The following is a 115,343-nucleotide window of genomic DNA, read 5'->3' as shown; positions in this document are numbered from 1 at the left end:
CAGCTTTTGGAACATTTTCTTCCACAAAAAATGCTGCATGACCAATATGCGCCTCTCCTAAAATATTGCGTATAGATATTTCATTTAAGTTTAAGGGAAGCTTGAATCCATTTCTTATTGGCTCAACATTTCCAAACTTTTGGTTCTCATTATCAATAAAACCAAATACAGAATCGCCAATATAAATATCTCCAATATAACAGAAAAAATCGAATTTTTTCACATCACGCCATTTTACAAGCCCTGAGTAAAAATGCAGCGCTTCTGTTAATTTATAAGCTGGATAGCTTGTTTCTACATTTAAGACAGGATAATGACAATTAATGATTTCGGTTTCATTAAAATAATACGCAATCTTTTGGAATTTTGTGCAAGGTGTTAAATGACAAGTAGAAAAAATGTCATTGCTATTCATAATTGGCGCATCATATACAAAATTCTTCGGTTGATTTAGAGCTGAGATAGGATCATGTGCAATTTTCTTTTGTGTAAAAAATTTAAACCATGTGATTTTAGATTTATCTTTTCGGCTAATTTGATGTGAGTTTAATAACTCCGTTAGCATTTCATAAAATGTTTGCTTTAAAAGCAAATCTCTATTCATTCTGAAATAAGCAAAAAAAATACTTGTATGCACAAAAACTGTTTTTTTGTGCGTAGTTTGCAAAATGTAACACACTTCATCTAAAAACAAGATGTCATTAATTAAATTTTCAGCCTTATGATCTTCTAAAACATAATGCTGAGGCGCAATTAAAATAAAAGTTGAAATATCTAGGTCTTTTAATTCAGTCGCTAAAGCTGCAGCTGTATTTTGTGCTGGAGAAATTGTTCGAGAGATTAACTCCCCGCCAATCAAAAGCTGAATGGCCTTTTGGGGTGTGATATAAAACGCACCTACGTTGTCTTTTAAAACGTTAAATCCTTCACTTTTGAGATGCTCAAAGACCAAAGACATAATAATACAATTATATTATTTATGACTCATTATAACATTATTTATTTTTATTGTAATATATTATTTTAAAATAATAGAAAAAATCAGAAATTACTCTTTGAAGTAACGCTATCCAAAAATCCTTGCAAAATATAACACGCTGCTACACTATCGATTTTTCCTTTTCGCTGTGCACGCGATCTTTGGTCTGCAATCATATGTTTTTCTGCCATCATGCTCGTCATACGCTCATCAAATCGCATAATAGGGATACCAACATGATGCGATAATTTTTGACAAAATTGATGGACTTTCTGAGACAAAACCCCATAATCCCCACTCATATGACGTGGATCTCCAATAATAATAGCTTTTACTCCCTCTCGCTCGACCAACTCCTTGAGATATGAAAATATCGACACTTTTTTCACATCTGCAATAGGCAGGGCGCGTGTTACAGTCCAAGATAAATCTGAAACAGCTAACCCTATACAACGTTCTCCATAATCAATGCCTAATAATCGACCATTTTGCTCTTTAATTTTAACTAAATCAGATGCAGTGCTATAAATCATTCTTGATAATCGTGTCTAATTCACCTACAAGCTCTTTTAAATCTTTGCGCACTGCGATTGCAAAATAAGAATCTTGATTATATTTCTTAGGCAGCGTAAAGAAATCTAAATTTGGATATTTTTCTTTAAACTTTATACATTGTTCCTTTCCAATAATCACAACATCTATTCTGCCAATCTTTAAATCCTCAACCATTTGAAAATTATTGTTGTAAAACCTGTGCATTTTAAAATGTTTTTCCACAATTGCTTGTTGCGTTACACCTAATGTAGCCGCAACTTTTGTTTGATCCGTAATATCCTGAACGGTTTTAAATAGTTTTTTATCTGTGTTAAATAATATGCAATTCTCTTCACCATAGTAAGGTCTCGTGAACAGAACTTTCTCTCGGCGTTCTTTTGTTGGAGATACGCCAGATATGGCTACATCAATCTTTTTTGCCAATAAAGCTGGGATCAAAGCGCTAAAATCCATTTCTTTAAATATAATTTTTCTTCCTAACTTTTCTCCAACTTTTTCCATCATATCAATATCATGACCCCTGAGCTCGCCTTCAACTTTCATAGCGAATGGAGGAAAATCAGGCGAAACCCCTACCCTAAGAGTATTTTGCTTATCTCCCCCACCGCAGGCTGTTAATATACACAGCGCCGCAAGAAAAAATTTTTTAATCATAAATCTGTTGAAAAGCCTTTTTTTTATTATACATACATCTATATAATGTATACATATGTCAACAAAATGACGTGCTTCAAAAGCTTCTTGCATACTTATCTACAAAACATAATCGAAAAATCCATACCCTGCTCCTCTCACATAGCAAAGACACAAAGCATTATTGGAGTATAGGTCATCATGAAATTCCTGCAAAAGATCTTTTAAGGTTTTATCAAGACAAACCTGAAGCGTGGGATTTATACGCAACAACAGATAAAACTTTTGAAATTACGCATCTCCATTTATCTAATGAGTATAAACTTCTCATTGTTATGCAACCTTCTTCAGATTTAGATTTCGCACCCGCATTCCACGAACTTAAAACTTACGCAACTCTAGAGTTTAAAATTGATATTTTGGATGATTTGATGGATACATCAAAGAGAATTTTACGTAACTTTATTTTTGATAAGTACTTATTTGACTTATTTTTACAAGACGATTTTTTTCTTTTGGATAATGGGCAAAACTTTTATTCCCACACATCTTTCATTCCAGAAGCTGAGTTAAATAGTGCAAAAGTTAGGGATTTCTTTGGAATTCCTGAACAGCACTCTGATACATTTTCTGCCGAAGCTTTGATTGCGGAGAAAAAATTTAAAATTGAATCATCCAAATTTATGGAAATTGTTGATGCGGACAACACATATTGCGTTACAGCTTATATAATCACACCACTTACAGTGAAAGAAAATTCTATCTTTGAAAATTATCGCTTTCTAAATCAAATCTCTCTGCCAATCGCAATTTTTGATCCAAAATCTCGTATTCAATTTAAAAACAAAGCATGGATTGAGTTTTTTGAAGATGATGCTGTTTTGAATTTTATTAAACCTATCAACGCAAAATGCTTCAAAGATCGAGAAAAAATTTATGATGAGTCTATTGTTAAAGGGCATTTCATTAAGTGGTATTTTGATCCTATTCTTGTCTCCAAATCCCCCTACACCCTCGTAACAGCTATAGATTCTACACATAACAAAAAAGAAAAAATTGATACCTTAAAAACTGTTGAACGCCTTAAACAATCGAACCAAGACCTTGAGCGCTTCGCACATATCTGCGGACATGACCTGAAAGAACCACTTAGAACTATTTCAAGTTTTTCACAGCTGTTAAAAATGCGTCGCAAAGACTTAGATGAAACATCGCAAAATTATCTAGATCTTATTATTAAAAACGCACATTATATGAAAAATTTAATTGAAGATCTTTTGCGTTATTCTGAGTTTGAGTTGCATTCACAAAATGCACAAGAAATTTCAACGCATGAAATCTTGCAAGATGTATTTCATATCTTATCTTCAAAAATAAAGGAAAAACGCGCTATCATAAAGGTCCAAGACAATCTGCCTGAGACAATTTTCTGCAATAAAACACAAATTATGCAGCTATTCCAAAATCTTATAGGAAATGGGTTGAAATTTAATAATAAGAAAGTGCCTATTATTAATATTGGATATATTTATAATGAAAACGTAGATCGATTCTTTATTAAAGACAATGGCATGGGCATTCATAAGGACTATATTCATGAATTATTTTCTATGTTTAAGCGTTTGCATAATAAAAACGACTTTCAAGGATCAGGCATTGGTCTTGCAATGTGCAAGAAAATCATCGAGAATCATAATGGCAAGATATGGATAGAGTCTGAGCTATCTCAAGGCACAACTGTCTATTTTGAATTTCCAAAACACACAAGGGGGCGATATAAATGTGCGGGATAATCGGATTTGCAAACAGACATAAATCTATCAAAATTCAAGAAATTATCCGTCTGCTAAAATTTTTAGAGTACAGAGGGTACGACTCATCTGGCATTGGATTTATTAATGAAGAAAAACATCTTGAAACAATCAGAGCCACAGGTCCAATTCAAAGTCTTTCTTCAAAAATACAAAAAATCCAAAAAGAAACAAACTTTGCTATTGCGCATACGCGCTGGGCAACACATGGCGGTATTTCAGAGCTTAACGCCCATCCACACAGTCTTGAGTGTGTATCTGTTGTACATAATGGCATTGTTGAAAACTACCAAGATATTAAACGACAACTCATAGAAGAAGGTGCTGAATTTAAAACAGAAACAGATACAGAGGTTATCACACAACTTATCTACTCTCTTCTAAAACAAGATATCGCCCCTTTGGACATCGTTAAGAATTTACATAAAACACTAAAAGGCGCTTATGCGCTTGTCATTTTATTTTCTGATGGACGTTTAATTGCCACACGAAACCAAAGTCCACTTATTTTTGCAGGATCCGATGAAGAAGTCTGGGTGGCATCAGATATTATGCCTCTCACAGACAAACCAATTGCATATCTTCAAAACTTTGAAATCTTAGAATATCATGAAAAGCTTACGCTTTACGATAAAGACGGAATCAAGATAGAACCTCAATTCTCCACTATATCTGCTGACATGATTAAGCCCACAAAAGGTAAATACGAGCATTTCATGCTTAAAGAAATTTACGAACAGCCAAGTGTGCTCAAAAAGTTAGAAACTTACTTAAAAAATACAGAGATTGATATCCAAAAACCCAATCGTATTTTGATTGTTGGATGCGGCTCATCTTATCATGCGGGACTTTTAGGTAAGCAATTTATTGAATCTATTGCCGATATATTTGTGTGCGTTGAGATTGCATCTGAGTTCCAACATAGCAACATGCCACTTAAAGATTTTGATTTATGTATTTTTATCTCTCAATCTGGCGAAACATTTGATATTCTAGCATCTTATGAAATTATCAAAAAACATAATATAAAAACAATTGGTATTATCAATGTCTTACATAGCACGCTAGCAAGATGTGTTGATCTTATTATCCCCTTATGTGCAGGGCCTGAAATTGGTGTTGCATCTACAAAAGCATTCTCCGCACAAGTAGCTATCTTGTATTATCTTGCGAATCTTTTTCATAAGAAAAAAGATGTGCCGAGTTTTTCAAGCTTTCTCAAAGCTGGGCTTTCATGCGCACACACAGTTGAGCAGTTTTCTTTAAATTTAATTCATTTCAAAAACATTTTCTTTATTGGGCGGCATTTGCAATTTCCTCTCTCTTTAGAAGCAGCTTTAAAGCTAAAAGAAATTTCTTATTTAAATGCGCAAGCTTATGCAGGTGGTGAGTTGAAACATGGACCTCTGGCGCTTATTGATACAGACAGCCTTGTAGTTGCCTTAGTGCCAAAAGGTGATATTTACGCTCAAACATATTCTAATGTGCAAGAAACTCTCGCACGCGGCGCGCACGTGCTTATCATCACAGATAATGAAGACGTTATTGTTGAACATGAAAATGCTCATGTTCTGATTGTCCCGCATATTCCTGATGAAAATTTAATGGCATTTTCTTTTATTCCGGCGATTCAATTACTCGCTTACTACAGCGCCTTAAAATTAGGGTGTTCGATTGACAAACCAAGGAATTTGGCTAAATCAGTGACGGTGGCGTAAATGTTTATGTTGTTTTGCTGCACTCGATTTCTTGTACCATCATTAGTATCCAGAGCTCTGCCTACAATTCCGACTTTAGTTTCAGCAGTTCGACCATTTTCTGAGGATGACAGAATGCAAGCCTTGAGAGACATGCATGCAAAACTCTTAAGAGATATTCGAAACACAGAAGAGGCTTGTAATTTAATCATTAACCTTTACCCCGATAAAACAACCTGTGAAAACATAAGCAATCAAGAGCGTCTACTTTTCGATCAAATCATATATTTTATAAAAAATGGGAAAATGCCAACTACATCAACACAAACACACTATAAAGATGGGAAAAGACTTTCAGAATTGCAATTAGGAAAATCAAAGCAGAAAAAATAACCTTGCTCTTTGTAGGGTAAAAACTTAACAAGTCTGTTTATTTTCGCAGAATTTTTGTAAACTGCATTAAATGGCTCTGGAAAATAACTTATGAACTTTATATTTGTTGTAATTGGGTTTATCTTTATCTGTGTATCATTGTCTCTAAAGATTGTATCTCAAGGATACAACTATACCATTGAGCGATTTGGTAAATTTAATCGCATTTTACACCCAGGTATTCATTTTATTGTTCCGGTTGTTGAGCGCGTTGGGGCAAAAGTGAATATGATGGAAAATTATTTAGATCTTCCAGGGCAAAACGTTTTTTCTATGGATAATGCTGCAGTACATGTAGATGGAATTATCTTTTATAGAGTGATTGATGCTTACAAGTCTGTCTATAACGTCACAGATCTTGATAGTTCTGTTACTTTATTAACCATGACAAATATCAGAACGGTAATGGGAGCGCTAAATCTAGATGAGTTATTGTCTCATCGCGATCAAATTAACGCTAAACTCAAAGCTGTAATTGATGAAGCGGCACAACCTTGGGGTATTATTATCACACGTGTGGAGATTAAAGATATTCAGCCACCACAAAATCTCTTAGAGGCAATGGGCCGTCAAATGAAAGCAGAACGTGATAAAAGAGCAAAAATCCTTGAAGCAGAGGGTATACGCGAATCCGAAATTCAAAAAGCTGAAGGTTTCAAACGAGCAGAAATTTTACAAGCTGAAGCATCTAAAGAAGCAAAATTACTAGAAGCAGAAGCTAAAGAACGTCTAGCACAAGCTGAAGCATTTGCGACAAAAACTGTGTCGGATGCTATCTCTAAGGGCAAACCTCAAGCATTACAGTATTTCATTGCTAAAGAGTATGTCCTAGCTTTTGCAAAAATGGCTGAAGCTGAGAACCAAAAAACAATCATTGTGCCATATGAGTCTTCTCAGTTGATGGGATCTATTGCAAGCATCAAAGAGCTTTTAAAACAGGAATAACCCTTGAAATTTTATCACGTAGGGTCTACGCTCATCTAGTAAAAGCTACTATTAAATAAAATCGAATGATATCTTTATTTTTGATCTTACACACATCTCAACCCCTTGATGTAATTCAAATGGAACTTTCTCGAGATGAATTTGTAATTCCTCATTATTACGTGATTTCTCTTGCTGATGGATGGGGAGATTTTTATCACGGTGTCGATATGATTTATCACTTAAAACATACCTTAGCTCCAAACTTATTTCAAAAATGTAAATTTTTCTTTGTGGGCAAATATGATGATTATGGAGAAACAGAAATAATTGATCGAATGAAAGTGAGAGCCTCAATATTTAAAGACAGATTAGTAAACTCAAAATTAAAAGAATTTTTTGCAGAAATTGAAAGTCAAATTTTGTTCGATACTGTCAGTGAGCAAATCCCCATTCATCAAAGTGTTTCTCATCTTGTGTCCCACAATGGCCCTTATAATTCTGATGCATTTGATGTATTTCACAGAGAAATAGGCGCAAGCACTATATGTTCTAAAGTGGGTATAAAATCTTCTTTCGGACAAGTGCCGCATTTATTGGCAAGAGATTTAGGTTTTTCCGATTCGAGCCTTGGAACTTTAAATCAAGGGATATTTTTAGATACCCCCTCCCTCCAAGAGCAAGAGGTAACAATTGACCTTGTAGAGGATATATGGAAGCAAAAAATCTTCTCATCAAAAAATATTTTAGAAATTAAAAAAATGTTATTAAATATAGCCTTTATATTCGCTGCCACTTCATATGGTTTTGACGAAAGCTTTATAAAGCACTTAATTAATGTTTTAAAAGGCTCAGAAGCTTTTAAAAATAAGAGAATTATTTTATTTATTAAAGATCCTAGCATTACCAGCGAAAGTCATGAAGAAGACACTGAAATTACAATAATAAAAACAAATGCTTATATAAACCAAACTACTTGGGAAAACCTTCAACGCCTCTCTACAGCAATGGTTTGTGCAGGAGATAAAGCCTTTGAAGAGGCATTTGCATTAGAAAAATATATATTTCCAGTGTATCACACTCCCGCAAAATCTAAATTTACAACCTTCCCTCCTATGATTAGTCAAGAGAGTTTTTTTGAAGGGTTAATATCAAGAGCGCGATTTGAAGATGATAAAAAAGCAATTTGTAAATACAGAGATCAGTTTGAAAAAGCCGTTCAAAATTTTCAAAGCTTTGCCCAGCAAAAAGGCTTTACAGCCGCTCCTGAAATCGCTCAGGATATTGGACGAATCCACAATGTCACCCAGCGGCACTTGGATTTCTGGAAAGAAGTTGTATGCCCTTTTGTAAAACAAAATTGCGACTATGGTAAAAAAGTTGCAAAATTTCATATTCAAAGCGATCTACTTAAAAGATACGCTGAGACAAAAAACTTAAAATACTTAAAACTCTTAAGAGAGACGACAACCGAAGAAGAATATGAAAATACTCGCACGTCAAAGGGTTTTAACTTATGCGACTTACCTGGGTGGAATGCTCTTTTATAGATTAAACCTAATTGTGCTATCATAAGGTGAGGCCACCGTGGCTCAGTGGTAGAGCACATCCTTGGTAAGGATGGGGTCGTGAGTTCGATTCTCATCGGTGGCACCAGTTAATCTAAACGTCATCCTGAGCGAAACTACAGGAAGCTCCCTTAACTCTCAGGATGACGAAGGAAAGCGGGTATGACACAAAACATAAAAAAACAGTTTGTTCATTTAAATGTGCACACGCCCTACTCCCTGTGCGAAGGTGCAATTTCTATCCCTAAGATTGTCAAAACCTGTAAAAACAAAGGGATGCCTGCTGTTGCGCTTACAGATACACATAACCTTTTTGGCGCACTTGAGTTTTCTTTAGCATGTATGAAAGAAAATATCCAAGCTATCATTGGTTGCAAAATCTTCCTAGATCACGATCGCACACTTATATTGTTATGCACCTCAGAAACAGGTTATCAAAACTTGATGAAACTTGTATCTGACTCTTACTTATCCGAGGAATCTTATAAAATCATACCCGAAGATATCTTAAAAGAACATCACGAAGGATTGATTGCCATTGGCTGCCCTAAAACCATTTCATTAAAAGACACATTCGAAAATCGTTTCTATATAAGCATTTCCAGATATGGCAAAAATGCGGTCGATGAAGATGAGCGTGTTGATCTTGCGTATGAACACAATATCCCTCTTGTAGCGATCAATGAGGTATTTTTTGGAGCGCCTGAAGATTATGATGCGCACGACGCCTTACTATGTATTGGCGAAGGGCGATATTTGATAGAAGATGATAGACCCAGAGTTACACCGCATCATTATTTTAAATCTACTGATGAAATGGAACATGCATTTCAAGACATCCCGGAAGCTCTTGAGAATACAGTGATTATTGCGCAACGCTGTCAATTTTTGCTGAAATCAAATGAACCTATGTTACCACCTTACCAGACAGAAACATCGGAGGAAGAGTATCTTAAGAAGCAAGCATATGAAGGTTTAAAAAAGCGCTTAGAAGGCATGAGCGAAGAAGGTCAAACGCCATACTTTGAAAGATTGGAAACTGAGTTAGGTATTATCAACAAAATGGGTTTCCCTGGATACTTTCTGATTGTATCTGACTTTATTAAGTGGGCTAAGAGTCAAAATATCCCTGTTGGACCTGGTCGCGGCTCTGGAGCTGGATCTGTTGTGGCATGGGCACTAACAATTACAAACGTAGATCCCATCAAATATAACTTGCTCTTTGAGCGCTTCCTAAATCCTGAGCGCGTATCTTTGCCTGACTTCGATGTGGACTTTTGTCAATATCGGCGCGATGAAGTTATTGAGTATGTAAAAGACAAATATGGCACAGATAAAGTAGCACAAATATGCACCTTTGGATCATTGCAAGCAAAAGGTGTGTTAAGGGATGTTACGCGTGTTTTACAAATGTCTTATATACGCACTGATGAAATCTGCAAGATGATTCCGAACTTCACAACTTTAGAAGAAGCTTTGGAGCAAGATGAAAAACTCAAAGAGCGTGTTGAAGGGGATGAGCAACTTAAGCATATTTTCAAAATTGGCATGCAGCTTGAAGGTTTATATCGTCACGTATCCACACATGCTGCCGGCATTGTGATTGGTGGAAAAAGCCTTTCAAGTATTACCCCCCTCTATCAAGAAGAAGATACAACGATGCCAGCAACACAGTTCAGTATGAAATATGCTGAACTTGCAGGACTGGTAAAGTTTGACTTCTTAGGCCTTAAAACACTTACAGTTATTCAGCATTGTTGCGATAAGGTTGGTATTAATATTAATGATATTCCAATTGATGACCGCAAAACATTTGAGCTTCTTGCGCAACCACAAAAAGTTGGGGGAATATTCCAGCTGGAATCTCATGGTATGCGTGATGTACTGTCTAAATTAAAACCAGACCGCTTTGAGGACCTGATAGCACTTGTGGCCTTATATCGCCCAGGACCTATGGATGATATTCCAAATTATCTTGAGAGAAAACATGGAACACAAGAAATTACATACCTTCATCCTTCACTAGAGCCGATATTAAAAGAAACATATGGTGTCATGGTCTACCAAGAGCAAGTCATGCATATCGCGCAAAAACTTGCAAACTACTCTTTGGGAGAAGCGGATCTTTTGAGACGCGCAATGGGTAAAAAAATTCTCTCAGAAATGGAAAAACAAGAGAAGATCTTTATTGAGGGCGCTATAGCAAATGGAATTCCTGAGGATACAGCCACGCAAATATTTGCTTTGATGGCGAAATTCGCAAGTTATGGATTTAACAAGTCACACTCTGCGCCCTACGCTCTTATTGCGTATCAAACTGCTTATTTAAAAGCCAACTATCCGGAAGAGTTTATCGCATCTCTTATGACACTGGATGGTGATAATACAGATAAATTAAAGAGTCATTTCTCTGAATTTACAGCTTTTCAAATTGCATTAAAACCACCTTGTGTGAATAATTCATTTGACGAATTCACTGCGCAAGCAAAAAGTGTGCGCTATGGATTAAAAGCCATAAAAAATGTAGGAGAGGCATTTATTGAAAAAATCATCCATGAACGCTCTAAGAACGGTCCCTTTAAGAGTCTGGCGGACTTTTTAACACGTATTCCAAAGTCAGATCTCAATAAGAGACAATTTCAAAGTCTAGCCCTTTCAGGTGCATTTGATGTGTTGCATTCAAACAGAAAAGAGATTTTCGACAATGTTGAAAAGCTTTTGGGATGGGCAGATTCTGTGCAAGCGGATAAAAAATCTACCCAGCAAACACTTTTTAGTGATGAGATTACAACCCAGAACATAGAGTTCTTAAAAAATACAACCCCAGATTATACGCTTGAAGAACGCCTTGATAAAGAAGAGTCTGTTTTAGGCTTTTATTTAAGTGACCACCCATTATCACCTTATGAGCCTTTTTTAGATTACTTAGGACTATCTGATACACGGAAACTAGGTGTTGTAAAAAATGTGTTTGAACGCGTTTCTCAGAAGGGCAATAAATATGCTTTTGTTGAACTTTTGGCCTATAAGAAAACCTTTGAAGTCTTGGTATTCAAAGAAAAACTTGAGCTCTTCCGTCCACTTTTAAAAGAAAAAAATATCTTAATTGTTGATGTGCAAAAAAGTAAAGATACATTATTCGTAAATGATGTGATGCTTGCAAAAGATGAAATTGACCAACTACCATTTACAGTTGAAAGCTCTATTGATGAAATAAATGCTCTACTCCCTACAATTGAAAATGAGGGGCCAACTCATACAGAATTAACGACGCATTTTAAAAATAAAAAAATAAAACTTTCCATACCAAACACAAAAGTCCCCTTAAATCAAAGAACACCCCGAACAACCCCCACACAAGACTAATCTTCATCAAGAAAATCCCGAGAATCAGGCGAGTCAAGGACTTCAAAACAAAAAAATAATTTATTTTTTATATAAAAGCGCTATTTTTTTAAACAAAATCCTTACAATTTAGCCCATTTTGTAATATAATATTAGTAACGAAAACTAATATATATAATCTATGACAGAAAAAATTTGGGATGGTACAACAATTGTTTGCGTGCGACGCAACAACAAAGTTGCAATCGCTTGCGACGGTCAGATTACACTTGGCGAACAAATCATGAAAAATTCTGCGAACAAACTCAGAGTGATTTCTGTCAAGAACAAAAAAAATCAGATGATTAAAGTATTATTAGGTTTTGCGGGATCTACATGTGATGCGATTTTTCTTTATGAAGAGCTTGAGGCTTATATTCGCGAAAATATTGAGTCATATGATCTAGAGAAAATTGTTGTACAGTTGTCCAAAAAATTCAGACAAGATGCGCATTCAAAAAAACAAGCTATGATGATCGTTGCTGATAAAAAAGATACGTTCATTATGGATGGTATGGGTAATGCAATTCGCCCAGAAAACTTTGCTACAGAAAAAGGAAAAACAACAGAAGTGTCTGCTATCGGTTCAGGTGGCGCATTTGCTCTATCTGCAGCAAGAGCCTTAACAGAATTTACCGATTTGCCTGTTGAAAAAATTGCACACGAGTCATTAATTATTGCTGGCGAAATCTGTATCCATACAAACACGAAAGTCCGCGTAGAAAAATTATAATTTATACTATTGAAGAGGAATAAAAACAATGAGTGATACGCTTGAAACGAACATGACACCTAAAGAGATTGTGAAATATCTCGATCAATATATCATTGGCCAAGATAATGCAAAAAAATCTGTTGCTATTGCCCTTCGCAATCGCTGGCGTAGATTAAATTTAACCCCTGAATACGAAAATTTAAGAGATGATATCATCCCAAAGAATATTCTAATGGTTGGCCCTACTGGTGTAGGAAAAACAGAAATCGCGCGCCGTTTGGCGAAAATGATAGATGCGCCATTCATTAAAATTGAAGCAACAAAATTCACAGAAATTGGTTATGTTGGGCGCGATGTTGAGCAAATCATCCGTGATCTTATGGAAGAAGCTTTAACAATCACACGTCGTAAAATGCGTCAAAAATACATTGTTTTAGCGCAACGCATTGCATTAAAGCAACTTGCAGCTATCTTAAAAAAGAGAAAAGAATACGCCTCTCAAACAGATGAAGAGTTAATTCGTATGATTAAAAACGGTGAGATGGATAGCGAAACAATTGAAATTTCCGAATCTAAAGATTTTGTTGTGGGTGATCTAGTTAGCTTTCAAAACTTTTTTAAAGATTTAGATACAGAAAAAACTTCTCAAACTAATATGCCTCTTCAAAAAGCTCTTGAATATTACACAGAAAAAGAAGCAGATCGTTATGTTAATGAATCTGAAGTTGTTGCGCAAGCCAAACAAGCTGTGGAAAAAAGTGGTATCGTATTTATCGATGAAATCGATAAGATTTGCACAAGCAGCAATGTAACCCACAAGCAAAGTGACGTGAGTCGTGAAGGCGTGCAAAGAGATTTATTGCCAATTGTTGAAGGAACATCCATTTCCACAAAATATGGTGCTATTCGTACAGATCATATTTTGTTTATTGCAGCGGGTGCATTTCATACCGCAAAACCTTCAGACCTTATTCCTGAACTTCAAGGTCGTTTCCCAATCCGTGTTGAATTGAATCACCTTTCCAAAGATGATCTTTTGCAAATCATTAAATTCCCAAAAAATAGCGTAATTGCACAAGCGGAAGCTCTGATCGCATCCGAAGGTCTTAAGTTGAAATTTACAGATGAAGCAATCAACTTTATTGGCGAACATGCTGCAGCCCACAACGAAATCACCAATATTGGTGCACGTAGACTGCATACACTTATGGAAAAAATCCTGGATGAAGTATATTTTGACCCCGAAGAGTTGATGAAAAAGAATAAGGTTATTGAGGTCACAGAAGCGTATGTGAAAGAGAAATTAGGGTCATTGCCTGAGAATCAAGAATTAGCACGGTTTATGCTATAGTTATCATCACGAGGCGCACAGCTGCATCGTCATCACGAGGAGCGCAGCTACACCGTCATACGAGAAGCAGAGCTCTACACCGTCATCACGAGGAGCGCAGCGACGTGGTGATCCATTATGGATGGCCACACGCTCTTCGAACGTTCGCAATGACGATACGCCACGACCCTGTCATCACGACGCAATGACGCGGCATTCTCAGACGCCATCACGAACCTTGCGTAGCTCAAACGTCATCACGAACCTTGCGTAGCAAGGTGTGGTGATCCACAATAGATTGCCACGCGTTCTAACGAACGCTCGCAATGACGAACTCTCGCAATCTTTCTATTTCAAATACATATGTGAAATGCGTTTAGATGGCTGAGGACAGCAAGTTTGATTATCGGTGCTACACTCTGTTGTTTTATCCTCCAGAGACTTCTGTGGCGCACATTCTGCTCCGGAAGATTTAAGAAACTCATCTTTGGTGATTTCTTTGTAGGATGTTTTGCTAAATGCATTTTTGTTTAAAACGTGCGGTTTGTTGAAATGCTTTTTATACATGGATTTGGGTATGATATTTCCTAGTTCTATTATATCATAATTTTGGGGATTTTGTAGGGAAGGCTTAGTGGGCGTCATGGCGAAGCCCCGAAGGGGTTGTGGCCATCCATGGATCACCACACCTTGCTACGCAAGGTTCGTGATGACGTTTGAGCTACGCAAGGTTCGTGATGACGTCTGAGAATGCCGCGTCATTGCGTTGTGATGACGGGGTCGTGGCGTATCGTCATTGCGAACGCTCGAAGAGCGTGTGGCCATCCATAATGGATCACCACGTCGCTGCGCTCCTCGTGATGACGACGGTGTAGAGCCCCGCTTCTCGTATGACGGTGTAGAGCTACGCGCCTCGTGATGACGTCTGAGCTGCGCAAGATTCGTGATGACGATCTTACGTCCCCACAATAAAAAAAATCCCCACCAAAAACTCCGAAGAATTTTTGATGAGGATAAAAGGTTTAATGGATTAACCTAGAGAAAAACTCTCTAAAGTGCCATTAGAATGCGTAAGTACCACCTACAGCAACGTTAAATCCGGAAACGTTCTTTCCAAGATTTGACTTAGATTTTTCTTCAGCTTTCGCATCATCTTTTGCTTCACTGTTAAGGTTAACGTGATAAGTTGCTTCTGCATTTAAGTAGAAGTTCTTAGCTACAGCAAAACATACACCTGCTCCGATTGGCATGTGAAATGCTTTTGTACTTCCCATCATGGAGTCATTGCTCATTGTAAGCTTACCACCAATGATACCGTGAACACCGATGGAATCAGTCACCATGTAAGTTGGTTTAACAGCAACTTGTAAGAACACACCAGGAGCTGACTTCTTGTCATAGTTAATAGCAGCTTCAATTTCTTTGTCTCCAGACACATCATCCAAAGCATCTCTTGCAGCCTCTAATTTAGCTTTTGTACCCGACTCAGCCTTTTTAATTTTATTACTATCAAGCGTGATCGCATCAACAACTGTTTTCACAGCCGCTGGCTTAACATCTCCAAACACAGCCTTAACATCATCAGAATCAGCTGAGACTTTACCATCCTTGTCAAAAGTCATTTGAAGCGCTTTATTAACAGCTTCTAAAGCCAGCTTGTTTTTTTTCGCGTCAGTTTCATTTACGTAGTCAGTCTTGCTTCTGATAGCGCCTTTAGTAAAGGCGTGTGAACCAACAGAAAAAACTGCATGAACGCCAATTTTAGAGCTGATTGGGTGGAACCAACCAAGGTCTAATTGCGCTGCTCCACCGAACTTGTCTCCAGCAGTTTGCGCTTTTTTGATATCATCAGTAGGTTCACCTTTTTCATCAGCATACGCCTTAGCATCTTCTTTCCCTGTTTTGCCTTTATCTTTCGCAACAAGCGAAGATCCTTTTGACATTACATTTAGAGCGTTTACTCCAGTAAATGTAGCACCAGCAGTAAATCCAGCTTCTAAGAATAATAACATATTTTTCTCTCCTTAAATTCATAATTACACATGTAGAGTGTCAAGAATCACTCAATGACTTATTATTACATGACGCAAATTAAAAAAACAAGGAGCTATGTAAAAAAAATACAAAAAAATGTGAAATTCTGTGTCGTGGGGTGTTTTGGGTTGGTTAAAGCAGGATGTGTCATAGCTAATCCACTGTAGGTGGATGTGGCTATCCATCCGTCTTCGCAAATTTTGCCTTCAGCAAAATTTAGCTACGACGAGACTGGTCGAGTCGGAGCGTGTGAAGTGGATGTCTCGCCGAAGCTCAAAGAGCGTAGGTGGACTATCTCAATGGATCACCACGTCGCTGCGCTCCTCGTGATGACATTTATAATTGCGCTCCTCGTGATGACAGTTTGATTGCGCCCCTCGTAATGATGATGTGATTGCGCTCCTCGTGATGACACATCATCATCGTCATGGCGAAGCCCCCGAAGGGGGTGTGGCCATCCATGGATCACCACGCGCCTTGTTTTACAAGGCTCATGAGGACGGCTGGGCTAAATTAACTCCACATTAACCCTCCATACCGTTCCATATAAGTTAAGTACACACATATATATGTGTCATCCAACAACACCAAATTCAAAATTGCAACGACCTTAGCCCATGCAAAAACTATCATTGACACATCCGTCACAGACAAAACCACCACCCTACTCCTGTTTGACATAGATATGACGCTCACATTTCCAGACAACCAAGCGGTACGATATCCTGCTATCGCTAGAAATCTGCTGACATATTATAATGTCATGGTAAATAACGGATATTTGACGAGAACGCTTGCAACCGTTTTAGACCCAGCGCTGCTCATTGAGAAGGATGCGCTAGAGATTTTGAATAGTTTTGATATGAAGACTATTCTCTTTACCGCATGTGTGTCTGGAAAAGTTGGGCCTGTGGAATCTGTGAAACAAGTAAAATACGAAGGATTGAAGCGATTAGGCATTGATTTTGATCATACCTTTAAACAAGATCTTGAGAATCCTGTATTTTATAAAGGGATTTTATTTTCACAAAATGATGATCGCAAAGGGGCTGTGTTGGTGGATTTTTTGAAGAAAATGAAGTTTACGGCTTTCAAGACGATTGTTTTGGTGGATGATCAACAGAATAATTTGAAAGATGTGCGTAATGCTCTTCATGAACATTTTTCTGAAATAAAGTTTGTTGGGGTGCATTATCAAGGCGCTTTTATGAAAGGCGGCGATATTAGTGCGGAAGAGTTTAAGGCGTTTTGGGTGAGGACATCCTCATTGGCAAACGAGGAATCGTCATAACGAATCCACCGCAGGTGGATGTAGCTATCCATCCGTCTTCGCAAATTTTGCCTTCAGCAAAATTTAGCTACGACGAGACTGGTCGAGTCGGAGCGTGTGAAGTGGATGTCTCGCCGAAGCTCAAAGAGCGTAGGTGGACTATCTCAATGGATCACCACGTCGCTGCGCTCCTCGTGATGACGATTTTTATCCACGCTCCTCGTGATGACGAGTCGCGGCATATCGTGATAATGATCTCAATCGCCCTTCATAACGTTTACAAAATTTTTTCTTGATTTTATTTTAAAAATATGATATAATTATACGAAATAAATCATATACACAATATATGTCTAAAAAAGGCAAACACAAAAAATATAGACAGTACTATCGTAAGAAAAAAACTTTGTATGTTGAGGGGCTTGGATGGAAATTTGTTAAGGTGATCGATGGCGATACCTTAAAATTCCGCATACCAGAAACACAATATCTCACAGATAAATTACGAACAATTTCTGTGCGCCTTGAAGGTGTAGACACACCTGAAAAAGGTTTTAGGGCAGAATGTGCACAAGAGGAAAAGCTGAGCGATAAAGCAACAGCCTTTGTAGAAGTGCTTATTGAGCTAACAGAAAAAATTGAGCTAAGAGATTTAAGCTGGGATAAATATGGCGGACGCGTTGATGCACATGTCATTTTGACTATCAAAGGCGAAGAATATAATTTAAGCGAACTGCTCATGGATAACAAATGTGGTGTTGAGTATTACGGCAATCAAAAAGATAGCTGGTGCGCCAGATGTATTGATGTAGACAACATTTGCAATATAGATAATTTGAGGTTTTAAAAAATGTCTGATAAGAGAAAAGATTCAGGAATGTCTGATAAGAAAAATGCGTTATATGTAAAAGATTCAGGAATGTCCGATAAGAAAAAAGCGTTATATGTAAAAGATTTAGGATGGAAATTCACCAAAGTTCTTGATGGAGATACATTTAGTTTTGAGTTACCTAAAAATCCCGCATTAACACCAAAATTGCGGAAACTTTCTGTGAGAGTGTTAGGTATAGACACGCCAGAAAAAGGGTTTCGTGGAAAATGCGAACAAGAAAAAATTTTGGGGCAAAAAGCAACAGACTTTGCTAAAGACCTATTTGATTTTGTTGATGCAATCGAGCTATTGGATCTTAAATGGGATAAATATGGCGGGCGCGTGAATGCAACCGTTATTATAACCATTAAAGATAAGAAGTATAATTATACTGAGCTTTTGATACAGAATAAATGTGCATTTTCTTATGATGGGGGAACAAAGCAAAGCTGGTGTGAACCGAAGATTGATTTGGAGAAGTGTTGTAATTTTGAGGATTTGCCCCTTTAACGTCATCACGAGAAGCGCAGCGACGTGGTGATCCATGGAGGTAGTCCGCCTACGCTCTTTGAGCTTCGGCGAGACATCTACTTCACACGCTCCGACTCGATGATAAATCATCTCGTCGTAGTTATCCGCCATCGCCTGAAGGGCTATGGCGAGATGCGAAGACGGATGGATGGCCACGCTTCGCTCACCATGACGACACCATTCTGTTCACGTCTTACGAAACACCACCACACGATCATGCCCAGCCAAATCTTTCACTGTCTTTATATATGTCAACTCTGTTTTACATTGCGAGATATCCCAGGATGGGCCAATTTCTAAAACCAAATATCCATTTGGCATTAAAAACTCAGACGCATCACGTAAAATAATTTTATAGGCTGCTAAACCTTTGTCTTTAGCGTATAACGCGAGCTTTGGATCATATTTTGCCTCTTCGTTGATTTGCTCATCTTCTGATATGTAAGGTGGGTTAGAGATTATTAAATCAAACTTCGCAATGTCATCTTGATCATTCACTCCGTCATCCTGAGCATCAGCGAAGGATCTTCTCACAGCAAACTCAAGAAGACCCTTCGGCTGCACCTCAGGATGACGGAGTGCATTAAACCAATCACTTTTTAAAAGAGTTAATCGCCCTATAGTGCTAACCGCATCGTCATGGCGAGCCCCTTGAGGATCTTGGCCATCCAGAAATGGATCACCACGATTCTCTTCGAGAATCTCGCGATGACGGAGTGCATTTTGTCTCGCAATCTTAAGCGCTTCTTCAGAAATATCCACACCTACTCCTGTTGCACCAGGAAACTCTTTCAAGAGAGACAGGATGAGACAGCCCGTTCCAACGCCAAGCTCAAGGATTTTTTTAGGCATATCGTCATCCTGAGGCGCAGCCGAAGGGTCTTCTTGCGTATGTTGCAAAGAGATCCTTCGCGCTGCGCGCTCAGGATGGCGGAGTGAAAGCATATCAGAATGACGGAGTGAAAGCGCGTCAGGATAACGATACAAATCCAAACACACCTCTATTAAAGTTTCGGAATCTGGACGTGGATCGAGTGTATGTTCATTTGTTAAAAAATCATCTTTCCAGAACCCTTTATAACCAAGGATTTTTGCTAAGGGTTCACGAGCGCATCGTCTTGTTATAATTTCTTCGAGTATCGCGTCGTCATGGCGAAGCCCGGCAGGGGCTGTGGTCATCCATGGATCACCACGTCGCGCTCCGCGCTCCTCGTGATGACGCAGAATGCATCGCAATTCCCCTGCTGGATTCTCAATCCCAGCTTCAGAGAGACGCTTCAGCCAGTTTTCTTGCTTGGTCATCTGCAATCAATGCATCGATTACTTCATCCAATGCATCCCCTTCCACCACAGCTTCAACTTTGTGTAATGTTAGATTTATTCTGTGATCTGTCACCCGACCTTGTGGAAAATTATATGTCCGAATACGCTCAGATCTATCACCTGAACCAATTTGAGATTTGCGATTTTCCGCCCGCTCTGCATCTTTACGCTTTTTTTCTGCTTCATAAATATGTGACTTCAAGACTTTCATGGCTTGCGCTTTGTTTTTATGCTGCGACCTACCATCCTGGCAACTCACCACAACCCCTGTTGGAATGTGTGTAATGCGCACAGCACTGTCTGTTGTGTTGACATGCTGTCCACCAGCGCCCGATGCACGAAACACATCGATCTTCAGATCTTTCTCTTCAATATGAATATCCACATCATCCACTTCTGGCAATACCGCCACTGTCGCTGCAGATGTATGAATACGCCCAGATGATTCTGTTTCAGGAACTCGTTGTACACGGTGCCCACCTGATTCAAACTTTAAGCGCGCAAACACACCCTTACCCGATACAACCATCACACCTTCTTTTACACCACCCATATCTGTTTGCTGCATGCTAATTTCTTCCACAGCCCAACCTTTTAAATCAGCATATCGCTTATACATACGATATAAAACACCTGCAAACAGTGCAGCTTCTTCACCACCTGTGCCCGCTCTTACTTCAATGATAGCGTTTTTCTCATCATCCACATCTTTAGGCAAAAGAAGGATTTTTATCTCTACTTCCAATGCTTCGATATTTTGCTTAATATCCTTGAGGTCAATTTCCGCTAACTCTTTAAAATCAGGATCTTTTAATAATTTTTCTGATTCTGTCTTTTTTCTTAGGAAATCTTGATATTCTTTAATTTTTATTGCAATCTTTTCTAACTCTGCATATTCTTTTGATATTTTGACAAATTCTTTTGAATCTTCAATTGGCGTTTTTAAGCGCTCTTCTAATGCATTAAACTTTTCTAAAATCTTATCTAACTTTTCTTTTAAAATCATCTTGTTTATCGTATTTGATGATGGCGGTATACCTTTCTAATATCATATAACTTTTATAGGTGCAGATACAAAAATGACAAAACCACAAGCACAACAAAGGTTGCAAAAATATAATAGACAAATCTATTGCTTTCGCTTAACTGAAAATAACGAAAGATATAAGAACAACCCAAAGCAATTGCAGAGATGTTGCTAAAAAATAACACAAAAGCACCTTTTGCGATCGTGTAATCTGGCACAGCGAAACCATATCCCACTGTTGCAAGAGGTGGCACAACCGAGGTAGCAATCCCAACACCAATGATCACACCAGCATTTGTGTGAAAATCCTCACGCACCATGATATAACCTAACGCACCTCCTGCGATCGTTGATACAAGGAGATCGTAGATATTTGGATGTGTCCTCACCAGTATTTCAGGTGTAATATCTTTAGATGGAAAAAAGTATGTGACCAAAAATGAAATAAGCAAAATAAGCAACATGCCAGTTACAAGACACTCAAGACCTCTCTTGAAAAGCGTCATATCCAATCGCGCTAACGACAAGCCTAGTAAAGCAATAGACCCTCCCAAAGGAGAGATCAACATAGACCCAATAATAAAAGAAGATGCGTTTAGCAATAGGCCTGCGATCGCAATCGTGGCAGAAATGCTCATTAAAACATAAAATTGTGAAGATACAGTGCCATTGTCAATAATCCTCTTTAGGGTGTTTTCTTTATCGATAACCATAATTTTAAATAAATATATTATATATTTATGTTAACCTTATTAATATTTTATTAACAAGCTGCACGTACTTATTTGTAACCTAATGTTTGAATATCAAGATGAACTTAAAAAGACATATAAAAACCAAACCACAAGGATGGACTGGAAAATGGGAACGCTGGAGAGAACGTTGGAAATTGCGCTGGGAATCAAGCTGGAAAAATAAATGGACTGAGCGACTGTCTCGCAAGTGGCGGGAAAAGTGGAAACAACGCTGGAGGCGAAGGTCATTAGAAAGAGCTGGCGTTGCGCCGAGTAAGATGAAACATTTTTAATGCATGGCGCCGTCATGGCGAATGAGAATCACCACGGCGCTTTGCGCCTCGTGATAACGGTTCTTTTTACGCCTGCAAACCGCGCAAAAATTCCTTCACATCCATCACCTTTTTTCCAGGTTTTTGGATTTTTAAAATCTCAAGATATCCATCTTTACAAGGCAAATAAAGCGTTTCTCTATCCTCAGAAGAAATATAATCGACTTTATGTACGATATAAAATTCATCCTTGTGATAAAAAAACTTACACCCCTTCTTAAGTGCGCGCACTTTATTATAATTCACTTCCATAGAATCTTGAGGATTTAAGATATACTCTTGCGACTCTATTTTATGTGCGTATGTAGCACCAACCTCTGGCTGCTTTACTCTTTTAATGTGATCAATATTTCTCACCACATCCAAAATCATAGCCGCACCCAAAACTTTCAAACGATTAAACAACGAAGTAAAATCTTCATCCGACCCAATAGCTATTTTTTCTTTTGAAATAATATCACCAGTATCCACACCTTCATCCATTTGCATGATTGTAATACCTGTTGTTTTATCTCCAGCTAAGAGAGCGCGCTCAATTGGCGCGGCACCCCTCCATCTTGGAAGATAAGAGCCGTGTATATTGATGCATCCATGTTTTGGCAGCTCCAAAACTTCTCTGGGCAAAATCAAACCATATGCCGCTACCACAATTATATCAGGCGCGTACGATTTAAGCACCGCAAATGCCCCTTCTGTTCTTAGTGTCTTTGGTGTTTCAACTGTTAACCCATGCTCGATAGCATATTCGTGCACTACTGTCTTTTCTAGTTTCGCACCTCTACCCTTTGGTTTTGGTGTTTTTGTGTAAACACATACAATATTAAGTTCATTTTCATGCAAAACTTTCAAAGCCTCTAACGAAAAATCCGTTGTTCCCATAAAAACGATGCGCATAATTAAGATTCCTTCAAGATCATATCCAGCATCTTTGCCACAGCTTTAGGTTGACTTAAACGCTTTGCATGACGAGCCATTTCCACTAACTCTTCTTTGTGATTCATTAAATACGAAATAGTTTTATACAAATTGTCCGCATTAAAGTGATATTCAGACAACGTGTAAGCAGCGCCTTGCTCCTTCATAAAAAGCGCATTATAAAATTGATCACCCTCTTTAGAGGCTGCAAACGGCACTAAAATCACTGGGCGTCCTGCCGCACAAATTTCTGCAATCGTCGTACCTCCTGCCCTTGATATTATAAGTGTTGCACTATCCATCTCGTTTGCGGATTTCTCTAAAAAACCTTTTAATGTATATTTTCCAGCAAAGCCTTCATATTCTGCGCGAATCATATCTTCAAGTTCTGGTCGACATTGCTGCACAATACTCACTTGCTTTTGTTGAACAATTGGAAGCTTTTTTAACGCTTTAGGCACAACTGCGCCAAAAATCTGCGAACCTAAACTGCCTCCTAAAATCAATATATTAAAATTCTTTGAAGGGACTGCATATGGCTTAAGCGCAAAAAAGTCTTTTCGCACAGCGTTCCCTAAAAACGTTGCTGTCGGCGTCTTCGCAAATGATCCAATAACTTTCTTTGCTCCTTTGGACAACCAACGATTCGCTTTACCTAAATGAACGTTTTGTTCATGAATGAATGTTGGAATTCTTAATAATTGCCCAGCTAAAACAGCCGGTATAGAAGGATATCCGCCAAAACCTACAACCCTGTGTGGCTTTAACTTTCTGAACTCCGAAATCATATAAAACGTACTTACAAGCAGCCTCCATAAAAGTTTTATTCTTCCCCAAAAACCTGACTGATATTTTAGCGTCAAGATTCTAGAAGATTCAAATAACTTTGTATAACCTCGCCCACGCTCATCTGTAATAAAAAGAACTGTATGTCCTTCTTGCTTCAAAGCGTCAGCCACAGCTTTAGCAGGAAAAATATGCCCACCTGTTCCGCCGGCTGTTAGGACGATTCTCATAACTAATGCTTAAACTTTCTAAATTTAAAACGCTCTTGCTCATTCTCTTCAATTCCTAAGCGTCTTTTTCTGTCTTCTTCATAAGATTGAAAATTTCCCTCATGCCAGACAACGTTTCCATCTCCTTCAAACGCTAACATATGCGTGGCAATGCGATCTAAAAAGAAACGATCGTGAGAAACTACAATTATACACCCTTGGAAATTTAGCAACGCCTCCTCCAGAGAACGCAAAGTTGCAATGTCAAGATCATTGGTTGGTTCGTCCAAAATGATAACGTTTCCACCAGACTTTAACAGTTTCGCTAAATGCACACGGTTTCTCTCTCCTCCTGACAATTGATGCATCTTTTTTTGTTGATCTGCGCCTTTAAAATTAAACCAGCTACAATATGCACGGCTATTGATAGATTTTTTACCCAAATCAATTTCATCATTCTTGTCTGAAATCTCTTCCCAAACTGTATTTTCACCTCGCAAATCTGTGCGCAACTGATCCACATAAGACAATTTTGCTGTATCCCCTATAGACACCCCTCCGTTATCTGCTGTTTCTTGACCTGTCACAATACGTAAGAATGTTGACTTTCCCATACCATTCGCACCAATCACACCAACGATAGCGCCCTTCGGAATATCAAAATTCAAATCCTCAAATAATATTCTACCATCGTAACCTTTGGAAATTTTCTGAACTTTAATTACATTCTCTCCAAGTCTAGGCCCTTCGGGGATAACAATACTTCCTTCAGAAATGCGATCATTGAAGTTATCGTTAAGCTTTTCAAATGCTGTGATACGGGATTTGCTCTTTGTTTGACGACCTTTTGGTGTCTGTTTAATCCACTCCAACTCCTGTTGCATTTTTTTCGCTTGAGCATCTTCACTTTTTTGCTCTGTCTTTAAACGCTTTGCTTTAGCCTCCAACCAGGAAGAATAGTTGCCTTCATGTGGAATACCTTGACCTCTATCTAGCTCCAAGATCCAGGAAACAACATTATCTAAGAAATAACGATCGTGTGTTACTAAAACAACAGTACCTTTGTATTCTTGCAAATAACGCTCTAACCAGTTCACCGAATATGCATCTAAATGGTTTGTTGGCTCATCTAAAAGAAGGATATCCGGTTCTTCAAGCAAAAGTTTTGTTAATGCAACACGACGCTTTTCACCACCTGAAATATCATCAACTTTTGCATCTTTTGGAGGACATCCTAATGCTGTCATGGCTACTTCAATGCGATTTTCTAAATTCCATGCATCTAACGCATCAATCTCTTCTTGCAACCTTCCTTGTTTTTCAAGTAAATCATTCATTTCGTCGTCAGACATTGGCTCTAAAAATTTCGCCGACACCTCATTGAACTCATCTAATAAACCCTTTTCATACGCCAAGCTGTCTAGAATATTTTCATACACATTTTTTGACGAATCTAGCTCTGGCTCTTGTGGTAAGTATCCAACTCTTATACCCTTAGCCGCCCAAGCTTCACCAGTAAAATCTTGATCTGTGCCGCCCATGATTTTCATCAAGGTTGTTTTTCCAGACCCATTAGAACCAATGATTCCAATTTTTGCACCTGGTATAAATGATAACCAAATATCTTTTAGGACCTGCTTTCCACCAGGAAATGCCTTGCCCAGACCTTTCATAACATAAGAGTACTGCATAATTTTAATATAATGTGTATTTATCTTTACTTATTAGAAAGGATTTTATAGAAAATATCAACTTTTGCCCCGCTTCAAAAGCTGCTCTTCAACAATAGGCGCAAGAAGTTTTTGAAGTCTTTTAGAGGGTTTGTTAGGCAAAGCGTGCAAAAAAGCAGCTTGCATCCTTACGCGCTCTAAGGTTTTATCTAGCGGCTCTTCATTCTCACCCAAATCACTTGCCTTGTAGATTCTCAATGCCTGACATAAGACTTCCGCAACCTTTTCTTCTCTTTGAGAAGATGGAGCTTGTAAGTAAACATCATTGATATCAAGCTTTTCTGAGGAACCGATCGGAACTGTTAATAACACTTCACATCCCCTGTTAATAAAATTTTCAACCGCTTCTCGTATTTCCCTTTTTGCATCTACATTTTCAGGCTTGTCCTTGTCAGCTATAATCACAACCTTCTTGGTTTTCTTTTCACAAGGCGTATGAATAAACTCACTTATCCCACCACATGCTTTTATGCGAAACGCATTTGAAATACCAAGCGCTTTACAAACAGTGGCAAAAAGCTGAGTATTCTCCTTCTTTAATTTATTCAAAACTTGAAAAAGGTTGTAACCATCAATCACAGACTCTACAAAAATTTCAACCAAAGATTCGGCTTTATATTCCCCATGCAAAACAATTGGTCCTTTTGTGACATCTGAGAAAGCGCCCTTAGCAATACCATAGGTCAACTTGCCTGCCGGATGTTTTAAGCGACTTCCGTCATGCTGAAAAAAAATAAATTCTGCCGCAACCATCACCCCATCTCTATTGAAATATGGCTCACAAATTGCGGGAAAATATTCTTTCAGCAAATTGTTGAACATACCTGGCATCCAGCGTAATCCACTAAAGTCCTCTATTCCTCGACCCTCAAGATACGTCGCACCTAAAGAATTTTTTTGCACAAACTGCGCACGCTCAATCAGTTTTTTTGAAAACTCTACCATACCTAAAGAGCTTAAATCTCTTAAACTGCTAAGAGGAATCATATGAAGCATATTTCGTATTAGCTGATCATTTGACACGCCAGTCAAATGAATTGCTTTATCTAAACCAGCTTTTAAAAAAGCAATCCTCACATCAATTTTTGGCTGCGCAATTAAAAGGCTTTCGGTTAAAGTTGATAAATCAACGCCATCTACTGTAACACGATTGTCGCTTAAATAAGCTGTGATAGACAAATCGTGCTCACCATCCTTACGCGCCTTAATATAGCGCTTATCATCATCTCTTGTATCGGAAAAAATAGTCCAATCTTTTTTATCGAACTTGATGGTGTAATCGTTTAAACATCTGTCTGCGTAGGGCATATGGATAAATTCGAAAAACTGTCGACTAAAAAAACGCTCTAAAGGCTTTGCTAAAGTCTCTTTTAAACTTTTTCGATCCCTTCCTGTATCATTTAACAAAAGAATTAGATGTTTCACATTAGGATCAAGTGGTATAGATGCTAAATACTCAATATCTAAATAAGCCCTGATATTAAACCCTCCTTCACACACACCGAAAACTTCTGTCAATTGATGGGCATTTTCATGATCTACTAAGACATCTTTTACTCTCAAAGCACTCATAATATCCCCAATCAAAGTTGTCTTTGGGTTGCCAGGAAAAATATCAACCGTTTCGTGAGGCGATCCGTAAAAAGACTTTTCAGGGCCATCAACTGATCTAACGTATACGCCCTTAAAATTTGTTTGCATACCGCCAAAAAAAGTTAAAATGGAAGGTCTATGCAACCCTGTATCAAAATCAAAAAAGTTTGAAGAAAAAGAAATCGCTTCAGGTAAAACGCCCTTTACACCTGACCTGCGAAAAAAATTCTCCCCCGGGGTTTCTGATATTGGAAGAAGAGGTGATAAGTTATGAAAACGACTTAAATCAATACCAAAGGGGAATGCTAACTTCTTCTCAAGAACCTCTTGGATGAAAAGTTGAGCTGTGCCCCGCGCATCAGATAATGCATCATGCGCCTGTATTCGAATGTTATGCTTAGCACATGCTGTAGACAAGCTTTTGCGGGAAAATTCAGGCAGTTCCGATAAATCAACAGTCTCATGTCGATCTTCTAGCCTATAGCTATACCCGGCAAGTTCTAATTCTTTGTTTAAAAATTGCAAATCTCTATATTTGTTGAAAAAAACCAATATTCTTGCATTCCGAATATACCTTAAAATATCTTCTGCCACTTCCTCAAATTTTGGCTCTCCTATTAATTCTTTCCACCCCTCTGATTTTAAATCTTCTTCCAAATCCTTCCATTTTAGTTTGGTTAACTGCTCTACTTTCGGATGGATAGGCTTTCCAGGATTGATCAGTTGATCGTAGGTATCAGTGATACGAAAATTGTTCATTCGCACAATACCAAGGCTTACGACCCTACCGCCCTTACTTAAATCTGAAAATTCACAATCCAAAGCCAAAAAATCTTCCATATTTAAGCGAAGCACTTTAGCTGAAGCAAATCTTACGCCTTTTTTAGTAACAAAACCTAAATTTTCCCACCAGGTGATTTTTTTTTGAGACTTTGGAAGGGTTTGGCATATGTCTTTTTTAACTAACTCTCTGGCAACATCTTCTGCTGAAATAGTTGCTATACAAGAAGCGTTAGATGTATTTGAAAATAATATCGCGGGTTCAAAACTTTGAATTTTGCGCACAGATTTGCCACTCTTGAAAATAGGAGTAGGAGGCGGAGGGGTGTCAAATAATTCTACTGCAGGCAGCTCAGTCCTCACCTTTGGATTGTCAACGCCTTCAAAGCTTGAAGGAGCTGCAGGAATATTGCGCGATTCTGCTACTGAAAAATGCGATTGATGAAAAGAAAGTGGATTAACTCTACAAAAATCTCGCTGCAAATTTAAAGGCGGAGGAGTGAGTTTGACTACTTTTCTTAAAGTGCTTGAATATAAATAGAAAAAGATCAGCATAATAAAAAACTCAAACGTCACTAAAAATTTTTTATCACAAATCTTTTGTAATTTTCAAATTTTATTTAAAATTTTCTGCACAACACGCCCTAAACCGCTTACATTAGAACCTTTAAATAAAATGCTATCACCATCTTTGAACCATTCCAAAAGATTTGCCTTGTCTACAGGCTTTACTTTTAAGACCTTTGCAAATAACGACCCACATGGAATAATTTCATCAATACTTAAGGACCTTGCATAATTTATTATCTCTTTATGCAATCTGTCTTCATGCTCGCCCAATTCACCCATATCAGCCAACACAGCAACCCTTCTGCCCTGATATTTCGACAATTCATATAGCGCGGCCTTCATGCCAAGATATGGTGCGTTATATGCATCATCGATGATTGTAAGTCGCTTTCCGTTTAGAGTGATTTTGTGAATCTTGCCTCTCGAAGAGGGTACGGTTAATTTTGAAAAATCAATTTGATGCAGTGAAATACCTAAAGCTTTTAAAATTTCTATAACAATAGAAAGATTTTTTTTATGGTGCTCTTGAGGAAAAGATACATCCACATCTTGAAACATTACATCTGGACCGATAAAAATTCCCTCTTTCTTTAACCCATCTTTAATAGAAAACTTTTCTTTTCGAATGCCCTCTAAACCATCTTTATAATTTCCAATATGTGCTTCAGAAATATTTGTTACCACCGCAATATCAGGCTGAACCAGCTTACTCAACGGGGCAATTTCCCCAGGATGATTTGAACCTATTTCAAAAATCCCGATATCCGTATCTTCTTTTAGTTTTGTTAACGTTAATGGAACGCCAATGTGATTATTATAACTCTTATCCGATGCAACAACATTTTTATAAACTTGCGACAATGCTTGATGCAGAAAATGCTTAGTTGTTGTCTTTCCGACACTTCCAGTAATTGCAATTCTCTTTGCTTTACTATGATCTCGCGCATATTCTGCCAATTGCCACAACGCCTTATGGGAATTCTTCACAATTAAATCTGCATCATGCTCACCAATTGTTAACACAGCACCAGAATTTTTTAGATACTCATGACCCTTATCCAAAGCAATAAAACAGTCATTTTTACCCAACAACCTCGTATCAAAATGGAAGTTTTCAACCTCAATATCTCGCCCTTCATATGGAGTATTAAGTATCTTTGCAATTTTCTTCGCGGTCCACATTATTTTTTTTGTTTCATTCGAAAGGATATAGGTCATATTATCTCAGTCACAAACAAATTAACATATCGCTAAATCCTTGAGTATGTATAAATTAGTTTAAATTTTATATAGATTCGCAACGATAAATTGTACTAGAATTAACTATAATATGTGAAAAAAGAATCTATGGACCTAGAGTTAACACAAATAACGCTTATTGTTTTATTTGCGTTAGCTGGAGGGCTGATTTTTTCATGGGTTAAACAACCACCTATTTTAGGCTATATCTTATGCGGCATGGTCTTGGGACCTTCAGGATTCGCTGTTGTTTCATCAAGAGAAACAATTTCGTTTGCTTCTGAGTTGGGAATTATATTTCTGATGTTTGCGGTTGGGTTCGAGTTACATCTCAATAAACTTAAAAATATATGGAAAATTGCCCTGGGAACGTCTTTAGGACAAATTCTTATAAGTTTCTTGTTGATGTATGCTCTCTCGTTTTATTTTAAATGGAGCATGATTCTAACCGTGCTATTTGGATTTATTGTGGCTCTGTCATCAACCAGCGTCATCGTCAAAATCCTTGAAACACTCAAACAAACCGATACTGAGAACGGTCAACGAACAATTGCTATTCTCGTAGCACAAGATCTTGCTATTATTCCTATGATTATGTTTTTGGAAAGCATGACACATGGACATTTTAGTCCTGAAATTTTCCTTAAAATTGTATTTTCTTTTATGCTCATCATAGGGCTAATATTATTTCTTACTACAACAGAAAACATCTCCCTTCCTTTTTCACGGGTTGTGTTCAATGACACAGAGCTAGTTACTCTGACCTCATTTACTTTTTGTGTTGCAGCATCTTGGATTGCTTCCCAAATTGGACTTTCTCAACCTTTAGGGGCTTTTTTGGCTGGATTATTTTTAGGGAATACAGAACAACGCAAAATACTCTTGAATAAAATTAAACCCATTCAAACAATCTTGCTCACCGTATTCTTCTTTTCTGTCGGTTCGTTGATTGATTTTCAATACCTCTTGCAGAATCTATGGAGCTTCATAGCATTTCTTTTTATTGTTACAGTTGGAAAATCCATTGCAAACACCCTCCTATTGAGGCTCTTCCGTTTATCCTGGTCAGATGCTTTAATTGTTGGTATTCTTTTAGCGCAAATTGGAGAGTTTTCTTTCTTGCTTGTCAGTAAAGCAAAAAGTTTAAAGATCTTATTAGGCGAAGAAGAGATGCAAATCATTGGTTTGACTGTTTTATCGATTTCCTTTAGCCCTATATGGATTAAGATTGTTAAGAAGATGTGCATCACGACTGATGTGAACATCGTGAGCTTTAAAGCACTTATAAGATATCTTTTAAAAGATAATATCATTAAATACTACACCAAAATGAAGAGTTTTTTGGGTTTTAAGAGTCAACAAACTTAATAATAGTATTAAAAATTACACTCCATTATAATAAGAAAAGGCATTCATTTTTCCAATCATATGAAACAGCAAGTCTATGAAAAAATTCTTCAACATCTGCCAGATGCGCAGATTCAGGTTGCCGGTGATGATTATCATGTCACCTTATCTGTAAAAGATAAATGTTTTAACAACCTATCACGCATCGAGCAACATCAAAAAATCTACGCCATTTTAGGAAGTTGGGTTGGAAATGAAATCCATGCTCTTAGCTTAAAAATAGAAGGAACAAGAGATGAATAAAAAAGATATTCAAAAAATTATAAATGAAAATGATGTAGTTGTATTTATGAAAGGAACTAAGGATTTCCCTGCATGTGGTTTTTCAGCAATTGTTGTGCAAATTTTTAAACAGCTTAATATTGAATTTAAAGATTTGGATGTCTTAAAAGATCAAGAGCTCCGTCAAAATATTAAAGAATTTTCAAACTGGCCAACGCTACCGCAGGTATATATAAAACAAAAATTTATTGGCGGAAGTGATATCATACGAGAAATGTATGATACGCAAGAGTTGCAAAAATTATTTGCTGCTGTGTAAATGTGACAACGAGCGGCCTGGCAAAAATGCAAGCGGGTCTTTTTGATAAATATCTGTCACTCTTTTTTTCTTAAATAAAAGTGTTTTATGGTAATAATCCTTTCCGTTATCCGCAACCTCAAAATACATACCACCAACCTCTATTTTTCCATTTTGCACTTGCGAATCCCTCATAAGACGAGCTGTTCGTTTGGCGACTTGCTGGAATTCATAATTAACACTATCCGCGTCTTTTCCTGGCTGTATCTGCTTCACAGCAAAAAATAAATCTGTATCCGGATCAATCAAACCAATTGGGTCAGTTCTTGACACATATACATCTACCAAATCTTCAGGCTTCACATTGCCTTCAAACGGAATTCTAAGATTTCCATATACGGTCACTAGATTATTGCAACCATGTTTAATGGTTACTGTGTATCGATCATCTCTCTTGTTTGGCTTCTGTATATCAATAATCTTTCCAGGAAACGCCGGCACAACAAACAACTCTCTTTGGGTGTTTTTAATAAAAATGCCAGCTTCTTTAAGTTTAGGATTTACATAGGTAAACTTTCTATCTTGATAACTAAGCGGCCAACCCATTGCCATACGCACACAAGCTTCATGAGAGAGTTCTTTTTCAATTCTCGCTCTATTCTCATTACTCTTATCTAAAAGTTTACTCACACCCCACATACCTAAACCTAATACTCCACCTCCCACAGCCAATGCTGCGCCTTTTTTTAAGAGATCCATGCCTGTATCTTCTTGAGTAGCGGGCTTTGAAGATTTGAAAATATCAGGAATGTTATTATCGGAAACAGGCAACTTAGGTTTCGCAGTTTGCGTAGCAGGATATGTAGGCAAGTCAATATCACTACCACCACCATTTCCGTCTGCTAAAGGCAAATCCCCTCCTCCACCAGAAGAAGACCCGCCAAAGAAACTGCCTGTACCCGCTTCTGCAGATTTATTAAAAAGAGAAGAAAGTGCCTTTCCAGCCCCAGCTACCAAAGCGCCAATACCCACAAGAGGCAATAACAAAGCATGTTTAATATTATCAGTCGTCTCTTTATTTGCCTCTGCAAACTCTAGCGATTCCTTTGTTCTTGCTTTATCAACATTTAGATCGGTAAACTCATTTGCTTGATCACCCTCAACAATTGGAATTGTTTTAAATTCATCAAAATTCTTCTTATGTACATGCAACCTTTGTCCTAAATATACCTGTCTAGAGCTTTTCATTTGATTGATGTGAAGCAGATCTTTTTCGGACATATCATATCGCCTTGCAATATTAGATAGCCCCTCCCCTCTTTGTACATAATGAAATTGATATAGACGTTTGGTCTTCTTTATCTCTGCTCCTTGCTGACTAACATCGGATCCAGCAGAGCTGCATTGTGTTAAAGAAATACAGAGCAGCGCATGGTTAATTTTTTTTAATAATTCGAACCGTTTATCCAAGGTTTTACCTTCACCTACCCCTATTTTTAGGAGAGCATGCTTTTTTTTCTAAAAAAAGTTGAAAAAAGTCGAAAAAATCAACTAAAACCCCTTTTCAAGACTAGTGCTTTTGTGTAGTCTGTCCTTAGAGAAAATCTATTTTAGAGACTAAATATGAACAAGGGAGACCTTATTGCTCGTGTAATGAAAGACACTGGATTAACAAAAAAAGATTCAACTCAAGCTGTTGATTCCGTTTTTTCATCAATCATCGAATCTTTGAAAAAGGGAAGTGACGCTTCTTTCGTAGGATTCGGAAGCTTCAAAATTTCCAAAAGAAAAGCTCGTGAAGGAAGAAACCCAAAGACTGGTGAAGTAATCAAAATCGCTGCTATGGATTTGCCACGCTTCTCACCTGGAAAAGCATTCAAAGAAGCTGTAAACAAAAAATAATGTTCAAAGAAGGTGTTCGCGCCTTTCTTTCTTGTTTTTACCTAGGGTATATCCCATTTGCCCCTGGCACCTTTGGAAGTATCCTAGGTTTTTTATTTTGTGTATTTATCCATATGTCATGGATGTTTTTATTTGTATTAAGCATTGTTAGTGTTTTTTTTATTTCATTTTACAATGAAGAGCTTGATCCTAGCTGGATTGTTATAGATGAGTTTCTCGGAATAATGCTGTGCTTACTATTAATTCAAGCATTTTGCCCTTATTGGAACGCTTTCTCTTTAATCTTAGGATTTTTATTCTTTCGGTTGTTCGACATCTGGAAACCAGTCCCTATCCGTCCAATTGACCAGTATCTTTTGTCACACAAAAAAACCCACGCTCTTGCTGTAGTACTGGATGATTTATTGGCTGGAATCATGGCTTTTGGATTCACGTATTTAGTATTACCTCCAATGATTCATTAAAATCACGTCATCCTGAATTGGAGGCGAAAGAATCTTCTTAATATATTAAGAAGATTCTTCACTACACTTAGAATGACGAAGGGATAGATTGTGTTTCATCATCAAATTCGCTATATTTAAGTAGGATATGGGAAAATAAGAAAAAATGAAAGTCGCAAATTCTCTTAAAACATTAAGATCCAGAGATAAGAACTGCCAAATCGTAAGACGTAAAGGGCGTTTATATGTTATCTGTAAGAAAAATCCAAGATTTAAGGCACGTCAAGGTTAATGTTTATCAATGATCAAGACGCATTTGATCGTTGGTTAAAAAGTTTTAATCCAAGTTTTTATGTAGGTATCGATGTGGAGTTTATCCGCAAAGATACCTTTTTTCCTATTGTATGTTTATTTCAAATAAGCTCCATTGAAGAAACTGTTGTTATTGACCCGCTTACAGTAGATATTAAGCCACTTTTAGAAAAAATTAATACAACTGATATCTTAAAGCTTTTTTTCTCTGGTCGTCAGGACATGGAGGCAATTTTTTATCAGTATGATATCCTTCTATCTCCTATTTTTGACCTTCAAATTGCCTGTGATTTTTTAAGGTATCGCGATAGCGCAAGCTTATCTGAGGTGATTTTAGATGTCTGCCATATAGAAATCGATAAAGAACATCAAAGCTTAGACTGGCGCAAGCGCCCTTTACAAGAAACCGCCATTCAATATGCATATAATGATGCGCATTATTTAATACCTATCTATAAAAATTTTAAGAAAAAACTTAAAGAGAAGCATCGATATAATTGGGTTTTAGAGGAATCTGCGGTAATATTTAGTCAAATTACTGATCTGGGATTAGATTATTTTAAGAAAAATTTTTTTCATCCCAAAAATCGCTACCTAGATCTAAAGCGAGAGTTGGTATTGTGGCGTGAGCATTATGCAAGATTTAAGAACATCCCTAGGCGCCGCGTTTATAAGGATATGGTGATTCATAATATGACGCCAGATACTATGTTTTGGGATTGTCATATACCAAGAGACATGTTTTTGCACATGACCGGCAAAGATGTTATCCAATTTCAACGAATGGCTAAGCGAATTTTCAAAATAGCGAAGCAAAATGATATCCCTAAACGATATATGAATTATCCGTTTGAAATTGCGAAATTGGTGAAATCCCCACTTGAGAAGAATGTGTTTTTGGAGGGGTGGCGCAACGTCATCCTTAAAGATGAACTAACAACCGTCATCACGAGCTGATTCATCCCCACGAATTAAATATGCGCAGACGTCATCACGAGCCTTGCATAGCAAGGCGTGGTGATCCAGAAAAACATGGATGGCCACGATTTTCTTTCGAAAATCTCGCCATGACGGTCGTTGTCCTTCTTTGCGCTTCGGCGAGACATACGCTTCGCACACTCCGACTCGATAGATCTTGTCGTAGCTAAATTTTACCTTTGGTAAAATTAGCAAAGACGGATGGATGGCCACATCCACCTACGGCGGATTCGCCATGACGGTGCGTATAGCTAGGATATCTTAACAAACAACGGTGATTCCCCTTCATACATCGCACTACTTTGCAGCGTCATCTGTGCTTTTTTGTTGTAACCAAAATAAATCCACTTATCAAAGGCACCTAAAGTTTTAGATCCATAAATAAACTTATTACCATTATGATGCGTTAATGGATATATTGCGCCATGAAATTTCATATAAAGCTTATCATTTTTCTTGGTAATTTCAGCTATGCCATACATAGCATGCTCGTAACACCCAACAAATTGATCCAGCGGTCCAGCTGGAGTTGGAAACATTTTCTCACTTTCAAAACTGGATCTTACACTATTAATATATTCTTTTTTGCTCTGCGCTACTTCTTCTATCCAGTCATATTCAGGGCAATCATAGGCAATATCCAAAAACTTCGCGCGCACCGCCTCTGGCAACATGTTGATTTCTAACCCGCCATAGTTATGAAAAATAATTAACCCAAACTCTTCTTTAGGGTCAAAGGCAATATAAGCTCTAATACCCACACGAGATGCCATATGGAAATAAATCTTATGCCCAGCATACATCATGTTATACCAACCCAAACCATAGTTGATTCTTCCCTTGAGTCGCTTCAAGGCAAACTGTGTATCATATGACTTTGGCTCAAAAGACGCTAGATTTCCAAAAACCTCATTGAGAATCTCTTTAGGCAAAAGTGTATCTTTTTGGGTCATAGAATATTTAAGCCATTTCATCATATCCGCACATGACATTACCACACCCATGCTTGCACGCGCTTTATATAGATCAGCGCTAAGCTGTGTCTGTGTAGGGCCATATACATAAAATGGCGGGAAATTTGGCGTTTTGCGCCAGAATTGCCACCATTTTTTAGGCATAAGATAGTGTGCTGATTTCATATCAAGTGGATCAAAAATATAGTCTTTTGCCACTTCATTGATGGTTTTATTTGTGGTTTTTTCTATCACCCTCTCCAACAAACCAAAGAAAAAGTTTTGATAAGAAAAATCAACTTTTGGTCGTTTATTTTTTTGGAAATATTTGGTCTTTTGATAAATTTCATCTAAGGAAAATCCAAGTAAGAGTAACGATTCTCCAGAAAAGGATTTCACACCCATGCGCTGCGCTAATATATCTTTAATGGTAAGTGGGGCATCATGTGGAAGTTTGAGATCTGGAAAATATTTTTTGAGCGGATCCTCAAGACTTAGAAAACCTTTATGCGCAAGGATACAAATGAGATGTGCGGTGATGGCTTTTGTAAGGGATGCAATGGGAATAACTGTTTGCTCTTTATCTGGAAAAGATTTGCCGATAAAATACTGCTCTTGTTTGTTGTTATGTACGATGCCAATGAATAATGTTCCTGGCAGGTTGTGTTTTTCTTTTTGTGTTTTTATGTGATGAATAAAATGATCAACCTTATCTTGAGTTAACTTGGGAAAGAGAAAAAGAAAAAACATGGGTGAGTTTTGGGATGTTTTGTTTATAGTAGAATAGGTTTTTGCTTAAGGGAAGGTTAATCTTCCTTAGGGCGCAACCATTGATGTGATACATAAACATCCATTGCTAACTCGTACGTTCCATGTTTACCACTTTTTCTTGTGGTTGTTTGAATAATTAATTATTGTGGTCAGTGCTCACGTTATATCTTATAAAGCGTTCACTTTAGCAATCGTATCAGTTACTTCTTTTATAGTTATGCCATTAGTTTCTTTTTTAAGTTTTTTTTGTCAAAATCTACCTCTCTTAAAACATGAAATGCTTGAACCAGATCTAAAACTTGAGCCTCAACTGAATCTGTTGCTCTAAAAACCTATAGTCAGCAACATCCTTCGCCTCTATATTGCAACTCATGCGACTTCCGCCAATATTCGGATTGATCAAAACATTTACAAATAAAAAAACAAGCAACGCATCTCAAATCCTACGTCATCCTGAGTAAAACGAAGGATCTTCTTGAGTCTACCTTCGGAAGATGACGGAGTGATAACCATCTCCTGATTGCTCCACACTTTTGACATCGTCAACAAATTCGTTCTATCCTGACTCTATAGAAAGACATAGTTTTTTGTATGCTCTACCTATTTATCGTGTTCTGCACGCTTTATCTTATCGTAGCTTACGCGGATAAACTCCCTAAAAAACCTGCTAGCAAAACCCCTTCTACACCAGAAGATTTGGTTGAAAGCATTAATAAGCAAAAAGATGATTTGAAACAAGAATTTTTAACATTTTTCAAGGAAATTTATAGCTGTTTCTCCACAGGAACCTTGCAAACAATCGCACCTAAAGTAAACAATGACATTCTAGAATCATTAAAGGCAAGTATCAAAGAACGTGACAGCACAAACTTTACCCATTCATTCAAAAATGAGCCATCTTGTGAAATTCGCGATATCGAAGTGAAACAAGATGAAAGCGGCAATATTGTATCTATTAAAGCTGAATTTCAAAGCGAACAGGTTATCTCAGGTCCTGAAATGGAAGAGTTTACAGATAATGTTGTGGACTTTTTTGTATTCGAAAAACGCTTGAGCGAAAAAAATAAGAATCTGAAAAGAACGGGCGACTGGAAATTGGTAAAAATGGGATGAAGCAAGACAGAAAGGACCGTCTTGCAAAAGCTTTAAAAAAGAATATTAAACGCCGTATTGCTTCAGATATGGGAAAGAAGCAACTGGATGATCGTCATGGCGAGGTTTCCATCAGAAAGCCGCGACCATCCACAAAATAGATAGATCACCACGTCGCTTCGCTCCTCGTAATCTGACCCGTCCCCACGAGTTTTCTAAAATCCAAAAAAGCCTTCAATACTTAACCATGCAGGCTTTTCTTCTAGAGAAATTAATAGACAGCGACCGTCATGGCGAGATTTTCGAAAGAAAATCGTGGCCATCCATGTTTTTCTGGATCACCACGCCTTGCTACGCAAGGCTCGTGATGACATCTGCGCATATTTAACTCGTGAGGATGAATCAGATCGTGATGACGACATTTCAGCAACTCGCCTCGCTCTTCATGATGACGGCATTTCAGTAACTAACGCATCACAATTCGCATCCAATTCTCTGACACCTCGCGATACTCTTTCAACGTCATTGTTTTATGCAAATGATACTTCTCAATATCATCTAAAAATAGCTGTTTATTGTTGCGAATATCTTCTCTCACCAAATGTCGATATTGATAAGACACACCATTAGGCAACAAAGTCTCATTTGTAATTTTTGCAGCAATATCAGGTCTAAGCAAAAAGTTGATAAATTTATAGGCATTCTTTAAATGCGGTGCCTTTTTCACAATAGCTAACGTATCACACCAAAAATTCTTTTCATCTTTCGGGATCATAAACTTAAACTTTTTATTTTCCGAAAACTTCACAGCCTTTATGGCTTCGTGGTTTGGGGTAAATGACACAACAATTTCTTCCATAGCAAAATCATTTGCATGTCGTGAGACGTTGAAATATTTGATATGCAAACGAATCTTGCTCAAAACCTTGTAAGCCTTTTTCATATCATCTGTCTTGTAAAAATTCAAAATTGATGTCAAAACATCTTGCCATTCATCGCTCAAAGCCACGCCATAAGGGGCAATTTTTTTGATCTTTTCAGGATCAAACAGCATCTCATATGAATCAACTACAGGAAAAATGCGCTCCACAACCTCTGAATTATATAGTAATCCAAATGTTCCAAACCCATATACAATCCCGTAATCTTTAACAGATTTTATTTTTTCATAAACGGATTCAGAAATATTTTTAAGGTTTGGAAGCTTCTTTTTGTCTAACTTCTCAAAAATCCCCATTTCAATTCCCCGGTGCAAATGTGGCATTGCTGAAGGTGTCATAATGTCATACCCTGGATTTCCGGTAAACAACTTAACTTCTAAAATATCACTGTTATCAAGAAAGTCATAAAAAACCTTTATGCCTGTTTCTTGCTCAAACTGCTTGATCACAGAATTTGGAATCATATCCACCCAAGTGCAAATATAGATCTTTTCTTTTTTCTGCGATTGAGAGTAAAAATAAGGAAACATAACAATTGAGCAAAAAAATAAGAAAAAATAAGCAAGACGCTTCATTATTTTGATTGGAGGCTTTTTCTGTATGATACTGCTTTTCTACCGTCATGGCGAGACTTGCAACGCAAGTCGTGGCCATCCATTTGCAGAAAACAGATGGCCACAGCCCCTTTGGGGCTTCGCCATGACAGAAAACATGACACCTCTTTTGTGCAGCGCTTGCATATCCTCATAAAAAACGTGCAACAATAAAATAAAAGCTTTTAAAAAATGTACCTCAAAAAAGCATCCGGAGCCTCTAGTCTTATTCTTCTTCCTGCGCTTATCGTGATATTTTTAGGGATTTTGCTTAGTAATATGTTTGATTTTTCTGATCGTATCAATCAAATTTCCAATCCTTTTACACATAAAATCACAATAACGTCAGTAGTGGACAACCCAAGCGAAACAATCAAAGAAGAGTTGAAAAACTCACATGAAATAGATGCATTTAAGCTGAGTCAACAGCGAGGTCATGAGCATGAATATTATATTAAAACTGAGAATATAACGTTAGATAAGCTTTTTTCGGAAACCTCTGGTCTTATGATAAAGGATATGGAAGTTATAGAACCCTTCTCTCATATACTCCTTAATGTTGCAAAATACTTTTTCTACTTATTCGGGGCTCTGTTGATCATTCTCATCCTTGTGGCAACGCATCATTTTTTAACGCATAATCTTAGAACATTTCAAACCGTTCTTTTGTTAGGCTCGACAAAGCTGCATTTAATAAAAAAAGTGAAATGGTATTTTTTAAGGCAGTATTTTTTTGGTGTGCTTGTAGGCACAATAATATTGCTAAATATCCTAGCCTTTGCAAGAAATGGCTATATATCTAAACAACAACTCTTATCTTTTCTCTATGAATTTTCATCAATTGCGATATTTGGAATCATGCCTGTTATAGTTTTTATACTATCAGCAATTGTTTCCATAATCACAATAAACCGTTTGGTTTATAAAATAAAATAATGCGCTAGCTATGCTGAAACCGCAACGTTAAGAAATAAAATAAGCACAGCAATCACTGCACCAACGATTATACCAACAATAACCGCCTTTCCGTAAGAACAGCTGTCGTCATCATCTTTTACTCTTGCAGTTTTTGTATTAGAAGAGCTGGTAACTGCTGTGTTATTGAAAGCCGCAAACGCAGGACTTCCTGCAAATTTTGTGCCATTTGGGGTAAATGTTTCATTGCAATAACTTTTTACTGCCCCATGATCGTATGAAGAATTATCATCAAGAATTCTTTCAAACTTGCGACATAAACGATCCACTTTCATATATATAGCCTCCGTTAGGTTTGTTAAATTTGGTCTACCATAAGTAATTATATAATATAATTATTTATTTGCAAATATATTAATATATAAAAATTAATTTTTATTTACTTCGCGTTTAATAATAGATCAACAATCTCTACAACATCAAGCGCAGCCCCTCGATGCAGATTATCGGAGCATAACCACATATGAACCCCTAGGGCATTGATTCGTACACGCCCAATATACAAAAGATCTGAACCCTCAATCTCAGCTGGTGTTTTGTATTCTTGCCCTAAAAACTGAATTTCTTTTATATGCCTGTATATATCAGACAGCTGTTCTAGTGTGAGTTGTTGCTTTAACTTAACACTCACACTCATAGAGTGCCCTCTTAAGACCGGAACACGCACAGCTATCACACTCATATCGCACTCCAAATTCAAAATCTTTTGTGTTTCATGAATAATTTTATATTCTTCCTGCGTCACACCATCATCCATCATACTGGAGATCTGAGGTGTTAAATTAAGCACTTTTTCTTTCTCAAATTTCTCTAGAGCGCTTCTACCAGCGCCTGAAATCGATTGATAGGTTGATACATGAATAGACTCAATTCCAAATGATTTAATAGGATTTAAAGCTAATGATAAAGGTGATGCAATACAGTTTGCGCTTGAGATCAGCTTTTTTCTAACTTCTGTGCCGTTTACCGGCGCCACAATCAATGGAACATCTTTCTCTAAACGATAGTAAGAACTTGCATCAATAACAGTCGCGCCTGCTTTTAGCGCCTCTGGAACAAATTGCTTTGACACATCATCTTGTGTAGCAAATATACAAATATCAAATCCTTTAAAGTTCAGAGCATCCTTTGAAGAAAATAACGTTAAATCCGCCTTGTTTTTAAGCTTCTTTGCGATAATTTCCCCAACATTTCCTGTTGCGCCTACAATTGCAATTTTTTTCATTTCTATCCTATCATTCTGTGCAGCTTATCATATAAAGTTATACTCAATTCTTGATCCTTAGGCAAAGGCGCAATATGTATGCGTGTATACCCCTTTTGATCTAGCTCATGAAGATAAGCGAATAAATTACGCACCGCTTCTTTTATATCACCTGTGATCGATAAATTAAGCGTACATTGATTATCTTTACCAAAGCCTAAGCGCGCTTCTGTTGCGGGATCGTACAAGATTGAATCTATGACAACAGGTGTTTGAGGTGCATAATGCCTTTTGGTCATACCAGGGGCCTTAATCACCTTTCCATCTGAGATGACAACAGGCTTTTGCAATACCGTTTCTAACATAGACTTTGTGATGATACCCGGCCTCAAAATGGTTGTATTTTCAACAATTGTAGACTCTATTCCCACTTGAGCAAATCCACCTTCTAATATCGGAATATCCTTGAGCATAACATGCGCTTTTTGTGTAGGGCTTAATTGTGTCGAGATATTAGCACTTGGAGCAGCTACAGGAAAATTACATTGTTTTAACAGCTCTAAGGCAACAGGATGATTTGGCACTCGGATTGCCACAGTATCCAGCCCTGCTGTGACATATTTTGATAGTTTTGTGCCAGATTTTATTGGAACAACCAGAGTTAAAGAGTTAGCCGTTTTGGCCGGTAGCCAAAAATGCTTTGCAAGCTTTAAGCTGTCTTCATTAAACACTCCGTATTTCATCGCTTCTTCTAGCGAGGCTACATGAATAATGAGAGGATTCTTTGTGGGGCGATTTTTGGCTTTATAAATTTTTAGAACCGCTTCATCAGATAACGCATTGGCACCTAAACCATATACAGTTTCTGTGGGAAGAATGATGAGATTGTTTGCTCTTAACGCTTCTATGAATACATTCATCGACATAATCGTCATGGCGAAACTTGTACAGCAAGTTGTGACCATCCATCATGGGCCACCACGGCGCTTCGCGCCTTGTGACGACCTCCGTTACGCACTCTCCTCAACCGTAACATCCACATCACAAATCTCAGGCTTTACATTTTTTCTGATTTTACCTTCAATTTCATCAGATAACTTTATATTGTCTTTCAGATATTGTTTTAATGCTTCACGCCCTTGACACAATTTATTTCCGTTATAAGAATACCAAGAACCAGCTTTTTCAATAATATTCGCTTTTACACCAATATCAATGATCTCACCCATCTTAGATACACCTTCGCCATACATAATATCAAAATCAGCTGTTTTAAACGGAGGTGCCATCTTATTTTTCACAACCTTCACACGCGTTTGGTTCCCAATCACTTCTTCTTTATCTTTTAAAGCACCAATGCGACGAATATCTAACCTCACAGACGCATAGAATTTAAGTGCATTACCACCTGTTGTTGTTTCAGGATTTCCAAACATTACACCGATCTTTTGACGAATTTGGTTAATAAAAATAACCATACAACCCGTTTTAGAAACAGATCCTGTGATCTTTCTCAAAGCTTGGCTCATAAGGCGCGCTTGAAGACCCATATGAGAATCACCCATATCACCTTCAATTTCAGCTTTAGGCACTAGGGCAGCAACGCTGTCTACCACGATTACATCTACTGCACCGCTTCTTACAAGCGTATCTGTAATTTCTAATGCTTGCTCACCCGTATCTGGTTGTGAAATCACAAGCTCATCTAAATTAATGCCTAATTTCTTAGCATAAACAGGATCTAGCGCATGCTCCGCATCAACGAATGCGCATATACTCCCCTTCTTTTGTGCTTCTGCAATCACTTGAAGGGTAAGCGTGGTTTTTCCTGAAGACTCTGGACCAAAGATTTCGATAATCCTTCCTTTTGGTAAACCTTGCACACCTAGCGCCATATCAATGGTTAGCGACCCTGTAGAAATGACTTCTACATCTTCAACTTTCCTTTGACCTAACTTCATCACAGACCCTTTCCCAAAGGTTTTTTCAATCTGGGAAAGAGCTGCGTCTAATGCTCTTGCTTTATCTGACATTTTTATATTTTTCTTTGAATTACTTTGTATATTAAATACAGATTTTTGCTAAAAATTCAATAACGTTTATCAAGATATCTGCAAAAATACGATCAGTGTGCTGCGCTTCTGTCAGGATCCGCTCTGCCATCATTCCAGCTATTAATTAAACCTAATAATTTAAATATTTCTTCACATACTGATCTGTCTGATGAGTCTTCCGTCCTTACTCTATCAGGGTGAAACGTAAGGGATGTTTTTCTATACCATGTTTTTACTTCTGGCTTTGTTTTTGTAACTACATTGCGAAAGAAAGTGAAATTTTTGTTCTTCAGAGCCTCTACTAAATCATTGCTATTAAAAGATGTGTTTTTAAAAGAAGGGGCTTTAGCAAATAACTCTTGCAATCCTTTATATGCATCCGCAAAACTACCTATATTTTCGCGATTTAATTCTATCCCTGGAAATGTTTTATTAAAAGTATCCCAATCGGCCTGTGGGGTGCTACCACCATGTCTTCCCCGATACTCTTTCTCAAAATCAGCGTAAGCAGCATCATATTCACGCTGCCACTCACTATCTGGAGCACTGTCTCCCCACAAAGTATACATAAGCGAAGCGTAACCAGGCTCAACAAACTCAGGCTTTTCCTCTTCTCCATATAAAAATAAAAAAATCATCACATTCCCCTTAATACATTTTTACCAAACTTAATATAAAACGCGCTTGGATATGGTATCCAAAATCTATTTTATCAATCGGCGACGAAACAGGTGCAGCAAATTTCTTTGGAATATGAAAAAATGACCCTGCTTCATTGCGATATGAGTTAATCCATATATCCTTAATAGATGTTTTGGAGCTAACCAAAAACTGCATTTCAGCTCTTACCAACATACTATCATCTGAGAGTTTAAAATGCTTTCCTATTGTAACGAAAGGATAAATTTTATGATAACCCAAGTTGTCCTTCAATTTGTCAAAAGTTGACTCTCTAATGTCCTGATTATTTCTCACCACGTAAAAACGAGCCTTTTCTGGTTTGTCACTTTTATATTTATGCACTGGTTTGCCTGTAAAATTTTGCATTAAATGTAGCGCACCTTCTACCCCAAAACCTAAAAACATATTCGGCTTATCAAACTCAAATAAACATTTCACACCATACGGCCCTAATTTATCTGCTGGAGGTATCATATCACCTCCTAAAAATAACTCAAACCACATTTTTAGCTTCGTATTAACTGAATAATTAACACCTAAACTTAAAAATGCAGGCACATTCCATATATTTTCTTTAAAAGGATAAAAAATATCACCAACAGCCATCAAACCTAATTTAGTGTCTTTTTTCTTAATATTTAGCGATGACAGAACAACTGCATCTGTTTCATCCGCTTGAACAGATCTATGTAAATAATTAAAACCTATTCCATATCCAAAATAGACCTTGGCCATTAAAAAAAACATATTTCACCATTTGAACAAACAAGACAAGTGTACCAAGCCCTTTATAAAAATACAATAACCTAGGGGATTGCGAATAAAATATAGAAAAACGACCGTCGTGGCGAGATTTTCGTTAGAAAATCATAGCCATTCATATTTTCTTGGATCACCACATCCGCCTACGGCGGATTCGTAATGACGCATCTATATTTTATTCGCAATCCCCAACCTAGTAGCATTCCTAGTTAAAAAAAGTTACTATACGGAAAAGATTTTTGTTTACTTCTACCATGCTCAAAGGCTCCTTTCCTGCACTCATCACACCACTGCATAACAACCAAGTTGATACAGATGCTCTTATTGCACTTCTTCATAAACACCTGGATGCAAAAACAGATGGTCTTGTCTTATGCGGGTCCACAGGTGAAGGTATGCTTTTATCCAAAGAGGAGCGATTGCATATTTTTCATACAGCAAAGTCTATCGTGGGGCATAAAATACCACTTGTGGTTGGCTGTTCACATTTTAATTACAATCACCTTCTGGAGTTAATTGATCCATCTTATGAAACTATTTTGGTCACTCCACCACCATATATTAAACCCTCACAAGAAGGAATTATCGCGTTTTATGAGAGATTGTTACAAGATACGCAGGCAAATATTATTCTTTATAATATTCCTGGCAGATGCTGTGTAAATATGGAAGTTGAAACTATCAAAATCCTATTTAAACATCCAAGAATCATAGGGTTAAAGGATTCAAACGTAGACCTATCACGCATTGAAGCGCTTGCATCTTATAACAAAAGCAAAGGGTTATTCTGCGGGGAGGATTCCGCGCTTTTGGATTATGTGAAAAAAGGTGGCAACGGCTGTATTTCGGTTGTTGGTAATCTTGCGCCAAAGTTAATGAAGGATTTTTTCGAAACACATGATTTCGAAAAATTAAACGCATACATCGAATTACTCAATCAAGGAGGCAACCCATCTATGGTAAAGGGATTGATGTCACTACGTCATGAATGCCACAATGAGCTAAGATTTCCATTAATGCCAATAAAAGACTCTGTTTTGGCGCAACTGAAAGGACCGCTTGATGATCTCCAAGGTGATTGCAACAAACAGGCGTGCCAAGTTTGAATATGAACTTTTAGAAAACCTTGAGGTTGGAGTTGTTCTCAAAGGATCTGAGGTTAAATCCTGCCGAATGAATAGCGTAAGCATCAAAGAAGCACATGTGGCAGAAATGGAAGGTGCGTTATATCTTTTTAACGCCAATATCCCTGAATATAAGGGCTCATTAGAAAAACATGAACCTAAAGCGCCAAGAAAATTATTAATGCACAAGCGTGAACTCAAAAAATGGATGGGGCGTGTGAAAGAAAAAGGACTAACGATTGTTCCACTGGAAATGTATTTTAATCAAAAAGGTCTCGTGAAACTTGCAGCCGCCTTAGCAAGAGGTAAGAAAATTCATGATAAAAGAGAGACGATTAAGAAACGCGAGTGGGAGCGATCTAAACACCGAGAATTAAAGCAATAAGTGCCATCACGAGGAGCGCAGCGACGTGGTGATCCATGGATGGCACGCTCTGCTCGCCATTACACCCTACCTTACGAACATAAATTCACCACATCCTTAAACTTCAATTGCCCTGTTGTCTGTTGAATTTCATCAACTTTTGCCGCAAATTCATATAAACTATTAAACGATCTCTCGATACGCCGCAAAGTATATTGAATCTGAAAATCAGACATGGCTAATCCGCGTGATTTCAGCATCTTTCTCAATAACACATCTAGATGTTCAGGGCGCTTAATCTCTACAGGATAGAACATTTTAAAACGAGATTTTAGATCTTCTGTTTCAGCTTTCCATAAGTTTGGAGACTTGTATGCGGTGGTAAGCAAATAACATTTATGCTGCAAAAATACATTATACAGATAAAACAACCACCGATGGTCCTTGATTTCATCAATATGTGGCAAAATGAAAAACTTATTTTTTTCTACCAGATCATAAGGCGATTGACCGATCTTTTCTATGATGGTTGCCTTACAATAATGCTTCCAGATATGCATCAAATGGGATTTTCCACAACTTTTAGGTCCATGTATACAGGCAAAATGAATATGATCAAACTTCTTCTGTGGCCAGATTTTGATCCAACGATACGCATCTTCATTGTAAGAATCTACATAGAAATTCTTATCCGAATAATCCTTAGGAAATGAAAGGTCAAATGCGCCTTGCTTCAATGGTCTAATGCGATGTTGAGATCTATTATGGTCATAGTAGCATGAAATTTGAGAAAGGTGCTAAATAAAGGTGGATTTAGCCCATAAATTTACGAAATACCTAAACTGCTTTTTACTTTTGCTTGAGTAATTGTTAATGTTTTACTCTTATAGTCTTGAATCTTGAAAAGATCTTCATGCATAACCTTCTTCAATAAACGCGATAACACTCTTGCGCCTGTTGGATCGTTAAAAGCTCTATTAACAATCTCATCTTCCGCCCCAGACTCAAATGTTAAGGCTACTCCTTCCGTATCCTTTAATGTCGTTGCGCGCTTTTTAATTAATTTTTTCAAAACCCTCTTCATGCCATCCTTATCTAAAGCATCTAACACAGCAGTTTCAAAAATACGCCCTAAAAACTCTACTATAAATCCATAGTCTTGCAAATCCTTTGTCTGAAATTCTTGAAGCCTTCCCGGCGCATCAACTCCTCCAGCACGCTTTGCTATCAGGCTTGTAAGACCGGGAAAAGACCCTGCACAAATAAAAAGTATATCCCTCGTATCCACTTCTTCACCACTCACAACAATCTTTTTACCTTCTAATAATTTTAGAAGAGCCTGCTGTGCACCCTCTTTCAAGTGTTGCCCATCCTTATCTCCAGGCTTGATGCGCAATTTGTCTACTTCATCTATAAACACAATCGCTCTGCGAGCCTTGCTGGGATTTCCACCAGATTGTAAGGCTAATCTACTAGCAACAACCTTCTCAATATCATCCCCCGCCCAACCAGAAGGTGTTAAATTTGTGGCGTCAACTTCAACAAAAGGCAAATCTAAAAATTTTGCTAACCTTTTTACAGAGGCGGTTTTGCCTGAACCGCTTGGACCTAATAACAGTGAAGTATAAACCTCATCATAATTGTTATGTAAAAATCTATTCGTAAAATGATAGTATAGTGCGTTTGAAAGCACCTCCTTAGCTTCCTTTTGCCCATCAATCTCTTCATTCAAAAAAGCAAACACCGCTTCTGGATTGGTTAATTTTTCTCGCAATGTTTTTTTAAATTCTTCCTCCTCTTCAACCAACACAGCAGAGGTTGATTTTGCTTTAGAGGACGCAGAAGAGGATGAAAGGGGTTGAGATTTCAGCTTCTCTTCAACGATGGTGTCTAATAAAAATGCTAAAGTTTGAAGCTCTGTTTTGGATAATTTAGATCCAAAAGCCGCTTCCATCTTAGATGCTGGTGTACCACCTTCACCAACCCAACTTTCACCACTTTCTCTAGAGACCCCCCGAAAAATACCGGAATTTTCGTGTATGTCAGGAATCTCTCTACAAAACAAACAAAATATTAACATTCTTCTCTCCTCCTATCAGTGCATCAATATATAAGAAATAACACCTCTAACAACTCTATGAGCCCCATAATCAATTTGGTGCAAAATAGATTTTCCTCCAGTTTCTTTAGGATCACTACCATCTACTTTTGAAACAACGATATTAGGAGTTGAATACCCCCCTCCAATTAAGCCTTGCACTTCAAATCTTAACAAATGACTTTGTTGCTCTGTCTCAAATAGTTTTTTTGTATAACATGCGGATCCAAAGATATAAAATTTTGAATAAGACAAAAAATCACCCTTTTCTTCAGCGCCAGAAGCTGTTGTTTTGGTGGTTGATAAAATGCACTTTAAGTCTCCAACTTTTTGATAGGCCTTAGGATATATAACGCCCTCAATTCCGCCGCCTATACCAAAACCTGTCGAGTGTTGAGCTAAAACCTTTAATCCGCCTCGATATATAGCAAATAATCCTGATCCGCCTAAGTAAAATTCTGCATTTAATTTCCAAGTTTGGTCGTAAGGAAGTGTCATGCCTACAAACCCCAACCAGGGAAACATAATATCAGAATTATCTTCAAACTTGAGGACTTTTCCTTTTTGAGTCCATTGCCTGTCCTCTTTCATAACACCATGCTCATCTGCAATTTTCATACTATTAATCGGACGACCAAACCGCTCTATACCTCCGCCTAATCCAAAATACAGATTTTTCAACAAAAACACGTTTAGCCCCTCAGCTCCGCATCAAACTTATCTTTCATCATCTTGATGATCTTATCCGTCAACGCCGTAATTTCCTCTTCGCTCAACGTTTTTTCCATAGATTGGTAATAAAAATCAAATGCTACAGATTTTTGACCATCTGGTAATTCGTATACATCAAACACAGATACATCGTGTATCAACGCGCGATCAATTTTTTCAACTTCTGAAACAACATCTACCGCCATAACATTCTGCTTCATGATAAAGCATAAATCTCTTGGTACACTTGGATAAGACGATAACTCTGGTAATTTTACCTTGCTATTCTTACGTGGCAAATTGTCCAAAAATACCTCAAACCCTACCGCTGGGCCTTTTATATCAAACTCCTTCACGATTTTGGGATGCAACTCACCAAAATACCCTAATACGTTTTTTCCTTGCTTCAATGCGCCACTCCTTAAAGGGTGATAATACGCAGGCGCTTCCCGAGTTAATTGCATTTTTACTTCTGGCAAAACACTCATACAGTCTGCCTTGATATCAAAAATATCAACTTTTCTTTGTTTTTCATGCCATGTTCTGTCATTAAACTGTCCTGCTCGCAACCCTGCGATCATTCTTTGCTCGCCAGATTTTTCTGAATATACCTTCGCTTCCTCAAATAACCCAACAACGTTTTGTCTTTTATACTGGTTATGTACAGCCACATTTAACAATCCTGGAAGAATTGAAGGGCGCATAACAGCTAGATTTTGCGTAATAGGGTTATCAATCGCTCTAGGTGAATCTTTTGAAAATAAAGCATACTCTTTTTCACTTAACATGGACCAGGTATAAACCTCATACAGCCCCCTATTGATAAGTTTTTGTTTCACGTTTTCATCTTGCTCTAACACCACAGGCCATAGTGGCAATGCTTGCGATTCCAAAGCTTCTAAACCTTCTAGTCTGAGCAATTCTTCTACTATATCTTCCTCAATTTCCACATCATGCCTGAATGATGGAACGGTTATCATCAAAACACCGTCATGACGAGGTCTTGAAGAGGTCGTGACCACCTCAATTGGATCACCACGGCGAACTTCACTCACCTCGTGATGACGAATCACAACGCCAAAACCAAGACGCATCAAATGCTCAGCCGCCCTATCAGCAGACAAGGAGAATCCACAGCGTTTTTCAAAAGTTTTCATATGGAATTCTACTATTTTTTCCTCAACTTTTTTATGCTTTTTTTGGATAAACTTCACAGTTCCACCACAATTTGCTAGCACCATTTCTATGGTTTTATAAAACGCATAAGACACCATTTCAGGGTCTACACCACGCTCAAAACGTGTGCGGGATTCAGACAAAATGTTGTAACGACGCCCTGATAAAGCAATTTTAATTGGATCAAACAGCGCAGATTCCACGATAATATCTACGGTTGAATCTGTCACACTTGATTCTATACCACCCATAATTCCAGCTAACGCCACTGGCCTGTCCTGTGCTGTGATCACAACATCATCTTTTGTGAGTGTTAAATCCTGTCCTTTTAACGTTGTCATTTTTTCACCATCTCTGGCATGTCGCGCGCTAAACTCCACCCCAACGCTTGCATCATGAATATGCAGGGGCTGACCCAAATCTAACGCTAGGTAATTTGTAATATCCACCAAAAAATTCTTAGGTGTCATGCCTGCTGCCTTTAGGCGTTTTTCAATAAACTCTGGGCTTTGTTTGTTCTTCACTCCTGTGATGTGCGCAATATAAAACTGCTCACAATCTGGATGTATAATGTCTTGTTCTTTGTATCCAGCCAATTTCGGAGAAAGTGGGGTTAACTCCACTTCTTGGGATGCGGCCAATTCTCTTGCAATACCTCGAACACTAAAACAATCTGAACGATTGGGTGTAATACTTAAATCAAATGTCACATTGTTGAGCTCTAATACCTCAGCAATCGCACTGCCTAAGGGTAAATTCGTTTCAAGCTCCATAATACCATCATGACCTTCCCCAAGACCTAATTCTGTCGCAGAACACAGCATACCCCTACTCTCAATGCCGCGAATTTTACCTGGTTTTAACACATCGCCTGTAGATGGAATAACTGCACCAACTTTAGCAAATACAACTTTCAAACCAATTTTCACATTGGGCGCACCACATACAACTTTCATTTTTTCTGCGCCAATATTCACCAAACATAAGTTTAATTTATCCGCATCTGGATGTTTCTCAATTTCCTCAATTTGCCCTAAAACAAACCCTTCATATTTTGCCGCTTCATTGACGCATGACTCAACCTCTAACCCAGCATTGACTAAGTCTCTTTCTATCTCTTCGGGGGAAATTTTGATATCAATATGATCTTTTAACCAGTCTAACGTGAACTTCATTGAATTGAGGGGCTATTTGCTTTTAGTTTAGTTTAAACAAAATTGGGGCGTTTGTATAATGCTTTAGACGCACCGTCATCACGAATCGACTTTATTGCGTAGATCGTCATCACGAGGCGCGAAGCGCCGTGGTGATCCATTTCTGGATGGCCACGTCGCTAATCTCCTCGCCATGACAACTTATTAAATATTTGAAATATATTATTTTATATGTTATAATTATTATAATAAGTGATATTTATTATAATTTTATGCCAAGACTATTTTGGAGCAATGAAAAAAGTATTTTTTCTATCGAATACAACCCATCCACCGGAGCTTTTTCACCATCAACTAAAAAGCAATTTTACGGCTCTTCCGATGGCCTTTTTAATGCCACAATTGAACCAATCCAAGGAATTGCGATTCATAACAATAATCGTTTATTTTGGGCTCAAAAAGATCCGAACGGTGGCGAAATTTTTTCAGCAAAAATTAAATCGAACGGTGATTTACTGGGAGATAGGGTGCATTTTAAGACTAATAATCAAACGAATAATAATATACACCAACCTTCAGCAATCACTATTTCTGGGAATAGGTTATTTTGGATAAATACAGACGCAAATGACAAAGCAATCTACTCTGCTGAATTTAACCCAGACACAGGTAAAATTAAAGGAACTGAAACAAAATTTGAGCCTGGCATAGAAATAATTGAGCCTATCAACATCGCAGTAGATGAAAAAAATAAGCGTCTTTATTGGATTGATAAAGGCGGTATAGGTGGTTTAACAATAGGAACTTGCTCAACAATGATGAGTATGACCTATACATGTACAATGATGGGAATGATGACAGGCCCTTCTATTTCTTCTGCTAATTTTGATGAAAGTGGCAATGCCACCAACCCAGATACTTTGGGTAACTTCTCCTTGCAACCTCTTAACGATCCATTTGGACTGATCCTATCTCCGTTAGGAGAAAGCGATATATTTTGGGGTGAAAAAACTATTGGAGCAGTTTTTTCAGGCGAGGTAGATGACAATGGTATGGGAATAACTGAGCAGACAACAACGGTCTTTCAAAATCTCAACAACCCTCTGGGGATTGCGATTGATTCTACGCAATACACAGAAAAAAATATAGCACATAACTTCATAGCAAATAACGGGAATAATGAAATTTGGGCTCTTACAATAAACAACAACAACAGCGCTCAACCTACCCCCACCCTCCTCACCGCAGAAGGGGTAAAATTTTTAGCTATTGCACAAATTGATAGCTCTATAACAGGAACTACAAATGATTTGTCAGGCGATGCGCTCGCTTTCTTCTTAACAGGAAAAAAGAAAGAGAAGGAGAGTGATTCTGAGACAGAAAATAAAGATGAGTTCAATAATGTGCCAGATACGGTTAGCAGCGACGTAGTCACTCCACCGGCTTCACCTGTAGCGGAAACACTTGCTGACTACCCCTCTTCTGGGGCTGCTGGCGCAGCAAGCGCAGGATTGAGCACAACCGCCATTGTTGGTATTGTTACTGCTGCTGTTGCTGTTGCTGCTGTTGCTGTTGCTGCTAGTAGTGATGGTGATATTACTGCCATGGGAGATGATGTTTCTTATAGAATTAACGATGATGGAACCGTGAATTTTGTTCAAAACCCAACCCCAACTGATGAAGACTTTGATAATGCCAGAGCATCTGACGCGTTCGGAGATTTGTTTAAGTTAAGTAGCATTGAGAGAATTGCATTTGATATTGCTGCAAGTATAGATCCTGTACGTTTAATTAAGCAACTTCTCAAAGGTGTTAAAACTTTAATTCCTGATACCATTAGTAAAGATCTTGTTAAGGAAATGGTTGATAGATTCTTTAAAGGAAACACATCAAAACTCATCAGAAAAGGATTCAATAAACAATCAATCGAAAAAACAAAAACAGCAATCCAAAAAGCTATAGGGGCATTATAAGGATTTTTTTACCCCACGTAACCTGTGTCTGTAATTTCTCTATCTGTCGTGTCATTTATATTATTCCCTTCAGCTATATAAACCTTGTTACTCCCAAATGCTTTCATCGTAGCATTCAAAGCTCTTACAACCTCAAGCACCGTATCATCCCCCAACTTATTGTCCCATATCCATAAAGATAAAATTGTATCTCCGATAGATTCCATAATAGCACGCGCCAACCCAGGAAATGGACCAAAATTATTTTCCGATACATCAAGATACGTTAACGTTCCTGCATTTGGGCATTTCAGCAGATTTAACATATCTGGCTGCGTTAATCCAACATTTAAAAGCGTCAATCGCGTTAAGTTGAGGTAACATATACCTTGCACAACAACGCCAGATAGATTACCTAATGGCCTGTTTTCAAGCTCCCACTTTGTTGCATTGCATAGTGATGGCAGAAACCCTTGCGCGTTTGAATTATCGCCCAAAAATGCTTCATACCTCATACAAGGATCTAGCTGGGTCGTTGTGGGTGGTGGCGTCATCAATGTTGTTGTGGTAGTTACAGTGGTCTCTATCACAGTTGTTGTCGTCTCAGGTGTCACAGTTGTCGTAATCGTTGTTGATGTTACTGTAGTGGTTGTGCTGGTTGTTTCTGTGGTTACTAGAGGAGGTGTTGTGGTCGTTCCTATAGTAGAAGATGGATCTGTAGGTTTAGTAGTTGTCGATGTTGTCACTTTAACTGTTGTTCCAGGCGTTGGTTGTGTAACAACAGTTGCGATTGTAGGTTCTGGTGTTGTTGAAGTAAGCGCAATCTCCTGAACAAACTTCACCTTCTTGTGCAGCACTCTGAACGGCATAAACACAGCCAAATTTCTTTTTAGAGCATTTGCATTTGTGCTAGGAAAAGCGATTGATAATACGGCATTTGCTCGAATGTTTTGAGGAATGTGTCCGGGTACCCATACACACTTTTGATTCAATTCAGGTATGGTCGTTTGTCTATTGTTTCGCATCTTAGGAAATCTTGTATAAGACCCGCATGCCATATCATAAGCATGTAATTTAGAATCCCAATATACCACAAAAGTCAGTCCTGCAAGCGCTCTTGCATATTCTCTTAAATAATCCTTCATATATGTATGTAATTCACAGTCCTTTTCAGATTCGAGAAGATGTCTTATATCATCCATTAACTGAGGAGAAGCTTTTAATACTGACAACGCACGACTACAAGAAATAGGATGATGCGCCGCCCCATCAGAACTTATAACTTCAGGATGTGTTGAGCTAGGATCTGTTGCTGTTGTAAAATTTGTTGTTTCAGGTGTTTCAGGTCCTGCTGTTGAAATACCGATACTCACACTTGTTGTACTAGGAAAAAGCGGGTCAAAATCGAACACCGGTTGAGAACGATTTGCTGCATATAACGATGCAGATGATGGTTTTGCTTCAGCAAACGGCCACGTGTCCATTGTGTAACTCGTCAAGGCCCAAAAAGCTAAGAAGATATTCAAGAACAAAATAGGAGTGCCTATTCTTGTGCAGAACCACTCGTAAAAAGACTCTTTAAAAGGCTCTGTATGCTGAATTGTTGTTTTCATTTTTTCTTGACTACTATCCCGCTGCTGAGATGGCATCCCCACCTCAACTACCTCAACACCATTTATCACTCTAGACCTCTGTATGGACCCTCCCTCTTTATGTGAAGCATCTTTTCTGCGTCTCATTCCTTCTGCTTTATTTTCTTGAAATGTCACCGTTTTGTTTTTGGTTAGTGCGAAATTTAGGGCTTGCCGCTTCAAACATTCGATTTTATTCGCATTCAAACCAGAGCATCTTCTAACAGCTTCCAGCGCAATCTCTAATTCGTTATAGTTTTGAATAAATGTTGCGGATATATCATACCGATCCAGCTCTTGAGAAGAAGCCTCACTTGCATCATCTTTTAACTGTTGTTCATAGCACTTCTTCAACTCCCCCATGGCTTGTTGAATTTTTTGCTCCTTTAAAGGCGTCAACATCGCAAATGCTTCACTGTCCCATTGGTGAGCATTAAACTGAGGTGAGGTCATCACACTCTCCAGTTGAAAGTCAGATGCATTTAGAAAAACTTGCGCAAAAAAGAAGTTAAACATTTGCAGTATCATAAAATCTTATACATAACATATAGAAAAAAAAGATAAAGAAACAAGTATAAGTAGACCCTCAACAGTTAAATATTTTTCAATAAAAACCGCTTCTCTAATTCCTCCTGTATATAGATTTGCGAAAGCTCTTGTAATCCTTGCTGATTAAATGTCTTTACCCTCTTAAATACATCATTTCTCTTAGCAACCGCAACACGTTCCATCTCATCAAAAAACTCTTGTTTTTCTAACCCTCCGAAATTTAATACCTCAAAAACCATTTTCATTTCATCAGTAATCTCTGGTGGAATTTTATCATTTCCTTTTTTTCCTAGAATACCTCCGATACGATCAAAAATATCTCGTGCTTGAAGTATTTTAATTTGGCGACGCTTTGCTTCCTGCCTGGCTTTTCTGCGGTCAATCTCCAGCTTTCTTTGCGCCTTGTGCGCGGCTTCTATTAAAGCATTTTGCTCACACTGCATTTGTTCAAGTGCAGCATATCTTTCTTTTTCTAATTTTTTAACAAGTTCACCTCTTGCACGCTCAAAACGTCTTAAAAATTCCTCTCTGTCTTCTTTTTGCTGCCTACGCTCTATTTTTATCTGTTGCAATCTCTCTTGCTCCCTCTCCCACTCAGCGCGCTTAAAGTCTAAAATTATAGACGACAGTATTCGATTGGGCTCTTGAATCAATTTTTTTTCTATACTTTCCCAAGAGAAACCTCTTTGCCTATCAAGGGCAATGTGTCTTTTTGCATTTTGCATTTGCGATTTCTCTCGTTCTTCAAGACGATCAACAAGAGCTTGCATCAAATGTTTAGCAACACAATGCTTGGCAGTAGAATACACTGCGAATATTGATTCTTCTATCTTTTCCCAAGAAAAACCTTGTCTTCTCCAATTAAGAGCATCTTTCTCAGCAGATTGCATACTTCTTTCTTCTGTCTTACAGTTTTCTATATGCTGAGACCCTAAACGACAAGATCCTAGTGTAGGATCTGCTTCTATTTTTTCCCATGAAACACCTAACCCTCTTTGGGATCGTATATAAGCGGGCACCTTAAGTGCTTCAATAACACACCGTTTATTCGCACCACTTTGCTGCATCTTAGCTGATTCAAATAACACTTCGCTCGCAGCTGAAGAACTTGAGCTACTATCAGAAGATCTTCTGTCAACAGAACTGCGCATGCCTTGTGGCATCACCGGCGTAGAAGCTCTACGTATTATCCTACTGCTTGTGGGTGTGGACGCTCTATAAGTTCTAGGGGTATGCGCTCTAGGTTGATTCACTTCTAAATCTGTCTTATTTGCTTGCACAAAAAACAAAATTAACATTTCAACCTCTCCAAAAGGGTTACCTGATAGACTCTAAAACAAAAATATAATAAAAGCAAGTGAAATTACAAATGCTTCTCCAGCACCTCATTCACCACCTCAGGATTCGCTTTTCCACTAAATTCTTTCAAAACCATGCCTACAAAAAACCCAAACAACTTTGTTTTTCCGGATTTATATTGCTCAACTTTATCCGCGTTTGCTGCAATAATTTTTGATACAACTGCTTCTATCTCGGCAGAGTCAGAAATCTGCTTCCAGTTGTTTTTCTCTATGATATCTGCAGGCTTTTCACCTGTTTCCCACATCAATTTAAACACATCTTTAGCAATCTTGCCGGAAATTGTACCATCTGCAATCAAACCCACCATTGCTGCTAAGTCAGTTGCTGCAACCTTAGAATCTGCAACCTCCATATTTTCTTCATTTAACATAGAGAACAACTCTACAATAATCCAGTTTGCTAAAAGTTGTGCTGGCACACCAGATTTCAAACCTTCTTCGAAATATTCTGCTGCATCACGATCTTCAGACAATAAAATAGCATCAGCCTCTTTAATATCAAAATCACTTATATAACGCTGCTTTTTTGTATCAGGCAACTCTGGCAACTCCGCTCTCAATCTCTCAATTCTTTCATCTGTCAGAATTAATGGCAATAAATCCGGATCTGGGAAATAACGATAATCTGCCGCATCTTCCTTTGAGCGCATTAGGGATGTTTCAAGTGTTTTTGTATTAAACAATCGTGTTTCTTGCTCAATTACCCCACCCTCATCCAAGATTTCAGCTTGACGTGTTACTTCATATTCAATCGCTTTTTTAATAAAGGTCATAGAGTTTAGGTTTTTAATCTCACACCTTGTACCAAGCTCACCACCAGGCTTGCGTAAAGAAATATTCACATCTGCGCGCATACTCCCCTCTTCCATGTTTCCATCACATGTTCCGATATATTTGAGGAGTGTGCGAAGTTTTTTCACAAATGCTACCGCCTCTTCTGCTGAGGACATATCAGGCTCTGTCACAATCTCCATTAATCCAACGCCCGCTCTGTTGAAATCAATATACGTACTATGCGGATCAATATCATGAATACTTTTTCCCGCATCTTGCTCTATATGAATACGATTGATGCGAATTTTCTTTCCATCAATCATCAAGTGCCCATCCGTTACAATAGGCTCAAAAAACTGTGAGATCTGATATCCTAATGGAAGATCTGGATAAAAGTAATTTTTGCGATCAAATACAGATTTTTTGTGTATCGTTGCATTAATGCTCAACCCTGATTTAATCGCCTGATCCACGCATTTTTCATTTAAAACAGGCAAAACACCCGGCATTCCAACATCTAAAAGGTCCACATGTGCGTTTGGCTCTCCACCAAATGATGCATCACCAAAAGAAAATAATTTTGTTTTTGAGGCAATTTGCGCATGAACCTCTAAACCAATAACAATTTCCCACTTTCCGTTCACCAAACTCATTTCGCCACCTCTTCAATAAATTTTGCGCCGTCAAATAAAGATTGCTCCGCACACTTTGGCCCCATCAACTGCATACCCAACGGACCACCTCTTTTAGATGTTCCATATGGTATAGAAATGCCTGGAAGACCTGCTAGGTTTGCCGGAACTGTATAGATATCATACAAATACATTTGCTTTGGATCATCTGGCTTTTCAGAAATCGCAAATGCGTCTGAAGGTGCTGATGGTGATAACACATAGTCATATACCTTAAATAACTCTTTAAAATACTGTCTCATTTGACTTTGAAGCACTCTTGCGCGCGTATAATAGGCATCATAGTGAGACGCAGACAACACATATGCTCCCATCAAGATACGTCTTTGAACCTCTTCCCCAAAACCTTCTGCACGCGTTAATTCATACATTTCTTCAATGCTTGAAAACTCTGATTTTGTGCGATATCCATATTTCACACCATCATACTTTGCTAAGTTACTTGAAGCTTCAGCGGGTTGCAAAATATAATAAATTGGAAGCGCTACATCCAAAGATGGATAAGATTTTGTCTCCACTGTTGCGCCAGCTGCTTCAAATTTTTTGATCAAATCTTCATATAAAACTTTAATTTCTTCATCTAGCCCATGAAAAAACTCTTCAAATACAACGATTTTCTTGCCTTTCATGTCAGGATTAATTTTATCTGAATATTTTTGAACAGGAACATCTAAGGACGTTGCATCTTTTGGATCATATCCTATCATATTTTCAAGCGCAATTGCCGCATCTAAAACATTTCTCGCTAAAATACCCGCTTGATCTAAAGATGATGCTAAAGGCAACATGCCATAACGTGAACACAAACCATACGTGGGTTTTATTCCTACAATTCCACAAAATGATGCAGGTTGTCTGATAGATCCACCCGTATCTGAGCCTGTTGCCACAAGACATGCTTTTGCAGCCACTGCAGCCGAAGAACCACCAGATGAACCTCCAGGCACAAGATCCTTTTCTGGTTCATTTGTTCGTTTAATAGGGCTAATTGCTGGTCCATAATAACTTGTTAAGTTAGAAGACCCCATCGCAAACTCATCCATATTTGTTTTACCAAGCATCACACCGCCTGCATCCCATAATTTTTGAGACACTGTTGATTCATAGGGTGGTTTAAAGTTTGACAACATTTTAGACCCAGAAGTTGTCAAAGTATCCTTTGTACAAAATAAATCTTTCATACCTATAGGAATGCCGTCTAAAGGCTTTGCCTCACCTTTTCCAATACGCACATCAGACTCTTGTGCCATCTTAAGGGCCTGCTCTTCTGTAACAGTAATATACATATTTAAATGTTTTGTATCTTCAATACGCTTAAGATAAGCTTTTGTCAGCTCTACAGCTGAAATTTCCTTTTTTCGCAAAGCTTTTTTCGCTTCGCTTAACGTTAAATCAATTGACATATCAATCCTTCACTTTCGGCACAACAAAAAAACGATGCGCTCTCTTTGGCGCATTAGATAAAATTAATTCATGCTGGTCTTGCAAAGGTGCCTGCTCTTTTCGCTCTAAATGCTTATGCTCAGAGTCTATTATTATCGATGCATCGTCAGCATCTTTGTAGGCTTCATTTAATTTCTCAATCCAAGAAAAAATATCACCAAGCTGCTTCTGCGCCTTTTCTTCATCTTTAATTTTTATCCGCGCTAAGCGCTCTAATCTCAATAATTCGTCTTTTGTAAACTTCACAATTACCCTGCTTACCTCTAAATTCCCGTCATCCTGAGGCGCAGCCGAAGGATCCCATAAAATCAGAAAAGATCCTTCGCCTAACGGCTCAGGATGACGACGGAACGTACTGCCATTTCCATAGCATTAGGATATCAATTCACAGATGGATATACAATAAACGTATTTTGTGATATAATGGTACAAACATACTATTTTCTGTCATATATATGGATCCTCGCATCTTTTGCCCTATCCCAAGGGGTGTTTTTGAATTTAAATGGACCGAGGGATTTGGTGCCACAATTTATTCACTTCTCACACGTCTTGAACATTGTCTTGTCAGAAAATATTATTTTTCAATGTCTGAACCTTTAGGCTTTGGTCATTGGACAGATTTTTTTAAACCCTTTTGGGATCATGCACGAAAAGAGAAATTTCATCACACACTTCCAAAAGTTCCTAACACAAATCCAAGGCTTGTAATTTACAAAGAGCATGTTCAAGGCTACAACGAAAAAAATGGTAAAAACATATTCTTCCTAAAAGATTATAAATATATGCTAGATAAGATCTATCATTACCGTGATGATATTCAGCAAGAAATTGAAAATATTATACAATCAAAACATTTGCCTGAAAACTATTCATGCATCCACATCAGAAGAGGTGATCGCACAAACCACGGTAAATGCCCTTGCAAAAGCGAAGTTCCTGAATATATTGAAGCGCTGCGCAAGCTAGATCCTAATCCTGAATGTGTCTTTATTGCAACAGATGATGAAAGAATTATTCAAGAGGTAAAAGAGCATTTGCCAGATATCAAAACTTTATCTCAAACGGAACAGCAAGGCTTTGATCATAATACTTTCTTTTCCACTCCATACACAGAAAAACGCAATATCTATTTACAACTTTTTGCAGAAATCGAAATTGCCACAAGAAGCAAATATTTTATTGGAACATATTGCTCTGTACTTTCTCACCTTATGCAAGCTAGGCATGGATTAGAGAATAGCACCTTAGTTTATTAACTTATTATTAACCACAATTTACCTTTTCTGTAAAATCTATCAACATACAGACTGCGATGTTTTTACCTCTTTATCTTTATACTACGACCCCACGGTTTGAACCTGTTGCTGTAAAAAAATTACACACTAGTGATACTTTTTCAGATTCTGGAGACTCTGATCACTCTGTATCACCTCGCAACATAGAGCTTGACCCCATGATCTTTGATGTTCGATCCCTAGACGTTCGCATAATATGCTATGCAACCATAACAAATGGATGGGGAAGACGGGCGCATAGAGAACGACATGCCGCACAAAGTTTACTTGTGCAAACAAAAAACGCAGAAGAAGCTTTAAAAGACAATAAAGCCCTTCAATCAAATATTTCTTTTAATGTTACGCCACTTAGAAGAAAAGTTTTTTTAAATTTAACACATAATCCTAACAACATCCCTCCAGAGTTTCATACCGTAATTGAACAGTTGAAAGCTCGTGGACTTATCATTTTTGCTGCTAAAAACCACATACCGGACGTTCTAAAACACTTAGAACAAATGTTGTCTGAGGATGCTTTTGAGTAACTGCTACTCATGATTGCGCCTAAACTGATAAGAAATATTATCAACCAGATATAAAACCCAAGGGCTCTATAAAGGCAATAAATTTCATCCTGAGCATAATAAATTTTATAGAATTAAAAATCACAGCGAGAATCTGTTTGATTCATCAAAGAACCCATTGCTCCAAACGAAAGCTTTTAAAGAGACTTTCCAAGCTCAAGAAATAGCACACTAGATCCAAAAATATAAGGGGGTCGTCATTTTTGCTGCTGAATATCATGCGGATAAAACAACAAAAAAGTTACACTGTTGGTCAGATAACAAAATATTTGATAGCATCAAAGGTTGTTAAGTTTCTGTTAATCAAGCGTTGCCTTTTTAGAAAAAGTTATTAATTAGAGATTGCTATGCTCTGCCTCTTCAATATTTATACACACTCCCCACCCTGCATATATACATTAGATTCTAGTGAATTTACATCGTCTCATATGTATTTAGAATGTTGCTCTAGCGCAGAAAAATTTGCGGAGCATACATATCGATTTCACCATGAAAACCAAGCCTTCTTTTTATGGGTAGAAACATTAGAGCTTCGAAAAAACCTCCCATTGCATATATTTTTTGCAAAAACTGGAAAGCCGGGTCAAAAAAGTTACTCACACGCAACAAGACTTACCGAATGCTTTTCCCAAGCGGCAGCCTGCAAAATTCAAATCTTTGCAGAAGCGGGTTTTCATCTGTATTTTGCTAAAAACCATGCAAAAGAAGTGGAAAAAATAATTATGAGCCTAACGCCAAACGCTTTATTAGCTGTAACACCCCTTACGAAAGCGATAACAGAAAAAGAAAACGATAGGCCAAATGAGCACCAACCAATGCCTAATCCTCTCTGTTACCCCCGTGCTGCATATAAAAGTCTTTATGACTGAGCGCTAGGCCCTGAAACAGATACCATCAACCAAGTTGCAAACGCTAACGCACTATAAAATAAAAACAGTAACGATAAATTCTGAGTTATAGCATCTGCGGAAAATTCTTTCGTTATAGGATTTTTTGATTTTTCAATCACATTATTTGAATTGTATCCATTACTAGACCCTATAGAAGAACCGTCAGAAAAATTGATAGATGTTCCATTAGAGCTTGCGTTATCTAATTTCATAAATGCTGGAGAAACTGAAGGTGAAGATCCAGCCAACCCAAACGTCCCTTCACCAAACTGCGTCTCCGCGCCTAAAGAAATATTTGTTTGCGTTTCTGTTTGATTTCTTAAATTCGATACATCAGCGCCAGCTGCTTCTAATCGATCTAACACATCATTATTAAAGCCATTGGCTTCTGAGGGGGTTCCGAGTCTTGGAGTGTAAGCTTTATTAATAGGATAACCGCTTCGCTTTGCACTAAAACCAGCTTCTCCCGAAATATTCACCTTTTTTCCAAGATTGAGATTGGTTAACCGCGGGCAAAACGCACCTGACGCCATAGCTTGAGGCTCTTCTGTAAGAGAAAGCTCAGATGCTCCAAAAAAATTATCCCCTTTCACACTACCATTTTCACCAAGTGTAAATGTTGTGAGATTCTCAAAAATAGCTCCGAACGCTAAGCCGCCCTTAGGGGATGCAGCGCCACAAAAACAATCTCCATCAATCTTAACATCTTTTGCTATAATGAACTCCTGCAAAGCACCTATGCGTGCACCAAAAGCTACACCTGCCTTGCTATTTGATTTAGGCGGATCTTCAAAAAACTGGGTTGTTGCACCCAAAAAACAATCACCTTTAAATTGAACCGTTTCATCAACTGCAAATGTTGTAAGTCTTGGCATATCCGCTCCATAGCTTACACCGCCTGTATAGGTTGTAGACCCAAATACACGATCCCCTCGAATCACCACATCTTTTCCTATAGAGATCGTTTCAAGCACTGGAAAAAGCATGCGACTCTCAGCACCTTCTGAACTTGCGCTCGCTCCAAATAAATCATCGCCTGCAATTTGAACTTTATTCTCTATCGTAATGGATGTTAACCTGGGAAAGTTTATAATTCTTGGCATCATCGAGGATGGTGGAACTTTTGCAAACACGCCAAAAATTTGATCCCCTGCTGCAATACACCCTGCTTCAAAAGTAATGCTTTGTAAATTATTAAATTTCGGGATAATAAGCGCTGGTGTTACAATATCGCTAAATCCAAAGGCTTGGTCATGAATTACTATCCCCTCGCCAAATGCTAAATGCGTCACCATTGCTAAGGCAGCATCAACTCCTGGCATGCTGTGAAATTTTGCTGGCACACTTTGTGTAAAACGAATATTTGTATTTCCTTGGGCTACTTGCGTCACAAAAGCATTTGCTAAAGCTTGAGGATTATTTGCAACCAAATCCGTATATTGAATTTCCCCTGGAAAATTGGCTGATGCACAACTTCCATAATTTCCAGCTCCAGAAAAATTGAATTTTACCGTATTATTTGCATCTACAATTTCCTGCGGATTTGTTGCCTGCAATCCTGTTAAATTTGTCAACTCTGTTGTTCCAGACGTTGCGCCAAATGTTGTGTTAACAAAAGTTATTCCTGGATTTTCAATGCATATGTCTGCTTTTGCTGTTGTGGCAATTGGATTGAATGTATTTGCTCCAGAAATGGAAATATTTTTATCTAATGCTAATAATGTAAGACCTGATAAATCCACATAGCGAAACGCATTATCACCAGAAATTATAACATCTCTTAATACTGAAATTTGCTGCAACACATCAAACTTCGCATGCATTAATGTCATATCATTGGAGCCAAATAACTGATTTCCAGAAATTATAACAGGGTTATTCCTACTTGATTGCAAAATTAATAAAGTTAAATTTTTAAACTCCGGCGCCTTGACTGTTCCACTACTACCGCTACTTTTCTCAATACCAAAAGCATTGTTACCACTAATTGTTACATTTTGTTCAAACATAATAGTTTCAACCGCTTCTAATTTTGCAGCCGTTGCGTTTCCGTTACTTGAAAAGGCACCAAACAATTCCGAACCTGCAATCGCACATTGCGCTTTAAATAAGATAGTTTTCAGCTTTGGAAACTGCGCTCCTTCCTTTGCAACAGTTGTTTTATTATTAACGCCGAAAACCGCTTGCCCTGTAGTAATATTTGAATTAAACGTTAGTTCTGTTAATTCTGTAAATTCAAACCCTGAAAATGCCTCATCATTAATGGTAATAGCTGCAGAACCATCACCCAGTGTTAATTTTTTTATACTTTTTAACACATCTGCAACTGTTTTTCCATTGATAATAACAGGATCTTCATAAAAATCGGTTGGCACATCAAATGCAAACGTGATGTCTGTTTTCATCAATTTCCCAGACACATCAAAAACAGTTTCTATAAACTGTTCTTTAGACGTCACTATCCCTGTAGATGAAGGGCCGGCTGGAAAATTTGCTAATGAACAATTTCCATAAGAGGTATTAGATGTAAATCTAAATGTTGTTCCATCGCCAAGATCTAATATTTGTCCTATTTCAGTCGCACGAGCATTTCTTAAATTTTCAAGCGCCGCTGTTCCAGCGGAAGCACCAAACGTTGTATTGACAAACTTTATGCCAGGCGTTTCTATACACACACCCGCTGCTCCAGGTGTTGTTATTGGATTAAAGGCATTAACGCCAGAAATATCTATATTTGATTGAAATGCTAATACAGAAAGGTTGGAGAAATCAGCATAACGAAACGCATTATCACCAGAAATGACAACGCCTTGTAAAAACGTCGCTTGCTCTAATAGTCTGAATTTCGCATGCGTCAAACTCACATCATTTGAACCAAAAAACTGATTTCCCGAGATTTTCACAGCAGAGCGAAGAATTAAACTGGTAAGCTTTTGAAAATCTGGCGCTGTAACTGTTCCACTCCCGCCACTTTTTTCAATCCCAAATAAGTTATCACCCTTAATTTCAACACCTTGCCCAAATGCAATAGACTCTAGGGCATTTAACTCAGCTGCCGCAGCATTTCCACCGCTTGAAAATGCACCAAATAATTCAGATCCATCAATCACACACCCTTCATTAAATAGAAGCTGTTTTAACTTAGGAAATTTTGCACCAGACGTCGCATTGTTCACACCAAAAACAGCTTGTTGCGTTGTAACGTTGGCATTAAATATAAGCTCTGTTAAATTTGTAAACTCAAATCCATCACCTGAAAAAGCATTATTATCAAGCACAATAGCTGCGCTTCCATCACCAAATGTTAATCTTTCAACCGCTTGCAGCGCATCCTTTGTCATCTTTGTATTGGCTGTTGTTGTGTCTGTATGAAATGCCGTTGGAGTATCAAATGCAATGATGATATCCGTCTCAACGACTGCGCCTGATGCATCAAAAACAGTTTCTATAAACTCTGTCTTAGAAGTAACAATTTTCGCCACGAGCTTTAAAAGAAAGATAATCCTCTGATTTCATTATATCAGCGATTCAAATAAATTTCATTCTATATTGTAATGCAACTCAAAATATTCTACACTCCATAGTGAGAGGCGGTTAGCTCAGCGGTAGAGCGTTTCGTTTACACCGAAAGGGTCGGGGGTTCAAATCCCTCACCGCCTACCATCCTTTTTCGCTAATTTTGCCAGAGGCAAAATTTAGCTTCAACGAGATTTTTCGAGTTGAAGCATGTGAAGCGGGTGTCTCGCCGAAGCCTAACGGGCGAAGGCGGGCCATTTCCACTCAAATTATGATACTTCCTTTTAAATTCTAATTGCAGTAACATATCCATATATAATCTAGTTTTTTAGTGCATTGAAAAAGCTTAAGCGTTTTAGAAAAAAATCAGCAATTTTCTGGCTCACACTCTTCTTGGGTACGATCTTATTTTTTCAAATTTTTTCAGGCGAACTTGAAAGACCGGCGCAAGAATTAAATTATTCCGAGCTGGTTCAAAAAATCAAAACGGAAGATATTCGACAAGTCTCTATAAAGGGGAAATACACAACAGCACTTGATAAAAAAGGTGTTTATTATAAGGCCTTTATTCCCTACCCTGAAAAATTACTTGAAAAACTAGATAATAAAAATATTGAAGTGAAACTCCTTCCTGTGGATGCGGACTTTACGTCAAAACTACCTATATTCATGCCATTTATCACACTACTCATGATTCTTGGGCTACTATATATACTTGGAAGAAGTTTAAGCGTCACAGGTAGTCGCGCTATGGGCCTTGGTAAGTCAAGAGCTAAAATTCAAAGTGAAAAATCCATCAACGCCCGTTTTAAAGATGTTGCAGGCATCGATGAAGCAAAAAGCGAATTACAAACTGTTGTAGAGTTTTTAAAAAATCCTAAGAAATTTGAAAAACTCGGCGGCAAAATACCAAAAGGCGTTTTGCTATACGGACCCCCAGGAAACGGAAAAACCTTACTTGCACGCGCAATTGCTGGAGAAGCTGGTGTAAGATTTTATACGATCTCCGGCTCGGACTTTGTTGAAATGGTTGTAGGTGTGGGTGCCGCACGTGTAAGAGATCTATTCGACCAAGCAAAAAAGCATACACCGTGTATAATTTTTATTGATGAACTAGATGCCATTGGACGCAAAAGAAATATGGGTATGGTTAGTGGTGGTCACGAAGAAAGAGAACAAACTCTTAACCAACTTCTGGTTGAAATGGATGGATTTGAAAGTAATAAAGGTATTATTATCATTGCAGCAACAAACCGCGTGGATGTTCTTGACAGCGCTCTACTGCGACCAGGGCGATTTGATCGTCATGTTCCTGTTACGCCTCCAGATATTTTTGGCAGAACAAAAATTTTGGAAGTGCATACACGCAATATGCCCCTTGCAACAGATGTAAAACTTGAGGTTATCGCAAGAGGAACGCCTGGATTTTCAGGTGCCGACCTAGAAAGCCTTGCAAACGAAGCCGCCCTTTATGCTGCCCAAAAAAATCAAAAAACAATTACTATGAAGGATTTTGAGTATGCTAAAGACAAAATTATCATGGGTGCAGAAAAACAAGGTCGCGCCCTTTCAATAGAGGACCGTGAGACAGTCGCATATCATGAAGCGGGACATGCTGTCTTGGCGTATTTCACAAAAGGCGCACATCCTATTCATAAGGTTACAATTATACCAAGAGGTCAAGCATTGGGGATGGTTGTGCAATTACCTGAAAAAGATGAAGTGCTAATTTCCAAACAAAAAGCATTAGCTAATATTATTGTTGCTATGGGCGGAAGAATTGCGGAAGAAATGTTCTTTGGTGCTGACCGCGTTACATCTGGAGCATCTAATGACATTATGCAAGCAACGAATATTGCTAAAAAAATGGTGACAGAATGGGCTTTGAGCGATGATCAAGAAACTGCTGTATTCAGAAATTATATTGAAGACTCAGATCATCACTACGGACCTCAAAATGCATTTTCCGAAAGTGTTATGGAACGAAATGATAAACGTATTGAAAATATCCTAAAAGATTCCTATAAGAAAGCTGTTAGCACAATTAAAAAATATAAAAAGGAACTGGAAAATCTTGCTAAAGCTTTACTTGAATTTGAGACCTTAGACTTGGATGAAGTAACACTTTTGTTTGAAAAAGGAGTTTTTCCAACCAAGGAGTCTCATAAACCTTCATGAAGAAAAAATTATTCGGCACAGACGGAATTAGAGGATTAGTAAACCATTTTCCGATAGAGCCTAACAGTCTTGTAAAAATCGCCTCATCTATTGCAACACATTTTTCCAAAGGTGAAAAATTAAAATGCATTATTGGAAAGGATACGCGTGTATCTGGCTATATGCTCGAATCCGCCCTTGTATCCGGACTGCTTGCGCATGATGTCGATATTGTATTTTTAGGCCCAGTCCCTTCACCTGCCGTTTCTATGCTTACACCTGCATTAAAAGCTGATTTTGGTATCATGCTCACAGCATCACATAATGCATACCATGACAATGGAATCAAAATCTTTGACTACCGAGGCGAAAAATTAACTGATGAAGCGCAAGACAATATAGAAGCGCTGTTTGCAAACAATCAATTTTTGCTAAGTGATAAAATTGGTAAAGCAACGCGACTCGAAGATTGTTCAGGTCGATATATTGAGTTTGTTAAGCGCACATTGGATTCTGAGATAAATTTTAAAGATATGAAGATCGTTCTTGACACCGCTAATGGCGCAGGATACAAATTTGCTCCTCGCATCCTCAAGGAGCTTGGCGCAAATGTTATCACTATTTGCAATGAACCTGACGGCTTTAATATCAATGCTCAATGTGGCGCAACACATTTAAGCAAATTGTCCGAAGCTGTTTTGCATCATAGCGCAGATCTAGGCATCGCATTGGATGGAGATGCGGATCGTCTGGCTGTCGTGGATGAAACGGGACAGCTTGTCAGCGGAGAGCATATATTTGCCGCGCTATTAGAATATAAAAACGCCGATAAGTGTGTTGTAACAAATGTAACCAATCCTGGCTTTTTAACATATTGCTCACGGAACAATATTGAAGCATTTATTAGCAATGTCGGAGATAGAGAAGTTCTAGCTTTAATGCGTGAAAAAGGTTGCAAAGTAGGTGGCGAACCTTCAGGACATTTTATCTTGCTCGATCACCTCTCCTCTTCAGATGGAATGATTAGCGCTCTACAAATTTTATCTTATCTCATAAAGACAAAAAAACGCGCAAGCGATCTCAATACCTTATTTCCTTTGATGAATACCTTCGAGAAGAAAATTCTCATTGAAAAATCATTTAGTAATACTGACATCAACACGTACGTTACTCAAAATGCAGACATAAAGAATCCATACCTCATCAGAAAATCTGGCACAGAAAATGCTCTGCGACTTTATATGTGGGGCGAATCTTTAGAAAAAGAGTCAGGAGTTTTAATCAGTCAGGTTGAGGAGTTTTTAGAACGACTGAACTAAAAAATATTGTTTTTTATGTATACAAAAGCATATAACCAGATAAATAATCTTATCTCTTCCCTCTCAATCTTTTCATTTGCCCGAAACAAGCTTTGCGCAAACGTCAACCGAATACTATTATTATCTCCGTTGTTGGTGATGAAAAACCTGAAGATTTTTAATGATCCTACAAAAATTATTTTACCCAACGTTGAGCGGACTATGAGTCAACCAAATACGTTTAACGCAATATGCTCAATTACTTTTTCTTGTGTGACGTTTAATATAATCTTGAAAATGCCTTCGGTCACCTTTTTCTAAAAATTTTTTCACTGATCTGCGATATGCCTCATAATGCAAACGCTCTACGCTCTGATTGCATTGAGCTTCTATAACTTCTCTCATTTTTTTACGAGCATACTTACCATTTCCATTTTCAAAAGGATGTAAAGATACAATATCTAAATGCTTGTCAGCCGCAGCGGACACACAGTCTTCAGCTTCTGGTAAATTTCTACCCTCTATTTCTATAAGTTTGCGCTCTAAATTTTGAGGAGGGGTTTCAAACAGAAAGCATACTTTTTTAACCCATCCTTCTATTTTCTTATACTGCTTTTTATTTGTGAAACGACGCAAATCTCCAGTCAAATAAAGTGATATTAAAGTGTCTTGTGGAGATTTTAACAGCTCTGCCATCAATTCTGGCTCATCTATCATTTTTGAAAGAACAGCTTTAATTCCTGGAATTTGGCCAATAGGCTCAGCAAAAACAGAAGGGTTTTTTGGCGCATAAACACCAGTTGTTCTATATCTAAATTTAGAAACGCATTCTGGCATTGGATGGCCGATTAAATCTGACACACAAACTTTCTCACGAGTATCTAAATATTGCGGCACATATAATGATAGCGCAACCACAGTAATCGCAAGTGTTACCCCCGCTATAGTTGTTTTGCCGCACCGCACATCGTCAGCGCACAACGTTAACATTGAAAAAAATATAAGTAAATTCCTTTTTTACGTAAAACGCTGTCTTTAAATTTACGCTATCACTTTGTTACTGCGCTGTCTATATCTTCTTTTATAGCATATCCATTTATATCGCAAAATACTTTTACGCCATAAAGCTGCGCGATAAAACCTCCCAAACCTTTTCTATATTCTCCCCTGTCGCACAGGAAATTGGAATCACAGGCATGTCTTTCGGCAAATCTTTCATTTGCTCGCGCAGAATATCTTCATCAATCAAATCAATCTTATTTAACACAACAATCTCAGGTTTTTTTAACAATTCTGGACTGTACTTGCCAAGCTCTGATCTTATGGTTGTGTAGCTTTTCATTAGATCTATATTAGTTACATCAATCATATGAATGAGCATCTTGCATCGCTCTACATGTGCCAAAAATTGATGTCCAAGCCCCTTGCCTTCTGACGCACCTTCAATAAGCCCTGGGATATCTGCCAAGATAAAATCTCTTCCCTTGTATTTCAAGACACCTAACTGTGGAATTAAAGTTGTAAAAGGATAATCCGCCACCTTTGTAGTGGAGCGTGTTGTTGCTTGCAAAAAAGAAGATTTTCCAGCATTTGGAAATCCAACCAAACCAACATCTGCTAATAATTTTAATTTAAAGAAAATCCAGCGCTCTTCTCCTGGCTCGCCTGGCTCAAATGTTCGAGGAGCTCTATTGGTAGATGTTTTAAATGTTGCATTACCTCTGCCGCCTTCCGCACCTTTTGCGATTAAAACGGATTCACCATCTACATCCAAATCAAATAATAAAAATCCATTTTCATCTAAGATTTCTGTACCTACAGGCACATCGATATAAAGATCTTCTCCGCTCTTGCCTGCACATAAAGCACCCATGCCACTTTTGCCATCTTCAGCTTTAAAACGTCGTTTGTGACGATAATCTACAAGTGTGTTGAGTTGAGAATTGGCTTTGATATAAACATCTCCGCCTTTTCCACCATTACCTCCATCTGGCCCACCAAAAGGGATATATTTTTCACGCCTAAAACTTGAACACCCGCTCCCCCCTTTTCCTGCGATAACGAGGATCGAGGCTTCATCTATGAATTTCATTATTTTTACTCCTCACCACTAGTGCGCACCGCCATCACGAGGAACGGAGTGACGTGGTGATCCATATGGATGGCCACACCCACCTTCGCTAGAGCTGCAGCGCGCTCGCCATGACGACGCACTACTTATTCTTTTCTTTATAATCTGCAATTGCTGCTTTAATAACGTCTTCCGCCAAAACAGAACAATGTATCTTAACCGGAGGCAAAGCTAAATGCTCTACAATATCCGTATTTTTAATTTCAGAAATCTCATCTAGCGTTTTGTTTTTAATCCATTCTGTCACTACTGAAGATGAAGCGATTGCAGAACCACATCCAAAGGCCTTAAATTTTACATCCTCAACCCGACCATCATCACCAACTTGAATCTGCACTTTTACCACATCGCCACATGCAGGCGCACCCACAATACCTGTTCCAACATTTTTCTTGGAGGCATCTAAAGTGCCTACATTACGCGGATTTTCAAAATGATCAATGATTTTTTCAGAATAAGCCATGATGAGACCTCACGCTAAGAAATTAGATAACGTTAACAAACGTTCTATTTTTATACCCTGTAGAGAAGCTTACTGTACCTTCAGACATAGCAAATAATGTATGATCTTTACCCATACCCACATTTTTTCCTGGATGAAATTTTGTTCCACGTTGACGAACAATGATATTACCTGAAATAACAACTTGCCCACCGTATTTTTTCACACCTAAGCGCTTAGACTCAGAATCTCTATTGTTTTTGGTACTACCACCTGCTTTTTTGGTTGCCATATCTTATCTCCCTAAAACTCGATCTTATTGATTTGAATTTTTGTCAACATTTGACGATGACCCATCTTACGACGATAGTTTTGACGTCTCTTTTTCTTAAAGATGATTACTTTATCGTCTTTATAGTGCTCTACAACTTCTGCTTCCACCTTGCTTTTTGAATCAAATGCAGTCTTTTTCCCATCATTTGTCATTAGCACATCTGAAATGCTAAACTTCTCACCTTGAGGCACATCAAGTTTTTCAACACTCAACGTATCGCCTTGCTTTACTTTATATTGCTTTCCGCCTGTTTTAATTACAGCAAACATCTGTTGCACTTCTATACAAATTATTATTATATTGCGCATGATTTGGGTGAATTGTCAACTCAAAATGTCATTCTGGATAAGCGAAGAGAATGAATAATGATCTCAGAGCAACCCCTCAGCGTCGCCTCCGGATAACGGCAAATTTCATCCTCATATACATCCCTATCAAACTCACACCAACAATTTTCCCTGCCGCGCCAATTCCACCAATCATGGATCCAATAACACCCATAATGTCAGCATCAGCACCCGCAAGATATAGATTTTTAAATTGTTTCTCTAAGGTAATTTTTTTCATACCTACACGTCTTGGCACGCCATAAATAGAACCGTGATAATGTTTCATATAGTGCACAATACTCAAAGGTGTACTGGTTTCTGCATAATCCACCATACCCTTTAATTTTGGAAAATGCTTATAAACCCTTTTTAAAATATCATCTTGATACTTTTGCTTTAAGTCTGTATACGCCTGTTCACGCTTCCGTCGTGGTTGGTGCACAAATTTCTTAAACACATCAAAATCACAAAATATTGTTGCAGATGCTGTGTAATACCGACTTTGCCCAGGTGGAGAAGATAAAAACAGCGGATTACTATTGTAATGATCATAAGACTCAAACATCCAGAAATTACTTCCATCTAGCCCTGCTTTTTTTGGATGCTCTTTTAACCCAAGATAAACTGTTACGCACGTTTTTGCGCCCTTATAAAGCTCTTCATCTGTTTTCGTTAATTGACCCAATAATTTCTTTGTTCCATAATATCCAACATCTGAAACAACCACATCAGCCTTATACGTTAACATCTTATCTTGTTTTTTCACTTCAACGCCATACACTATACCATCTTTTTCTAAAATTTTCGTTACTTCAGCATTGCGCACACACTGTCCACCATGCTTTTCAATAACTTTTTGAATGCTGTCTGCAATAACAGCCGTTTCCCCTTTTGGATAAAATGCACCATCCAAATAATGCGCTACCATAATGGCATGCAACCAAAGTGGTGCATTTTTAGAATGAACACCATAATTACCCCACTCAGACAAAAGCACAGCCTTTAATTTTTCGGATTTAAATTGTCGATCCAGATACTGCCGCACTGACTGCTGCGCATCATAAAACAGAGGTAATTTTTTTATAAAACGCATAATAAAATCACTCAATATGTGCGACAACATATCAAAAGTAGAGGCACGTTTAATATCTTTAAAATATTGCTTAATTGCAGCCTTTTCTTCAGGGAAAGCTGTGCTTAAATTTACAATGTATTTTTTTAAATTTTTATCTGCATCTACCCTTACATCAGGATAAATAAAGTGATCATATTGATCTGGAAACGATACCCATTCAACTTGATTTTCTGTAATAAAATCAAAGGCCTTGCGTTGCAACCTACCTGGATGCATACCACCAATATAGTGTACGCCTACGGACCATTCATAACCTGGAGGTCTTTTGAAGGTATGCGTAAACCCGCCCAATCGATAGTGCTGCTCGAGCACTAGAACTTTCTTATTGTATAGCTGACATAAAAGCGACGCCGTTGTTAACCCACCAATCCCAGATCCAATGACGATAACATCGTAATCCACTAAAATGTTGCCCTTAAGATATCGCTTCCAACCATCTCCCACGCAATATCACCAGAATACCTTGCAACAACCTCGCCTTTTTTGTTGATAAACACATAAAATGGGAACCCAATTTCCTGACTTTGAATCAAATCCGTGGCTAGAATTCGCAAAATCTTAAGCGTTGGATCATTATCATAAATAAAATCACCCTTACCGAGCTCTTTGTGCTTAGCATACGCTGCATTGATATCACCATATACACCAATCATCACAATATTCGCTTTTGCCTTATAAGTATCTAGCGCGGTGATTTTCTTCATTTGATCTGGGCAATATCCACATGTTGGAGACCAAATAAACAAGATAGTGTTTTGATCTTTAATAAGCTCTTGCAATGTTTTGTAGTTTTCAACCTTACCATCTTTCAATGTTGAAAGCGTATGATCCTCTTTAATTTGAAATATGTTGGTATTCGGTGGATACTTGAGCTTTTTTTCTAAAACTTCAATGATAGGCATTTTTTTAAGCTTGTAATCAAATAAAGCAACATCGTATATGAGAAATAAAAATGCCGCTAAAAAACAGCCAAAAAACCCGATTTTAAAATACTTGGATTTAAACACGTTCTGATAGATTTGTGTGATTTATCTTATTAAATGATATTTCGTAAAGAAAATGCAAACTTTTGATAAAAACGCGCGCCCGTCATGGCGAGTCCGCCATAAGCGGCGTGGCCATCTATAGTGGATCGCCACGAAGCTCAGCTCCTCGTGATGACGACTTCGGGCGCCTGCATGAAAATTCCTCAATTTTTTTTCAAAAAGATTGTTTACTTTTGAAAAAAAATATTCCATACTCCCTCCAGAAACCCTTTTGATATCCTGGAACTGTGTTTATTTTTAACTTTATAGTGCAATCTGCTGAACAAACAGACTGTCAGCTGATAACTACAGTGAGCGTAAAGACAAACGCTATATCTCTTCAACGAAAGCCTGATGGCTGCGTCTTAATAGTTCCCAGTAGTATTACTGCGCCGCTCCTGAAAACACTCTCAGGCACTGAGATAGATCTTGGTTTGTTGTTATCTTGCATGCGGCTTAGGGTAGTGCAAGCAGAAGCAAAAGCTTATGCGTACCAACAACTTGCCTCATTTGCATGGCTTGAAGAGTTACTGCGCAAATTTGCAGATCAACTAGATGCTGCGCGGGCAGATAGCTCAAAATATATGAAAGAAAATGAGCAACTTCGCGCTCAAGTGCACGCTTTACAAACTCATAATGCCAATAAGGCTACGGAAATGCGTCGTTTCTCTTGGGAGGATTAAACTTTAAAGAAATATTTTTCAAAAAGATTGTTTACTTTTGAAAAAAAATATTCCATAATCCCTCCAGAAACCCTTTTGGAAGAAAATTTTATGTTGGAAATAATTTTTGGCCTTACTTTGAGCGCTTCATCCTCAACAAATTCCCCCGATCGAACAGAGTCTCCAGATACAGCAAGTAGCAGCACGAGCAGCTTGTGTACACATCCAGAAATAAGACTGGGCGTGTTAAACACAATAACACCCGAAGAGCTGTCTAAACTTGTTGCAAGAGAAGAGGCCAAAAAGAAGGAACTCGCCTTCAGAAAAGTTGTCGCAAGTTCAGAGCAATAAATAAATCCCCCTTATGTTGATGAATATTTCATCATATCTGTTGTACACTAGTACAAAGAAATGATTATCTCATACCTATGTTCTCAATCACCCTCAAAGATGGTTCTAAAAAAGAGTTTACAAGACCTATAACTAGCGCACAGCTCGCAGAATCCATATCGCCTAGTTTGTTAAAAAAATCCTGCATAGCAAGAGTGAATGGTGAGTTATGGGATATGTCCAGAGAGTTGCCTCATAATGCACAGGTAGAACTTCTCACAAAAGATGATCCGGAAGTATTAGAAATCATACGACATGACACAGCACATGTATTAGCAGAAGCTGTGAAAGCGCTATATAAAGATGTTCAAGTCACTATCGGTCCAGCTATTGATGATGGATTTTACTATGACTTCCATAAAAAAGAACCATTTCGCCCTGAAGATTTGCTAAAAATTGAAAAAAAGATGAAAGAAATTGTGGAAGCAAAAAAACCATTCTTAAGAGAAGAATGGAGCCGTGATAAGGCAGTGAAACATTTCACAGATATTGGGGAAGAATTTAAGGTTGAGGTTATTAAAGATATTCCTGCAGATCAAACACTGACTGTGTATAGACAAGGTGATTTTCTTGATTTATGCCGTGGTCCTCATCTACCCCACACAGGTTTTGTTGGAACCGCTTTTAAGCTCACAAAAATAGCAGGTGCCTATTGGCGTGGTAATGCGAAAAATCCAATGCTTCAACGTATCTATGGCACAGCCTGGGCAACGCAAGAACAACTAGATGATTATCTACATATGCTTGAAGAGGCAGAAAAGAGAGATCATAGAAAGCTCGGCCCACAACTTGATTTATTTCATCTGCAAGATGAAGCGCCTGGCGCTGTATTTTGGCATCCTAAGGGCTGGTTTGTATATCGCACCATTCAAAACTACATTCGCAACAAATTAGAACCGCAAGGATATCAAGAAGTTAATACACCACAAATCGTTGCGCAGTCTTTGTGGGATGCATCTGGACATACAGAAAAATTCTATGAAAATATGTTTGTCATTCCAAATGAGCCCCAAAATTATGTTGTGAAACCTATGAACTGCCCATGTCATGTTCAGATTTTTAAACAAGGTCTTAAGAGTTATAAGGATCTACCTTTGCGCATGGCGGAATTTGGTTCCTGCCATAGAAATGAGCCAACAGGTGCGCTGCATGGAATCATGCGTGTAAGGGCATTTACACAAGATGATGCACATATTTTTTGCACAGAAGAACAAATCAATTCAGAAGTAAAAAAATTCTGCGGTTTACTAAAGGAAGTTTACCATGATTTTGGTTTTGACGACTTCTATGTTAAATTCTCTGATCGCCCTGAAAAACGTGCTGGCTCAGATGCAACATGGGACAAAGCTGAGCAAGCCCTAAAAGATGCAACACATGCTGCTGGGCTTGATTTTACCCTCAATCAAGGTGAAGGGGCATTCTACGGTCCTAAGCTTGAATTTGTTCTGAGAGACTCATTAAAACGTGAATGGCAATGCGGCACCATTCAAGTTGATTTCGTGCTCCCAGAGCGTTTAGATGCGCATTATGTTGACCATAATGGCGACAAAGTTCGTCCGGTTATGCTGCACCGCGCTATTTTAGGTTCATTTGAGCGTTTTATTGGTATTTTAATTGAGCATTATGCTGGAAAGCTACCCTTATGGCTCGCACCCACACAAGTTGCTATTTGTAACGTGAATGAGGAGGTTTTGCCATATGTAGATGCAGTTCATAAAGAGCTAGAAAAATCTGGGTTACGGGTAATGAAGGATATTTCAAGCAAAACCATCTCTTACAAAGTGCGAGATCATTCTACACATAAAATTCCTTATATCTTAGTGATTGGAAAAAATGAAATGCAAGACAAAACAGTTACTGTTAGAACATTAGGCGAACAAAAAACAGATGTTCTCGCTCTGGATGAATTTATCCAAAAAATACAAAAGCAAATTTTAGCTAAAGCTTACTGATAAGGAGCTCTTGAATCACTGCCTCCTTTATATGGCGCAGCTGAAGGTGTGTTCGAACCACCCATCTCTTCTTCATCTTCTTCTGGCATTGCGATACTCGCAATACCAGAAGAAAATAAAGCGACCAGCTTCTTATTTGGCGTCCCCGTATCTCTCTGACATTCATTCGCTAGTCTTCCAAATTGGTCTGTTATGGCTTTTGCTGAATCACACTCATCTGCGCTCTCTTCACCCTTCTCTTCAAACGCCAAACTGCCAGCAAAAGAATCGTTGACACCCGGAGATAATCTAAGCGCTAGAGGAAGATGCGCGATACTACCACTTCTAGGGCGATGTCTTTGAGTTGATCCAACATACGCCAAAGAGGAAGAGCCTGGAGAGCCACTGCTTCTATGCGCCTCTGAAGCATGGTCATCACCTGGGACACTGGGACTTCCATTTACTTTCACTAAAGCATCTGCGCTGCGCAAATTCACAGTAGCGAGATTTATTGACAATACCTTGCTTCTGTCCTCGCCTAATTTTCTCAGGCTTTCAATTTCCCTAACCTTGCGTTTAGAATTATCTATGATTGGTTGAACAAATTCACTCCATCCTAAAAGCCATGAAAACCCAAAGGTCCCAAATCGCAAAACATCTGCCCATGGATACTCGTATTTAGTCGCGTCCGTAGTGAAAGCGATTGTTATATTTGCTGTTTCGTTCCGGGGATAAGCAGCCTCCTCAATATGACCTAATGTTAAAAAGATATAGCCTAAAATATTAACCCATAATATATTTATCCATTTGCGCTTATCAACCCAAAAATTCCAGTACGCTTCGCCACGGCACAGCCCTTCATCTAATGCGCAGTCCTCAATAATTCTTCGCCACTTTATGCGCTCTGCTAGTTTTTTATTCGCATCCTCGAGCAGATCGTCATAGTTGGCTCTTTGTATTTCATCGATATCCTCTTTTGAATAGCCAAAATTTACCTCCATATCTTCTCGCACCTCAGCAGTCTTCGCTGCATTCGCCAACCTTTCATTAAAACGCAACTTTTTCACAGCGTCATTAAGCATCTCTGCCGCATCTTTGTGAGCTGCGAGCAACTCAACAAGAGTCTTCTCATTCTCTTTATTATCCAAAGACACCATCTTGCCTCCTCGCGAAACAAGATAAAAAATAGCCGTCACAATATCCTTTTTCCAAGCCTCTTGGTTGGTGAAATCCTCATTTATACAAGGGTAAGATAGGAACGGAAATAAAAGCATAGCTAAAGCAGATGTAACATCTGCTACAAAATTTACACCAAATTTTCCCCACCACACATAAGGAGATTTAGAAAACTTACTTTTTTCTTTGACGCCTTCAATTAGCGCCCGCTCCCGCTCTTTCCTCACTGCCCCACTCTCATCAACGCTAAGGGTCCGAGTTTCTTGCAAATCTTCTTCAGGCTTTATCTGTTCTTTAGAACGTATTGACTCTTGGAACTCAATCGCCCTTGTATATGTTTCATAGGCACGACATCTAAACTCCCCCTGTTGAAGCAAAAGATCTCCGATAAGATTAGAAATCACAACCCAGAAATAAGCAAAATTTACCAAAGAGAGTTCAAAAAATTCAAGGTTAAACTTAAAGTCAGGATAATGAAAACTCACACCAAGAAGCAGTGCACCAACCCCAGTTAAAAATGCCCTTAAAGCATTTTCATTGATTTTCGATACAAAACTCCAACACCCACCCAGAGCATAATGTCGTCTTAACTTTTCTTCTCCTAGTTCAGCTCCTAATTTACCCACTTCATCAAACAATGCTTTTGTGTTTTCTGGATCCTGAATCCATTTATTTTGATAATCCGCAAAAAGGTTTAAAAAAGCCTCCATTCTGCCTGTAAAATCAACTAACTGTTTTATAGAATCTTCAAAATCAATCTTTTGATGCAGTATGTAGAAAAAAATAAGCACAGTGTCTATAGCAATTTTAAAATACGGCGAAAATGCGTATACATTTTTATTCACACATTCATACAACGAGTAAGGCTGCCATGCTAAACACATCGCTAAACACACAGGACCAACTATATCTAAAGTCACCTCTGTGGTGCAAGCACATGTGCATGCCCCATCACAACACACGCCTTCGCCTTCTTCATCAATATTTTGATCTGCCTGAGAATTTGTTGTAACGATTGCAGGTGTTACAACAGAAGATGGCTGCTCTCCCCACCACCAACTATATAATCGCCCAACAAAAGATTGCTGAGATGTCGAAGATGGCGCTGAAGGTGAAGTGCTGTGTCCCCAGCATCCCGATCCTCCACAAAGACCTCCACCTATTCCCGCCATCAAACAAAAAAACATATAACTGCAGCTTTTGATTTATATTCCCTCAAAACGAAAAGAAAGAGAATTATTAATAACTTCTTAAAATTAAAAAACTTCTTTATTCATCAGTAGCTTCAAGCTCCTTTTTTTTCTGCAACATCAATTTAACACCAGGTCCGTAAGTTTTATCAAAATCTCTGATTCGTTCTTCATACTCTTGCGCCAAAGAAGTGATGCTTTGCACCTCTTCTAAATCACGCACACCACCATGAACAGAGTTCGATCTTTCAAGACTTTCAAGAATCAGGCCTCCAAAATATATACCAAAAATTACCTCTTTACTTGCGCCCTGAGAAATATACACTCCAACCTGGGTTGCATGCATACACAATATCAATACTTTGGATATCAAACTTCTCGACCTTATGCGCGCTGTTTCTTCTTGCTCGGCCAATTTATGAACCTCTAGCGCCCTCTTACACTGCTCACGCTTTTTCTCAAATTCTTCAAGATGTTCCATGAACGCTTTAGAAGGTAAACGATCAGATGCAAATGCAGACATATCTTTAGTCAGGAAATTATTGCAAGTAGTGGCTATGACTATTATATCTGTAAAAAAATACTTTGTTAACGTGTCTGAAACGCTTTTTAATTTACCAAAATCAATTATTAATCCACTCGTTTTACACATTAGAACAATATCAAGAAGAGTGGAGAGCGCAAATACAGCGCCTAAACCACCATTCCTCTCTCTCGTCATTTTGTCTTTATCAGGATCATCAGGACTAACAGGATAGAAGGAAAAATATGTGACCAAACCAGTCGAAAAATACGCCAAAAAGACGCTGAAGTATTTAACTGCCATCCACCCCCAAAATTCTTTAGCTAGTGGCTTCATCTTATCACCTGCTAACCCATCCAACACACCTTCCACAAGATCCAATGCAACCTGGGCTACTTGTACTACCTTACCCCCTGTGCAAGAATCGCATGTCACACGTTCCGTTCGTGTTAACGCTGCTGCCGCAGCATTTGCCACATCCATAACATCAGGCGCCGTCAACCCATTGCTACAATTGAGGTAAAAAAATAGCATTGCTTATACGTCTCTATAAGACATTCATCAGCACTATAAGTCAGAAAAACCTTAACAGTCTATTAACTAAAATCTATCAAAACGCTTCACCCATTTCTTGGTGACGCTTTGTTAAACTCAACAAAATAGCGCATGAAAATCCTAGCGCTAATAAAGAAGATCCGCCGTAACTAATAAATGGCAATGTCATACCTTTTGTTGGAATCAACCCCAACACTGATGAAATGTTAATAATACTCTGTACAGAAAATTGTGTCAAAATTCCCGAAATGGTTAACACAGAAAAGAAACTGCGATTATTGCGAATTCGTTGCATCACAAAATATACCAACATCCCAAATAACAAAACAATCACGAGACACAGGACAATACCAAACTCTTCTCCAGCAACTGCAAAAATAAAGTCCGCATGAGCATCTGGCACGTATTTCTTAATTGTACCTTCACCAACACCTTGCCCAAATAACCCACCTTTTTTTACAGCTTCTAGAGCTTTTGCAACTTGGTAATTTTGCTGTCCGCTCATAAACATATTCATACGGTGAGCTGCATGCGGTAAAAAAAGATAAGCAAACAAAATCATAACAGGCGCGGCACACGCAGCCACCACAGCATAAATCATGGGCATACCACCAATAAAAATCTGCACCAACCAACTAGAAAATAATACAGCTGACATACCGAGATCTGGCTGCAATAAAAGAAAAAATAATATAAAACACAACATCAAAAAGGAGTAGATTATCCCTTTAAATCTGGGATCATGAAACTGCTTTGTAATCATCCAACTTGAAATCACACAAAAACATGGTTTAATAAATTCAGAGATTTGTACAGACAAGCCCATAAATTGGATCCAGCGCCTTGCCCCTTTAATCTCATGCCCAAAAAAATACGTAAACACTAGCAAACAAAGTGATCCAAACAAGGCAAGTAAACATAATTTACGCAATTGCACAGGATTCAAAAAAGAGCCAAATATCATTAAAAACAATGCAGGAATCATATATAGAATATGCCGCTTCGCAAAATAAAATGGCGCCAAACCAAGACGCTTGGCAATTGGTGGCGTTGCTGCAAAGTTCAAGACAATTCCTAGAAAAATCATCATCAAAAAGATTAACAATATCCTTCGATCAATATCCCAAAACCATTGATTGAATGGGGTTCTTCTATGACCACTTGTGAACATGAATTTACTTATGTTTTGTATCATCTCTAGTATAGCCCACCGTCATCCTGAGGCGAAGCCGAAGAAACTTCCTGAAATACGCTCTACTTGCATCTCTAGACCCTTCACTTCGCTTATGATGATAAAAAAATACTTTTTTATATTTAATCTTATTTACATATATACTTATAAATATTAAAATAGACTAGATAGAAACTATTTTTATATCTATGAAATTTCATCTAAAAGAAGGGCAAATCTTAAAAGGACTGAATACCAGTCTCACTAATTTTCCTCAAGAAATTTTAATGAAAATCCCTCGAAATACACATGGGTTAAATACGCATGTACAATACAATCCTAAAATTACATGCTTTATTGATCTAGAAGAAGATGACATAGATAATTTTGCAAAAATGCGCGCTCTAGAAACATATTTAAAACACAATAATATTGACGCTACCTTTCTCTATAAACCACTTCCTCCACATAAGTTTGATTTTCATGTTAATGAAAACCTTGTGAGAGTCTCCACATATTATTTTTATAGCGAATATATCATTGAAGCTGTGCAGATTGATGGAGATAAGCTCAATGCAAAAATTAAGGAAATCTATAAATGATATATGTTACCGAGGGTTTGCAAATTGATGGATGCTCTGTGCGTTATATTCATTTAAGAGATCTATTTTATCTTATGAAACAATATAAAGGCTCAAGCCATATTTTAATCAAAAATATTCACCTTAAAGAAGGTAAGTGCTTAAATGCCCTACCTATTCATATTGATGAGTGCGATATTCCATATTTAGATCATCTGGATAAACTTAACCCATTGCTGAATGAAGATGTCACTGTAAAAATTGTCACACCTTTAAATACAAACGACCTGCTAAAAATTTACACCCTTCCAAAAGTAAGAATTATTGACCATTGTAATGACCCAATCTCACCGCAACCTCTTCAGGGAAATAGCAATAACAAAGATCACAGCTTACGGGTATTCTGGATTATTTTTTCCTCTGTGGCTTTGTTCACACTGCTTGTATTCGGATTTTTAGCACTAACAGCCGCTTAAATATCTATCCAAAATATTGATTAAAAATCAATTATAAGTTAGGATTAAAGTAGAGGTTAACTCTCTTAAAATTTTATGACTGCATGTGAATTTTGCCATCATTCTATCCAACAACATGAGGAGATCTGCCCTCAATGCTGCGCAATTGTCCCAAAAGACATATGTCCACCATCACCCTCTAGATCACAACACATTCCTCAGAATCTCTCAAAGATCTTTGATATTGTTACACCTATCATCACAACAACTATATTAAAAGCTTATGATGGCCCAGCTTGGGCTTACAGCCTTTTGATTGGTATAGGAAATATAACATACCTAAACTTCTGCTCACAGACGCATAAAACAAATCAACGCAACTTTTATCATGTGGCGAAACTCTTTGATTCAGAGATAATAACAGATTTTTTCAAACATAGAGATGATTTTATTTTTTGCAAAACCGCAGTAAAAAAACTCTCCTTCTCACTTTCTGCACAAGAAAAACGCTTGAAAAATTTTTCAGATGTATTAGATAATACTATGTTCAGACATAGACTCAAAAATGTCTTACATATAAAACCACATACTCATGACCTGCCTGCAATTTTTGAACTTATCAAAACCCAAAATGAACCGATAGCTATTTATATAAATGCGGAATTTCAAGACACTTCTGACGCTTTTGAAAATGTAATTTTTAGCAGCAACATTGAACAACTTGAGATTCAAAATTCTAATGCCGACACATTTCATGAAAGCCTTTGGTTAGTCAAAAGACAGATTTATTTCAAACACCTCCCTAATCTCAATCATTTGCCTGAAATTACACACACCATTCAAATTTTTGAAACACTAAACATTAAATTTAATCACTGTGCGCTTAAGTATTTACCAAAAACAATAGCACAACGCTCTTTTGATTCCATAGATCTTTCAAACTGCAAAAATCTAGCCAGCTTACCAACAACCTTCCAAAACGCTTTTAACAAAGGACAGATCAAAACCATTGATCTCACTGAAACAAATTTACCTTTAAAATGCCAAGCTAAATTTACACATAAAGAACTTCACCTCCCTGAAGAAACGTTCGCCATCCAAACTGTTGAAAAAGAAAATAAAAAATCTCAAACTCAATCCTGCTATTCCCCCAGTCTTTTGGTTCCTATGAGTCTTGCCTTTCTCACCCTCACAAAAATTATTCACCCCAGAAAAAAAAATCTCATAACAGAAAATTCATTCTTCTGGATTGCGCTCTTTTTAGTGGCATGGTCTGGTAAACTTTTGAAAGCATGCTACAGAAATACAAGCGCACCCCCACTTCACGCTCAAAAAGATAACGTGGATACCGTTTGGAATATTATTCAAAAGATAGGCATTGAAGAAATTGAACCTCAGCTTCATCTCAATTGGACTAAAATTTGGACGGATGTTTTCAAACAGCAAAACCCTAAAGATAACCTCGCCCCCACAGAAACCAAAACTTTTATAAAAAACTGGCTAGAAGCGCGAGAAAAAATAACAGAGAATGAATTTACACAATTTATACAAGACAATGGCGGTATAAAATGGGCTCGCACAATATCCAATCTTTCTTTTGATAAAATGGTGCAGCTTATATTTACTAAAGCGTATAATTTTCCCAACATTCAGCGCATGATTTGTAACATGCAAAACTCAATTCAAGAAAAAATTTTTCTTGATCTAGAAAAAATTTTGAGCGGAAAGGATTGTAATATAAGTTTTGGTTTTGAGAGCCTCTTCAGTCTAATTAAAACAAAAAAAGCTGTTCATTTAATGCTTAATTGGACATATAAAAATGTCCCTCAAGTATTAAATCTAGAACCTTGCCCAAATATACATATTCTATGCATTAAAAATGCCTTTATTCACAATATGTCAGAATATTATTGGCATATCTCACATAAATTATCGCTAGAATGCTGCCACGGAATAAAACAACTCCCTGATATTCCTGCATACATGCCAATCTCTGCCCCACTCAGTCTTGAGCTGATTAATTTAGACATCAAAAAACTACCTTACGGCATTCAAAATCGCCACTTTAAAGAGCTTGTGATTACAAAATGCCCCAATCTTTATGTTTTGCCACAAGAGCTGAAAGAGCAAATTTCCAACGGCATTGTGGAAACAATTCAAATCAGAGAATCTGGCATCAAAACGATAAAAAATGAATATAAAAAAGACACCTCTCTCACACAAGAATGTGTATTTCAAAATCATGCAGATCAAAAAAATAAAAGAACAAAACAAGATCATCCAGCATTTGTAGTTTTAGATCGTGTAAAGTGGTCCATTATCAACTGGTCCGTCGTATTTGCGCTTGATAATTTCATTTCACCAAAATTGCTTAATAAAGATGATAGCATTGCAACAAGTGGCGCAATTCCTTCAAAGTAGGTTAAATTCTGGCTTTCAGAACGCTTTCAACCCACAAGAGAAAAATTTATGATTTTTTCAACTTTAATTTAAAATAAAATTCCTCTATAAATAAATTGTAACCAACACTTATCGTTAATTAGGGGTACAAATGGAAAAAAAATCAATGTCACGCGCCTATCAAGAGAATCTACTTATCAATTTGATAGATCAATTTAATGAGATTTCAGCACACCAAGCATCAACTGCAAAAAAGATTTTGGTGAGTATGAGATACTTTATGACAAATTTTATTATTGATGAAGATATTATTGATGAAATGTCTGGTCTTGTAGATCAAATTATGCATAAACTAGACACAAATGAAAATGTATTTCACTCGAATATACATCAGACTTCACAGATAAAGGCGAATGATTGAAAAAGAATATGAAATTGATGAGTTTATCGGGTATAAGCTTAGAGAACAAAGACAAAAACTCAATTTCACATTGAGTGATATATCGAGTCGCGTTGGTGTATCGCTGCAGCAAATTCAAAAATATGAGCAGGGGAAATCTAGAATTCCCGCTGTTTTGTTATTTAAAATTTCCAAGATCCTTAATGTCACGCCTGATTATTTTTTTGAAGGCGTTGAAAATATTAGCTCGAACTTTTTCACTTATAAGACAAAAGAAGATATCTCATTTGAACGCCCCAAATCTTTGAACTTATTCATCATCGAAGACGATCCATCAGATGAATTGCTGATTCGTAATATTTTAAATACAAGCAGATATGATATCAAAATTCACTCTGCACACGATGGTGAAAAAGCATTAGAGATGTTGCGCAACAGAGAGTCTTTATCTCTCTTTCCAAGACCTGATCTTATCTTTTTGGATCTGAATATTCCAAAACGTGATGGTCATTATGTTTTAAAAGAAATCAAACGTGATGAGAATTTATGTGATATTCCTGTTGTGGTTATCACAAACAGCATAAGCGCAAAAGACATGATGTCCACGTATAAAGGTTATGCAGCTGGTTATATTTTCAAGTCGTTTGATATTGAAGTCTTTCATAAAGATATTATTCGCACAATTGAATATTGGGCAGATGTTGCGGTCTTGCCACGTATGGGCACAGGCTAAACTCTTCTTATTTTTTTTATTTCATTAACCATAAACAAACCTATTATTTGCATATTCTTTAGAATTTTTAAAAAGAACATGACTTGAGTATAACGTTGCGTCATAGATCATAATGATTGTAAGGAGGTGCGCGTAGTGCAATATTGGTACGTTAAAGAACTGAGTAAATTATCAGGCATTACTATAAGAACATTGCAGTACTATGACAAGATTAATTTACTCAAACCATCAAAACGATTATCTAATAATTATCGTGTATACTCCGAAACTGATCTGGCAAAACTTCAGCAAATATTAGCGTTAAAATTTCTTGGCTTCAATTTAACTCAGATAAAATTATTTTTATCTGGAGATGAAGCGCTTTTGGCGCTTCTTAAAATACATAACGACTTTCTATCGGAAAAAATCAAGCAATTAAAAGAAGCTAAAAACATTCTAGCAGCTGTAATACAGGAATCACCAGATCAAATTGATACGCAATCGATATTAAAATTAATAGGAGTTTATAAAACAATGAAAGATTTAGAAAATTCATGGGCGGATAAAATATTCACAAAAGAACAGCTGAAAAAATTTGCTGAGATGCAAAAACCAAATGAAAAAGAATCGGAACAATATGGAAAAGATTGGGAAACTTTAATTGCTGAAGTCGTTGATCGCATACATGAAGATCCTTATGGAAAAATTGGACAAACATATGCTAAAAAATGGATGGATTTGGTAGGTGTATATTGGAAAGATCGTGAATTAGGTGAAGCAATTTGGGAAGCTTATAAACAAAACAAAGTACCGAAACATATGGAGGGTCTTATACATATTCCACAAGCGGTTGTTCATTGGATTGATAAAGCAGTTTATTTTATGTCTTCAGGAAAGAAGAAGTAAGATTTCATCTCATCTTCTTCGGTCAATAGTTAAAGGTTTGGGCAACCCCTTCCACCATTAGCATTTTTCCATCCAAGAATATGTACATGAAAATGCGGAACCACTTGATTAGCCGCTTCTAAGTTGTTGTTATGAAGTTTGTATCCTGTTTGATCTAATCCAAACTCTTTCACAATCTCTGCAATTCCATTAAAAAAATCCAACTTTTCCTCTGCTGACGCATTCATTGTAAAATCATGATATGTAACATACTGCCCCTTAGGAATGATCAAAATATGTGTATCTGCTTTAGGAAAGAGATCGTGAAATGCTAGATAATAGTCACCTTCTTTTGCCTTCTTACATGACACTTCATTCCTCAGAATCTTAGCAAAAATATTATTATTGTCGTACATCAAACACTCTCCATCTTATGAGCTAAAGGTAATTTTTCCAATATTTCAGCAAAAACCTGCTCCTCATTTTTTTCTTCCACCTCAATCATGTCAAATGCTTTACCCAACTCTCTAAAACCCTGATTGATTTTTTGATGAAACTCCAACCCCAACGCTTCAAAGGTCTGCTGCTCCTGCACGCGTGACAAAGCTTTTTCAGGAGACATGGACAGGACAAACGTTTTATCGATGAGTAGATCTGGAAATACATCCTTGTGAATTTTGCTCATCCACGCAATATCAAGGCCTCTTCCATATCCTTGATACACTAATGTTGAAAGTAAAAATCGATCACAAATTACAATGCACCCTTTATCCAAATGTAGTTTAATAAACTTTTCATAATGATCTGCGCGCGCAGCAAGAATTAAAAAAAATTCCGAATATGCGGGCCATGCTTCATGCTGACCAGAAACCAGCAACTCTCTCACAGCTTCAGCATTGGGTGTACCACCTGGCTCACGCGTTAAAACAACTTTTTTACCTTGAGAAAGAAAATGCTGATAAAGACGTTTAGCTTGTGTGGTTTTTCCACACCCTTCACCGCCTTCAAAGACAATAAACATTATTGCTTAGGAAGTTGCTATAGTTTTTAACAATCCAGGAATGTCTTCACCTTTTGTCTTATCCGGATCCATAGCTTTATATTTGCGCATAATGTGTCCCGTTCCTGCAGGAATTAATCGCCCAACGATCACGTTTTCTTTCAAACCTAGCAATGGATCAATACGCCCTGCTATCGCTGATTCTGTCAAAACACGCGTTGTTTCTTGGAATGATGCTGCCGACATAAAGGATTTTGTGTGCAAGCTGGCTTTTGTAATACCTTGCAAAACTGCGCGCGCAATTACCGGCTTCTTACCTTCCGTTTCTAGTTTCTCATTCAATAGAATAAGATCCGAACGCTCAATCTCATCACCTGGTTTAAACTCACTGTCTCCAGCATCCAAAATTTCAAACTTACGTAACATTTGTCTTACAATCGTCTCAATATGCTTGTCGTTAATTGGAACACCTTGCACACGGTAAACTTGTTGCACTTCATCCACAAGATAAGATGCTAATGTTTCAATACCCAAAATTCTCAATATATCATGAGGCACTGGGTTACCGTCTACAATCAAGTCGCCTTTTTTCACGTAGTCGCCATCGTTTACTGTCACGAAGCGACCTTTTGCGATCATATACTCCATACGCATCTCTGGATCCTCCTCAGAGATAATGGATAGTCTGCGCTTTGTCTTGTAATCTTTACCAAACTCAACCGTACCATTAAATTCAGCGATAACAGCTGGATCCTTTGGACGTCTCGCTTCAAACAACTCAGATACACGAGGCAAACCACCTGTAATATCTCGCGTTTTTACTGTTTCTTTTGGAACCTTCGCAATAATATCACCGGCTTTTACGTCCATATTATTACCAATACTGACAATAGCATTTGGCGCAAGATAATAACGCATCGCTTTTTCATCTTTCGTCAAAAGCTTCAACAACGGCCTCAAATCCGCTGTTCCAGGGCTTTGCTTCCAGTCTAACACAACGCGACTTGATGCGCCGGTTGCCTCATCCACAAATTCATTCATTGTGCGACCTTCGTAAAGATCCACATACTCAACCTTACCATCATACTCAGCAACAATTGGATAAGAGTAAGCATCCCACTTCGCGATTCTGTCGCCCTTCTTAACCTTATCACCATCTTTAAAATACAATTCCGCACCATAACTGATACGAGATTTCATCACTTCATTGCCCGAGCTGTCGATAATCGCCATTTCACACGCTCTCGACAAAACAACATATGCGCCGGCGCGACTCTTCACCACCTTGGCATTGGACAATTTAATTGTTCCATCATAGTTAGCCTCTACACTAGAAATTTCGGAACCTTTTTGCGCCGCACCACCAATGTGGAACGTTCTTAGTGTTAGCTGCGTTCCTGGCTCACCAATGGATTGTGCTGCCACGATACCAACCGCTTCACCAACGTTTACCAACTGTCCTCGACCTAGATCGCGACCATAACAACGTGAGCAGATGCCATTCTTAGACTCACACGTTAACACAGAACGAATCTTCACTGTATTTACGCCGTAATCCTCAATTTTCTCAATATCTGATTCATTAATCATATGACCATGCTTAACAACAATATCACCTGTTTTTGGATCAACTAAATCATCTGCTGCACAACGTCCTAAAATACGCTCAGACAACATAACGATTGTGTTTCCACTTTCTACAACCGCTTTCACAGAAATACCATTCGTTGTGCCACAATCTTGCTCTGTAATCACACAATCTTGGGCTACGTCGACAAGACGACGAGTCAAATAACCGGAGTTTGCTGTTTTCAATGCGGAGTCGGCCAAACCTTTACGAGCACCGTGTGTTGATGAAAAGTATTCAAACACATTCAAACCTTCTTTAAAGTTTGAGATAATCGGTGTCTCAATAATGTCGCCTGATGGTTTTGCCATCAAACCACGCATACCAGCTAGCTGACGCATCTGCGCTGTAGAACCTCTCGCTTTTGAGTGTGCCATCATATAAACAGAGTTCATTTCATTGTTGTTATTAACCTTAGACATAGCTATCATCATTTGCTTTGCAATGCTATCAGCGCACTTATCCCAAGCGTCAATTACCTTGTTGTATTTTTCACCTTGTGTAATCAAACCATCTAAGAACTGCTGCTCATACTCTCCTACAAGCTCTTTTGTCTCTTGAATGTAGCTCTTCTTCTCTTCAGGGATAATCAAGTCATCTTTGCTGAAAGATACGCCTGACTTTGTCATATACTCAAACCCAAGTTTCATAATGCGGTCAACAAACTCGATGCATGCTTTTTGACCTACAACGCGGAAAATACGATTCACCAATTCAGACACATCTGAAGATGTTAAAACTTTGTTAATAATATCAAACGGCAACTGATGATGCTTTGGCATTACAGCAGAGAAAATCATACGGCCAGGCGTTGTTTCAATAATTCTATACTCAGCTTTACCATCTTTTGCATAATATGGCATACGCGCTTTTATTTTCGAGTGCAACTCAATCTCACCATTCAAAAGAAGATACTCCATCTCGACTTGAGATCCAATAACCCGATCTTCGCCTTTTAAGCCTTGTCTCAAAGCTGTAAGATAATACAATCCCAAAACAATATCTTTTGTTGGAATAATAATTGGCTTACCGCTTGAAGGGCTGAGAATGTTGTTTGATGACATCATCAAAATACGCGCTTCTAACCGCGCTTCTATAGAAAGCGGAACGTGAACGGCCATTTGGTCTCCGTCAAAGTCCGCGTTAAAAGCCGTACATACAAGCGGATGCAAGTGAATCGCTTTACCTTCCACCAGTTTAGGTTCAAAAGCTTGGATACCTAATCTGTGAAGTGTAGGCGCACGGTTAAGCAACACAGGGTGTTGGCGAATTACCGTTTCAAGAGTATCCCAAACTTCTGTTACTTCTCGCTCCACCATTTGTTTTGCTGTCTTCAAAGTAGCTGTAAGACCTAATTTCACAAGTCTTGAGTATACAAATGGACGTAATAGTTCGAGCGCCATACGCTTTGGAATGCCACATTGATTCAGTTTCAAATCTGGTCCGACAACGATCACAGAACGACCCGAATAATCCACACGCTTTCCGAGCAGGTTTTGACGGAAACGACCTTGCTTTCCTTTTAACATATCAGACAAGGACTTTAGAGGTCTCTTGTTGGATCCTAAAATTGCGCGATTTCTGCGGCCATTATCAAAAAGCGCATCAACAGATTCTTGAAGCATACGCCTCTCATTTCGAATAATAATTTCAGGTGCGTATAATTCTGTTAAACGCTTTAAACGATTGTTTCTATTAATCACACGACGATACAGGTCGTTTAAGTCACTAGACGCGAAGCGCCCACCTTCCAAAGCAACCAGTGGACGTAATTCTGGAGGCAATACAGGTAGAATAGACAACACTAATGAAGATGGCTTTACACCTGAGCGCTTAAACACCTCAAACATTGCCAGACGCTTTTGAATTTTCTTTCTGCGAACTTCTGAGGTTACCTCTTGTATTTCATCTGTTAGTTTTACAATCTCTTCTTCCGGATTAATTTTCTTTAGCAGCTCTTTTAATGCTATTCCACCCATATCTGCATAAAATGCATCTTGTCCAAATTCATCTTGAGCTTTGTTGTATTCATCTTCAGATAAAATCTGAGACTTTTTTAAATTTGTCAAACCTGGATCAATCACGATAAAGGATTCATAGTAAATAACACGTTCTAAATCCTTAAGATTCAAATCTAGCAAAGCTCCAATGCGGCTTGGCAAAGACTTAGCAAACCAAACATGTGCAACAGGAACCGCCAATTCAATGTGCCCCATACGGTCACGACGCACTTTTGAAGATGTAACTTCTACACCACACTTCTCACAAACAATACCCTTGAACTTTGTGCGTTTATATTTTCCACAAAGACATTCATAGTCTTTGATTGGACCGAAAATACGCGCACAGAACAATCCATCTTTTTCAGGTTTAAAGGTTCTATAGTTGATTGTTTCAGGCTTTAAGACCTCACCATACGACCAAGATAAAACTGTGCTTTCATCAGCAACGGTAATTCGAATAACATCGTAATCTTGTTGCTCAACTTTATCTAAAGTCGCTCTCTTCGTGTTTATATTCATACCATTCCCCTCTCTTTAAGAAACCTTCAACCCTGTTGTTACTTCTAACGCCTCTTCTGCAATATCACTACTCTTCTTTTTCTCCATAACACAACCTAATGATCGAATTTCCTTATCCAATACTCTAAACGATTCAGGTTCATAGCTCTTCATTTCATAATCATCGCGAATAATTGAATCATAAGCTTCCATTCTTCCTGTTACGTCATCTGACTTAACAGTTAACATTTCTCTCAAAGTATAAGCTGCACCGTAAGCTTCAAGTGCCCAAACTTCCATTTCACCAAAACGTTGTCCACCTTGTTGCGCTTTACCACCTAAAGGTTGTTGCGTTACTAAGCTATACGGACCAATAGACCTTGCGTGCATCTTATCATCTACCAAGTGGTGCAACTTGAGCATATACATGTAACCAACTGTTGTCTTGCGATCCGCTGGCATACCTGTACGCCCATCAAACAATTGAACTTGTCCAGATGTTGGAACATTTGCTAACTCAAGCAAACGGTTAATTTCTGACTCTTTAGGTCCTTCAAATACGGGGCAAGAAAACTTCACGCCATTTCTCATAGACTCTGCAAGATCAAGAATCTCATTATCCTTCATCTTATCAACATCCACATCATGGTTTTTGTTACGTTCATAGGTTGCTTTCAAAATCTCTCGCAATTTTCCAACCGCATCTTTTTGCGCCTTTGCCTCAGCGCGCGCAACACGCAATTGCTTATCAATTTGCTCACCGATTCCTTTAGCTGCAGATCCTAAATGCGTCTCCAAAACTTGCCCCACGTTCATACGAGATGGAACACCTAAAGGATTTAAAATTAGATCGATGGTCGTTCCATCTTTCATAAACGGCATATCTTCCACAGGAACAACGGTCGATACAACACCTTTGTTTCCGTGACGCCCAGCCATCTTATCTCCAGGTTGTAGCTTTCTCTTCACCGCAATGAAAACCTTTACAACTTTTAATACACCCGGAGCTAAATCATCTCCTAAGCTAATTTTTTCCATGCGCTCTTCAAACTCTTTTTTCAAACGCGCAATAGATTCATTAAAACTTTCTGTTAGACGATCAATATTCTTTTGTTGCTTTTTATTGGTAATTTTAATTTCATTCCAATGTCTCCAAGAAACATTTTCCAACAACGCTTCCGTAACTTGATCTTTTGCTTTTACGCCTTTTGGACCTGATGCAACTTCTTCACCAATCAACATTTCATGTAGGGACTTTTTGTAACTTTTTTCAAAAATCTTTGTTCCATCATCCAAGTCACTCTTTGCTTTATCAATAATTTGACGCTCGATTAAAATAGAGCGTTCATCTTTTTGCAAACCACGTCTTGAAAAGACTCGCACATCAAGCACTGTTCCTTGAATACCAGATGGTACTCTCAATGAGGAATCTTTTACATCAGATGCTTTTTCTCCAAAAATCGCTCTCAATAACTTTTCTTCTGGACTCAGAATAATTTCGCCTTTTGGCATAACCTTTCCAACCAAGATATCACCTGGTTTTACAGTCGCACCAATAGACACAATACCTGACTCATCTAAATGTTTTAACATCTCTTCCGAAACATTTGGAATATCTCGCGTAATTTCTTCTGGTCCTAATTTTGTATCACGCGCCACAACCTCAAATTCTTCGATATGTACAGATGTAAATACATCTTTACGACTCACTTCTTCAGAAATAACGATAGAGTCCTCAAAGTTAAATCCGTTCCAAGACATGAAAGCCACACGAATGTTACGACCTAGCGCCAACTCTCCGCCATCTGTGGAAGTGCCGTCTGCAATAATATCGCCAGCTTTTAAAAACTGACCTAATTGAACAAGTGGAGCTTGATTTAAACACGTGCCCATATTAGAACGCTCGAATTTTTTCATGTTGTAAATATCAACACCTACAACAGGCGCTTCTTCGGACTCGCTTTCAACTACACGAACCACAACACGCTTAGAGTCAACTTGCTCAACGAACCCTGGTCGCTTTGCCAACACCATAGCGCCTGAGTCTTTTGCTACCACACGCTCCATACCCGTTCCAACAAACGGCGCTTCCGCCTTAATCAAAGGAACAGCTTGGCGTTGCATGTTTGATCCCATCAATGCACGGTTTGCGTCGTCGTTTTCCAAAAATGGAATCAGCGATGCAGCAATTGAAACCATCTGCTTGGATGAAACGTCGATATAAGACACCTCATCTCTGCTAAATGTTTGATATTCACCATTCTTGCTGGCTACAACAAACTTCTCTTTAATGGATCCATCCGCCTCAACTTCAATATTGGCGTGTGCAATAATGTAATGCGCTTCTTGCGTTGCTGTTAAGTAATCAACCTGATCCGTCACCTTGCCGTTTTCAACTTTTCTGTAAGGGGTTTCAATAAAACCGTATTTATTGATGCGCGCATAAGATGCTAAAGAGTTAATCAAACCAATGTTTGGACCTTCAGGCGTTTCTACAGGACAGATTCTTCCATAGTGTGTTGGATGAACGTCACGAACTTCGAATACAGCACGTTCACGCTGGATACCACCTGGACCCAATGCAGACAATCTTCTTTTATGGGCAACTTCAGACAACGGGTTTGTTTGATCCATAAATTGAGACAATTGAGACGTTCCAAAAAACTCTCTCAACAAGGATACAAGCGTTTTTGCATTCACCAAATCGTGAGGCATTAGCACATCAATATCAGGCGCCGCTATTCTTTCTTTAATACTCTTTTCTAGTCTCAAGATACCCATACGGTATTGATTTTCAATCAATTCACCTACCGCTCTTACACGACGGTTGCTCAAGTTGTCTATATCATCAACATCGTCAAAACCATCTTTAATTTCTAGTAACTTTTTCAAAATTGCAAAAATGTCCTCTGATCTTAATGTTCGAACATCATCACTTGTCTCTAAACCTAGTCTTGTATTAAGCTTCACACGACCGACAGCTGATAAGTCATAACGCTCAATATCAGAAAACAACGATTTGAAGATTAACTCTCCGCTCTCCAAGGTTGGTGGCTCGCCTGGTCTTAGATTTCTTGCTAAATCAATCAACGCCTCTTCTCTATTGGAAACCTTATCTGCCATAAATGTTTTTACAATATATGGACCAATATTCAACGTATCAATTTTGAAAATCGTAACTTTTTTTACTTTGCTCTCTTGAAGAAATTCAAATACTTCATCTGTAATTTCAGAACCTGTTTCAAGCAAGATCTCTCCTGTTTTTTCATCAATAAAATCAAAAGCTAAATATTTATTTTTTAGAAAATCAAGATCAACAACAACCTCTTTGACACCTTTTTTAGAAAGTTGAGAAATCATTCTTGGTGTAATCCTCGTATTTGCTGGAACAAGAACCTCTTTTGACTCAGCATCCAAAATATCTATTTTGGATTGATACCCCTTAAAAAGATTCTCATCAAACTCTACAACCCAATCTTTGCCTTTTTTCTCAAATTCCATAAGCTCATAGAATTTACTAAGAATTTCAGAAACCGTTAGGCCGTTGTGTGAATATGTTTTAATCTTTTTTAACTGCTCAACTTCATCTGATTCAAACCTTGGGAAGCAAAACAAAAACGTTGCAAGGGAGATTTTTTTGCGACGATCGATTCGAACATGAATGATATCTTTAAAATCAAATTCAAAGTCAAACCAAGAACCGCGATATGGGACAATTCTTGCAGCAAACAAGTATTTTCCAGATACATGAGAACGACCAAAGTCGTGATCAAAGAACACACCTGGTGAACGGTGCATTTGGGACACAATAACACGCTCAATTCCATTAATAATGAACGTTCCTCGATCTGTCATCAAAGGAATTTCACCCATATAAACATCTTGTTCTTTAATATCTTTGATGTTTTTTGCACCTGTCTCCTGATCAAATTCCCATACAATCAAACGCAAAATCAGCTTCAATGATGCTGAATACGTTAAACCCTTATATCGACATTCGTCCTCAGAAAACTTAGGTGTTTCAAGATGGTAACCGTGATACTCTAATTGCGCCTTTCCGGACAAATCTTTTACGGGAAAAATCTCCAAAAAGATATCGTGCAAACCTTGACGCGCCTTTTGATCATTGGGAACTTCAGACTGCAAAAAACTTTCATATGATTGCTTTTGCAAAGCGATCAAGTTTGGAAGCTCTTCTACTTCTTTAACTTTACCAAACTCGCATCGATAATTTTTATTATAATTGCCCATGAACTGCCCCTACTCTTTCAACGTTGATTAATAAAGAAATTATTTAAGAGTTACTTTTGCTCCAGCTTCCTCTAATTTCTTCTTAAGCTCTTCTGCTTCGTTCTTTGCAACTTCTTCTTTCACAACTTTTGGCGTAGATTCAACGAAAGCTTTTGCATCAGCAAGACCAAGTCCAAGAATTTCACGGATTTGCTTCAATACAGCAATTTTCTTATCTGCTGGAACTTCTGTTAGTTCAACAGTTACTTCATCTTTCTCTTCTGCTGCACCAGCTCCGCCAGCTGCTCCACCAGCCATCATCATTACAGGCGCTGCATCTGGAAGATTCAAATCTTCTTTGATTTTCTTCGCAAGCTCTACAGCTTCTAAAACGCTCAATCCTTTGATTTCTTCAGCTAATTTTTCTATTTTTGACATTTTATGCCCCTTTCTCTTCTTGTTCAGATTCTTGTTTTCCAATTAGGTCTATTACCCTGTGTAGTTCCATAGCTGGTGCTCGTAGCATTGCCACAACTTGAGCCATAGCTTCCTTGTATGTTGGAAGTTTAGACAGCTCAACCACATCTTTATTGCTCAAAATTTTACCTTGTAAAGCAGCTGCTTGAACAACTAACTTTTCATTTGACTGCGCAAATTCAACCAAAACTTTTGCAAGCCCGATGTAATCATCACTGGACGCAAAGGCAGTTGGCCCAACAAAAGATTCGCTCAATCCTGCCATATCCGTATCTTTAACCACAAGCTTCATGAGAGTGTTTTTCACAACTCTATAAGTTGCACCCTCAAGATTACCCACTTCCTTTCGGAGTTTTGTAAGGTCTGCAACCGTCAAACCGTTGTTTTTTACAACAGCCATAAAGTCTTTGCTACTTAAAGATTCTCTTAATGATGTAACGAGCGTTTCTTTTTCTGCTCTATTCATTATTTTCTCCTTAATTTGTTATCTATGCTGACTGACACATCATGCGTCAATTAAACTTCCTCAGAAGAATCAGCAGTCTCCGACAGACATAAGCCCCTCGGTAATTCGGTTATGCCTCTAACATAAGAGATACCCCCTGTGTTGTTGATAAATGTATACTCTTAATAAATTTTCCTTTTGCACCTGATGGTCTTGCATCGCTGATATTTTCAATAAATACTTTGATATTTTCTGCAAGTTTCTCTGTATCAAAACTAGACTTTCCAACGATAGCGTGAACAACACCACCTTTGTCATTCTTATAGTTCACACGGCCCGCTTTTAAAGACTTCACAATATCTTCAACATTTAATGTTACAGTTCCAAGTTTTGGATTTGGCATCAAACCCTTTGGACCTAGAACTTTCGCAACTTGACCAAGAAGACCCATCATATCAGGCGTTGCAACGCAGGCATCAAACCCGATGTCGCCTTTTTTAATTTTTTCAATCAAATCTTCAGCGCCTATAATATCCGCGCCCGCTGCTTTTGCTTCTTTCGCTTTTTCATCACGCGCAATCACAGCAACAACCGTTTTTCGACCTGTACCATTTGGTAATACAACACTACCTCTCACGTTTTGATCTGTTTTTGCCGTTTCAATATTCAGATTGATAGCAATATCTATAGATTCATCAAATTTTGCTTTTGCGTTATCTTTTAAAACTTTTACAGCATCCTCTACAGCATAAGTTTTTGTACGATCAACTTTTTCGTTTATACCTTTTAATCTTTTGCTCATAATCTTATCCTTCCGTCACATTCAAGCCCATAGAACGAGCTGAGCCTTCTAACATCTTTACAACCGCATCTAGATCGTTTGCGTTTGTGTCTTCAAGCTTAATTGCCGCAATTTCTTTTAATGCGCTTGCTGAAATTGTTCCAATCATATCTCTCCCAGGCGCGCTTGAGCCTTTCTTGATCTTTGCGTATTGTTTAATATAGTAAGAATTTGGAGGTGTCTTTGTGATGAAATCAAATGAACGATCTGCGTAAATCGTCATCACAACTGGAACAGGCGTTCCTGGTTCTAATTTCTGGGTTTTTGCATTAAATGCCTTACAAAACTCCATAATATTAATACCTTTAGGACCTAAGCTTTGTCCTAACTTTCCTGCAGGCGTTGCTTTGCCTGCTTCAACTTGAAGTTGCGCCATGCCTGCAACTTTTTTCTTTACTGCCATAAAAACCCCCTATGCACTTACTTTTTGAACAGATTCTTTGGCAAGATCGATCATAACCGGCCTTCCAAATATCGTGACTTCAATTTTGAACTTATGCCCATCTTCTAAAACTTCCTTGATTACACCATTGAAGCCAGAAAACGCACCATCCGTCATCTTAATCAGTTCACCTAATTCAAATGTATCAACATCCTCTTTTGTTAAGCTTTCTTCTGATTTTGCTTTGATTTTTGTAATCTCTGCCTCAGAGACCACAATTGGAACATTTGAAGCCGTTGATAAGAAATCTACGACTCTCTCTGTATTTTTGATTAAGTTATGAAGGTGGTCTATGAGGACAGCTTTAATAAAGATATAGCCTGAAAAAGAACTACGCTCTTTACTCACCTTTTTCCCTCTTACAACACGTGCAATCTTCTCTTTTGGCACATATATTTCTTTAATATATTTATCCAGTTTCGCTTTCTTAGCATTGGCCCATATCTCTTCTATAAGCTTCTCTTCGAAGCCTGAATAAATATGAACTGCATACCACTTAAAATCCGACATCACACGCCCAATATCAAAGTCAACATCTTAATAATAATGCGATCAACAAGCATAAAATAAAGACCCATAATAAAAGACAAAATCACAACAACAATTGTTGTGATTTTCGTTTCTTGCACTGTGGGCCATGAGATCCTGTTGAATTCCTTTTGCACACCGCTGATAAAAGATTTAATATTCAATAGTCAAAAAGCTCGCAATATTATATGTTCAGTTTGCAACAAAAGATTTAAAAGAGCAAGAAATTTTTCCAAGATAATTTGACATTGAAAAAGCCGATGTGTACATTAAGCAAAATAATCAATTAGACATCATTCTGAGTGTAGCTTAAAGAAGATTCTTCGCCTTCAACTCAGGATTATAGAGAAAACATGATTCGAATTTATGCAAAAGACCTCCTTACCCTCTCCAAAGAACAAAAACATTATCTCAAAAATGTCATGCGCCTTAAAAAAGGAGATATCTTTCGTGTATTTAACGAAACGGGCGAATTTGAAATGGAGATGGAAACATATATATGTGGTCGAAAAATGAGAGAATTTCAAACACCTCCTACTAAAGCACTCGCCTTTGTCTTAATTAAACCCAATCGCCTTAGTTTTTTAATTGAAAAAGCTGTAGAACTTGGAGCTACACACCTCTACCCTCTCACATCTCAACACTGTCAGTTTTCACATTTTAAACATGAGCGTTATGAGAAAATTATCACTGAAAGTGTTGAACAATGCGGGCGGATGGATATTCCGGCGCTTGCGCCTTTACAAACTTTAAAACACTTCATCGAAAGTGTAGGTCGTCATCACGAGGTCTGCAACGCAGACCGTGGTGATCCAAAATGGATGGCTGCGTGCTCTGCGAGCGCTCGCCATGACAACACTCTCTGTATTCCTTGGTTCTTCGGAGATTTTGAAGGGCAAAATACAACTTCAAATAAAGAATATGGCATTATCATAGGCCCAGAAGGCGGCTTCTCAAAAGAGGAAATTCAAATGCTGCGTATATATACAACAGGTATTAAGCTGCATGAAAATATTTTGAGAGCCGAAACTGCAGCGCTGAAGGGGTTAACGTTATAACAGCCTCATTCTGAAGAACGATGTGACGAAGAAGCTCCTACAACATCCTCAGGATAATAGAATAAAAAGGGTTGGGCGCGGATCAATTATTTCCATAATACCCTAAAGAAACTATAAATTTATAACAAATATGTTGTTTATCTTTAGAGAATCAGTTAGCATAGAATAAGAGATTATTTTTTATACACAAAAATAGGAAAAAATGGATCAGAAGCACCCTATCACAAAAAATGGTTTTGATGCTTTAGAAGAAGAGCTAAAACATCTCAAAACTCATGAAAGACCTAAGGTGATCAAAGCTATTGCTGAAGCACGTGAACATGGGGACTTGTCAGAAAATGCCGAGTACCATTCTGCCAAAGATCGTCAAGGTATGATTGAGGCCAGAATCAGTTATCTAGAAAATAAGATCAACATGTCAGAGGTAATTCATATCAATAAAGGCGAAGCTGCATCCAAAGTTATATTTGGCGCTACCGTTACTTTACAAGATGAAGATCACGGCGATCGCATCAAAAAATATCAGCTTGTTGGGAGTGACGAAGCAAATATTGAAAAAAATTTACTTTCTATCACCTCTCCTCTTGGCAGGGCGTTGATTGGAAAAGAAGTTGGCGAGTCTGTTGAAGTTACAACACCCGTTGGACCTATGTATTACACCATCAAAAACATTGAGCTCATTTAGCTAACCTATCCCTTGTAAAGGAGGCGTGTTATGACAGTCTCAAAAATCAACCACATAAGAACAGCTCTTAAAGACCAAAAAAGCGAAGGCATCATCATTCCTAAATGGGATGAATTTCGTTCGGAATTTGTTGAGCCTTGTGATGATTATCTGAACTGGGCAACAAACTTTACAGGATCTTATGGCGTGGCCGTTATTACACAAAAAGACGCTGTTTTGTTTGTAGATGGGCGTTATACAATTCAAGCAAAAGATGAATGCAAGCGATTTGAAATCTTGGATATTAATCAACTTAAATCATGGATCTGCGCCAACACTTCAGGAAAAATTGTTTTTGATCCATGGTTATTCACAAATAAAGAAATTGAGACATATAAAACTCAAGATAATACCTTTCACCCTGTTGAAGGTTTTTTTGATGAATTGTGGCCTATGGAAAAACGCAAAAAAAGAATTCTACCGCAAATTACTTACTACCCTCTCTCTGGGCAAAACTCTTTCGATAAAAGACTTGAGCTTGGACAAACTCTTGAATCACATGATTACGTGCTGGTGACTGATCCAGAAAGTGTATCTTGGCTCTTAAACATCCGTGATACGGCAAGAGAATTTACACCGGTTGTTAATGGCTATGCCCTTGTTAACAAAGAAGGCTCTGTCGAGCTTTTTGCTGATGGAGCATATGAAGATATGTTTGAAAATGTTCTGACGTTTTCGAAAGCTAAATTAATCCCTCGCTTAAAAAAACTCAAAAAACACTCTGTTATTATTTCTGCATCTGCGTCATTTATTATCTCTGACACACTTAAAAAACATGTTGTGCAGAGCGATACGATTCGTTTAAAGAAGGCGCGTAAAAATACTATGGAACTTCAATATATGCGCCTTATACATAGAAGAGATGGTGCCGCACTATCAGAGTTTTTGACATGGCTATCCACAACAGAAGAGGCTGTCACTGAGTTAACAGCAAGTGATATTTTGTTACAATTCAGACAACTACAAAGACAGTTCTTACAACCAAGCTTCCCTACCATTGCAGGCGCAAAAGAAAATTCTGCAATTATCCACTACAGACCAACCAAAAAAACAAATAAAACTGTAGAAAATGGCGATGTATTTTTAGTAGATTCTGGTGGACAATACTGGGGCGGCACAACCGATGTAACTCGCACTATCGTTAAAGGTGGTGGGCAATATGCAACTCATACCTTTAAAGAAATTTATACAGCGGTTTTAAAAGGTGTGATTGCATTATCAAGCTGCGTATTCAAAAAAGGCACAACAGGTCATCAGCTCGATTGTTTAGCGCGTATGTTTTTGTGGGAATTAGGGTTAGATTATCCACATGGTACAGGTCACGGTGTAGGTGCATTTTTGAATGTGCATGAAGGCCCTCAGTCTATATCTTCAAAACCTAATAATGTTGCTTTGGAAGAAGGTATGGTGCTATCAGTTGAGCCAGGTTACTACCAAGAAGGAGCGTTTGGCATTCGCCTAGAAAATCTTGTTTGCGTAGTTCCATCAGAAGAGCACACAGACTACCTTACATTCGAAACGTTAACCTATGTGCCTTTTGAACCCGAATTAATTAATTTTGATGCTTTAACAGAAAAAGAAAAAAAGTGGCTAAGGCATTATCACTCTGATCTTATTATGCAAAATATTTACTCTTTAGTTTCTGACGATTGTTATGATTGGTTGTCTGAAACAGCAGAGAAGTTCCGCGATACATTGCCGTTGTTTTAGTTAAAGTCGTCATCACGAGGAGCCAAGCGACGTGGTGATCTATATGGATGACCACGCTTCGCTCGCCATGACGAGTCTTTTTTTAAGCACTCAAGGATGACGAGCTTAAATTCACAGCCTCCACATCATACACCAACACAGATGGGTCATCATAAGGATGATGTAAATCAAGCCACTTTAGAAATTGATTTAAATGACTATCTGTCACTTTAAACATAAGAGAAACCTCTTCACCCTTTTCTATTGCGCCTTTCCAAGAGTAAATTGAGGTTACATTTGGATGAATATTCACACAAGAGACGTGTTTGAGTGAAACCGCTTTCATTGCCAGCGCCTCAGCTTTTAACAATTTGTCTACTGTTGTATACACAACTTTTAAAGAACACTTAGATACTTTTGTCATATTTCCCCTCCAAATTTTTATCCGGCACCACACCTAAAATAGGTGCAATTTGCCCTATGATTTTCTTTGTTACTGGAACGCAATTCCATCTAGCTGTTGCAAATCCGTACGTCCCTTCAACAGGTTTTGGCGCCTCCATCATTACAAGAATAAAGAACTTTCTGTTTGTTTTTTCGTCAATCAAGCACGACACAAACGTTGTGTTACGTGCGTTTTGATCATACTGCCCATCCCGGCATTGAAGCGCTGTCCCTGTCTTTCCAATAATATTATATCCTGGAATATTCGTTGGCGCCCCTGATCCGTGCAACACAACCTCTCGCATCAATCTTTCAACAGTTTTTGAAACGCGGGGCTTAAAAACCCTCTCTTCATTCTTTGATTTATAAGCCCCCTTGATTAAGCTTGGCACGATTTTTGTATTATTCAAAACATTGGCAGTGGTGGTTAAAAATGATATGGGAGGCATAGCTAAACCATACCCATATGCTAAAGCTTGAAACGTTGCCCTTGTCCACTTTTGAGACATAATAGGATATCCAAGCTCTTTAACCTCAAGATCAAGCGGATCTAAAAGCCCCAACTTTTTAAAAAACTTTCTTTGTGTATCAATCCCAAATTTATCCCCATAACAGTTTGCCATTTCAATCATGGCGATGTTGGAAGAATAAATAAACGCTTCAGTTAAAGTCAATATTCTATTTTTTGCTTTAAAATCTCGAACCAAAAACCTCCCTATTCGCGCAGGCGCCCTTGCGTCAAAAACGCTATCATTGTGTACTACGCCCGTCTCAAGTGAAATTGCAACATTCAAAATTTTTAGTACAGACCCAATTTCATAGACACCTTGAAAATTACGATTAAAAGTATTTTTAATATCCTCAACACGATCGCTGTGATAATCTGGCAAAGATACAGCGGAAAGTAATTGACCATCTTGATCCATAATCAAAGCATTTCCAGCAACAGCCTTGCTTGCTTTAATGCCTTTTTTTAATTCACGACGCACAATATGCTGCAATCTCAAATCAAGTGATAACGTGACAGGCGCTTTTTTTCGCAACATATCTTCATAGGAACGTTCAATTCCGCAAATTCCCTGATTATCAATATCACAATGCCCTACAATATGAGAAACAAGAGCGCCGTTAGGATAGGTTCTTTTGTATTCTTCTTTCACAAACACACCTGATAAACCTAAATTAAAAATCTTGTCTTTTAATTCAGGATCAAGATGTCGTGCAACCCAAATAAACCGCCCTTTTTGATTGAGTTTTTCTAAAATTTCTTTCTTTGTAAATCTAGGTAGTGCCTTCACCAAAGCACACACCGTTTCGTCTTGATCTAAAATTGCTTTAGGATCGACGTAAATTGAGTATGTTACAATATCTGTTGCGATTAATTCGCCATTTCTATCTAAAATATCAAATCTAGGTGAAGAGCTCTGCTCAAAAAAATCTTTTTTGATCTCAGGTGAAATCAACACAAAACTAAACAACCGAACAACGATCAGTCCATACAATGCAATAAATGATGTAAAGACAAGCCAGATTCTTTTCCTTGCAAAGCTTGGGTGCTGCTCTCTTGGATTGTGCCATGTTGTTAATTGCTTCAACCAATCCAAACTCATGACATCTCCTGTACTTGAGAGGAGGAAATTGGCTCAAGACCTAAAAGTTTTTCAGATAAGGAAGCGAGTCGAGCCGGTCTGTTGAGATAAGCCCAATCTGCTTTCAATAAGCGGATTTCTTGATCTGTTTTTCGAATATCACTAAGAAGTGTTGCGTTACGCTGCATACATCCTTCAACCATATACTTCACTTGATATAGACAAATAAAACCTAAAAGAATTGTAATACCAAGAATGAAGTATTTCACGACTCATCCTCCGTCATCACGAGGCGCGAAGCGTCGCGGTAATCCATGATGTCTTTCTGGATGGCTACGCCGCCCTCGCTTACGCTATGGCCAGCTCGCCATGACGGCCGCTTGCCCTGACTCATTTTCTCAAACCACCGCAACTTAGCAGAGCGCGCTCTTACATTTTCTCGAATTTCTGTTTTTGAAGGGAATAATTTCGCCTTTTCCTTCAGGTCCTTTGTCGCTTCTTTAAGCGCACGATCCTCTAAACCATGAAACGTGATCGCAATCAACTTTCCACCATCTTTCAAAACAGACAAAGCACCTTCTGCACCTTTTTTAATTTCTTCAAGTTCATTATTTACAAAAATACGTAACGCTTGGAAAGTTTTTGTTGCAGGATGAATTTTACCCTTAGGCACAACTTTTGCTACCACATTTGCTAACTGTAATGTTGTTGAAAAGGGGCGATTTTTTACGATAGCGTCTGCAACACGATAGGACCGTGTTTCATCGCCATAGTAATAGATGATATCAGCTAGCTCTTTTTCACTAAATGTATTCACAACATCTGCCGCACTTAAGCCTTCCTGAGACATTCGCATATCCAAAGGACCTTCTTTTTGAAATGAAAAACCCCGCGTTGCTTCATCGATTTGAAATGACGAAACGCCAAAATCAAAAACAACCCCGTCTACTCTAGTGTTAACATATTCTGCTATATGACTAAAGGTATCACAATGGAAAATATCAGCGTATTTTTCAACTGTTTGTGTTTTTTGAATCATAGGATCTCGATCAAATGCGATGATTTTTGCTTTTGGTGCAACCGCTTTAATGGCCTTAGAGTATCCACCTCCACCAAACGTTGCATCTATATAGACACAACCATCCTTGGGCTGCAAAACATCTATCATTTCCTGAACCATAACCGGTTTATGCATCAATTTTATACGCGTTTTCCTTGGATCCCCATATTAACACAATATTCAGGTTAAAATACAAGATGTTTTTGATTGAATTTCGCAGAAAATTTAAATTTCTTACCTACGGTAGATGCCGTCATGGCGAAATTTTCGAAAGAAAATTGTGGCTATCCATGTGGATCACCACGGCGCCACGCGCCTCGTGATGAATTTCTTCAATGTCTTTTACACCCACGCATTTTCAATATGAACCTGCTCATTCCCCACAAACAAAATTACATCCATACGCAATGAGTGGTTTTTATATGCAATATCTTTGCTAATAAAATCTAGTAACCCTTCTTCTATTCTCTGCATTTGCCGCCTGGTAATGCACGTTCTTGCATCAAAAAATGACTGGCGCAATTTCACTTCTACTGCAATAACAACATCGCCTTTTGTGGCGATGATATCAATCTCACCATATCTTGAGCGATAGCGATGGTGTAAAATTTTGTATTTTTGCGCTTTGAGATAATTTATGGCTTTAAGCTCTTTTTTAATACCTTTATCGTAAGTGCTACTCATCGAAGAGCCGTCATCATGAGGCACGTAGCGCCGTGGTGATCCAATGATGGATGGCCACGACTTCTTAGAACTCTCGCCATGACGAACACCTGAAATTCACCCACCCTTCTTATCCTTCCGCTTTTCATATTGATTCGCTATATCAACATAAGTTCGAGGATCTTTTGCAATAGATGCCGCTGCACTTTTTGCGGTATCTTCTAGTTCTTTTTTGTAAGATCCGCTCTTCTTTTTTGCTGAAGGCGCATCAGATTCTATTGCCTTGTAAGTCTTTGCGCTCTCAAAATACTCGCGATCTTCTTCAGATAAAAGGGGAACATCTTTTAGAGGGCTTGACGAAAAATCTGGCAGTGGATCATAAATAAAAAATTTTGGTCCATAATAAAAATATCGTCTACACTTTCCATCCTCGCAGCGAAATACGGCGCGTGTTTTCTTGTCTACGATATGAATAGCGTCTTGATGCGAAAACACTTTAAAACGGTGGATTTGCTCATAACGTACAAAAAACATTCCGAACAAAACAATAAAAATAATTCGTAATATCAATCTCAAAAACAAAACTCTTTTGTTTCAAATGCATATGTTATATTAACGATCCAATTATGAAGAATTGGTAAATTTATAAAATACGTCATGGCGAGATTTTTGTAAGAAAATCGTGGCCATCCATGGTATATGGCTCACTGCACCTTGCTACGCAAGGTTCGTGATGACGAATGATAGCCTGCTGATACATTTTTTGCTACCTTAAAATAAAAGCCCATGTATTTTCTCAAACGTATTCTTCTCATTATCCCAACGCTTTTCTTTGTCATGACGTTAAATTTTTTTCTTGTTCATGCTTCATCTAAAGATACAACTCGATCTATACAGCAAGAATATGTCAAAACACTCAAGCAATATGCAAAGCTTGATTTTGGGATAAGTCAGGTTAACAAAAAATCCGTAGGAAAACTCATCAAAGAACATATTCCTATTTCCTTAAAACTTGGATTGTTTGGTATGCTGCTTACATATTTGCTTGCACTCCCCTTGGGAATTTTAAAAGCTTTAAACCATAGAAAAACTTTAGATTGGCTTTCTACATTTGCTCTAGGAGGATTATATTCTATTCCACCTTTCGCAACCGGATCTTTTTTACTGTTTTATTTTGGAAATTCACTGCCAAGTCTAATCTTACCACTCTTAACACTCACGCTATTTATGCTGCCTAAACCCACTCTCCTTATGAAAAATGCCCTTGTGAATGAATTAGCTCAACCATACGTTTTGATGTTAAAAGCTAAAGGCGCATCAAAAACTTATATCACTTTCAGACACTGTGTAAAAAATGCTTTTTTGGTTACATTGTCGTCTTTTTCACACATCTTTTTGTATATGTTTTTTTACGGCACACTTGCTGTGGAAATTTTATTTTCCCTACAAGGGTTGGGGTATTTAAGCTTTCAAGCAACAAAAAATTTAGATTACCCTGTTATCTTGGGGTGTCTTTATATTTATGTATTTTTTGGCATGATATGTCACATCGTGAGCGACGCCTTGTATAGCTATTTGGATAAGAGAGTAGAATTGCACAAACGAGCGATTTGATTTTTTCTGGTTCGTCGCGTTATAAAAGAGATAGCAAGACTTAATACATGGAAAAATGTTTTTTCTTTTTGCAACTCAGCAAGAGTTCGCTCCTTTTCAAGGATCTCAAATTTTTCAACATAGAGTAAATGAAGATGGTAGGAATGAGCTTAAAGTTTTTATGCAAACCACTATAACAGTAGGATCTGATGATGCAGCAACCGATTTTACCTTTTGCCTCCAAACTGCAGAAGGAGTCGCGCCAAAAACAGAAGAAGAAATAAATGCCGCTTCTGATTTTGCTGCATTCCTTAAAGCAAGAGTGAGTGCATTACATTACACAACTGGAAAGGTGCCAGAATACTCTGCGGTTAGGGATTTTTGGAATGCGCGCGTATCAGGTCGTCTGTCCGATCCAAAAGCTATGTTAAAGCTTTGCCACAGCTCACAAGAAGATCCAACGAAAAAAATTACTGCTTTTTATTGGGTTGGATGATCAACCGCCTCAGAAGGTGGCATTGCAGAAATGGCAGCTTTAAAAACAGAACACTTTATAGCAAAAATTTCGGGTGAATTAACAGAAAAACTCTTTAAACCTTTAACAAAAGATACAAGAAGAATCGGATTAATGCAGGGATCAGAAGCTAGTCCGGTTGATTTCTGCGACTATACTGTCAATGTTATGCCTGACAACTCTCTTACATATTTAAGAGGGTCTTTAAGAATAGTCTATTTCACAACAGCACTTGATAATATCTCTGAATGGGTCACCGCGTTAAAAACTGATGCAAGGCCACTTCTGAATACCAATGAGCGTATCTATTTTCAAGATACTCAAAAAATCGTGTTTAATAAAACAGATACTCAAGGTTCATTTGCAGAAGTTCGAGTACCTAAAAACTCCTCAGAATATGAAATAATGAAACTCAGACTACCATCGGAACTTAAAATCCAAGACCTGCCTGAATACCTTAAATTAATGCTTCTAGAAACAGGTGTTGCATGGGCGCCTTTATATTTAACACAAGAGAGTTTAGGCAAAGGTATATTTGGAAGATTTAGACTTGCGTTTGACGTTGTGTCCCTCTAGCAAGACCATACAACAAAAAATTCACCCCTAACCCAATGACCAAATCACTTATATCCGTTTTGCCTTCTAATCCTAAAATATTCCATAAACCCATGGCGCATAAAGTCAAAAAAGATATAACCCAAAAATGCTTTATTTGAATCGGTTTTTTAAAATGAATACCAATCAAAACAGCAGCCAACAAAGGTCCCCAAAATTTATAGATAAAAAATAAAACATCAAATAAGTCAGATGAAATAAAAAGAACAGGAAATAAACATATAAATCCAAACACGAATACACACAAACGCACAGCCTTTAACTCATCAACTTCAGAATCAAGAAACTTCACCACATCCTTCACAAAAGCTGTTGATGCAATGTTGAGAAATGTATCCACAGAAGATAATGCAGCAATCAGTAATCCAAAAGCCGCAAAAACTTTCAACCAAAAAGGCATGAGGAGAAAGGCGTTCTTAAACAAATCTCCTAAAGAACCAACATTAAAAGCCGCAAAACCCATACCACAAAGCGTAAAAAACAATGCAAATAAGGCGATAAAAAAACTAGCCATAAGATAACCCGATCTTGCCTGCCCCTTTGTTTGTGCAAGATTAATCGTTTGCAAAACCGGAGGCATCAATGCATTCCCTAAAGAAAATCCTATAAAGATAGAAAAAATTTTTGCATAAGAATGCCCATCAGGAAAGTGAAAATGCCCACTTGGAATTGCTGCAAAAAAACCCCCTACCCCTTCACAACAAAAAATAACAACCAAGGTACCTATCAAAACACCAAGCAACATAATCAAAAACTGCAACACACCTAAATAGACGGCCGTTATCACTCCTCCATAACAACAACACAGCAAAAATATTAAAGAACAAATAACAGTTGAAACAACTGCAATAGGTCCAAAAGAGGTTAGCGCAAGGCTCATGGAGTATATCATGGCGGTGATCACACTTAGGTTAAAAATTGTCACCACTAACCCCATAAAAATCCTAAAATACTTACCGTAGTAGAGCTCACACATCTCTCCAACTGTCAGAGCTTTTATTCTTCTAGGAGAAATCATAAGCCCAACAAGAAGAAGTTGAAAGGGAAAACCTAAAAACCCTATAAGAGGAGAAATGCCGTAATAAAATCCATTCTCTATATTTCCGAGAATAAAAATTCCACCAATAAAAGAGGAGGTTACATTACATATAAAAGAAAAAGACCCCAGCGAAGTGGTTGAGAATGTTTTTATATCCACAATATTTTCCCCAACCTTCACGCTTAACAGCAAAAATAAGGTCAATAAAAAGAATAGAACAAAAAACATCATGGTCTAACAAGAGTGTTCTATTTGCAATTTATATGAATAGATTTAACATTGCAAGTATTTTTTTGTTTATAAATACCGCCTTATTTTACAGATTGATATGTAAACTATATTTTGCTAGAATTCTTGTGGTTAGATTAGAAAATAATATTGTGTTTTGGTTTTGGACGATACATGCAGCAACAAAACACCAAATGCAACATACCTTTCTCTCATGTTGCTCATCTCATTTGGTTGAAAGTAGGAATTTTTGCTCCTCTTCTGCCCGAAAGTCGCTCCTAGGATCAAAATACTTTTTTGTTGACGAAAGAAATCGTTTTTCTTTTGAAGCTATGTTGCGTGAAAAAGGAACTGACAAACCTCTTTTAAAATGCAGAACCTTTAAACCCAAGGACTCATTTACATTCTCAAATCATGATGAAATTAGTAAAATTGTAGCTTTTTACCCCTCAGAAGCTGTGCAAGATGAAGATGGAGACTTGGATTTATTTGAGTTTTCCAATCTATTGGTTCGAAAATTCAGACAAAGAGTTCAGGAAAATGATCCGAGAGTACCTTTGACTTTAACGCCAGCTGATTCAGATGAAGCACTTTGTTTTATTTGGTTGGACACCCCTCCTATTGTGCCAATACCAGCAACTGAGAGAGATGGGTTGGCTGAAATGCTTATGTTTGTGTTATCCGCTCACTATCAACGCTGCTATGCGCTTTGCGTTTTAGCTATCATGACGCAACTGTACGCCCCTGAAATAAAACGCCTAGGAGAAAAAAGTCGAAGCCTGACCCCTGAACCTGTTTTTTGCAAGTTTGGACCTCAGGCTAACGGACCTTTACAAACGTTATATGCGACAGTTCATCCAGAAAAAAAACAAGTGATCAGAATGGTTGACTCTGTAGGAATGGGAAATTTACGCGCAAGACCGCAAACCTATACTGAAGAAGAAATATTGAAAACAGTAGTTGATGAAGAAGGCAAAGAGAGAGTGCTTTTAGAAGATGGCCAGTATACTGGAAAAAGCGCCCCAAGATTTTGTTTTCAATCAGATGTAACGGAAGACACTCATCCTTTTGAATTAATAATAGATAAAAATGGACGTTATATCCCTGTCTTTCCTGAACCTCTAAAGTAATTAAGTATCCACATTACTGTTCAGCGCATTCTCTTCAATAAACGCACGACGTGGTGCAACAAGATCTCCCATAAGCATAGATACAGATTGCTCAGCAGCTTCTGCATCATCTAAGCTAACCTTCAATAACGTTCTGTTTTCAGGGTTCAACGTTGTTTCCCACAGTTGATCTGCATTCATTTCACCCAAACCTTTATATCGGCTAATCATAATACCCGTCTTGGCATATTTATCCAATTGTTCCATGAGTGATAAAAATGTTTCTGTCTTAATAGGCTCGCGCTCTTTAAATTTAATAGACGCCTTATCAAAATCAAAAAAGGCAATACGTGAAAATTTTTCTTTTAAGTTCTTGAATTCACCTGATTCAAATACAGATTCTGAAACGTGATATGTCTCTCTTGTTCCATAACGCTCACGCTCAATTACCCATTCATCTTCTTCATGACGCGCCACCCAATCTTTCAACACAGTTAAATCGCTTGCCTTTAAAATCTCTTCGACCAACTCTGTGCTTTGAATTTTTGTGTACATCTGATTAATGCCGTGCTTGATTTGATAGCAATTCTCCAGAAATTTACCAAACTCATCACCTGTCAATGTGGATTTTCCATCACTTAATTCTACATCTTCGACATTTCTATGAATAATGAAAGCATCTAATGCGCGCTCATTCTTTAAATATGTATCTTTTGTTCCTCGGCGCACTTTATAAAGTGGTGGTTGAGCAATATATAAATATCCTTTTTCAATCAAACCTTTCATGTGACGATAGAAGAAGGTTAACAACAATGTACGAATGTGACTACCATCTACGTCAGCGTCCGTCATAATGATAATTTTATGATAACGCGCTTTGTTTGGTTCAAAATCCTCTCCAATACCTGTACCAAGGGCTGCAATAAGCGTGGCAATATCTTGAGAAGATAAAACCTTATCCAGACGAGCTTTTTCCACATTAATAATTTTACCTTTCAATGGCAAAATCGCTTGGAACTTACGGTGGCGTCCTTGCTTAGCAGAACCGCCCGCAGAATCTCCCTCAACTATGAATAATTCGGATAATGCTGGATCTTTCTCCTGACATTGTGCCAATTTTCCAGATAACTGAACGGAGCTTTTCTTTTGTCGCGTTAATTCTCTTGCCTTCTTAGCGGCTTCTCTTGCGGATGCCGCATCAATGACTTTACCAATGATAACCTTTGCTTGATTTGGATTCTCTTCCAACCAAGTCTTCAAAGCATTGGAAACCATATTTTCAACAATTGGACGGACCTCTGAAGATACAAGTTTCTCTTTTGTTTGAGAAGAAAACTTTGGATCTGGCATTTTCACAGAAATAATAGATACAATACCTTCACGGACATCTTCACCAGTGATCGCAATCTTTACATCTTTTTTCATTTCAGAAATATAGCCTAGAACTGCACGCGTCATAGCAGCTCTAAAGCCTATCAAATGCGTTCCACCATCTTTTTGGTGAATATTATTCGTGAAACACATCATTGTTTCGTGATAACTGTCTGACCAATGCAAAACAAACTCTAAAGAAATTAATTTATCACCCGCTTTTTCTTCACCTTTTCCATGAATCACTTGCTCATTTAAGAATGTTTTTCCACGACCAAGATATTTTGCGAATTCAACCAAACCACCTTCATAGAAGAATGTTGATTCAAAGAATTTATCTTCACGCTCATCTTTAAGAATAATCTTCAAACCAGAATTCAAAAACGCTAACTCACGAAGGCGAGCTTCTAAAATCTTGCGATCAAATTCTGTTCCAGAAAAGATCTTTGGAGATGGATAAAAACGAACATATGTTCCTGTCTCTTTTACATCGTGACCTATAACTTTTAATGGTGAGGTTGCAACACCATCCGCAAATTCCATTTCATATAATTTTCCACCGCGCTTAATTTTCAAAATTAATCGCTCTGACAAAGCGTTCACAACAGATACACCTACACCATGCAAACCACCAGATACTTTATAAGAGTCTTGGTCGAATTTACCACCTGCGTGCAATTGTGTCATGATCACTTCTGCTGCTGACACACCTTCTTCCGCATGCATATCCACAGGAATACCGCGGCCATTATCTTCAACCGAAACACTTCCATCTTGTTCGATCTTCACAATAACCTTATCACAATGTCCGGCCAATG

At 38.0% G+C, this 115,343-nt stretch carries 106 protein-coding genes and 2 tRNA genes (2 of these 108 cut by a window edge); 47 read left to right on the top strand and 61 right to left on the bottom strand.

The window, feature by feature from the left end; translation table 11 throughout:
• From H6850_03710 to H6850_03700, 3 genes are all read right to left on the bottom strand, one after another.
• A protein-coding gene (locus H6850_03710; protein ID USO02190.1) for a hypothetical protein crosses the window boundary here: on the bottom strand, positions 1-958 show its 5' end (the start). The gene continues 2,465 nt to the left of window position 1, outside the view; the window shows 958 of its 3,423 coding nt (coding positions 1-958); the start codon lies at positions 956-958; its stop codon lies off the left edge, out of view.
• Positions 959-1,041: 83 nt separating this feature from the next.
• Positions 1,042-1,512, bottom strand: a complete 471-nt coding sequence (ruvX, locus tag H6850_03705) for a Holliday junction resolvase RuvX (GenBank protein ID USO02189.1) — start codon at positions 1,510-1,512, stop codon at positions 1,042-1,044.
• Positions 1,502-2,188 carry an amino acid ABC transporter substrate-binding protein gene (locus H6850_03700; protein ID USO02188.1) on the bottom strand — a complete coding sequence of 229 codons (687 nt, stop codon included), beginning with the start codon at positions 2,186-2,188 and terminating at the stop codon, positions 1,502-1,504. Before H6850_03700 ends, ruvX begins: the two co-directional genes overlap by 11 nt.
• A gap of 71 nt (positions 2,189-2,259) precedes the next feature.
• On the opposite strand from H6850_03700, the gene H6850_03695 reads away from it, so the two are divergent.
• From H6850_03695 to hslU, 9 genes are all read left to right on the top strand, one after another.
• A complete protein-coding gene (locus tag H6850_03695; GenBank protein USO02187.1) occupies positions 2,260-3,960 on the top strand; it encodes a hypothetical protein in 1,701 nt (566 codons plus the stop codon).
• Positions 3,948-5,696: a glutamine--fructose-6-phosphate transaminase (isomerizing) gene (glmS, locus tag H6850_03690; protein USO02186.1), complete on the top strand. Its 1,749-nt coding sequence runs from the start codon at positions 3,948-3,950 to the stop codon at positions 5,694-5,696. Before H6850_03695 ends, glmS begins: the two co-directional genes overlap by 13 nt.
• Positions 5,697-6,068, top strand: coding sequence for a hypothetical protein (locus H6850_03685; GenBank protein USO02185.1), 372 nt, complete (start codon positions 5,697-5,699; stop codon positions 6,066-6,068).
• A 90-nt stretch (positions 6,069-6,158) separates the two neighbouring features.
• On the top strand, positions 6,159-7,052 hold the full coding sequence (locus H6850_03680) for an SPFH/Band 7/PHB domain protein (GenBank protein USO02184.1): 894 nt from the start codon (positions 6,159-6,161) through the stop codon (positions 7,050-7,052).
• A gap of 65 nt (positions 7,053-7,117) precedes the next feature.
• Complete coding sequence (locus H6850_03675) at positions 7,118-8,581, top strand: hypothetical protein (GenBank protein ID USO02183.1); 1,464 nt, start codon at positions 7,118-7,120, stop codon at positions 8,579-8,581.
• Positions 8,582-8,612: 31 nt separating this feature from the next.
• Positions 8,613-8,687, top strand: a tRNA-Thr gene (locus tag H6850_03670).
• A 74-nt stretch (positions 8,688-8,761) separates the two neighbouring features.
• On the top strand, positions 8,762-11,965 hold the full coding sequence (dnaE, locus tag H6850_03665) for a DNA polymerase III subunit alpha (GenBank protein USO02182.1): 3,204 nt from the start codon (positions 8,762-8,764) through the stop codon (positions 11,963-11,965).
• Positions 11,966-12,137: 172 nt separating this feature from the next.
• Positions 12,138-12,716: an ATP-dependent protease subunit HslV gene (gene hslV, locus H6850_03660; protein ID USO02823.1), complete on the top strand. Its 579-nt coding sequence runs from the start codon at positions 12,138-12,140 to the stop codon at positions 12,714-12,716.
• Positions 12,717-12,768: 52 nt separating this feature from the next.
• On the top strand, positions 12,769-14,049 hold the full coding sequence (gene hslU, locus H6850_03655; GenBank protein USO02822.1) for an ATP-dependent protease ATPase subunit HslU: 1,281 nt from the start codon (positions 12,769-12,771) through the stop codon (positions 14,047-14,049).
• 327 nt (positions 14,050-14,376) lie between these two features.
• Here hslU and H6850_03650 read toward each other — a convergent pair whose 3' ends face one another.
• Both H6850_03650 and H6850_03645 read right to left on the bottom strand, forming a co-directional pair.
• Positions 14,377-14,595 (bottom strand): hypothetical protein, encoded by a 219-nt coding sequence (locus tag H6850_03650; protein USO02181.1) that lies wholly within the window; start codon positions 14,593-14,595, stop codon positions 14,377-14,379.
• Positions 14,596-15,089: 494 nt separating this feature from the next.
• Entirely contained in the window at positions 15,090-16,040 is a 951-nt protein-coding gene (locus H6850_03645) for a hypothetical protein (GenBank protein ID USO02180.1), read from the bottom strand.
• Between the two features lie 593 nt (positions 16,041-16,633).
• Between H6850_03645 and H6850_03640 the strand changes: the two genes are divergently transcribed.
• The 3 genes from H6850_03640 to H6850_03630 all read left to right on the top strand — a co-directional run bounded on the left by H6850_03640 (position 16,634) and on the right by H6850_03630 (position 18,713).
• Positions 16,634-17,353: a DUF2608 domain-containing protein gene (locus H6850_03640; GenBank protein USO02179.1), complete on the top strand. Its 720-nt coding sequence runs from the start codon at positions 16,634-16,636 to the stop codon at positions 17,351-17,353.
• A 328-nt stretch (positions 17,354-17,681) separates the two neighbouring features.
• Complete coding sequence (locus tag H6850_03635; protein ID USO02178.1) at positions 17,682-18,179, top strand: hypothetical protein; 498 nt, start codon at positions 17,682-17,684, stop codon at positions 18,177-18,179.
• Positions 18,180-18,182: 3 nt separating this feature from the next.
• Positions 18,183-18,713, top strand: a complete 531-nt coding sequence (locus H6850_03630) for a thermonuclease family protein (protein USO02177.1) — start codon at positions 18,183-18,185, stop codon at positions 18,711-18,713.
• Between the two features lie 207 nt (positions 18,714-18,920).
• Here H6850_03630 and H6850_03625 read toward each other — a convergent pair whose 3' ends face one another.
• From H6850_03625 to H6850_03590, 8 genes are all read right to left on the bottom strand, one after another.
• Positions 18,921-20,036 carry a peptide chain release factor N(5)-glutamine methyltransferase gene (locus H6850_03625; GenBank protein ID USO02176.1) on the bottom strand — a complete coding sequence of 372 codons (1,116 nt, stop codon included), beginning with the start codon at positions 20,034-20,036 and terminating at the stop codon, positions 18,921-18,923.
• Positions 19,999-21,063, bottom strand: a complete 1,065-nt coding sequence (gene prfA / locus H6850_03620) for a peptide chain release factor 1 (GenBank protein USO02175.1) — start codon at positions 21,061-21,063, stop codon at positions 19,999-20,001. Before prfA ends, H6850_03625 begins: the two co-directional genes overlap by 38 nt.
• Before the next feature lie 53 nt (positions 21,064-21,116).
• Positions 21,117-21,797 (bottom strand): DUF389 domain-containing protein, encoded by a 681-nt coding sequence (locus H6850_03615; protein ID USO02174.1) that lies wholly within the window; start codon positions 21,795-21,797, stop codon positions 21,117-21,119.
• A gap of 380 nt (positions 21,798-22,177) precedes the next feature.
• Complete coding sequence (locus H6850_03610; protein USO02173.1) at positions 22,178-23,044, bottom strand: methionyl-tRNA formyltransferase; 867 nt, start codon at positions 23,042-23,044, stop codon at positions 22,178-22,180.
• Positions 23,045-23,046: 2 nt separating this feature from the next.
• On the bottom strand, positions 23,047-24,081 hold the full coding sequence (locus tag H6850_03605; protein USO02172.1) for a UDP-N-acetylglucosamine--N-acetylmuramyl-(pentapeptide) pyrophosphoryl-undecaprenol N-acetylglucosamine transferase: 1,035 nt from the start codon (positions 24,079-24,081) through the stop codon (positions 23,047-23,049).
• 2 nt (positions 24,082-24,083) lie between these two features.
• Positions 24,084-25,760, bottom strand: a complete 1,677-nt coding sequence (gene ettA, locus H6850_03600) for an energy-dependent translational throttle protein EttA (protein ID USO02821.1) — start codon at positions 25,758-25,760, stop codon at positions 24,084-24,086.
• A 48-nt stretch (positions 25,761-25,808) separates the two neighbouring features.
• On the bottom strand, positions 25,809-28,718 hold the full coding sequence (locus H6850_03595; protein ID USO02171.1) for a 3'-5' exonuclease: 2,910 nt from the start codon (positions 28,716-28,718) through the stop codon (positions 25,809-25,811).
• A 54-nt stretch (positions 28,719-28,772) separates the two neighbouring features.
• The gene (locus tag H6850_03590) at positions 28,773-29,951 is read right to left on the bottom strand and encodes a UDP-N-acetylmuramoyl-tripeptide--D-alanyl-D-alanine ligase (GenBank protein USO02170.1); all 1,179 of its coding nucleotides are present in this window, start codon (positions 29,949-29,951) and stop codon (positions 28,773-28,775) included.
• Positions 29,952-30,065: 114 nt separating this feature from the next.
• On the opposite strand from H6850_03590, the gene H6850_03585 reads away from it, so the two are divergent.
• The 3 genes from H6850_03585 to grxD are packed head-to-tail and all read left to right on the top strand — an operon-like array spanning position 30,066 to position 31,920.
• On the top strand, positions 30,066-31,340 hold the full coding sequence (locus tag H6850_03585) for a cation:proton antiporter (GenBank protein USO02169.1): 1,275 nt from the start codon (positions 30,066-30,068) through the stop codon (positions 31,338-31,340).
• 60 nt (positions 31,341-31,400) lie between these two features.
• A complete protein-coding gene (locus H6850_03580) occupies positions 31,401-31,622 on the top strand; it encodes a BolA/IbaG family iron-sulfur metabolism protein (protein USO02168.1) in 222 nt (73 codons plus the stop codon).
• Positions 31,615-31,920 carry a Grx4 family monothiol glutaredoxin gene (gene grxD / locus H6850_03575; GenBank protein ID USO02167.1) on the top strand — a complete coding sequence of 102 codons (306 nt, stop codon included), beginning with the start codon at positions 31,615-31,617 and terminating at the stop codon, positions 31,918-31,920. The genes H6850_03580 and grxD overlap by 8 nt, the downstream gene beginning before the upstream one ends.
• Here grxD and H6850_03570 read toward each other — a convergent pair.
• Positions 31,903-33,369 (bottom strand): LysM peptidoglycan-binding domain-containing protein, encoded by a 1,467-nt coding sequence (locus H6850_03570; GenBank protein USO02166.1) that lies wholly within the window; start codon positions 33,367-33,369, stop codon positions 31,903-31,905. The genes grxD and H6850_03570 overlap by 18 nt on opposite strands.
• Positions 33,370-33,522: 153 nt before the next feature.
• Between H6850_03570 and H6850_03565 the strand changes: the two genes are divergently transcribed.
• The 4 genes from H6850_03565 (at position 33,523) to H6850_03550 (ending at position 35,513) form a co-directional block, all read left to right on the top strand.
• Positions 33,523-33,801, top strand: a complete 279-nt coding sequence (locus tag H6850_03565) for an HU family DNA-binding protein (GenBank protein USO02165.1) — start codon at positions 33,523-33,525, stop codon at positions 33,799-33,801.
• On the top strand, positions 33,801-34,265 hold the full coding sequence (locus H6850_03560; GenBank protein USO02164.1) for a phosphatidylglycerophosphatase A: 465 nt from the start codon (positions 33,801-33,803) through the stop codon (positions 34,263-34,265). The genes H6850_03565 and H6850_03560 overlap by 1 nt, the downstream gene beginning before the upstream one ends.
• A 145-nt stretch (positions 34,266-34,410) precedes the next feature.
• Positions 34,411-34,536 (top strand): 50S ribosomal protein L36, encoded by a 126-nt coding sequence (gene rpmJ / locus H6850_03555; protein ID USO02163.1) that lies wholly within the window; start codon positions 34,411-34,413, stop codon positions 34,534-34,536.
• Positions 34,536-35,513 (top strand): hypothetical protein, encoded by a 978-nt coding sequence (locus H6850_03550; GenBank protein ID USO02162.1) that lies wholly within the window; start codon positions 34,536-34,538, stop codon positions 35,511-35,513. Before rpmJ ends, H6850_03550 begins: the two co-directional genes overlap by 1 nt.
• Before the next feature lie 272 nt (positions 35,514-35,785).
• On the opposite strand, the gene H6850_03545 is transcribed toward H6850_03550, so the two are convergent.
• Both H6850_03545 and H6850_03540 read right to left on the bottom strand, forming a co-directional pair.
• Complete coding sequence (locus H6850_03545; protein ID USO02161.1) at positions 35,786-37,237, bottom strand: serine hydrolase; 1,452 nt, start codon at positions 37,235-37,237, stop codon at positions 35,786-35,788.
• A gap of 313 nt (positions 37,238-37,550) precedes the next feature.
• Positions 37,551-37,688, bottom strand: coding sequence for a hypothetical protein (locus H6850_03540; GenBank protein ID USO02160.1), 138 nt, complete (start codon positions 37,686-37,688; stop codon positions 37,551-37,553).
• A 161-nt stretch (positions 37,689-37,849) separates the two neighbouring features.
• Here H6850_03540 and H6850_03535 point away from each other — a divergent pair, with 161 nt between their 5' ends.
• Both H6850_03535 and H6850_03530 read left to right on the top strand, forming a co-directional pair.
• Positions 37,850-38,371 carry a TIM44-like domain-containing protein gene (locus H6850_03535; GenBank protein USO02159.1) on the top strand — a complete coding sequence of 174 codons (522 nt, stop codon included), beginning with the start codon at positions 37,850-37,852 and terminating at the stop codon, positions 38,369-38,371.
• Positions 38,368-38,511 carry a hypothetical protein gene (locus H6850_03530; protein ID USO02158.1) on the top strand — a complete coding sequence of 48 codons (144 nt, stop codon included), beginning with the start codon at positions 38,368-38,370 and terminating at the stop codon, positions 38,509-38,511. The genes H6850_03535 and H6850_03530 overlap by 4 nt, the downstream gene beginning before the upstream one ends.
• Before the next feature lie 305 nt (positions 38,512-38,816).
• On the opposite strand, the gene H6850_03525 is transcribed toward H6850_03530, so the two are convergent.
• Complete coding sequence (locus H6850_03525; GenBank protein USO02157.1) at positions 38,817-39,821, bottom strand: extracellular solute-binding protein; 1,005 nt, start codon at positions 39,819-39,821, stop codon at positions 38,817-38,819.
• A 255-nt stretch (positions 39,822-40,076) separates the two neighbouring features.
• Between H6850_03525 and H6850_03520 the strand changes: the two genes are divergently transcribed.
• Positions 40,077-40,820 (top strand): hypothetical protein, encoded by a 744-nt coding sequence (locus tag H6850_03520; protein USO02156.1) that lies wholly within the window; start codon positions 40,077-40,079, stop codon positions 40,818-40,820.
• Between the two features lie 8 nt (positions 40,821-40,828).
• On the opposite strand, the gene H6850_03515 is transcribed toward H6850_03520, so the two are convergent.
• From H6850_03515 to H6850_03490, 6 genes are all read right to left on the bottom strand, one after another.
• Positions 40,829-41,134 carry a hypothetical protein gene (locus H6850_03515; GenBank protein USO02155.1) on the bottom strand — a complete coding sequence of 102 codons (306 nt, stop codon included), beginning with the start codon at positions 41,132-41,134 and terminating at the stop codon, positions 40,829-40,831.
• Positions 41,135-41,238: 104 nt separating this feature from the next.
• The gene (locus H6850_03510; GenBank protein ID USO02154.1) at positions 41,239-42,084 is read right to left on the bottom strand and encodes a hypothetical protein; all 846 of its coding nucleotides are present in this window, start codon (positions 42,082-42,084) and stop codon (positions 41,239-41,241) included.
• A gap of 2 nt (positions 42,085-42,086) precedes the next feature.
• Entirely contained in the window at positions 42,087-42,998 is a 912-nt protein-coding gene (locus H6850_03505) for a threonylcarbamoyl-AMP synthase (GenBank protein USO02153.1), read from the bottom strand.
• A 75-nt stretch (positions 42,999-43,073) separates the two neighbouring features.
• Positions 43,074-44,096 (bottom strand): recombinase RecA, encoded by a 1,023-nt coding sequence (gene recA / locus H6850_03500; protein USO02152.1) that lies wholly within the window; start codon positions 44,094-44,096, stop codon positions 43,074-43,076.
• A 92-nt stretch (positions 44,097-44,188) separates the two neighbouring features.
• A complete protein-coding gene (locus H6850_03495; protein USO02151.1) occupies positions 44,189-44,755 on the bottom strand; it encodes a hypothetical protein in 567 nt (188 codons plus the stop codon).
• Between the two features lie 10 nt (positions 44,756-44,765).
• Complete coding sequence (locus tag H6850_03490) at positions 44,766-45,545, bottom strand: hypothetical protein (protein USO02150.1); 780 nt, start codon at positions 45,543-45,545, stop codon at positions 44,766-44,768.
• Between the two features lie 269 nt (positions 45,546-45,814).
• Here H6850_03490 and H6850_03485 point away from each other — a divergent pair, with 269 nt between their 5' ends.
• Complete coding sequence (locus H6850_03485) at positions 45,815-46,666, top strand: dihydrodipicolinate synthase family protein (protein ID USO02149.1); 852 nt, start codon at positions 45,815-45,817, stop codon at positions 46,664-46,666.
• On the top strand, positions 46,623-47,069 hold the full coding sequence (smpB, locus tag H6850_03480) for an SsrA-binding protein SmpB (protein USO02148.1): 447 nt from the start codon (positions 46,623-46,625) through the stop codon (positions 47,067-47,069). Before H6850_03485 ends, smpB begins: the two co-directional genes overlap by 44 nt.
• 71 nt (positions 47,070-47,140) lie before the next feature.
• Here the strand turns inward: smpB and H6850_03475 are convergent, their stop codons facing one another.
• From H6850_03475 to H6850_03460, 4 genes are all read right to left on the bottom strand, one after another.
• The gene (locus H6850_03475; GenBank protein ID USO02147.1) at positions 47,141-47,785 is read right to left on the bottom strand and encodes a hypothetical protein; all 645 of its coding nucleotides are present in this window, start codon (positions 47,783-47,785) and stop codon (positions 47,141-47,143) included.
• An 89-nt stretch (positions 47,786-47,874) separates the two neighbouring features.
• Positions 47,875-49,128, bottom strand: a complete 1,254-nt coding sequence (locus H6850_03470) for an AAA family ATPase (GenBank protein USO02146.1) — start codon at positions 49,126-49,128, stop codon at positions 47,875-47,877.
• Positions 49,129-49,143: 15 nt separating this feature from the next.
• Positions 49,144-49,836, bottom strand: coding sequence for a hypothetical protein (locus H6850_03465; protein USO02145.1), 693 nt, complete (start codon positions 49,834-49,836; stop codon positions 49,144-49,146).
• 2 nt (positions 49,837-49,838) lie between these two features.
• The gene (locus tag H6850_03460; protein USO02144.1) at positions 49,839-52,208 is read right to left on the bottom strand and encodes a phenylalanine--tRNA ligase subunit beta; all 2,370 of its coding nucleotides are present in this window, start codon (positions 52,206-52,208) and stop codon (positions 49,839-49,841) included.
• Positions 52,209-52,459: 251 nt separating this feature from the next.
• Between H6850_03460 and H6850_03455 the strand changes: the two genes are divergently transcribed.
• Positions 52,460-54,160 (top strand): hypothetical protein, encoded by a 1,701-nt coding sequence (locus H6850_03455; protein ID USO02143.1) that lies wholly within the window; start codon positions 52,460-52,462, stop codon positions 54,158-54,160.
• 8 nt (positions 54,161-54,168) lie between these two features.
• Here the strand turns inward: H6850_03455 and H6850_03450 are convergent, their stop codons facing one another.
• The 5 genes from H6850_03450 to H6850_03430 form a co-directional block, all read right to left on the bottom strand.
• Entirely contained in the window at positions 54,169-56,286 is a 2,118-nt protein-coding gene (locus H6850_03450; protein ID USO02142.1) for a hypothetical protein, read from the bottom strand.
• A 77-nt stretch (positions 56,287-56,363) separates the two neighbouring features.
• Positions 56,364-57,617: a hypothetical protein gene (locus tag H6850_03445; GenBank protein USO02141.1), complete on the bottom strand. Its 1,254-nt coding sequence runs from the start codon at positions 57,615-57,617 to the stop codon at positions 56,364-56,366.
• 65 nt (positions 57,618-57,682) lie between these two features.
• Entirely contained in the window at positions 57,683-59,107 is a 1,425-nt protein-coding gene (gatB, locus tag H6850_03440) for an Asp-tRNA(Asn)/Glu-tRNA(Gln) amidotransferase subunit GatB (protein USO02140.1), read from the bottom strand.
• Entirely contained in the window at positions 59,104-60,549 is a 1,446-nt protein-coding gene (gene gatA, locus H6850_03435; GenBank protein ID USO02139.1) for an Asp-tRNA(Asn)/Glu-tRNA(Gln) amidotransferase subunit GatA, read from the bottom strand. Before gatA ends, gatB begins: the two co-directional genes overlap by 4 nt.
• Position 60,550: 1 nt before the next feature.
• A complete protein-coding gene (locus tag H6850_03430) occupies positions 60,551-60,835 on the bottom strand; it encodes an aspartyl/glutamyl-tRNA amidotransferase subunit C (GenBank protein USO02138.1) in 285 nt (94 codons plus the stop codon).
• A gap of 209 nt (positions 60,836-61,044) precedes the next feature.
• Between H6850_03430 and H6850_03425 the strand changes: the two genes are divergently transcribed.
• The 3 genes from H6850_03425 (at position 61,045) to H6850_03415 (ending at position 63,319) form a co-directional block, all read left to right on the top strand.
• On the top strand, positions 61,045-61,848 hold the full coding sequence (locus tag H6850_03425; GenBank protein ID USO02137.1) for a hypothetical protein: 804 nt from the start codon (positions 61,045-61,047) through the stop codon (positions 61,846-61,848).
• A gap of 56 nt (positions 61,849-61,904) precedes the next feature.
• Complete coding sequence (locus H6850_03420; GenBank protein ID USO02136.1) at positions 61,905-62,411, top strand: hypothetical protein; 507 nt, start codon at positions 61,905-61,907, stop codon at positions 62,409-62,411.
• A 386-nt stretch (positions 62,412-62,797) separates the two neighbouring features.
• Complete coding sequence (locus H6850_03415; GenBank protein ID USO02135.1) at positions 62,798-63,319, top strand: hypothetical protein; 522 nt, start codon at positions 62,798-62,800, stop codon at positions 63,317-63,319.
• Here H6850_03415 and H6850_03410 read toward each other — a convergent pair.
• Positions 63,310-66,822 carry a hypothetical protein gene (locus H6850_03410; GenBank protein ID USO02134.1) on the bottom strand — a complete coding sequence of 1,171 codons (3,513 nt, stop codon included), beginning with the start codon at positions 66,820-66,822 and terminating at the stop codon, positions 63,310-63,312. The two genes, H6850_03415 and H6850_03410, sit on opposite strands and share 10 nt — an antisense overlap.
• Positions 66,823-66,928: 106 nt before the next feature.
• Between H6850_03410 and H6850_03405 the strand changes: the two genes are divergently transcribed.
• From H6850_03405 to H6850_03395, 3 genes are all read left to right on the top strand, one after another.
• Positions 66,929-67,003: transfer RNA gene (locus H6850_03405), tRNA-Val, on the top strand.
• A 189-nt stretch (positions 67,004-67,192) separates the two neighbouring features.
• A complete protein-coding gene (locus H6850_03400) occupies positions 67,193-69,034 on the top strand; it encodes an ATP-dependent metallopeptidase FtsH/Yme1/Tma family protein (GenBank protein ID USO02133.1) in 1,842 nt (613 codons plus the stop codon).
• On the top strand, positions 69,031-70,332 hold the full coding sequence (locus H6850_03395) for a phosphoglucosamine mutase (protein USO02132.1): 1,302 nt from the start codon (positions 69,031-69,033) through the stop codon (positions 70,330-70,332). Before H6850_03400 ends, H6850_03395 begins: the two co-directional genes overlap by 4 nt.
• Before the next feature lie 234 nt (positions 70,333-70,566).
• On the opposite strand, the gene H6850_03390 is transcribed toward H6850_03395, so the two are convergent.
• The 7 genes from H6850_03390 to H6850_03360 all read right to left on the bottom strand — a co-directional run bounded on the left by H6850_03390 (position 70,567) and on the right by H6850_03360 (position 75,689).
• Positions 70,567-71,301 (bottom strand): Fic family protein, encoded by a 735-nt coding sequence (locus H6850_03390; protein USO02131.1) that lies wholly within the window; start codon positions 71,299-71,301, stop codon positions 70,567-70,569.
• Positions 71,302-71,425: 124 nt separating this feature from the next.
• Complete coding sequence (gene obgE, locus H6850_03385; protein ID USO02130.1) at positions 71,426-72,403, bottom strand: GTPase ObgE; 978 nt, start codon at positions 72,401-72,403, stop codon at positions 71,426-71,428.
• 121 nt (positions 72,404-72,524) lie between these two features.
• Positions 72,525-72,905, bottom strand: a complete 381-nt coding sequence (iscU, locus tag H6850_03380; GenBank protein USO02129.1) for a Fe-S cluster assembly scaffold IscU — start codon at positions 72,903-72,905, stop codon at positions 72,525-72,527.
• Between the two features lie 22 nt (positions 72,906-72,927).
• Positions 72,928-73,176 (bottom strand): 50S ribosomal protein L27, encoded by a 249-nt coding sequence (gene rpmA / locus H6850_03375; protein ID USO02128.1) that lies wholly within the window; start codon positions 73,174-73,176, stop codon positions 72,928-72,930.
• A gap of 11 nt (positions 73,177-73,187) precedes the next feature.
• On the bottom strand, positions 73,188-73,487 hold the full coding sequence (gene rplU, locus H6850_03370; protein ID USO02820.1) for a 50S ribosomal protein L21: 300 nt from the start codon (positions 73,485-73,487) through the stop codon (positions 73,188-73,190).
• Between the two features lie 115 nt (positions 73,488-73,602).
• Positions 73,603-75,126 carry an NAD(P)/FAD-dependent oxidoreductase gene (locus tag H6850_03365; GenBank protein USO02127.1) on the bottom strand — a complete coding sequence of 508 codons (1,524 nt, stop codon included), beginning with the start codon at positions 75,124-75,126 and terminating at the stop codon, positions 73,603-73,605.
• Entirely contained in the window at positions 75,084-75,689 is a 606-nt protein-coding gene (locus H6850_03360) for a redoxin family protein (GenBank protein ID USO02126.1), read from the bottom strand. Before H6850_03360 ends, H6850_03365 begins: the two co-directional genes overlap by 43 nt.
• 452 nt (positions 75,690-76,141) lie before the next feature.
• On the opposite strand from H6850_03360, the gene H6850_03355 reads away from it, so the two are divergent.
• From H6850_03355 to thrS, 3 genes are all read left to right on the top strand, one after another.
• On the top strand, positions 76,142-76,390 hold the full coding sequence (locus H6850_03355) for a hypothetical protein (GenBank protein USO02125.1): 249 nt from the start codon (positions 76,142-76,144) through the stop codon (positions 76,388-76,390).
• A 90-nt stretch (positions 76,391-76,480) separates the two neighbouring features.
• Positions 76,481-76,720, top strand: coding sequence for a hypothetical protein (locus H6850_03350; protein ID USO02124.1), 240 nt, complete (start codon positions 76,481-76,483; stop codon positions 76,718-76,720).
• A 77-nt stretch (positions 76,721-76,797) separates the two neighbouring features.
• Positions 76,798-78,711 carry a threonine--tRNA ligase gene (thrS, locus tag H6850_03345; GenBank protein USO02123.1) on the top strand — a complete coding sequence of 638 codons (1,914 nt, stop codon included), beginning with the start codon at positions 76,798-76,800 and terminating at the stop codon, positions 78,709-78,711.
• Here thrS and H6850_03340 read toward each other — a convergent pair.
• The 3 genes from H6850_03340 to H6850_03330 form a co-directional block, all read right to left on the bottom strand.
• Positions 78,705-81,053: a hypothetical protein gene (locus tag H6850_03340; protein USO02122.1), complete on the bottom strand. Its 2,349-nt coding sequence runs from the start codon at positions 81,051-81,053 to the stop codon at positions 78,705-78,707. The two genes, thrS and H6850_03340, sit on opposite strands and share 7 nt — an antisense overlap.
• Positions 81,054-81,135: 82 nt before the next feature.
• The gene (locus H6850_03335) at positions 81,136-82,113 is read right to left on the bottom strand and encodes a hypothetical protein (GenBank protein ID USO02121.1); all 978 of its coding nucleotides are present in this window, start codon (positions 82,111-82,113) and stop codon (positions 81,136-81,138) included.
• Positions 82,114-82,189: 76 nt separating this feature from the next.
• Complete coding sequence (locus H6850_03330; protein USO02120.1) at positions 82,190-83,305, bottom strand: cell division protein FtsW; 1,116 nt, start codon at positions 83,303-83,305, stop codon at positions 82,190-82,192.
• Positions 83,306-83,514: 209 nt separating this feature from the next.
• On the opposite strand from H6850_03330, the gene H6850_03325 reads away from it, so the two are divergent.
• The 6 genes from H6850_03325 to H6850_03300 all read left to right on the top strand — a co-directional run bounded on the left by H6850_03325 (position 83,515) and on the right by H6850_03300 (position 88,759).
• The gene (locus tag H6850_03325) at positions 83,515-83,907 is read left to right on the top strand and encodes a hypothetical protein (protein ID USO02119.1); all 393 of its coding nucleotides are present in this window, start codon (positions 83,515-83,517) and stop codon (positions 83,905-83,907) included.
• Entirely contained in the window at positions 83,904-84,362 is a 459-nt protein-coding gene (locus tag H6850_03320; GenBank protein ID USO02118.1) for a hypothetical protein, read from the top strand. The genes H6850_03325 and H6850_03320 overlap by 4 nt, the downstream gene beginning before the upstream one ends.
• Positions 84,363-84,437: 75 nt before the next feature.
• Positions 84,438-86,762: a hypothetical protein gene (locus tag H6850_03315; protein ID USO02117.1), complete on the top strand. Its 2,325-nt coding sequence runs from the start codon at positions 84,438-84,440 to the stop codon at positions 86,760-86,762.
• Between the two features lie 130 nt (positions 86,763-86,892).
• Positions 86,893-87,162, top strand: coding sequence for a hypothetical protein (locus tag H6850_03310; GenBank protein USO02116.1), 270 nt, complete (start codon positions 86,893-86,895; stop codon positions 87,160-87,162).
• On the top strand, positions 87,155-87,874 hold the full coding sequence (locus H6850_03305) for a response regulator (GenBank protein ID USO02115.1): 720 nt from the start codon (positions 87,155-87,157) through the stop codon (positions 87,872-87,874). The genes H6850_03310 and H6850_03305 overlap by 8 nt, the downstream gene beginning before the upstream one ends.
• Positions 87,875-88,009: 135 nt before the next feature.
• Positions 88,010-88,759 (top strand): MerR family transcriptional regulator, encoded by a 750-nt coding sequence (locus tag H6850_03300; GenBank protein USO02114.1) that lies wholly within the window; start codon positions 88,010-88,012, stop codon positions 88,757-88,759.
• Between the two features lie 29 nt (positions 88,760-88,788).
• On the opposite strand, the gene H6850_03295 is transcribed toward H6850_03300, so the two are convergent.
• The 10 genes from H6850_03295 to secE form a co-directional block, all read right to left on the bottom strand.
• Positions 88,789-89,154 (bottom strand): HIT domain-containing protein, encoded by a 366-nt coding sequence (locus H6850_03295; GenBank protein ID USO02113.1) that lies wholly within the window; start codon positions 89,152-89,154, stop codon positions 88,789-88,791.
• Positions 89,154-89,759, bottom strand: coding sequence for a dTMP kinase (gene tmk / locus H6850_03290; protein ID USO02112.1), 606 nt, complete (start codon positions 89,757-89,759; stop codon positions 89,154-89,156). The genes H6850_03295 and tmk overlap by 1 nt, the downstream gene beginning before the upstream one ends.
• A gap of 6 nt (positions 89,760-89,765) precedes the next feature.
• Positions 89,766-93,887, bottom strand: a complete 4,122-nt coding sequence (gene rpoC, locus H6850_03285) for a DNA-directed RNA polymerase subunit beta' (GenBank protein USO02111.1) — start codon at positions 93,885-93,887, stop codon at positions 89,766-89,768.
• Positions 93,888-93,902: 15 nt separating this feature from the next.
• A complete protein-coding gene (gene rpoB / locus H6850_03280; GenBank protein USO02110.1) occupies positions 93,903-98,117 on the bottom strand; it encodes a DNA-directed RNA polymerase subunit beta in 4,215 nt (1,404 codons plus the stop codon).
• Positions 98,118-98,156: 39 nt separating this feature from the next.
• Complete coding sequence (gene rplL, locus H6850_03275; GenBank protein USO02109.1) at positions 98,157-98,534, bottom strand: 50S ribosomal protein L7/L12; 378 nt, start codon at positions 98,532-98,534, stop codon at positions 98,157-98,159.
• 1 nt (position 98,535) lies between these two features.
• The gene (locus H6850_03270; GenBank protein ID USO02108.1) at positions 98,536-99,039 is read right to left on the bottom strand and encodes a 50S ribosomal protein L10; all 504 of its coding nucleotides are present in this window, start codon (positions 99,037-99,039) and stop codon (positions 98,536-98,538) included.
• A gap of 109 nt (positions 99,040-99,148) precedes the next feature.
• Entirely contained in the window at positions 99,149-99,820 is a 672-nt protein-coding gene (gene rplA, locus H6850_03265; GenBank protein USO02107.1) for a 50S ribosomal protein L1, read from the bottom strand.
• 4 nt (positions 99,821-99,824) lie between these two features.
• Positions 99,825-100,262: a 50S ribosomal protein L11 gene (gene rplK, locus H6850_03260; protein USO02106.1), complete on the bottom strand. Its 438-nt coding sequence runs from the start codon at positions 100,260-100,262 to the stop codon at positions 99,825-99,827.
• 9 nt (positions 100,263-100,271) lie between these two features.
• On the bottom strand, positions 100,272-100,811 hold the full coding sequence (locus H6850_03255) for a transcription termination/antitermination protein NusG (protein ID USO02105.1): 540 nt from the start codon (positions 100,809-100,811) through the stop codon (positions 100,272-100,274).
• Positions 100,811-100,993 carry a preprotein translocase subunit SecE gene (gene secE / locus H6850_03250; protein USO02104.1) on the bottom strand — a complete coding sequence of 61 codons (183 nt, stop codon included), beginning with the start codon at positions 100,991-100,993 and terminating at the stop codon, positions 100,811-100,813. The genes H6850_03255 and secE overlap by 1 nt, the downstream gene beginning before the upstream one ends.
• Positions 100,994-101,182: 189 nt before the next feature.
• Here secE and H6850_03245 point away from each other — a divergent pair, with 189 nt between their 5' ends.
• The 3 genes from H6850_03245 to H6850_03235 all read left to right on the top strand — a co-directional run bounded on the left by H6850_03245 (position 101,183) and on the right by H6850_03235 (position 104,321).
• The gene (locus tag H6850_03245) at positions 101,183-101,887 is read left to right on the top strand and encodes a 16S rRNA (uracil(1498)-N(3))-methyltransferase (protein ID USO02103.1); all 705 of its coding nucleotides are present in this window, start codon (positions 101,183-101,185) and stop codon (positions 101,885-101,887) included.
• Positions 101,888-102,089: 202 nt separating this feature from the next.
• The gene (gene greA / locus H6850_03240; protein ID USO02102.1) at positions 102,090-102,572 is read left to right on the top strand and encodes a transcription elongation factor GreA; all 483 of its coding nucleotides are present in this window, start codon (positions 102,090-102,092) and stop codon (positions 102,570-102,572) included.
• Between the two features lie 30 nt (positions 102,573-102,602).
• Positions 102,603-104,321 (top strand): aminopeptidase P family protein, encoded by a 1,719-nt coding sequence (locus tag H6850_03235; GenBank protein ID USO02101.1) that lies wholly within the window; start codon positions 102,603-102,605, stop codon positions 104,319-104,321.
• Positions 104,322-104,403: 82 nt separating this feature from the next.
• On the opposite strand, the gene H6850_03230 is transcribed toward H6850_03235, so the two are convergent.
• From H6850_03230 to H6850_03205, 6 genes are all read right to left on the bottom strand, one after another.
• The gene (locus tag H6850_03230) at positions 104,404-104,724 is read right to left on the bottom strand and encodes a divalent-cation tolerance protein CutA (protein USO02100.1); all 321 of its coding nucleotides are present in this window, start codon (positions 104,722-104,724) and stop codon (positions 104,404-104,406) included.
• Positions 104,708-106,354 (bottom strand): penicillin-binding protein 2, encoded by a 1,647-nt coding sequence (locus H6850_03225; GenBank protein USO02099.1) that lies wholly within the window; start codon positions 106,352-106,354, stop codon positions 104,708-104,710. Before H6850_03225 ends, H6850_03230 begins: the two co-directional genes overlap by 17 nt.
• Entirely contained in the window at positions 106,351-106,602 is a 252-nt protein-coding gene (locus H6850_03220) for a hypothetical protein (protein ID USO02098.1), read from the bottom strand. The genes H6850_03225 and H6850_03220 overlap by 4 nt, the downstream gene beginning before the upstream one ends.
• The gene (gene rsmH, locus H6850_03215) at positions 106,599-107,528 is read right to left on the bottom strand and encodes a 16S rRNA (cytosine(1402)-N(4))-methyltransferase RsmH (protein USO02097.1); all 930 of its coding nucleotides are present in this window, start codon (positions 107,526-107,528) and stop codon (positions 106,599-106,601) included. The genes H6850_03220 and rsmH overlap by 4 nt, the downstream gene beginning before the upstream one ends.
• A 207-nt stretch (positions 107,529-107,735) precedes the next feature.
• On the bottom strand, positions 107,736-108,077 hold the full coding sequence (locus H6850_03210) for a YraN family protein (GenBank protein USO02096.1): 342 nt from the start codon (positions 108,075-108,077) through the stop codon (positions 107,736-107,738).
• A 96-nt stretch (positions 108,078-108,173) separates the two neighbouring features.
• Entirely contained in the window at positions 108,174-108,590 is a 417-nt protein-coding gene (locus H6850_03205) for a hypothetical protein (GenBank protein USO02095.1), read from the bottom strand.
• Positions 108,591-108,842: 252 nt separating this feature from the next.
• Here H6850_03205 and H6850_03200 point away from each other — a divergent pair, with 252 nt between their 5' ends.
• The 3 genes from H6850_03200 to H6850_03190 are packed head-to-tail and all read left to right on the top strand — an operon-like array spanning position 108,843 to position 110,739.
• Positions 108,843-109,670 carry an ABC transporter permease gene (locus H6850_03200; GenBank protein USO02094.1) on the top strand — a complete coding sequence of 276 codons (828 nt, stop codon included), beginning with the start codon at positions 108,843-108,845 and terminating at the stop codon, positions 109,668-109,670.
• Between the two features lie 55 nt (positions 109,671-109,725).
• Entirely contained in the window at positions 109,726-110,145 is a 420-nt protein-coding gene (locus H6850_03195) for a hypothetical protein (protein ID USO02093.1), read from the top strand.
• Positions 110,146-110,175: 30 nt separating this feature from the next.
• Positions 110,176-110,739, top strand: a complete 564-nt coding sequence (locus tag H6850_03190; GenBank protein USO02092.1) for a hypothetical protein — start codon at positions 110,176-110,178, stop codon at positions 110,737-110,739.
• Here the strand turns inward: H6850_03190 and H6850_03185 are convergent.
• Positions 110,708-112,048 (bottom strand): hypothetical protein, encoded by a 1,341-nt coding sequence (locus H6850_03185; protein ID USO02091.1) that lies wholly within the window; start codon positions 112,046-112,048, stop codon positions 110,708-110,710. The two genes, H6850_03190 and H6850_03185, sit on opposite strands and share 32 nt — an antisense overlap.
• 32 nt (positions 112,049-112,080) lie before the next feature.
• On the opposite strand from H6850_03185, the gene H6850_03180 reads away from it, so the two are divergent.
• Complete coding sequence (locus H6850_03180; GenBank protein USO02090.1) at positions 112,081-113,175, top strand: hypothetical protein; 1,095 nt, start codon at positions 112,081-112,083, stop codon at positions 113,173-113,175.
• Here H6850_03180 and gyrB read toward each other — a convergent pair whose 3' ends face one another.
• Positions 113,176-115,343: the 3' portion of a DNA topoisomerase (ATP-hydrolyzing) subunit B gene (gyrB, locus tag H6850_03175; GenBank protein USO02089.1), read on the bottom strand. 169 nt of this gene lie beyond the right edge of the window; the window shows 2,168 of its 2,337 coding nt (coding positions 170-2,337); its start codon lies off the right edge, out of view — the gene reads right to left on this strand; its stop codon occupies positions 113,176-113,178.

This window comes from Alphaproteobacteria bacterium, from assembly GCA_023898745.1.
Lineage (GTDB): Bacteria > Pseudomonadota > Alphaproteobacteria.
The sequence above is the reverse complement of the archived record's forward strand: the minus strand, read 5'-3'. Positions and strand labels throughout refer to the sequence as shown.

Excerpts from the sequence above, each read along its gene's own strand:
- H6850_03190 (USO02092.1), top strand. The coding sequence starts at position 110,176 with ATGGCAGCTTTAAAAACAGAACACTTTATAGCAAAAATTTCGGGTGAA.
- H6850_03255 (USO02105.1), bottom strand. The coding sequence starts at position 100,811 with ATGTCGGATTTTAAGTGGTATGCAGTTCATATTTATTCAGGCTTCGAA.
- H6850_03450 (USO02142.1), bottom strand. The coding sequence starts at position 56,286 with ATGTTTAACTTCTTTTTTGCGCAAGTTTTTCTAAATGCATCTGACTTT.
- H6850_03180 (USO02090.1), top strand. The coding sequence starts at position 112,081 with ATGAATAGATTTAACATTGCAAGTATTTTTTTGTTTATAAATACCGCC.
- H6850_03505 (USO02153.1), bottom strand. The coding sequence starts at position 42,998 with ATGACGATTATGTCGATGAATGTATTCATAGAAGCGTTAAGAGCAAAC.
- H6850_03210 (USO02096.1), bottom strand. The coding sequence starts at position 108,077 with ATGAGTAGCACTTACGATAAAGGTATTAAAAAAGAGCTTAAAGCCATA.
- H6850_03470 (USO02146.1), bottom strand. The coding sequence starts at position 49,128 with ATGTTAATATTTTGTTTGTTTTGTAGAGAGATTCCTGACATACACGAA.
- H6850_03230 (USO02100.1), bottom strand. The coding sequence starts at position 104,724 with ATGACAAAAGTATCTAAGTGTTCTTTAAAAGTTGTGTATACAACAGTA.
- gatA (USO02139.1), bottom strand. The coding sequence starts at position 60,549 with ATGTCAATTGATTTAACGTTAAGCGAAGCGAAAAAAGCTTTGCGAAAA.
- H6850_03455 (USO02143.1), top strand. The coding sequence starts at position 52,460 with ATGCCAAGACTATTTTGGAGCAATGAAAAAAGTATTTTTTCTATCGAA.
- H6850_03630 (USO02177.1), top strand. The coding sequence starts at position 18,183 with ATGTCTGATAAGAGAAAAGATTCAGGAATGTCTGATAAGAAAAATGCG.
- H6850_03225 (USO02099.1), bottom strand. The coding sequence starts at position 106,354 with ATGAGTTTGGATTGGTTGAAGCAATTAACAACATGGCACAATCCAAGA.
- smpB (USO02148.1), top strand. The coding sequence starts at position 46,623 with ATGATCTCCAAGGTGATTGCAACAAACAGGCGTGCCAAGTTTGAATAT.
- H6850_03650 (USO02181.1), bottom strand. The coding sequence starts at position 14,595 with ATGTATAAAAAGCATTTCAACAAACCGCACGTTTTAAACAAAAATGCA.
- H6850_03350 (USO02124.1), top strand. The coding sequence starts at position 76,481 with ATGTTGGAAATAATTTTTGGCCTTACTTTGAGCGCTTCATCCTCAACA.
- H6850_03635 (USO02178.1), top strand. The coding sequence starts at position 17,682 with ATGTCTAAAAAAGGCAAACACAAAAAATATAGACAGTACTATCGTAAG.
- H6850_03590 (USO02170.1), bottom strand. The coding sequence starts at position 29,951 with ATGACCTATATCCTTTCGAATGAAACAAAAAAAATAATGTGGACCGCG.
- H6850_03310 (USO02116.1), top strand. The coding sequence starts at position 86,893 with ATGGAAAAAAAATCAATGTCACGCGCCTATCAAGAGAATCTACTTATC.
- H6850_03645 (USO02180.1), bottom strand. The coding sequence starts at position 16,040 with ATGTTATTATTCTTAGAAGCTGGATTTACTGCTGGTGCTACATTTACT.
- ruvX (USO02189.1), bottom strand. The coding sequence starts at position 1,512 with ATGATTTATAGCACTGCATCTGATTTAGTTAAAATTAAAGAGCAAAAT.
- H6850_03545 (USO02161.1), bottom strand. The coding sequence starts at position 37,237 with ATGTTTTTTCTTTTTCTCTTTCCCAAGTTAACTCAAGATAAGGTTGAT.
- H6850_03685 (USO02185.1), top strand. The coding sequence starts at position 5,697 with ATGTTTATGTTGTTTTGCTGCACTCGATTTCTTGTACCATCATTAGTA.
- H6850_03485 (USO02149.1), top strand. The coding sequence starts at position 45,815 with ATGCTCAAAGGCTCCTTTCCTGCACTCATCACACCACTGCATAACAAC.
- H6850_03595 (USO02171.1), bottom strand. The coding sequence starts at position 28,718 with ATGCTGATCTTTTTCTATTTATATTCAAGCACTTTAAGAAAAGTAGTC.
- H6850_03315 (USO02117.1), top strand. The coding sequence starts at position 84,438 with ATGACTGCATGTGAATTTTGCCATCATTCTATCCAACAACATGAGGAG.
- H6850_03515 (USO02155.1), bottom strand. The coding sequence starts at position 41,134 with ATGAAAGTGGATCGTTTATGTCGCAAGTTTGAAAGAATTCTTGATGAT.
- H6850_03245 (USO02103.1), top strand. The coding sequence starts at position 101,183 with ATGATTCGAATTTATGCAAAAGACCTCCTTACCCTCTCCAAAGAACAA.
- H6850_03235 (USO02101.1), top strand. The coding sequence starts at position 102,603 with ATGACAGTCTCAAAAATCAACCACATAAGAACAGCTCTTAAAGACCAA.
- rpoC (USO02111.1), bottom strand. The coding sequence starts at position 93,887 with ATGAATATAAACACGAAGAGAGCGACTTTAGATAAAGTTGAGCAACAA.
- prfA (USO02175.1), bottom strand. The coding sequence starts at position 21,063 with ATGATTTTAAAAGAAAAGTTAGATAAGATTTTAGAAAAGTTTAATGCA.
- grxD (USO02167.1), top strand. The coding sequence starts at position 31,615 with ATGAATAAAAAAGATATTCAAAAAATTATAAATGAAAATGATGTAGTT.
- H6850_03305 (USO02115.1), top strand. The coding sequence starts at position 87,155 with ATGATTGAAAAAGAATATGAAATTGATGAGTTTATCGGGTATAAGCTT.
- thrS (USO02123.1), top strand. The coding sequence starts at position 76,798 with ATGTTCTCAATCACCCTCAAAGATGGTTCTAAAAAAGAGTTTACAAGA.
- greA (USO02102.1), top strand. The coding sequence starts at position 102,090 with ATGGATCAGAAGCACCCTATCACAAAAAATGGTTTTGATGCTTTAGAA.
- rplA (USO02107.1), bottom strand. The coding sequence starts at position 99,820 with ATGAGCAAAAGATTAAAAGGTATAAACGAAAAAGTTGATCGTACAAAA.
- rsmH (USO02097.1), bottom strand. The coding sequence starts at position 107,528 with ATGCATAAACCGGTTATGGTTCAGGAAATGATAGATGTTTTGCAGCCC.
- rpmA (USO02128.1), bottom strand. The coding sequence starts at position 73,176 with ATGGCAACCAAAAAAGCAGGTGGTAGTACCAAAAACAATAGAGATTCT.
- H6850_03195 (USO02093.1), top strand. The coding sequence starts at position 109,726 with ATGTTTTTTCTTTTTGCAACTCAGCAAGAGTTCGCTCCTTTTCAAGGA.
- H6850_03320 (USO02118.1), top strand. The coding sequence starts at position 83,904 with ATGATATATGTTACCGAGGGTTTGCAAATTGATGGATGCTCTGTGCGT.
- rplK (USO02106.1), bottom strand. The coding sequence starts at position 100,262 with ATGGCAGTAAAGAAAAAAGTTGCAGGCATGGCGCAACTTCAAGTTGAA.
- H6850_03395 (USO02132.1), top strand. The coding sequence starts at position 69,031 with ATGAAGAAAAAATTATTCGGCACAGACGGAATTAGAGGATTAGTAAAC.
- H6850_03680 (USO02184.1), top strand. The coding sequence starts at position 6,159 with ATGAACTTTATATTTGTTGTAATTGGGTTTATCTTTATCTGTGTATCA.
- H6850_03520 (USO02156.1), top strand. The coding sequence starts at position 40,077 with ATGTACCTCAAAAAAGCATCCGGAGCCTCTAGTCTTATTCTTCTTCCT.
- dnaE (USO02182.1), top strand. The coding sequence starts at position 8,762 with ATGACACAAAACATAAAAAAACAGTTTGTTCATTTAAATGTGCACACG.
- iscU (USO02129.1), bottom strand. The coding sequence starts at position 72,905 with ATGGCTTATTCTGAAAAAATCATTGATCATTTTGAAAATCCGCGTAAT.
- H6850_03325 (USO02119.1), top strand. The coding sequence starts at position 83,515 with ATGAAATTTCATCTAAAAGAAGGGCAAATCTTAAAAGGACTGAATACC.
- H6850_03200 (USO02094.1), top strand. The coding sequence starts at position 108,843 with ATGTATTTTCTCAAACGTATTCTTCTCATTATCCCAACGCTTTTCTTT.
- H6850_03460 (USO02144.1), bottom strand. The coding sequence starts at position 52,208 with ATGAAGTTCACGTTAGACTGGTTAAAAGATCATATTGATATCAAAATT.
- tmk (USO02112.1), bottom strand. The coding sequence starts at position 89,759 with ATGTTTATTGTCTTTGAAGGCGGTGAAGGGTGTGGAAAAACCACACAA.
- rplU (USO02820.1), bottom strand. The coding sequence starts at position 73,487 with ATGTTTGCTGTAATTAAAACAGGCGGAAAGCAATATAAAGTAAAGCAA.
- H6850_03185 (USO02091.1), bottom strand. The coding sequence starts at position 112,048 with ATGATGTTTTTTGTTCTATTCTTTTTATTGACCTTATTTTTGCTGTTA.
- H6850_03625 (USO02176.1), bottom strand. The coding sequence starts at position 20,036 with ATGACCAAGCAAGAAAACTGGCTGAAGCGTCTCTCTGAAGCTGGGATT.
- H6850_03295 (USO02113.1), bottom strand. The coding sequence starts at position 89,154 with ATGTACGACAATAATAATATTTTTGCTAAGATTCTGAGGAATGAAGTG.
- obgE (USO02130.1), bottom strand. The coding sequence starts at position 72,403 with ATGAAATTCATAGATGAAGCCTCGATCCTCGTTATCGCAGGAAAAGGG.
- H6850_03605 (USO02172.1), bottom strand. The coding sequence starts at position 24,081 with ATGAGAATCGTCCTAACAGCCGGCGGAACAGGTGGGCATATTTTTCCT.
- H6850_03675 (USO02183.1), top strand. The coding sequence starts at position 7,118 with ATGATATCTTTATTTTTGATCTTACACACATCTCAACCCCTTGATGTA.
- recA (USO02152.1), bottom strand. The coding sequence starts at position 44,096 with ATGTCAGATAAAGCAAGAGCATTAGACGCAGCTCTTTCCCAGATTGAA.
- rpoB (USO02110.1), bottom strand. The coding sequence starts at position 98,117 with ATGGGCAATTATAATAAAAATTATCGATGCGAGTTTGGTAAAGTTAAA.
- H6850_03390 (USO02131.1), bottom strand. The coding sequence starts at position 71,301 with ATGTTAACGTTGTGCGCTGACGATGTGCGGTGCGGCAAAACAACTATA.
- gatB (USO02140.1), bottom strand. The coding sequence starts at position 59,107 with ATGAGTTTGGTGAACGGAAAGTGGGAAATTGTTATTGGTTTAGAGGTT.
- H6850_03270 (USO02108.1), bottom strand. The coding sequence starts at position 99,039 with ATGAATAGAGCAGAAAAAGAAACGCTCGTTACATCATTAAGAGAATCT.
- rpmJ (USO02163.1), top strand. The coding sequence starts at position 34,411 with ATGAAAGTCGCAAATTCTCTTAAAACATTAAGATCCAGAGATAAGAAC.
- H6850_03510 (USO02154.1), bottom strand. The coding sequence starts at position 42,084 with ATGAAAAAAATTGCAATTGTAGGCGCAACAGGAAATGTTGGGGAAATT.
- H6850_03530 (USO02158.1), top strand. The coding sequence starts at position 38,368 with ATGAAGCAAGACAGAAAGGACCGTCTTGCAAAAGCTTTAAAAAAGAAT.
- H6850_03490 (USO02150.1), bottom strand. The coding sequence starts at position 45,545 with ATGTTTTTTTTAATGGCCAAGGTCTATTTTGGATATGGAATAGGTTTT.
- rplL (USO02109.1), bottom strand. The coding sequence starts at position 98,534 with ATGTCAAAAATAGAAAAATTAGCTGAAGAAATCAAAGGATTGAGCGTT.
- glmS (USO02186.1), top strand. The coding sequence starts at position 3,948 with ATGTGCGGGATAATCGGATTTGCAAACAGACATAAATCTATCAAAATT.
- H6850_03525 (USO02157.1), bottom strand. The coding sequence starts at position 39,821 with ATGTTTCCTTATTTTTACTCTCAATCGCAGAAAAAAGAAAAGATCTAT.
- H6850_03415 (USO02135.1), top strand. The coding sequence starts at position 62,798 with ATGCTCTGCCTCTTCAATATTTATACACACTCCCCACCCTGCATATAT.
- H6850_03340 (USO02122.1), bottom strand. The coding sequence starts at position 81,053 with ATGTTTTTTTGTTTGATGGCGGGAATAGGTGGAGGTCTTTGTGGAGGA.
- H6850_03580 (USO02168.1), top strand. The coding sequence starts at position 31,401 with ATGAAACAGCAAGTCTATGAAAAAATTCTTCAACATCTGCCAGATGCG.
- H6850_03550 (USO02162.1), top strand. The coding sequence starts at position 34,536 with ATGTTTATCAATGATCAAGACGCATTTGATCGTTGGTTAAAAAGTTTT.
- H6850_03560 (USO02164.1), top strand. The coding sequence starts at position 33,801 with ATGTTCAAAGAAGGTGTTCGCGCCTTTCTTTCTTGTTTTTACCTAGGG.
- H6850_03330 (USO02120.1), bottom strand. The coding sequence starts at position 83,305 with ATGTTCACAAGTGGTCATAGAAGAACCCCATTCAATCAATGGTTTTGG.
- H6850_03425 (USO02137.1), top strand. The coding sequence starts at position 61,045 with ATGGATCCTCGCATCTTTTGCCCTATCCCAAGGGGTGTTTTTGAATTT.
- H6850_03535 (USO02159.1), top strand. The coding sequence starts at position 37,850 with ATGCTCTACCTATTTATCGTGTTCTGCACGCTTTATCTTATCGTAGCT.
- H6850_03420 (USO02136.1), top strand. The coding sequence starts at position 61,905 with ATGTTTTTACCTCTTTATCTTTATACTACGACCCCACGGTTTGAACCT.
- H6850_03205 (USO02095.1), bottom strand. The coding sequence starts at position 108,590 with ATGTTTTTTGTACGTTATGAGCAAATCCACCGTTTTAAAGTGTTTTCG.
- H6850_03445 (USO02141.1), bottom strand. The coding sequence starts at position 57,617 with ATGTTAATTTTGTTTTTTGTGCAAGCAAATAAGACAGATTTAGAAGTG.
- H6850_03565 (USO02165.1), top strand. The coding sequence starts at position 33,523 with ATGAACAAGGGAGACCTTATTGCTCGTGTAATGAAAGACACTGGATTA.
- H6850_03610 (USO02173.1), bottom strand. The coding sequence starts at position 23,044 with ATGCGCATCGTTTTTATGGGAACAACGGATTTTTCGTTAGAGGCTTTG.
- H6850_03700 (USO02188.1), bottom strand. The coding sequence starts at position 2,188 with ATGATTAAAAAATTTTTTCTTGCGGCGCTGTGTATATTAACAGCCTGC.
- H6850_03335 (USO02121.1), bottom strand. The coding sequence starts at position 82,113 with ATGCTATTTTTTTACCTCAATTGTAGCAATGGGTTGACGGCGCCTGAT.
- H6850_03495 (USO02151.1), bottom strand. The coding sequence starts at position 44,755 with ATGATTTTTTTATTTTTATATGGAGAAGAGGAAAAGCCTGAGTTTGTT.
- hslU (USO02822.1), top strand. The coding sequence starts at position 12,769 with ATGACACCTAAAGAGATTGTGAAATATCTCGATCAATATATCATTGGC.
- H6850_03615 (USO02174.1), bottom strand. The coding sequence starts at position 21,797 with ATGGTTATCGATAAAGAAAACACCCTAAAGAGGATTATTGACAATGGC.